The following is a 115,343-nucleotide window of genomic DNA, read 5'->3' as shown; positions in this document are numbered from 1 at the left end:
CTGGGTGCCGAGCCTGCTCGACAAGTTCATGGAGAACGTGTTTGTCAAGCAGGAAAAGGCCGATTACCCGCCTCAGCCCCGCGACAATAACGGACTCGACGGCGCCATTGGCTCGTTGGAAGAGCGTGGCAACTATCCTGGCTACACCCGCGAAAGCAGCTTTTATACGCAAGCTACTACGCATCCACTAGCGGCTGCGGCCCTCATTGGTGCGGGCGTAGCTATTACGGCGGCTTTGCTGAACTCATCCAAGGATAAAAACTCCGCTCGCCGCCCGAAGCACGTAACCACCACTTACCCCGATGGCACCCGCGAAGTGCATTAATCAGGATTTCGGTAAGTAAAAAAGCCCCCCGGACAGCATCTGGGGGGCTTTTTTTTAAGAGTGCCCGTCGAGTAGCTTGGTCTGTGGAAGCCGCCGCTATTCCGCGTCTTTCAACGACTGCATATCGATGACGTAGCGGTAGCGCACTTCCTTGTCCATCATCTTGTCAAAGGCTTTATTAATGTCCTGCATCCGAATCATTTCAACGTCGGGCAGAATATTATGCTGAGCGCAGAAGTCCAGCACTTCCTGGGTTTCGGCAATGCCGCCGATGATAGAGCCCGCTACTGTGCGCCGAAACTTGGCGACATCCATATTGTTGAGCGGCTTCTTATACTCGCCCAGTAGTCCCACTGCTACCACGGCGCCATCCAAGTTGAGCAGGTTCACATAGTCGTTGATATCGTACTTATCAGGTATGGTATTAAGAATGAAGCTGAAGGAGGCTTCGTGCTGCTTCATGGCGTCGGCATCGGTGGAGAACAGCACTTTGTCGGCGCCCATTGCTTCAGCGTCTGCCTGCTTGTCTTTGGAGGTGGTGATGGCTGTTACATTGGCTCCCAATGCTTTAGCGAGCTTCACGGCCATATGGCCCAGGCCACCCAACCCTACTACACCTACCTGGTCGCCGGCTTTCACCTTCCAGTGCTTCAGGGGCGAATACGTGGTTATGCCAGCGCACAGAATAGGCGCTACAGCATTGATATCGAGGCCGTCCGGAATGCGTAGCACAAACGATTCCTTCACGGTCATGTTGGTTGAGTAGCCGCCGAAAGTGTTGGTACCGCTGCCGTCTGGTTTCATGGGGCCATTGTAGGTGGCCGTCCAGCTTACGGGTCCCTGGCAATAGTTTTCCTCGCCGTGCTGGCAAGGCTGGCACTGTCCGCAAGAGTCAATCATGCAGCCCACGCCCACGATGTCGCCGGCTTTAAACTTGGTTACGGCGCTGCCCACGTCCGTCACGCGCCCCACTACTTCGTGGCCGGGTACGCAGGGATAAATCGTGTTTCCCCAGTCATTCTTCGCTTGATGCAAGTCGGAGTGGCACACGCCGCAGTAGAGAATATCAATGTGCACTTCATCGGCTTGGGGTGCGTGCCGCTCTATTTCCATGGGCGCGAGGCCGTTAAAAATCGAATTAGTGGCCCCGTAGGCTTTGGTTTTAATAGCTTCCATAGAATAGAAAAGGTTGGTTTTGGAGGTGGAAAAGAGCGGTGTGAAACCTCAGCAACGCAAGCGGCCAGGCTACTGATGAGTTACGGCTGCAACTACCTGGGGTTGAGTTATATTTAGGTCTCCTGAATCCTCATCTACAGACAGACCCTGTCAGCGACCTTTTACCGCGTTATCTTTGTTGATTCTTCGCTGCCTTCACCCAGCGAAATCAGTATTTAATCAGCGAAACCCTGCGATTTGAAAGTCTGCATTGCCGAAAAGCCTAGCGTAGCCCGCGAAATAGCCAACGTGCTCGGTGCCAGCCGGCGCATGGATGGCTATTATGAGGGCAATGGCTACCAGGTCACCTGGACGTTTGGGCACTTTTGCCAACTGCGCGAGCCCGAGGACTACCGCCCCGAATGGAAGCGCTGGAGCATCCACGATTTGCCCATGATGCCCGACTCGTTCGGCATCAAGCTTATGCGCCGCGACGACGGCGTGGTGCGCCAGTTCAACGTCATTAAAAACCTGCTGGCCAGCGCCGAGGAAGTCATCAACTGCGGCGACGCGGGGCAGGAGGGAGAGGTCATTCAACGCTGGGTGCTGACGGAGGCTAAATACCGCAAGCCCTTCAAGCGTCTCTGGATTTCTTCACTCACGGAAGAAGCTATCCGTCAGGGATTTGCCAACCTGCGCGAAGGCTCCGAGTTCGACCGCCTTTACCAGGCCGGCAAGAGCCGCGCCGTGGGCGACTGGCTGCTGGGCCTGAACGCCACGCGTTTGTTTACGCTTAAATACGCCGCTGGTCAGAAGCAGGTGCTGAGCATCGGGCGGGTGCAAACGCCTACGCTGGCCTTGCTCGTCGATCGGTACCACGAAATCCAGAACTTCAAGCCGGAGCCGTATTGGGTGCTGCGTACCGAGTATCGGGGCACCATGTTCAGTCACGTTGCGCCACCCAAAAAAGGCAAAGCCGATGATGATGATGAGCCCGACGAAAAAGCCCGATTGAAAGCGCGTGGCTACTTTGTGAGTCAGGAAGAAGCCGATGTGGCATTAGAAGCCGTGCGGGGGGCAATTTTCACCGTCACCAACGTGGAAATCAAGAAGGCCCTCGAAACGCCGCCTTCTCTCTTCGACCTGACTTCCTTGCAGGTGCAGTGCAACAACCAGCTGGGCCTCTCGGCCGAGGACACGCTCAAAACGGTGCAGAGCCTTTACGAGAAAAAAGTCGTCAGCTATCCGCGCGTCGATACCACGTTTCTGCCCGACGACCAGTACCCCAAAATTGCCGGCATCATGCGCGGCCTGGGGGGCTATTCCGGGCTTACGGCGCCCTTGCTGGAGGGCAAAATTCGCAAGTCGACCAAGGTTTTTAATAATAACAAAGTCACCGACCACCACGCCATCATCCCGACGGGCGCGAGTGCCGGCGGCCTGGGCGGCTCCGAGAGCAGCGTGTACGATATCATTGTGCGCCGCTTCCTGGCCGCGTTTTACCCCGATTGCGAAGTCAGCAACACGACCGTGACCGGCGAAGCCGCTGCGCATCCGTTCCGCGTGCGGGGCCGCCAAATTCTGAATCCCGGCTGGCGCATTGTGTACGGCGACCCCGAAAAGCAGCAAGCTCCCTCAGCGCCCAAAGCTGCCGGCGAAGGCGACGACGATGTGGTCAGTACCGTATTACCGTCGTTTACCCAAGGCGAAAATGGCCCCCACAAGCCTCGTCTCGACCAAAAAGTAACCCAGCCTCCGCGCGAATACTCCGAGGCTATGCTGCTACGCGGTATGGAAACCGCCGGCCGCAATGTGGACGACGACGAACTGCGCCTGGCCATGAAGGAAAACGGCATCGGCCGTCCCAGCACCCGCGCCGCCATCATCGAAACCCTGTTCAAGCGCGGCTACATCCGCCGCGACAAAAAGAAGATTCTGCCCACGCCCACCGGCGTCGAGCTGATCGGCCTCATCCGCAACCCCACCCTGAAATCGGCGGAGCTGACGGGGCAGTGGGAGCAGAAGCTGCGCCAGATTGAAGCCGGCAACCTCGATTCCGAGCAGTTTTTGGGTGAGTTGAAAACGCTGGTGCGCGAGATGGTGCTGGAAGTGAAATCCGATGGCTCGGGGCGCGGCATCAGCGTTAGTGCGCCGGGCAGTGCGGTCGCTGGGGGGCAAAAATCGGCTTTGTCAGCAGCAAAAATGCCCCCCACAGCTGCCAAGCCTGTAGCGCCAGCCGTACCGGGTAGCCTTGGTGCGTGTCCGGCTTGCGGCCAGGGCCACATCATGCGGGGCAAAACGGCCTTTGGTTGCTCGCGCTGGCGCGAGGGATGCGCCTTGCGTCTACCCGGTCAGTTTGAAGGCAAAAACCTGACGGACAAGCAAGTGTCGGCGCTGCTTAGCAAAGGCCGTACGCCTGTCATCAAAGGCTTTATCGACGACGTAGGCCAGAAGTTCGATGCGGCCGTACGCCTCACGCCCCAGCACACGCTGGAGCTGGTGCGCGCCGCCGAAAGCAAGCCCGCCACCACCGAAGCTCCCCAGCAGATTCCGTGTCCGGTGTGCCGCCTGGGCACCATGCTGCGCGGCAAAGCGGCCTACGGCTGCTCCCGCTTCCGCGAAGACTGCCAGTTTCGGGTGCCGCTGGAGCTATGCGGCCGCACGCTCACCGAGGCACAGATTGCGCAGCTCCTGCGCCGGGGCAAAACGGGCGTTATCCGCGGCTTTACGTCCCAGCGCACCGGCCAGAAGTTTGAAGCCGCCTTGCAGCTTGCAGGTGATAAGGTGGAATTTGTGTTTGAGAAGAAGTAAGTAGCTCAACACTAGCAACTCATAGCTGGCAATTCAGTACCTGACACTATGCCTATCGGTAAACTACTTGTATTTCTCGGCCTGGGTTTGGCACTGCTGGGGAGCATTTTATGGCTTGGTGGCGGTAGCTGGTTTAGCTGGTTCGGCCGCCTGCCCGGCGACGTACGCGTGGAGCGGCCAGGGTTTCGGCTGTATATGCCGTTCGTGTCGATGCTGCTGCTGAGTGTGTTGTTTAGTCTGATAATGTGGGTGGTGCGGCGCTTGAACTGAGCGCGTTTTATAATCAAAGGCGGTCATGCAGAGCGGAGCGAAGCATCTCGCGTGTTTAGTAGGAGTAGGTTGGCAACGTCAGCACGCGAGATGCTTCGCTCCGCATGACGTTCTTTTAGGCTTTTACTACTGTCTTGCATGGCCGCCTCACAAATCAATCAAACACGCGCTGGCTCAGAAATCCGGGTGGTGCCGGGTGCGGCGCCATATTGCACGATATTTTCCACCATGCCTTTGAAAATAATGAAGTGAAAAGGCACCAGCGAATACCAGTACAGCCGACCCGCCAGGCCGCGGGGCCGGAAGGCGGCCAGCTGCTCCAGGCGGTGGCCGCCCGTCGCTTCGTCGGGCACGATACGGAACTGTAGCCAGGCCTCGCCGGGCAGCTTCATTTCGGCGTAAAGCAGCAAGCGGCGGCCGGGGCGGTCGGCTACAAGAACGCGCCAGAAGTCGAGCTGGTCGCCGGCGCGCAGGTCGGAGGGGGAGCGGCGGCCCCGGCGCAAGCCCACGCCGCCGGCCAGCTTATCGAGCAGGCCGCGCACGCGCCAGAGCCAGTCCACTTTGTACCAGCCGCGCTCCCCGCCGATGCTCCATACGTTTTGCAGCACCTCGTCGGGGTCGCGGGTGAAGGCCATTTCCTGACGGTCGAAGAGCATACCGTGCTGCGGAATCTGCACGAAGTCCATATAGTTGCGCTCCATCACGCCACTGCTCAGCGCATCGGTCCAGCTGCTGATAACTTCATTCTGCTCGATGCGGGTAAAAGCCAGCTTTAGCGCCTCCGCGTAGCCCATACATTCGTGCCGTATAACCTGCGAAATGCTGCGCTTGGGCGCCACAATGGTATCATTGCGCAGACTGTCAACCAGACTCTGCGCCAGCGAAAACGTGGTGCTGGTGACCAAAAACAGCCACAGCGACGACAGCCGCGGCGTGAGCACGGGCACAGTAAGTATATAGCGACGATAGCCTCGCACCTCAGCCAGGCCCAGCAGCATCTGCTTGTAAGTCAACACATCAGGCCCGCCAATGTCGAAGCTTTGCCCTAGGCAAGCGGGGTTGTCAAGCACGGCGGTCAGGTAGAACATTACGTCGCGCACCCCGATGGGCTGACAGCGGGAGTTGAGCCAGCGCGGCGTAATCATCACCGGCAGCTTCTCCACCAAGTCCCGAATTATCTCAAACGATGCGGAGCCCGAGCCGATGATAATACTGGCCCGCAGCACCGTGAGAGCCGCTTTTTCGGCCTTTTGCAATACCGTTTCCACTGCCCTGCGCGAACGTAGATGCGCAGATAAGCCCCGATCATTGGCAATGCCGCTGAGGTAGATAATCTGCCGCGATGACGTTCGATTGATATACTGGGTGAAGTTCTCTGCCGATTGGCGCTCCGCCTGCACAAAATCCTGATCGGTGCCGCTCATGGAGTGCACCAGGTAGTAAGCCGCATCGATGTCGGGGGGCAAATTTTGCAGAGAGGAGGACTGTAGCAAGTCGCCCTGCGCTACAGTGACCTGGGTGCGCAGCCGCTCGGGCGTGCTGAAGCGGCGCGGGTCGCGCACCAGACACACCACTTCGTGGCCCGCCTCCAGCAGCAGCGGCAACAAGCGCTGGCCGATGTAGCCATTGGCGCCGGTAAGCAGAATTTTCATGGGCGGGCTCGTAAATGGTACGAACTAAGAACCGCTGAAGCAGTACTTAGTTGTAGAGCCAAGCTTGCCCTACCTTTGGGCTACCGTTGCCGCCACTTTCCCAAATCACCTGCTTATGCCCCTTCCGCTTACCTCCCGTACCTGGCTTTGGCTCTGGCTGCTAGTCCTCGGGGGGGGATTTTTTGTGGGCCTGGGCGCGTGGGGTCCGCTAGAAAGCAGTGAGGCGCGCTACGCCGAAATTGGTCGCGAAATGCTGGTCACCGGCGACTGGCTGCACCCGCGCCTGCTCGGTATTCAGCACTTTCATAAGCCTCCGCTTACCTACTGGCTCACGGCGGCGGGACTTACTATTTTTGGCCCCCACGCGGCCGGCGTGCGCATTCTGCCGGTGCTGGCCGTATTGCTGCAAGTGCTGCTCATGTACAAGCTGGGCGAGCTGCTGTTTAAAGGTGACCGGGCCCGCGCGCTGGCGGCGGCTGTCGTCTATGGCACCTTGCCCGTGGTGCTCATTTCGGCCCTCAACGTAACCACCGATGCCTACCTGGCCACGCTGGAGCTGGCAGCGGCCTACGGCATTCTGCGCTACTACGCCGGGGGGCAAATTCGCTGGCTCTACCTGTTTTGGGTGGGCCTCGGCTTAGCTTTTCTGACCAAAGGACCGGTCGGCTTTATTCTGCCGCTGATGGCCGTTATCAGTCATTACTTCAAGCAAGATGCCGACCAAAAGCAAGCCCGCCGACCTTTCACGGTGCACCACGCGCTGGGTTTCGGGTTGTTTGTGCTGGTCGGGCTCAGCTGGTATTTGTACCTCATAGCCGAGAATCCAGCCTTTATCCGGTATTTTCTGTTTGAGCACACCGTGGAGCGCTTTGCCAATCCTAACACTTTTGGCCGGGCCAAGCCGTGGTGGTTTTATCTGGTGCTGGCCCCGGCCACCAGTTTGCCGTGGTCGGTAGCGCTGGTAGTGCTGGCCGTGCGTACTGGCTGGGAAAGCGTGCCTCAACTCTGGCGCAATGTGCTCATCTTCTGGGTACTGCTGCCGTTGTTTTTTTTCTCCTTGTCCAGCTCCAAGCTGCTGCTTTACGTGCTGCCGATATTCCCCGGCATGGCCCTGCTAACGGTGTATTACCTGGGGCGGTGCACAGAGGCGGCGCTGTTTCGCTGGTACGTGGGAATTGTAGCCTTCTTCGGCTTCCTGCTGGCCATTTTATGCCTGGCGCCTGCGTTTGCCGGGGTGCTGGATCTGCCTTTCGCCCTGCGTCCTATGGCGGCGGCGGTGCCGGCGGCGGGCGTGGTGGTGCTGGTTATTACGCTCACGCTCTGGGAGCAGGTACGTGTAGCGCCCCGTTTGTTGGCGGCGGCTGTCATGTTCACGCTTACGCTGCTACTGGCCGCTAAGCCCATTCTGCACCAAAATGAGCTGGCCGCCAACGGCACACGTCCGCTGGCTGAGTTGCTGCGCCAGCGCCAGCTTACGCAACAGCCTGTGCTGGTGTACAATGAACTGCTGCCGTCCCTAGCGTTCGAGCTGGGCAAAATTCCCGTTTCTCTCAACGACGGCAACCACAACCTCAACCGCGAAACGCAGTTTGAGCCCAATCGGCGGTGGCAACAAAACCTGATCTACCTCAGTGACTCCACCCAGCGGCCCGCCCTCGACTGGATGCTCCAGCAACGCCCCGTACTCATCGTGAAAGGCGAGCTAAACCCCGAAAGACAGTGGCTGCTGCCATATTTCAAGCAGCATGAGACCTTAGGCAAATGGACCGTGTGGTATTAGGGAGAGGATACTGATCAGCTTGATTTTTTTAAGACAATGGGCAAACGCTACGAAGGTTGTAAGCTCTTATCCGTTTTCGATCATATCACTAAAAAAGCCCCCAGAGTAGCTCTGGGGGCTTTTTTAGTGATATGATATTTTCTTCTAGATGTATACCGCCTCGGCCTTCTCCCGCAGGTTATAAGCCGAGCTCATCACCTCGCCATAGGCTCCCGCCGAACGCAGCGCAATCAGGTCACCGCGCTTCGTCTCAGTCAAAGGAACCGCGCGTCCAAATGTGTCTGACGACTCGCAGATGGGCCCTACCACGTCGTAGGGCTGAATTTCGCCCTGGCTGCTGAGGTTTTGAATGTGATGATGACTACCGTATAAAGCCGGCCGAATGAGCTCAGTGAGGCCCGCGTCGAGGATGGCGAACTGGGTTTGCTGACTGCGCTTCACGTACAGCACCCGACTTACCAGGGTGCCGCTTTGCGCCACGATGGCGCGGCCTAACTCCACGTGCACCTGCTGGCCCGGCCGCCGGATCAGGTGCTGCTCGAAGGTGCGGAAGTAGGCCTCGAAGTCGGGAATAGGGTTGGTGTCGGGGTCGTTGTAGTCGATGCCCAGACCGCCGCCCACGTTGAGGTGCGGTAAGTGGTGGCCTTGCTCTTCGAGCCAAGCTTGCAGCTCGTTTAGCTTCTGGCTAAGCTCGGCAAACACCGCTAAATCAGTGATTTGCGAACCGATATGCGCGTGCAAACCCACCAGCTCCAGGTGCGGCAAGCTGGGTAGCTGTTCAACTACCGCCGGCAGATCACCCAGGCCAATCCCGAACTTGTTGGCTTCTAGGCCCGTCGTGATGTAGTGATGGGTCTGCGCGTCCACGTTCGGGTTCACGCGCAGCGCCACCCGCGCCCGCCGATTTTGCCCCCCAGCTAGCTCGTTCAGCACCACCAACTCCTCCGCCGACTCCGCATTAAAGCACCAGATATCCGCCGCCAGCGCCCGGTTGATTTCCGCGTCCGTTTTGCCAACGCCCGCAAATACAATGTCCTGGGGGGCAAATCCGGTGTCGAGGGCGCGCTGTACTTCGTTGGCGCTCACGCAATCAGCCCCAAGGCCGTGCTGCTGAATAAGGCGCAAAATGGGCTCGTTGGCGTTGGCTTTCAGGGCATAATGCACATGAAACCCCCGCGGCCGCGCCGCCTGCTGCACAGCTTCAAGCGTGCGCGTGAGCAAGCCCAGATCGTAGTGATAAAAAGGCGTAGGGCGGGAGAGAAGCTCGCCGGAAAGAGAGAAAGACATTATAAAAAGTGATAAGCAACGATGGGCCTCATCCCCTAGGACTTCGCGCATGAAGCGAACCGGGGCTAGGGGATGAGGCCCATCGTTGAAGAGAAAATCTACCGCTGAAACAGCCCCGCGTTCAACGCCTTCAACGTCCGCGTTTTATCAGCGGTGTGTACCAGCAGGCTGATATTATTGGGCGAGCCACCGTAGGAAATCATCCGCAGCGGAATGTCGCCCAGCGCGTTGAACACCAGCCGGGCCGAGCCGTGGTTTTCCTGAATCAGATTACCAACCAAACAGATAATGGTCTGATTTTCATCAATTTCCACGTTGCCAAAATCGCGCAGCTCAGTCAGGATTTCCTGCAAGTGCGTGGCATCATCAATAGTTAAAGACACGGCCACTTCTGACGTCGTAATCATGTCGATGGGCGTGCGGTAGCGCTCAAAAACCTCGAACACGCTGCGTAGAAAGCCGTGCGCCAGCAGCATTCGGCTCGACTTGATCTTGATAGCCACTAAGCCGTCTTTCGCCGCCACCGCCTTGATAGCCTCCGAGCCGGTTTTGCTGGAAATGAGCGTGCCGGGCGCTTCAGGCTGCATCGTGTTGAGCAGGCGCACTGGAATATTGTACTGGCGAGCGGGCAGCACTGAGCTGGGGTGCAGAATTTTAGCTCCGAAATATGCCAGCTCGGCCGCCTCATCAAACGACAACTCGCGTATAGGGTAGGTGCCTTCTACCACGCGTGGGTCGTTGTTGTGTAAGCCATCAATGTCCGTCCAGATCTGGATTTCGTCGGCGCTGGCCGCCGCGCCGATAAGCGAAGCGGAATAGTCGGAGCCGCCGCGCTTGAGGTTGTCGATGTCGCCCTTAGCGTTACGACAGATGTAGCCTTGCGTGATAAACAGCTTCTGGCCGGCGTGGGGGGCTAATTGCTGGGCCAGATGCTCCCGAATGTAAGCGTCGTCGGGCTCGTCGTTGGTGTCAAGGCGCATGAATTCCAAAGCGGGCAGCAATACCGCATCCTGCCCGCGCACGGCCGTCAGGTAGCGGTGAAACAGCAGCGTACTCAGCAGCTCGCCCTGGGCCAGAATCACCCGCTCGCCCGAGGTCGACAGGGGCTGACGCATCAGATTGAAGATGGTTTTGAAGCTGGTACTTAGCTGACTTATAGCCTCTTCGGCTACGGCTGGCTCGGGCAGCAGCTCGCGGGCCACCATCATATAGTGCTGACGCAGAATCTCGGTCTGAGACGTAGCGGCCTGGATTTCACCTTCAAAAAGCAGCTTCGCAATAGCAACCAGCGAATTGGTTGTACCCGACATGGCCGACAACACCACAATGCGCGGCTCGGAACTTTGAATGAGGTCGGCCACCGAATGCATCCGCGCCGCCGACCCGACGGACGTGCCGCCAAACTTGAGAATTCTCATGAAAAATATAAAGCGTAGGAACCCCCAAGGTAAGGCCCAAGCCGCAAGATGTGAAATGATGCTTGTCTGGGGGGCTTTTTTTTAAGATCTGAAGGCAAGAGACACAGCCAAACCGATGCGCGATGCAGGAAGCAAATTATTCTGCCAAAAGTCATGACGCGGTAGAGACGCAAGATTTTGCGTTTCCTCGTTGCAGAGGATGTTATTTCTGAATAGCGCTAAGTCTGTCGTTCAACGAGGACGCGCAAAATCTTGCGTCTCTACCGCATTTAAAACCTCCTTTTTACTTCGCTAAATCATTCAGCACAAGCAACTCTTTTAATTCACTGGTTACTATATTCAACCTGTTCCCACATTCTCAAGCACTCACCCATGAAACCTTGTTTATGCTTTCCATTCCTGCTATTTCTGGCTGGTTCGCTAGCGGCTAGCACCCACACCCAAGCCCAGCAAACACTCCGAATTCCGGTAGCTAGTCCGGCCGTGCGCATCCGTCAGGATTTCTCGGTTTCCTTCGTGGAGCTGAGCTACTCGCGCCCTTCCAAGAAAGGCCGCGAAATTTTTGGCAAGCTGGAGCCCTACGGCCAGGTGTGGCGCACGGGCGCCAACACCAATACTAAAATTCGCTTCGGGGAAGAAGTAAAATTTGGTGGCCAAACCGTGCCAGCGGGCACCTACGCCTTGTTCAGCATTCCGGGCCCCAAGGAGTGGACGCTGATTCTGAATCGGGATACCGCGCAGTGGGGCGCCTACACCTACAAGCCCGAAATGGACGTGGTGCGAGTAAAAGCCGTGCCTGTAACCCTGCGCGACCCCGCCGAAACCATGAGCCTGACCCTGGAAAACCTGAAGCCATCCGCCGCCGACCTCACCCTGCGCTGGGACAAAACCCAGGTAAGCGTGCCCCTCACCGCCGACTCAGATGCGCAGGTAGAAGCCCAGATTGCGCAGGCTATGCAAGGCGAAAAAAAGCCTTACATCTCTGCCGCACAGTATTACTACAACAATAATAAAGACCTCAACCAAGCCCTCACCTGGCTGGATGCTTCCATTAAGCAGCAGCCCAGCTACTACGCCTATTACTGGAAGGCTCGCGTGCTGCAAAAAGCCAAGCGCCCCGACGAAGCCACAGCCGCTGCCAAGCAGTCGTTGGAACTGGTAAAAGCGGAAAAAACGCCGTCAATTAAAGAGGAGTACGTTCGCTTGAATCAGCAGCTGTTAGCGGATATTGGCGGTAAGAAATAAGGTGACCTCGCTATCAAGTTTGCAACTAAAAGAGCCCCCCAGATGTGTTCTGGGGGCTTTTTCCTTGAGTTACTGCTTCTTCAGCTTCCGCAGCTCCTCTTTTGTTGCGGGTTTTAGGCTGATGGCTGTGCCGCCGCCGGGAGCCAGTTGTAGCGGAAGTTGCGTGCGGCTGTCTACCAGTACTTGCCGGATCTGGTAAACCATGGGGTTCTTTTCCCAGTCGGCATCTTTGCCATCGGCGTAGATGGTGGCAGTGTATCGGGCCTTGGGGGGCAAAAAGTCCAGCTTTACGGTCTGGCGACGGGCCCGCTCGTCGGTGATGGCGCCCAGGTACCACTCGTCTTTGCCCTTGGCTTTGCGGGCCGTGATGATGTATTCGCCTGGCTCGGCAGCCAGAATGCGGGTGTCGTCCCAATCCACGGGCACATCTTTAATGAACTGGAACGCGTCGAGGTGCTGCTCGTAGGCTTCGGGCAAGTCGGCGGCCATTTGCACGGGGCTGTACATGGTCACATACAGGGCCAGCTGCTTGGCTAATGTCGTGTGTACTTGGCGGCCTTTGTTGGCCTTCGGATTCCAAGGTTCGAGCTTGATTTGGAAAATGCCCGGCGTATAATCCATAGGCCCACCCATGAGGCGGGTGAAGGGCAGAATGGTTTCGTGCTCGGGCGGATTGCCGGTGCTCCAGGCGTTAAACTCGTTCCCGCGGGCAGCTTCTGAGGCCAGCCAGTTGGGGTATGTACGGTGCAGGCCCGTCAGCCGCACCGACTCGTGCATATCCACCATAATCTGCTGCTGGGCCATGTTGGCGGCGGTGCGGTTGTAGTGATTCACCATCCATTGCCCATCATGGTGCTCGCCGCGCGGAATGATGCGGCCCACGTAGCCGGTTTTCACGGCGTCGTAGCCGTGCTCTTTCATGAAGCGCAAGGCGGTTTCTTGGCGGCGCTCGTAGTTGGTCACCGAACTGGACGTTTCGTGGTGCATCATCAGCTTCACGCCCTTGCTGGCTGCGTAGCGCTGCAACTCCTGCACGTCGAAGTCGGGGTAGGGCGTCACGAAGTCAAATACTTCCTCTTTCCAGTTATTGGCCCAGTCTTCCCAACCCACGTTCCAGCCTTCCACCAGCACGCTTTGCAGGCCGTGCTTGGCGGCAAAGTCGATGTAGCGCTTCACGTTGGCGGTGTTGGCGCCGTGGCGACCGTTGGGTTTCAGCTTGCTCCAGTCGGTAGTCGCCAGCTTGATGTTGCTAGTGTCGGCGTAGTTCCAGCTGGCTTTGTTTACGTGCATTTCCCACCACACGCCCACAAATTTCTGGGGCTTAATCCAGCCCGTATCAGCTATTTTGCTCGGCTCGTTTAGGTTCAGAATGAGCTTGGAGGCAAGTACCTCGGGCGCTTTGTCGCTAACCACAATCGTGCGCCACGGCGTATGCTCGGGCGCTTGCAGATAGGCCTTCGCTCCGGTGGCCGAGGGCACCAGATGGCTGGTTAGACCGAACGCTTTGGTGTCCACATCCAGCATCATAGCCGGATAATTCACCAGCGCCGCCTCATGTATATTCACGTACAGCCCGTCCTGGGTCTTCAGCATCAGCGGCGTCTGCACCCGCTGGGGGGCAGATTTTAGCTGAATAGCCTCAATAGGCGTGGTATTAATCTCGCTTAAGCGGGTGGTACTGTAGGTGTACTCGTTGGAGTCGTAGTCGCCCGGAATCCAGAAGGTTTTGTGGTCACCGGTGAGGTTAAACTCGGTTTTTTCCTCCTGCACGGTGAAGTAGGTGAAGCCCGGCTGAGCCGGAAACTCGTAGCGAAAGCCCAGTCCATCATCGTACAGCCGGAAGCGCACCACCAGCCGCCGATTCTTCGCGGCGGCCTGCTGCAGCGTCACGGCCAGTTCCTTGTAGCGGTTGCGAATCTGCTTCACCTCACCCCACACCGGCGCCCACGTTTCATCCGTCGCCGACGAGTCGATTTTAGCGATGGTAAAGCCTTTATCAAAGCCGGGTTGGTTTTGGAGCAGAACTGCTAAACGGCTGGGCTTTATAACGGGCTTCGCGCCGAATCGGAGTTGGTAAGTTGGCTCGCCGGCCGTGTTTACTTGAAAGTTGAGCGTCAGCTTTTTGGTTGGGGAGTGCAGCGTTTGGGCTTGAGTAGAATAGATTGCTAGTGTTATGAAACAGCCAGCAATAATATATTTCATTAGGCAATTCATAGTAAGATTAATTAGGTGCCGTTCGGTTTAGTGTCTTTTTCTGGCTTCAACAATTGCGTGATCGATTTGCAATTGAATTTTCCGAATTGGGCTTTTCCTATTTTGTTTGTAGTAAATGTTTTTTGTCTTCTTGTGAAAAAAAATAGTTCGCTTGATTAGGGCAAAATGGTCGTAATATTGACTGATAGTATCCTTCCCTATTATAAAATCAAAACTATAATTATCTCCATGGTTTCGATGAATAACTTCAGCCTCACCGCTGTCGCTATCTATTGTGGTAAAATCTTTTATTGTACCTTTATTTATTTCGCTCCAGTTAACACTCAAGTACGACCAGAACATATCTTTATAAACCACGACTGGCGATATAATAGAGCAATTATCTAAATAGGTTAGATAGGTTTTAGAATGCTGTTTCCATAATACATAGGTTGGTGTAAAGTCTCCTTTAGATGAACAGGATGAGTCTTCTGTAATCCTGCTTCCTCTACATCCAACACAATAGCTTCTATAAACGCATATTGAATCTACCCTTCGCTTATGCAACTCTGCAACTAAACTGTCTGTTCGAATTTCAAGTGGAGACTTTTTATATTGACCTTTAACAGAGTGAACCATTAAGTAAAACGTTAACAAAGCAACTAAGTGCAATAACCTTGGATTTAAATTCATACTGATTTTTTCGATGATAGAATATAAATCGAACTATGTAACTGTGTCAGTGCGACTGTGTAAACATCATTTATTTCCTTTCGGCTGGATAGAACTAGTTGCGCAAAATCAGGTACTGATACGGCTGTAAAATAAGCTGCGTACTCAACATCAAAGGCTGACCGTTTAAAGCATTTAGCCAAGGTGAGTTGACCAAGCCAGCGGGTACCCCATACGTTGTTGCCGCATTTCGAAGGTTGACCAGCACTAAGACCTTCTCGTTGCCGACAGTTTTCGTGAACGCGCACACATCGTCGCTGCTATAGGAGGTAAGTGCTCCATTGCGCACGGCGTCGCTGCTGTTGCGGAAGCGGAGGATGCTTTTGTATTCCTTGGTAACGGCCGGGTTGAGCGACCAATCAATCGTTCGGCGCGCTCCCATAAAAGGCAGCCGGGCCGGAAATCCTACTTCCTGACCGTTGTAAATCATGGGTGTGCCGCGCATGTAAGCGACCACCACAAAGGCGGCCATAGCCCCTTGCTGACCATTGAAAAGCTCCTGCGGGGTGCCGTCCGAGCTGTTTATATCGTGGTTGGAAATGTAGCGCAGCATGCGGGCCCCGGCCGGAGCATTGGCATAATTCACCTCATTGAGCTTATCGAGGAGCTTGACGCTGGCTCGCTTGGCAAAAATGTCTTTCATGGTGGCCAGGAAATCGAAGCCATAGCGAAGCGGAAAACCAGCCTGGAAGTAGTAGGTCTTATCCGAGCCTTCCGCAATCAGGAGCAGCTTGTGCGTGCTGATGGAGTTCAGGTTGCTGACGGCCTCGGTGAGAAACTCATAAGTCGGTCCGTCGGCGTAATCGATGCGGTAGCCATCAATGTTGGCCTGAAATACCCAGTAGCGCATAGCCTGAATCATGGCTGCCCGCATGGAGGCGTTGGCGAAGTTGAGTTGGGCTACGTCGGTCCAGCCTAAGGGCGGATTCTTGATGTTGCCGGCGGCGTCCTGCTGGTACCAATCCTTGTGGGCCGTTATCCAAGGGTGGTCCCAGGCGGTGTGGTTGGCCACCCAATCGAGCACGACGGCCATGCGGCGGGCATGAGCGCCATCCACAAGGGCCCGCAAATCAGCCAGCGTACCGAGTTCCGGATTCACCGCCAGGTAGTCCTGTATGGCATAAGGCGAGTCAAATGCCTTGACCTTACCAACAGGGTAAATCGGCATCAGATACACCACATTAATGCCGAGGGCTTTGATTGAATCCAGGCGAGCTAGTACGCCCTTGAAGTTGCCTTGCGCGCTAAACGCCCGCATATTAACCTGATACACGGTGGCATTGGCCGCATCCGGCACTTCCGTGAAGGGCGTACCATACTGGGCCGGATCGGCCGTGACTGAGGGAAGAACCGGAACTGTAGGGCTGATGGTTGTGCCTTTGCTACAGGAAAGAAGTAGCACAGACCAGCACAGGAAGGCCAGCTTCCGCATGAGTTTTGAATCAAGCATAAGTAGGAGTTTGGTAGGGGCCGCGATGTAGGATGAGTGTTTTGTCTAGGGCGTGAGGTTGCCCTTACAGGTATTATATTGTTGTACAAGGTGTAGCAAGTTTGACTCGCTGAACTTACCGGTAATAATAGGGGCTGTGGAACAGTCACTAAAAAGACTACGCAAGTCGTTTCTGAATGTCGTGGCTTGCAAGAGATAGGGAGCGCGCGTACGTTCAGTTGACCGTTCGATATAGTAGTAAATGAGCGCGGACTGGTTGGCGTACACTTCATCTGGATTGTTGCCAAACAGATTATAGGTGCTACGGTACAGGTTAGCGCGGCCGCCGGCCAAGCGTTCGAGTAGCAAACACAGTGTGTTACGTTTTGACACTGGCAGCATCTTGCGCATTACGTAGGTCCTGCCATCTGATAAATGAAGGCTGTGCAGTTTCTTAATGGAATAAAACTGCTTATTGGACGAAGCTGGATCTTTCCGAAACATCACACCACGGGCCACTGTGCTACGGGTTGGGACCTCTAATTCACCCCGTAACGTATCACCATGCGCAAATACGATGTAGCCTGATTGCATTCGCTTTTGGGCGTGTGCTATCGGAGACTGGATAAGAGCCATTGTGAGTGTCAGGAATAGTATGAAAACCTTCATGAAATACATTAACCCAATAGATTAGGCTGATTAAAGGGTAATAGTTAAAAGTCAAAGGTATCGCAGTGAACGACGTTGGCCTCAAACTCTAGCAAGTAGCGTGCATCGTCGGGGTAATAGCGCGCTTTTTCGTAGTCGTCGCCGGCAAAATGTTTGATGCTTTCGTAGCTGTCCCAACGGGTGACGGTCCAGAAATGGCAGACTTCGCCCTCTATGCTGCGCAGCACCTGCACACCTAAGTTGCCGGGCGTTTTCTTGTAGTCGGCAAGGCCGGATGCTTCCAGATATTTGAGGTACTCATCGGCGTGATGAGCGTGGGTCACGCCGTGCCAAATGCGGGTAATTATCATGAGAACATTATAAGGTATTTGCATGAAGTTTTGGACCGCTGATGCGCGGTATAGACGCAATATCTTGCGTCTTGTCGTTGCACAATCTGCTGTAACAAAGCCTGGACGGTGCAAACGACGAGACGCAGTATGTTGCCTCTTTACAAAAGACGATTTACGCTAAAACTGCAGCAACCGTCCTTGCTCCGGAAAGATGAGTTTCAGCTGCAGCGAATTTGCTTCGGTGAGCTGCTTTTTGATGGTCGCTTCATTGCCGGCCGTGGGCTTGATATGGGTGATTACGACTGGCAGCCCGCGTAGCGCAGCGGCTCCGGTTAGCTGACTAAGGGCAGTCATCTCCTGCATAAGCAAAGCCGGGGTGAGATGCCCAAAAAGCTGGGCTGGCGGCTGTGCATTAGCGTAGGAAGTCTCTATGAAAATGGCTTTCAGCTGGCCGGCTTTTACCAGGGGCTGAATGGCTTGCCACAAATTGCGCAGCTGGGGGGCTTTTTCAACGGCATCCGCGCCAGTGTCGCCTAGGTAAAGAAGGTAGCTCTGCTTGCTCCGCAGCAGGAAGGCCGCGCTTTGATAAGGTTTGCCGTGGCTCAGCACAAACGTCTGAAGGCTCAAATCGGTGTTTTCGATGGCTGTTTCCTGGCCGGGCGATAAAGAACGCAACTGATATTTGCGCAGGGCCGGCGGGGCGCCGCTGCTGCCGAAGTTGGGCCAGGTGCGCCAGTTGAAATAATCGTTTTGAATGGTTTTGAGGCAGTCGCTTAGGCCGTAAATGCTCTTGGGCGAGTCGTCGGTGGCATTCAGGAGCAGGCCGGTTACGTGGTCGAGGTGGGCGTGGGAGATCAGGTAAGCCTTGATAGTATTGCGAATTACCTCGGTCGCTGGCCCCGCGAATACCTTGCGTGCCACGGCCTTTTCCACGCCGCTGTACACAGTGCCCGCATCCAGACACACATAGGAACTGGAGCCCGCCGGGGCAACCAGATAGGCCGAAAGGTTGCCCTCATCCAGTCCGCCCTTCACGCCCAGCGGCACGACGCTGAAAGTGGGAGAAACTGTGCGCTGCGCGAGAACCCAATGACCCATCAGAAGCAGCAAGAGCAGCAAGCACCGTTGCAATAAACGCGTCGTCTCCATACCTACAAGGTAGCCATAGATTCAGCGTATCAGGCTGCCACAACCAGTTCTAAATCTGATTTGAGCGCTTACTCCATTCCTCCACGGTCAGCTCAAACCGGATTTCTCCACTAGTTGTCCGGCCCGTTTCGCGCCAGCCCGATTGCCGGTAAAAGGCTTCGGCCCGCGTGCCCGGACTTGTGCTCAGCCATACAGGGTGCTGCGTTTGGCTGAAATACCAGCGCAGCATCAGCGTCTGTAGCTGCCGGCCAATGCCCTGCCGGTCGTAATCGGGGTGCACGAAGAGCGCCCAAACGCTGTGGTCTTGGAGGTCGGCAATGGCAAATCCTACAATTTGCCCCCCAGTCTCGCAAACCCAGCCTTTGCCGCGCCGGGTGAGGTAGTCGATGTTATCCTGCTCTGTTACCCGATCAGGGCTGGAAAGCTTATTTTCTTTGACCGCCATGCGTACGGCCATGTACTGCGGAATGTCTGCTACTTGGGCTTCGCGGTAGAGCATGTTGTTAAGATAGTGAGCGACATGAATTAATAGGTGAACAAACACTTCTCGAATCGGAATCAAAAGGCATAAAAAAGCCCCCAATATGTTGGGGGGCTTTTTTATGCACTATAAAAACAAAAGGTGTAGCCTGCTTAGTCGTCAAGCTACCTGCCTACCGCACCACTTTCGGCGTTACGGGGAGGCTCTCGTGGCCCTCTGCATCGACGGACGCCACGGCGAAGATGAAGTTGTCTTTGCTGTGGGGCAAATCGGCGGTGGTGCCGGTCACGAAGAACTTCTGCTGCCACACGGGGCTGCTGGTTTCGCGCATTAGCACGTAGTAGCCGGCTGGTTTTTCGCCGGCGGCGGGAGCGTCCCACTTCAGCTGCGTACGGTTGGTGAGGTTGGCAGTGAGCACACCTACATTCTGCGGCGCGGGGGGCGCCCAGGCCAGGCTGGCCATCGTGGCCAGATTTACGCCGGTGTTCTTGCGTAGGTACTCGTAGTCCACAAATTCGGGCTTGTCGCCGTACTCGATGCCGTTTTCGGTGCGCAGATCCTGGTGCTGGTGGTTGAAGTTTTCGTTTACTTCCGTGAAGCGCACGGCCGTGAAGCCCTGCTGGTTGAAGGGCGTATGGTCGCCGCCGCGCAGGAAGCGGTCGGGGCGGTACTCGATGAGCACGCCGAAGTCATTCAGGTATTGCTCACAGGTGGTTTTGATGTAGCGGGCTAGCTGGCGGCTGGGCGAGTCGTTTTCGCTGCTCAGCTGCCGACGCACGCGGGCCTCCTCGGGAGTTTCGTTGGCGGGCACGCCCTCACTGAAAATGCGCACGTGCTTGGGATCTTTAATCTCGGGGTCGAAGCCGGTGGAGTTGCCTACGATGTCGTTGTTGAGCATGCCCACGATGTTCCAGCCCTCGGCTTTGGCGCGCTTGGCCATGTGCGTCGAGCCATATAGGCCCTGCTCTTCGCCTTGTACGGCCACGAAAATGAGGGTGCAGGGAAACTGTTTGGAGGCCATTACGCGGGCCATTTCCATCACCAAGGCCACGCCCGAAGCGTCGTCGTTGGCGCCGGGCGCGTCGGCGGTGGCGTTCATCACGTCGGTTACGCGCGAGTCGAGGTGGCCGCTGACGATGATGATGCGCTTGTCGTTGGGGTCGGTGCCTTGGAGGGTCGCCATTACGTTGGCCATCACCACGGGCTTATCGATGCGCCGGCCGTCGGGCTTCACCGTGAACGTGTCCTGCTCTACTTTCATGCGGCCGCCGCTGGCTTTGGCGTACTTCTTAAACTCCGACTCCACCCAGTTCCGCGCCGCCCCAATGCCGCGCTTTTTGCTTTTGGTGTCGCTCAGGGTGTGGCGAGTACCGAAGGAGACCATTTTGCGAATATCCTCTTCCAGCGTTTTCGCCGAAATGGCTTCCACCATTTGCTTGATGGCTGGGTCGGGGGTGGATGGGGGGGCATTTTGGGCGCGCAGGGCGGTGAAGCTGGCAACCGCGGCAACTAAAAGTGTGGAGCGAAGAAATTTCATGAGGGGTATTTGGGTGATGGAGTAAGCGGGTGGTCAAGAACCGATAGACGATTTTGGTGATGTAAAATACGGGGTAAGCCGGAATAGTTAGGACAATACTGTAATAATCGCTCGTCAAGCAGAGCGGTAAGGCAGTAGCAAGGCAGCAGTTATTCTTGTTTACCAGAACGTCATGCAGAGCATTCTGCGCATGAAGCAGAGACGAAGCATCTCGCTCGCAGTCGTCTGATTGTAAAAAGGCGGTCATGCTTGATCTGGCGTCCGCTGGTCGAAGCATCTCTACTGCAATGGTAATCTCAACGAAGCGAGAGAGATGCTTCGACCAGCGGACGCCAGATCAAGCATGACGTTCTTATTGGTTGACTTTAGTAATCCAGCTAAACACGCGAGATGCTTCGTCTCTGCTTCATGCGCAGAATGCTCTGCATGACGTGCTGGTTAAGAGCAAGGTTAAGTAAGAGGAATTTCTTACACTAACGATACTAGGGCACTGGATGCATTGCCGCCAAAACCGGCTGCATTCACCAGTACACGCCCAATGGGCCGAGTAGGAGCGGGGGCCAAGTAGGTGCCGAACGGCGGCGCAGGCCAGGTTTGGTGTGTTAAAATCTGCAACGCAAACTCCAGACTCAGGGCTGCGGAGGCGCCAAGCGTGTGGCCGACCAGCCATTTGTTGGAGACGAGTTGGGGGGCTTCTTCGGTTCCAAAAACGGCTGCTACGGCACGGCGCTCGGCAGCGTCGCCGGCGGGGGTGCCGGGGCTGTGCAGCACGAGGGCATCCACGGCGTCTGGGGGGCAATTTGCCTGCTGGAGTGCTTGGCGCATGGCCGTTTGGAAGTGCTGACCATCCGGCGAAAGCCCGGTTTTGCTTGGGATTGCCTCGAAGCCAAAGCCGACACTTTCCAGCCGAAACTGAAGAGCCGAAGCCGTGGCTTGCTCCGCCGCCAGTGTCGCGCGACTAACTCGTTCCAAGGCAAAAACCGCCGCGCCCTCGCCCAGTACGAAGGTGGAAGGTGCGCCCGCGCCAGGGCGGCAAGGCCAATCCTGGGGGGCAAAAGTGGAGTAGATGCCTAGGGCGTGCATCTGTGCCAATGTAAAATCGGTGAGCGGAGCCTCAGCCCCACCGGCCAAAAACCGATCGGCGAGGCCGGCCCGCAGCCAGGCTACCGCGTTGCCCAACGCTTGAAAAGCGCTGCTGCAGGTGCTGGAGTGACTTAGCGCTGCCCCGCCAACAGCGCCCGCATCGTAGGCCACCCAACTCGCCACATTGCCCAGCGTGGTGAGCGGCGACGCTGCCGCAGCTACAACTCCATCGGCTAGAAAATCGGCGTGGAATTGCTCTAGTCGTCCTGTTGCGCCCCGCGAGGAGCCAATGCTCACGCCCAGACTGGCATCCTGCGCTGCCCAGCCCGCCTGGGCCGTGGCTTGGCGGGCGGCAAGCAAGCCCAATAATACGGTGCGGTCGAGCTGGCGGTAAGGGGCGTGCGCGTGGCGCAAACTACTTATTGCTTCTTCCACTCCGGCGGGCACGCTGCCAACGGGTAGGGTGCGCGTGCCGGTTTGCCGGCTTGCAAAGGCAGGTTGCGGTGAGGAGGCTGTGAAATTGCCCCGCAGCTCCAGCGCAGACACGCTGCCCCGGCCTCGAATCAGAATCAGGTTGTCGTCGGACATTACTTTAAAAGCTCAAACAGGCCGCAAGCTAGGCCCAGTAGATTGGATCAGCCTTAGGGCAGGTCGTCATGCAGAGGCGGAGCCGAAGCATCTCGCTTGTTTAGTGAGACTACTAACCTCACATCAGCACGCGAGATGCTTCGGCTCCGCCTCTGCATGACATACGGGTAAATCAATAATTACTCCTGTTGAATGCTAAGCCAAAGTAGTCCGAGCAATGACCAGTTCGCGCATGGCGCGCACGGTGTTGTAGAGCAGGTCTAGCTCGGCATCGTTGGTGCAGTAGGGCGGCATGATGTAAATAATGTTGCCCAGCGGCCGCAGAATCACGCGGCGCTGCAGGGCCAGCTGATACAGCTCGTCGCGCAGGCTGCTGAAGTAGGACGTGGTGGCCTGCTCTTCGAATTCTATGCCCACTACAGTGCCCAGCAAGCGCACCGCGCGCACGCCGGGCTGGCCCGTTATTTCCGCCGCAAACGCCTGATGTGCCGCAGAGATGCGGGCTAAATTTGCGGTGCAAGCTGGCTCGCGCAGCAGTTCCAGACTGGCCAGCCCCGCCGCGCACGCCACCGGGTTGGCCGTGTAGGAATGGCCGTGAAAGAAGGTCTTCATCTTGTCATCACTCAGGAATGCTTCGTACACCGGCCCCGTGCTGCTCGTGACGCCCAGCGCCATCGTACCCCCGGTGAGGCCCTTGGATAAGCACACCATGTCGGGCCTTTCCGTCAGGTAGTCACAGGCGAAAAGCCGGCCGGTGCGCCCAAAACCGGTCATTACCTCATCGGCAATGGCCAATATACCGTGGCGGTGGCAGCAGCTAATCAGCTCGTTCAGCACCTCGGGCGTGTACGTAATCATGCCGGCCGTGCCCAACAGCAGGGGCTCAAAAATGAAGGCCGCCACATCGCCCTGCGCGGCTAGGGCTTCCAGCTGAGCCAGCGCTTCGGCTTCGCGGCCGGGCACTGGCACATCAATAAAGGCCACATCAAACAGCAGCGGCGCGAAGGGTGCCGTAAAAGCCCCCCGGCTGCTCACAGCCATGGCCCCGAAGGTGTCGCCGTGGTAGCTATCGCGGAAAGCCACCATCGTGCGGCGCGGCTGACCATGGTTGTGGTGGTATTGCAGAGCCATTTTCAGGGCCACTTCCACAGCCGTCGAACCATTATCGGAGTAAAAGATGCGGCGCTGGTTGGGGGGCAAAATCTCCAGTAATCCTTCGGCCAACTCCACGGCGGGCGGGTGGGTGAAGCCAGCAAATAGCACATGTTCAAGCGTTTGGAGCTGCTGGGCTACGCGGGCCGCAATGCGCGGGTGGGCGTGCCCGTGCAGGTTTACCCACCACGACGAAATACCATCGAGGTAGGCGGTGCCGTCTTCGGCGTAGAGCCACGCGCCCTCACCCCGCACGATGGGAATGGGCAGGGGAGCGGTTTGCATTTGGGTATAAGGGTGCCAGAGTACGGCGTGGTCGCGGGCGGCTAGGGTGGGCATGACGCAAAGGTAAGAATTGGGCCTCGCCCCCGGCCCCTCTCCTAGGGGAGAGGGGAGCCAGCCGCCCGGCCTACGCGCACTTTCAGCTCCCGCCTCAACTACGGCTACCATTGCTAGATGCTAGCTTAATAAACAAAGCCCCCTATTTGTCATAGGGGGCTTTGTTGCAAAATCACAATACGGTAGCCGTGCCTGAAGCGAAAGCGGAAGGTACGGCGTAGAAAGACTAAAGTCAGGCTCCCCTCTCCCTTAGGAGAGGGGCCGGGGGTGAGGCCCCACGGAACCGGGGGTGAGGCCCCACGCCCGAAACTCCGCCGCGTAGCGGCTCACCATAGCCGCATCGGTCACCGCCTCGGGCCGCAACCGCGGCATCACCGGAACGCCGGAGTGCTCCAGAATGAACTCCTCCGTAGCGGGCGTAACCTCCCCGTTAAACACCAGTCCGCGGATAGGCAACCCACGCCGCTGCAAGGCCTCCAGCGTGAGTAAGGTATGGTTGATGCTGCCCAGATAATTGCGCGACACAACCACCGTCGCCAGCTGTAGTTGCGCCAGCAGATCGACCAGCAGGAAGCCCGGCGCCAACGGCACAAAAAGCCCCCCGGCACCTTCTACAATTAAGTTGTTGGTGGTGCGGGGCAGCACGAAACGCTCCGGCTGAATGCGGATATTTTCGGCGGCGGCGGCGGCGTGGGGCGAGGCGGGCAATACAAGGCGATATGCTTCGGGGTGAAACCGGGAAACCGGATTAGTTACCAGCGAGCGTACTGTGGCTGTATCGGTGGTGGGCGTGAGGCCGGCCTGCACGGGCTTCCAGTAGTCGGCTTGCAGGGCTTCGGTGAGGATGGCAGCTACCAGGGTTTTACCGACGTCGGTGCCAATGCCGGTGACGAAAAGTTGTTCCAAAAAAGTGGTCATTAAGCAAAGCTGCTATTAGCGGCTGCGGTTGAGCTGATAGACTTGCATAAAGCCATATCAAGATGTGTAAGCTTCAGAAGCGTATGGCAGATGTAACAGTTTTTCGCGTGGTTACGCTGCTGATTTTAAATAATACTGTTTAAAAAAATCACACATTCAGGATTATGCAAAATACTTCTGAAGAGTTTTGATAAATGTATTTTTTAGCTGGTATTAGTAGTGTTGACCTTTAAGGTTATTAACGCAGTAGGTGTTTAATATATAATTTAATTGCTACCGATATTTACCTATTTACCTTATGTTTATTTGACGATACTTTATGTGCAAGAGCTGATGCTATGTATAGTGCTGCTGGCCGAACAAAAAGATATAATACTGCTCCTATTAGTGCAAATATTAACCCTGCTATAGTTGGGAGCACTGCGCCAAATGTAAAAGACATACCAATAACAAATCCAAGTAAGCATTCTGCCCGATAAATTGGGAGGAACAATGCAAGTATAAACAATCCGTTCATCATATAGCCCTGTATATCTGAATAGCCAAAAGTGAAAAATATGGAAAGTAGGATTCCGAAAAATAGAGCACCAATGAGTCCATAAGCTACATTTGTATACAGCACTGAGCTATGTATTTCGTTGTTCTTACTGCTAATAATTCTCTTGTGGACGCGATAAAGTAAAAGCCAAGAAAGTAAAGGAAGTAATATTCCTCCCCACCAGTTAGAAATCTCAGGCATGTCTGCACGAGCCATAATGTGATGGCTTGGTACACCCCCATTATAATGCCCCCAAGCTAATAGCAACCAGATAGCAATAGTTACTATTGCTGTAAAATACAACCGGGCTTTAAAAAACAAATATTCGTTCATAGAAACTGATTTTAAATATTTTCCTCAGTTTATTTCCTGTCGCCGTTTAATCCGACAGTGATGACCTGAATTGCTGCAACTAACCGAATGCCAAGATGCGGTAATATCCGCATGACTTCACTGCACCAATCTTCGTAAAGCCCGCCTCTGAAGGGCAAAAATCGCAAAAATTAAATTGCGACAGCAATATATAAAGTTGTGGTATGCAACACGAGGTTACTCACATCTTTTAGTAATCAAAGTATGACTTCGCTTCCTTGCAGTTGTCAACTTAGTATTACGGCTTAAGAATTTCGGTATCAATTAATCCGTCCCAACACGGCCGCTAGTCCCTCAATTTCTGCTTCCGTATTATAACTGTGCACAATCAGCCGCAGGCGCTCGGTACCAGCAGGCACGGTGGGGGGCAATATGGCGCGCACATCGAAGCCCTGCGCCTGCGCGGCCTGGGCTACTGCTTTCACGTGCGCCGGGCCTGCGTGGTCAGGGAAAAAGACGGGATGAATAATGTGGCTTTCCTCCGGCACGTGCAAGCCAGGCACCGCGTTGAGCGTGGTTTTCAGCAAATCGGAAAGGGCAAAAAGCCGCTGCCGCTCCTGCTGCATATTCGGTAGCATCTGGTATGCTGCGGCCAACGTAGCTATAGCCAGCGGCGGCAGGGCGGTGGTATAAATAAACGGCCGACTGAAATTCAGCAGATACTCGCGCAGCACCTGCGGTCCGGCTATGCATGCCCCCTGACTGCCCAGGGCTTTGCCAAATGTTAGAATACGGGCGAATACCTGCTCTTCCAACCCTAACTCCACTACCAAACCTTCCCCCCGCGGACCGTAAATGCCGTTGGTGTGCGCCTCATCTACTATCAGATGCAAGTCGCGCTGCTGGCAAAAGGCCGCCAGCTCCCGCAGCGGCGCCTGGTCGCCATCCATGGAATAGAGCGCCTCCACGGCCACAAAAACGGCCCCCGTGGCTCGGCTCAGGCGCCGTTCTAAGTCGCCTATATCATTGTGCCTAAAGCTGTAGGCCGTAGCGAAGCTGCCCCGGATGCCGTCCTTCACGGAGGCGTGGCTGGCTTCGTCGTAAAAAATCGTGTCGCCGCGGCGGGGCACGGCGGCAAAAAAGCCCAGGTTGGCGGCGTAGCCGGAGTTGAAGAGCAAAGCCGACTCAGCGCGGTGGAAGTTCGCCAGTTGAGTTTCCAGCACTTCGGCGGCGGCGGAGTTGCCGGTGAGCAGGCGCGAGCCAGTGCTGCCGGCGGCTGGGGGGCTTTTTTCGGTTAATACTCGTTGTAAAATCGCTTGCAAAGCGCTGTGTTGCGCTAGGCCAAGGTAGTCGTTGGAGCTAAAATCTATCCGGCCCGCCTTCGCGACTGTCAGCTGCCGGCGGGTGCCGGCCGCTTCGCGCTGTACGAGTTGCTGCGTAAGGCGCTGAAGGAGGGGAGATGGGTGCATGTTGCTTGTTCTGATGGGACCTCACCCCCTAGCCCCCTCTCCACGAGGAGAGGGGGAACTAGCTTCTAGTCTTTCTAGCTAACTAGTCATTACTATAAATCTATTTTTAAGGCTAGTTCCCCTTCTCCCCGAGGGGAGGGGGCTAGGGGGTGAGGTCCCTCGTTGAACTTTATACAGCAGCCTTCGCCAATACCGTAGCGCCTTGGGGCATGTCCTTGAACGACTTGCGCGGCTTCAGGCCCAGCGTTGCAAACATCTGCTTATCGGCGTCGAAATCGGGGTTGGGCGTGGTGAGGAGCTTCTCGCCGGAGAAGATAGAATTAGCGCCAGCTAAGAAGCACAAGGCCTGCTCGCTCACGGGCATTTCCTGACGGCCAGCCGACAGACGTACCATGGTGCGGGGCATCAAGATGCGGGCGGTGGCAATCATGCGCAGCATTTCCCACACGCTCACGCGGGGCTGCTCGGCCAGGGGCGTGCCGGCTACGGGCACCAGCGCGTTCACCGGCACCGACTCGGGGTGGGCGGGCAGGGTGGCCAGCGTGTGCAGCATGGCAATACGGTCTTCGTCTGTTTCGCCGAGGCCAATAATGCCCCCCGAGCACACTGAAATACCCGCTTGGCGCACGTTTTCGAGCGTATTAAGACGGTCGTCGTAGGTGCGGGTGGTGATGATCTCGGAGTAGTGCTCGGCGCTGGTGTCCAAGTTGTGATTGTAGGCGTAGAGGCCGGCTTGCTTGAGCCGCTCAGCCTGATACTCGTTGATCATGCCCAAGGTGCAGCACACTTCCAGGCCCATGTCGTTTACCTGCGTCACCATGCCCAGCACGCGGTCGAAGTCGCGGTTGTCGCGCACTTCGCGCCAGGCGGCGCCCATGCAGAAGCGCGTGCTGCCCGAGTCTTTGGCGCGGCGGGCGGCATCCAGTACTACTTCATCCTTCAGCAAGGCGTGCACTTCTACGCCGGTGTGGTAGCGGGCAGCCTGAGGACAGTAGGAGCAATCTTCGGGGCAGCCGCCGGTTTTTACCGACAGCAGCGTGCATACCTGCACCTCACCGGTCGATTGGTTGGCCTGATGCACGGCGGCGGCCTGGGTCACGAGTTCCAGCACGGGCTGGTGGTACAGGGCTTTTACTTCGTCGAGGGTCCAGTCGGTGCGGAGCATGAAAAGGGGTGGTTGAGGGGTGCGGGGGGCAAAAATAGTTTGTTAATGGCCCAAAAGGCTGACCGCAAGATAAGCAGGAAAGTGGGTTGGGATGATGTTTAAGCAGCAGAAGTACCAGCAGTCAAAAGCTGACTACTTAAATCAGGTTCTCAACCGCAGCTCTACCGCTCAACAGAACAGCCAGTCAGACACCCGCAAGTCAGAAGCGAGCCAGCAAGAATTGCTACACGCCAAACTGCCGTAAATGATGATCGAGGTGCTTCCACGTAACCTCCCCCAACTCATTGTGTGACAAATGCCCAAACACCGGATGCTCCACCCCAGACGGGCTATATTTAGCCGGATTGAGCAGATCCAGCAGCGTCTGACGGTCGGCCTCAAAGGTGGTGGGCGACGTCATGCCGACTTGAGAATCCAGCTCTTTCAGCGTTTGCATGTTCGGCTTGAAACTCTTCAGACGGGTAACAAAAAACCACTTCGCTAAGGGCTTCAAAAAGCCTGGGATCCGCAAAGAAGTAACCGCCTTTTCACCCCGGCTCACCCGCAGCTGATCGGCGCAATGCACCAGCATTTGCCCCACGGTCATCTTGCCCCATTGGCGCTGACTATCAGGTGTTAATGTCTGAATTCGGGCCACGAGAGCTGCGTGTGCGTTCGGGTCGAGGAAGCTGGCTGACATAGGAATAAGGAGCGCTAAATCGCATAAGAAATATAGGATTTACTTCACGATTGCGCAAAAGGCCAAAGCCAAACAACTCCCCACTAAACAGCCCTGTTCCTGCTACTGCTGGTCGGGTGGCAGCGCCGATCGAATCACGCGGCACGGATTGCCCACCGCCACCGAATTGGCCGCAATATCCCGCGTCACGACGCTGCCCGCCCCAATGGTAGTACCCGCGCCAATGGTCACGCCGGGCAGCACAATGACGCCCGCGCCCAGCCACACATTATCGCCGATCGTGATAGGGCGCGCAAACTCCCACCCCGCCACGCGCGGGCCCACTTCCACCGGATGCCCCGCCGTGCTCAGCACCACATTCGGCGCCACAAATACATTGTCGCCGATATGTACCGGCGCGCAGTCGAGAATGGTGAGGTTGTAGTTGGCGTAGAAATTCCGACCCAAGTAAATGTTGAAGCCATAATCGCAGCGCAATGGGGCCTCAACGTAAGCATCGGTTTCATAGCCCAGCAGCTCGGCCAACACAGCGCGGTCTAGTTCCAATGGCTGCTGGTTGTAGCGGTGACACAGTGCCTTCGCGCGCTGACGAGCGGCTAACAATTCCGGGGCGTTGGCCTGGTACAGCTCGCCAGCCATCATGTTCTCGCGCTCAGTAGGCATAGGCTAAAGGGTACGTATTTATAAAGAACGTTATGCAGAGCAGAGCGAAGCATCTCGCCCGCGGTAGTAGGATTACTAATCTTTCGTCAGCACGCGAGATGCTTCGCTGCGCTCTGCATGACCGCCACTTGATTGTCAGATCATAACTGATCCTTCAAGGGTTGCTGATTAAGTAGAAACTGCCGCTACCGGCTGCTGCCGCGGCGGCCGGCGTTGCCTTTGGGGGCGCGGTTCAGGGTTTTGGCGGCGGGCTTGCGCTTGGAGCCGGCACTGGTGGGGCGGCCGGGCTTTCTGGGGGGCTTTTCTGTGCCAAAAGCCGCCGCTGAAGCTGCTGGTTTTGGCTTGCCCATGGCGGGTTTGCGCCCCGGCTTAGGCCCGCTAGGAGTAGCAGCGCGAGGGGCCGATTTCCCGCCGGCGCCAGCTGGTTTACGGGCGGGTTTATCCTCGCTTTCTCCTTCGCTGAAACGGGCGGGACGGCTGCTCCAGGCCGTAGTGGGCGGACCCACGCGGCGCTTAGGCAAGGAGGCTTCCTTGGTGCCGGAAGAGGTTTCGGTCATCTTCATGATGCCTTCCAACTCCTTTTCGGTTAGCTCGCGCCAGTCGCCGACACCGAGGCCTTTGAGCGTGATATTCATCACCCTAATGCGCTCCAGCTGCACCACCTCGTAGCCAAAATGCTCGCACATCTTCCTGATCTGGCGGTTCATACCCTGAATGAGCGTGATGCGGAAGATGTAGTTGGTTTCCTTCTTTACCTCGCACTTCTGGGTCATAATACCCATGATGGGCACCCCGCCGCGCATACCTTCGATAAAGCTGTCGGTGATGGGCTTGTCCACCATCACGATGTACTCCTTCTCATGCTTGTTGCCGGCACGCAGAATCTTGTTGACGATGTCGCCGTTGCTGGTCAGAAGAATCAAGCCCTGCGAATCCTTATCCAAGCGGCCAATGGGGAAAATCCGTTCGCTGTGCTTGATGTAGCGGATAATGTTGTCCTTAACGCTGGTTTCGGTGGTGCTGGTGATGCCGGGGGGCTTATTGAAGGCAATATAAATCGCGTCCTCGGGGGCGCGGGGCTCAATGAGGCTGCCATTCACCACCACGCGGTCCTTCTCCGTCACCTGGTCGCCGATGCTGGCCCGCTTGCCGTTCACAAACACGTTGCCCTGCTCAATGAATTTGTCGGCTTCGCGCCGGGAGCAGACGCCGCTTTCGCTGATGTATTTATTGAGACGGGTAGACATGGTGCTGGGTATTAGAAAGTCAGGAATTCGTGGTAACGGTAACGGCCCATTCGGAGCTATGAAGCTGCGAATGGGCCGCAAGGTACGGAGAACTAAAATTGATGTGTGGTAGCAGGTCGCTTGCTTACTTGTTTACCTCGGTGGTTTTGCCTGCCGTAACCTGCACGGACCAACTGTTGGCATTACCTAGAACAAAGACATAGTTGCCAGCATTCAAGTCCTTGAACTCGACTGTTGCCTCACCGCCATTAGCCATCGATGATACAGTTGGTAAAGTGCCGCTTCGAAGTGCCGTCGCAAAGCGATTGGTGCTCGCCCATACTCCTTCAGTGAAGAGCAAGTAAGTGGCACCACTAAGGTCATTTGCGTAGCGGAATTTTACAGTCAGGTTACCAGTCTGGGGGGCTATTTCCTCTTTGTTGCAGGAAAATAAAGTTAAGATAATCAGGAGGTTAAATAAAGTACTTGTTAGGCGTTTCATTTAATTAAACGTGGTTAAAGAAATGGTTAGATATGTTGAGAAGAAATTAACGACCAAAATATAGCAAGCAAAAAATACAGATGAGCTTACGAGAAAAATTAAATAGCTGACTCACTGCGTTTCCAGGCTTGCAATGTATTGTTTCTGCTTGCGTAAGCATTTGATAATGAAACGAATAATTGTATCACGGATAGTTATAAGGCGACTTTCTTCTCGCCCTTATCCACGCCCTTCATGAACTTAATCAGCCCCGTCATATACGTCTGCTGGTCGTCGTAGAGGCTCATGTGGCTGCCCTTGGGGCAGATCAGGGCGGTACCATTCTGCACTTGGGTGGCAATGCGGCGCATGTGCTCGGGGTCCATAGTGTCGAATTTGCCCCCTATGGAGAGGACGGGCACGGTGAGCTTAGGCAGGTCTGGGGTGCGGTCCCAGTTGGCCAGCTTGCCGGCAATACCAAACTCGCTGGGACCCTGCATGGTCACGTAGAGCGACTGGTTGGTTTTGCCCAAGGAACGGTTTACGGGCTCGGGCCACTGGTCGAGGGGGAGGCGCAGCACGTGCTCGGCGTAAAAGTTGGGCATAAGCAACTCCATGTAGCGCGGGTTGTCGAAATCCTTTCTGGCTTCTATCTGCCGGATTTCTTTCAGCACCTCGGGCTTCATCTGCTTGGCTAGTACTTCCTGGGCGTAGCGGCCGTACTCAGGGCAGCTCATCATCATGTTCGAGATGATCAGGCCCTTCAGATTGTCCTGGTATTTGAAAGCGTACTCGGCGGCCAAAATGCCCCCCCAAGAGTGGCCCAGCAGGTAGAAGTTGTCTTTGGTCAGGTTCAGGGCCTGGCGCACCTGCTCCACTTCCTCCACGTAGCGCGGCAGGCTCCACATGGCGGTGTCCTTGGGGTTGTCGGAGTTGCCGCAGCCGAGCTGGTCGTAGTAAATAAACTCAATGCCCTCGGCGGGCAGGAAGCTTTCCATGCATTCAAAATACTCGTGGGTGGCGCCGGGGCCGCCGTTGAGCAGAAGCAGCTTTATCTTGGGGTTGTTGCCGAAGCGCTTCGTCCAGACGTTGAACTTGCCCTTGGGCGTGGTAATCGGAATCATCTTTACGCCGCCGTCCTGCACGCCCGTTTCCTGGCTTTGGAAGTAGCTGGTGGCGGAGGCTGAAGCGGCTTCAGTTTCCTTAGCTGGCGTGGAGCAGGCCGCGCTGAAGAGGCCGGTAAAAAGCAGGCAAGCACTTGTTATTCTCTTCAGTGGTAGCATGGTGTGGCGATGGTGGGAAACGTGAGTTGGATGGGGAGGCCTTCAGGTGTTTTGCGACATGGCTAAACGTACTGATAATTCAGTTCCTTCCCAAAACACAACGGGGCGCCCCAACTGGAGCGCCCCGCGTTTCTACAGCAGCCTAAGTGGCAAGGGAAGCTTAGCCCAACGTGTGGTACACGGCCTGCACGTCGTCATCCTCCTCGAACTTCTCAATCAGGTTCATCACCTCTTCCAGCTCGTCGCCTTCCAGCGTGACGGTGGCGTTGGGAATGCGTTGCAGTTGCGCGCCGACCACGTTCAGGTGGCGTTCTTCCAGCGCTTTCTGCATCTGGCCAAAGTCGGTGAAGGCGGTTTCTACCACAATCAGCTCCTTCACGTTGCCGTGCTCGTCTTCCTCCTGATCTTCGTAGATGTCTTCGGCGCCGAAGTCGATGAGCTCCAGCTCCAGCTCGTCGCGGTCGAGGCCTTCGGCGGCCAGCTTGAATACGCCTTTGCGGGTGAAGGTGAAATCGGAGGAGCCGGCGGTGCCCAGGGCGCCATTGCCGCGGTTGAAGTACATGCGCACATTAGCCACGGTGCGTACGGGGTTGTCGGTGGCAGTTTCTACCACAATGGCCACGCCGTGGGGTGCATATCCTTCATACACAACTTCCTGATAATCTTTCTCTTCCTTGCTGCTGGCGCGCTTGATGGCGGCTTCCACGCGGTCTTTGGGCATGTTCACGCCCTTGGCGTTCTGCATGGCCGCACGAAGGCGGGAGTTGGTGTCAGGGTTGGGGCCGCTTTCCTTCACGGCCATCACGATTTCGCGGCCGATGCGGGTGAAATCTTTGGACATGCGGTCCCAGCGCTTCATTTTGCGGCCTTTGCGAAATTCAAATGCTCTTCCCATAGTAGTGATTGATGCTTAGTGCGGCGGCGCGATAGGGTGGGGCGCCGAATGGGCGCAAGTTAGCTGAAAGCCCGGCGGGGGGCAAATTGCAAGCCCGCAGAAACAGGGTGCCATCAGCTGTAGAAGAACGGATAAGTAAACCGTTTCCAGAGTCGTCAAGCACTCAGTGAAGATGCCCGAAATACTTATTGGCTAGATTCCCGTTGCCGCTAGACTCATATTTCAGGCAGAAACAGCGTCAGGAAGTGCTCAATTCTTCCGGAACTCCAGCAATATGGGCGTTCCTTAAGCCACATTTGGATGTACTCATAAGCCGGACCAAACCGACCGACCGCGCCATTTGTCAGGCTGAAAGTACGAATGGTTTCGTTGCTGAATGCAGCCTTCCGGCAACGCAGCTTGTCCATGGGAAAACCGTGAAACCCAACCCTGACCTTCCTATGAAAAACCTACTTGCTGCGCTTCTCCTAAACACACTAGCCCTGACGGCCGCGGCCCAAACGGCCCCCGTGTTTACTTCTACTTGCGAAGGTAAATACAACAGCTCCAGCAGCGAAACCACAAAGCGCATCTGCGAAACCCGCGACCTGACCATGCCGGCGCTGGGGGGCAAAACGCTCACCATCGACGGGCGGCAGAACGGCGGAATTACCGTGCGCGGCTGGTCGGGCTCCGAGGTGCGGATACGGGCTGTAGTGCAGGCCTGGGGCAACACCGAAGCTGCCGCCCGCCAGCAGATTCCCACCATCCGCATCAGCACCGCTAACAACACCCTGCGGGCCGAAGCGCCCGGCGGCGACACATGGTCGGTGAGCTACGAAGTATTCGTGCCCCAGCAAACCAGCCTGGCGCTCAACACCAATAACGGCGGCATTCGGTTGCAGGATGTGCGCGGCACCATCACCTTCGAAACCAAGAATGGTGGCGTGTCGTTGGCCGGCGTGGGCGGCAATGTGAAGGGCCGCACCACCAACGGCGGCCTCGACATCCAGCTGACGGGCGACAAATGGGACGGCACCGGCCTCGATATAGCCACCACCAATGGCGGCATCAAATGGGAAGTGCCCCAAAACTACTCGGCCCGCCTCACCACCAGCACTGCCGTGGGCGGCTTAAAAGCAGACCTGCCCATTACTAAAAACGGCATGCTCGGCCGCGAGATTGCCACCACACTGGGCAAAGGCGGCGCGCCGGTAAAGGCTGTAACCACCAATGGGGGTATTAAAATAGACAGGACCGGAAAGTAAGCGCGGCCCGGCACCACACAGAAACGGCGGAACTTAGTCCCGCCGTTTCTGTGTGCCTAGTAGTATTTCTCTTTGTAAGGATAATCAGGAAAAGGCCGCTCGTAAGCTGTGGCGGGCGCCGGTCTGTAGCCTTTCAGGCGCTTGTGCTTTTTCCCTTTCTTGCCATCCCGCTTGCTCAGCAATACCGCTGCCAGGGCTGCTATTGCAAGTCCGCCCCCTAGCATAGCCGCCCGCGCCGGCAAAGTATCGGGTAGGGCAGGGGGAATAAACTCCACGCCGTTTGCATCTGTGCGCGCCGGACTATCCACGTAGCGCCCTTTGGGCGGCACCGGAAAATGCAGGGCCAGCTCCCGAAGCTCGTTCGCTAGGTGGAGGCCCTGTACGGCCGGACCGTGGCCGCAACCAATAGCCTGTGGCTCCAGGTTAGAAAGCTTCACCACCGAAGCATGAGTGGCCTCCCAATCAAAGTTAAACGGCGTGCCGGCGCGGCTGATCTTAGGCACCCCAAGCAGCACCGACAGCACCGAATCGTGTTCGGTGGTGGCGAAGGCGTCGGCGCCGAGCAAGGTCTTGTCTTCAGCGCGGAAAAACGCTACCTGGCCGGGCGCGTGGCCAGGTACATGAATGCATTGCCAGCCAGCCATGTAGGGTATTTCCTCGCCCTCGGGTAGTGCCTGAATGCCGGTTAGATTAAAGGTTTGGGGCGGAAAAAAACGGCTGACAAACGCCAAAGAGCCCCCCACCGTTGGGTCGGCGGGCGGATACACGGCTTTACCAGTCAGAAAAGGCATTTCCAGGGGATGCGCCAGAATGGGCACGTGCCAGTGGTCAGCCAGCTCCTGGGCCGAGCCGGCGTGGTCCATGTGGCCGTGGGTTAGGATTATAGCCTGCGGATGGGTACCAGGATAAAATAGCTTATCGGCCGCCGCGATGATTGTTTTGGCCGAGCCGGGCAACCCGGTATCTACCAGTACCCACTCGCCGGGGGCACCGGCCTCCACAAAGTATACATTGACAAAGCGCTGAATGAGAAGCTGGTTGACGCCAGCAGCTACCTGTTTCATTGTATCCGGGTTTAGTGAAATATCTATCCTGAACGTACGCAGATACGGCCGGCATGGTCGACTGCGGGGGGCTTTTTTGTGCCAATGCCAGCCTTATTCTACTGGCTGTCAATAACCTTCCGGCATGGGTCCTTGTATTAGCAGCCCTAGCCTGTCGAATTTAAGCTGATTGAACACGCGCTCCGGTCCGGCAGGCCGCCCCAGTACTTCCTTACGTAGCTAATTCCCCTCATTTTGGCAGAATCAACAACAGACACCGCCGCCGCCCCTGGCGCTCAGCAAGCAACTATAGTACTTGCCGGCGCCACCGGCGACCTTGGGGGGCGAATTGCGAAGCACTTGCTGCTGCGGGGGGCAAATGTGCGGGCGCTGGTTCGGGCGGGCAGTGCGGCCCCGGCCGTGGTGGCCTTGCGCGAGCAGGGGGCAGCTATTATCGAAGTCGATTTTAACAACGAAGCCGAGCTGACGAAAGCCTGCGCCGGCGCAACCTGCGTGGTATCGGCTTTATCAGGGCTGCGGGAGGTGATTGTGGAGACGCAGACGCGTCTGCTGCAAGCGGCCGTAGCCGCAGGGGTTCCCCGCTTCATCCCTTCCGATTATTGTATTGATTACACTAAGCTCGCCATCGGCTCCAACCGCAACCTCGATCTGCGCCGGGAGTTTGCCGAGCGGCTCGATAAAGCACCCATCCGGGCTACTTCCATTCTCAACGGCATGTTCACCGATCTGCTGACGGGGCAGGCCCCGGTTATCCTCTTCAACTTCAAGCGGGTGGTGTATTGGGGCAACGCAGACCAGCCGCTGGACTTTACCACCACCGAAGACACAGCCGCCTTCACAGCCGCCGCGGCCCTCGATGCCACCACGCCCCGCTTTCTGCGCGTAGCCGGCGAAGTAGCCACTATTCGCGGCTTGCAGGCAGTGGCGGGTGCCGTGTCGGGCGAGCCGTTTCGCTTATTCCGGGTAGGTGGCCTGGGCGCTTTCGGAACCGTAATCAAGGTGACCAAGGCCCTCATGCCCACTACCGACGACGTATTTCCGCCCTGGCAAGGCATGCAATACCTGCACAACATGTTCACTGGGCAGCCCAAACTAGAACCTCTGGACAATGCCCGCTACCCCGATATCCGCTGGACTCCTGTGCGCGAGGTGCTGGCCAGTCGGGAGCAGGTACTGGCTTAAGCAATAGGTTTTTCTTGGCCTGACATCAATCAAAAAGCCCCCCAGAACCTTAAAAACTACGTAAACATTACGGATCAGGTATAGTAGCCATCACCACTCCGTAACATGAGCAACCAAGCGCAGTCGGGACGCCTTTATTCGAACAGACACACCACGATACGGCGGCCCCGGACAGGTCTGATTTACGTACTGCTGGCCGCGATATTTTTACTGGTTGCGAGTTCAGCATATTGGCTGTCAAAGAAAAACAGCTCCGAACGAAGCCAGGAAGCGCCATTGTCCAGCACGGAGCTGCCCCCAACAACTCCCGTTACGGAAGTGTCGGCGAACATCCCCGCCAGGACAGATTCTGCTTTCCCGGAAAACGAAAAACAGGGGCCACCTGTACAAGCCAGCACAAGCATCAAGCCTCTTGCAGGTGCTTATAAAGTGCTGCCAGCCAGAGCTTATTTTCATTCCAGTCCGGATGTAAGCAGCTCTACCGGCAAGTATGTATTGCGGGGAGATATTGTGTACGCGGAAGGGGAGAGCGGCAATTTTATCAAAACCCGCTACTTCAATTCGGCCGGCGACCCGGTAGCCGGGTGGCTGAAAAAAACGGAAGTGCAGCTTACTAAAGCTGCCGCGAAGCCCGCGCTTCCCCGCGCTACGCCCACTAGTCCGCGCCGCCCGACACCGGAGCCAGCGGTAGCACGCACCCAAACCAAAAAGCCCGCAGTAGCTTCATCAGATTCAGAGCCAAAAGAAACCCCTGTTAGCGCGAGTCGAAAGCCCGCCACTACCGGCACCGTGCGGGTAGACACCACCTACTTTTACGACTCACCCGACCTGACCCAGCGCCGCCGCGCATTCTGCATTCGGGGCGATAAAATGACACTAACCGACTCTTCCGAGCAGGCGGTTTTTGCCACATTCATAAACTGGGAAAAGGTGAAAACGACCGGCTGGATCAGAAAAGAAGATTTAAATATCCGGTAGGAAGGATTTGGTGAAGGAGGGATACAAAGGCAATAATATCATCGCCGTATGGTTGTAAATGGCCGTCACGCCAAACGGCGGTTATACTATACCATTGAACGTCATGCAGAGCGGGAGCGAAGCATCTCGCGTACTGATGTCTGAGTAGTAACTCAACGACCGCGAGCGAGATGCTTCGCTCCCGCTCTGCATGACGTGCTGGTTTGGTTGATTGATTGTTGATTAATTATTAAATACTGACTCTATAAAACTACTCGCCTTTATGGCTTTTGATCCGCTTTTTCCTGCCGACGCTTTCCGCCGCACCGACGAAACTCCCGACGCACAATTCTACCAGCAGCCCCGCTTCGTAACGCACATCGACGAGGGGGCAATTGCGGCCGTTACGCAGCTCTACCGCGAGTATTTTCCGGCCAACGGTACGCTGTTGGATTTGATGAGCAGCTGGGTAAGCCATTTGCCTCCCGAGGTGCCGTATCGGCGCGTGGTAGGCCTGGGGATGAACGAGCAGGAGCTGCGCGCAAACCCCCGGCTGGCAAGCTACGTGGTGCAGGATCTGAATCAGGAGCCGCAGCTTCCTTTTGAGGAAAATGAGTTTGATGGCGCCGCCATCTGCGTATCCGTGGATTACCTGACGCGGCCCGTGGAAGTGCTGCGCGACCTTGCGCGCGTGCTCCGGCCGGAGGCGCCCGTAGTCATTACGTTCTCCAACCGCTGCTTCCCGACTAAAGCCGTAGCCGCCTGGCACGCCCTCGACGACCGTGGCCATATGGCCCTCGTGAAACAATATCTGCTGGCCGCCGGCAGCTGGCACCCTATTGAACTGCTCGACCGCAGTCCGCAGCCCCGGCGCAGCGACCCGCTGTACGCCGTAATAGGGCGGGTGCAAAAACCGTAGAGTACGCGCGCTGCTGGCGTGGCCGGAATGACTTTCTTTGTGTCAAAAAAGCCCCCCAGCCACGTATATGCAGTCTGCTTCCACCGTTTTTCTTGTGCGGCCCGTTCGGTTTGGTTTTAACACCGAGACGGCGGGGTCCAATCATTTTCAGCAGACCATAGCAGACTTAGATCAGGCCATAATTCAAGAGAAAGCATTTGCCGAATTTGATGCGGCCGTGGCCAAGCTGCGGGCACACGGCGTGCAGGTGCTGGTGATGGACGATACGCCCGCGCCACCCAAGCCCGACGCCGTTTTCCCCAATAACTGGCTCACTCTGCACCCCGATGGCCGCGTAGTGCTCTACCCGATGCACGCACCCAACCGCCGCCCCGAGCGGCGACCCGATATTCTTGAGTCATTGGGTAACCAGTTCACCATTCGAGAGGTAATCGACTTATCGCACTACGAGCAGGAGGGCCGGTTTCTGGAAGGAACCGGCAGCGTTATTTTCGACCACCAGCACCGCGTGGCCTACGCCGGCCTCTCACCCCGCACCGATGCGGATTTATTTCAGCACGTAACCAGCCTTTTGGGCTACCAGCCGCTAGCTTTCCGCGCCACCGACGCGCAGGGCCACGCCATCTACCACACCAATGTAATGCTATGCGTGGGGGCAAATTTGCGGTCATCTGTCTGGAAAGCATAACCGACCCGGCCGAGCAGGCAGCGGTAACGGATTCGCTGGCCTCTACGGGCCACGAAATAGTAGCTATTTCGCTGGCGCAGGTAACGCATTTTGCCGGCAACATGCTCACCTTGCAACCCGCCGCTGGCGGTCAGGAGCTACTCGTTATGTCGCGGAGTGCCCACGATGCGCTGACCGCCGACCAGCGCCAAACGCTCAGCCGCTACTGCAGGCTGGTTGCGCTGCCCATTCCTACCATCGAAACCATCGGTGGAGGCAGCGCCCGTTGTATGTTGGCCGAAGTATTTCTGCCCAGCGCGTAGGGGGCTTTTTTGCGCCGTGCTTCGCCAGCTATTCAGCCTACAAAATCCCAACATTCAGCGTCTGACCAATCATTGTATGAGCATAAGAATAGCCGTGGTTCTAGGCATCGCGCTCCTGGTAAACAACTGCGCCGATAGCAGCCAGAAAGTAGGGCACCCGGCACCAGTGCCGCAGCACGTTACCGAAACCGCCAAAGGAGAGGTAAAAAGCTACCAGCTGGCGCTCTTCGACGAGGCTCGCAATCGGCCGGTTCCTATTGCTGTGTATGTGCCGGGTTCGGGCGCGAAGCTGAACCCGCAAAAGCGGTCGAAGCTCAAGCTAGCCATCCTGAATCATGGCTACGGCAGCCCGCACACGGGTTACTCCTTTATTGCCTACAATCTGGTGGCGCAAGGCTACTTGGTGGCTAGCATTCAGCACGATTTGCCCAAGGAAGCGCCCATGCCTACCACGGGCAATCCGCAGCAGGTGCGGCGACCTTACTGGGAACGGGGCGCGCAAAATATGCTGTTTGTGCTGCAAACCCTCAAAAAGTCGAACCCGGAGCTGGACTTTAAAAGCCTGCTGCTGGTAGGCCATTCCAACGGCGGCGATATGGCCATGCTGTTTGCCCACAAGTACCCCAAATTGGCGCGAAATATTATCTCGCTGGATAACCGCCGCATGCCGCTGCCCCGCACCCGGCGTCCGCACATTTTAAGCATCCGCTCCAGCGACCAGGTGGCCGATGATGGCGTGCTGCCGACGGCTGCCGAACAGAAAAAATTCGACATTCAGATCGTCAAAATGGAGAACATGACCCATAATGATATCTGGGATGGAGCCACCGAAGAAAAAAAGCAGGAGATAAACCGAACGATTAATAACTTCCTGAAAACGAAGTAGTCAACTTGCCTAATGCGCCTTCCCTATGCAACAGGTTTCTACAGAATTTTCGGTGCCTGTGGCTACTCGTGCTACCACAGAGCGGGTGCAGGCAGTTGACATCGTGCGGGGCCTGGTGATGGTTATTATGGCCCTCGATCATGTGCGCGACTTTTGGAGCCCCACTATCTTTCGCCCCGAGGATCTGGGGCAGACGTCGGTCTTGCTGTTTTTCACGCGCTGGATAACCCACTTCTGCGCGCCTACATTCGTGTTTTTGTCCGGTACGAGTATCTATCTGTATCAGCAGAAACGGCCCAATAAAAGGCAGGTCAGCTGGTTTCTGCTCACGCGCGGCCTGTGGCTGGTAGCGCTGGAGCTGCTGGTTATCAGCCTGATGCTGTTCTGGGGCTACTCTATGATCTTGCTGCAAGTAATTTGGGTGATCGGTTGGGCCATGGTGCTGCTGGCCGGCCTGATCTGGCTGCCCCGCTGGTTGTTGGCGCTGCTGGCATTCATTATAATTGCCGGGCACAATGCATTGCCCAACATTCAGCCTGTCACCGCCGACAACGTATTTCTGGCGCTCCTGCACAACGGCCCTTTCCTCTTCGATCCTGCTTCCTTGCCGCCTTTCCTGGTAGCGTATTCCATCGGGCCGTGGCTGGGCGTAATGCTCGCCGGCTACCTGATTGGGCCGTGGTTTAAGCTGCCGCTCCCGCAGCGTACACGGGTGCTGCGCCTGGCCGGAATAGCTCTGCTCGCGGTATTTGTAGCCTTGCGCGCCACCAACTGGTACGGCGACCCACTTCCCTGGAGCACCCAGGCACGAGGCCTGGCCTACAGCGTGTTATCGTTCGTTAACGTCACGAAATACCCGTCTTCCCTGCTGTTTCTGTGCCTTACGCTGGGGGTTGCGCTGCTCTTGCTTTCCGGTGTCGAAACGGCCACGAACCGGCTGAGCCAATGGCTGCGCACGTTTGGGCAAGTACCGTTTTTCTATTACATCCTGCACCTGTTTCTTATCAGCTTCGGGGCGCTGGTCTGGACGACGGTGGCTTTCGGTAAGCCTATCAATCTGTCCTTTACGCCGCCCGCCCAGTGGCCCACCGACTACCACCCGAGCTTGCTGCGGGCCTATGTGGTGTGGGCAGTAGTGGTGCTGCTATTGTATCTGCCGTGCCGCTGGTATCAGGGCTTCAAGCAACGGCACTCGTACTGGTGGCTGTCGTATGTGTAATAGGTAGCGATTCAGCAGCATTAGCCAGCCGCCACTCGTCTTCCAGCACAGCCATTTCCACCAACGACCAGTATCCATCCTTGTAGCGCACCACGTCGCGCATAACGCCTTCGATTTTGAGGCCGGCTTTCTTGTAGCAGCCAATGGCGGCCTCATTGAAATCGTACACGCCCAGACTGATGCGGTGCAGGCCCAACTCCTCGAAGCCGATGCGCAATACGGCCTTAATCATGCCCTGGCAGTAGCCACGGCCGCGGGCGGCGGTGTTACCAATGAGTACGCGCGTGATGCGGGCCGCTTTATTCGTCTCACTGAAGCTGCCCAAGGAAATGTGCCCCACGGTTTCGCCGGTTTCCGTGTCGATGGCCTTGTAGATGAATGCATCCGGGTCAGTCAGGTCGTTCGCACCTTCAATGTACCAGGTGAGGCTTGCCTCGGTAAGCGGAAACGAGAACAAGGAGCCGCTCCATTCTTTTAGAAGCTTCTCAGTATCAATCCACTGAATAAGCTGTTGGAAATCGGCGGGGGTGAAGTATTCGAGTCGGATCATGAAGAAAGCTCCCGGTAATATTCAAGCACAGACGTGCTTTGGAGCTCTACAAACTGCAAAGCGCAGCTAAGGCCCACAAAAAAGAAAAGCAATGTACGGTTCTGCTTGCTTAGCTTCCTAATTAGAAAAAATCAGGGCCGATAACTGCGCATCCGGCAGCACTGCAGCTAAGCTATAAGAGATACCAAAACCTGCACATATTCGTTCGGCTGGTCGCAAAAAAAGCCCCCCAGCCGAGACTGGGGGGCTTTTTTTGTAGTAAATCAGCTTATTGGCTGCCGAGCGGCGCATCCACGCTCAGCTCCAGCACGGCGCTGGTGTGGGCGCGGGTTTGCTCCACCAGCTCCGGGTTGTCGGCCAGCGGCTGCCCGAACGTGGGAATCATCTCCCGGAACCGTGCCTGCCACTGCGGGGAAGCAGCCTGCGCGGGGAAACACTTCTGAATCAGGCTGATCATAATGCTGACGGCCGTAGAGGCGCCGGGCGAAGCGCCCAGCAAAGCGGCAATAGAACCGTCGGCGGCGCTCACCATCTCGGTGCCGAACTCCAGCACGCCGCCCTGCTTTTCGTCTTTTTTGATAACCTGCACGCGCTGGCCGGCTACTTCTAGCTTCCAGTCTTCGGCGCGGGCCGTGGGCAAGTAGTCGCGCAGCGCATTCAGGCGGTCCTGCGGCGACTGCCGCACCTGGTTGATCAGGTAGCGGGTGAGGGGCAGGTTCTTGGCCCCCGCGATGAGCATAGGCTTCAGGTTGGTGGCCTTAATGGAACCCGGCAAATCGAGGAAGGAGCCGAACTTCAAAAACTTGGTGCTGAAGCCCGCATAGGGGCCGAACAGTAGCTCGCGCTGCCCATTTATCACGCGCGTATCCAGGTGGGGCACCGACATGGGCGGCGAGCCGACGCTGGCTTTGCCGTACACTTTGGCCTGGTGCTGCTCAATGACGGCCGGATTCACACATTTTAGCCACTGCCCACTCACGGGGAAGCCGCCAAAACCTTTGCTTTCCGGAATGCCCGAAGCCAGCAGCAGCGGCAAAGAGCCCCCGCCCGCCCCGATAAACACAAATTTGGCGCGCAGCTTACGCTTTTCGCCGGTAGCGCGGTTTTGGGCCCGCACGCGCCAGGTGCCATCGTCCTTGCGGCGGATCTTATCTACCTCGTGGCCAAAGTGAAAGGTAATGCCTGGCTTGTCCTGCAACAGATAAAACATGCCGCGGGTAAGGGCGCCGAAGTTTACGTCGGTGCCCAGATCCATGCGGGTGGCCGCTACTTTTTGGCTGGGGTCGCGGCCCTCCATCACCAGCGGCATCCACTCGCGGAGCTGGTCTGGGTCTTCGGAGTATTCCATGCCCTGAAACAGCGGCGACTGCACGAGGGCCGCGTGGCGCGTGCGCAGAAAGTCCACGTTCTCGTTGCCCCACACAAAGCTCATGTGCGGAATATGATTGATGAAGCGCTGTATGCCTTCCACGTGATATTGCTCGGCCAGAAAAGACCAGAACTGCTTCGAAACCTCAAACGACTCAGCAATGCCAATGGCTTTGCTGATGTCTACGGAGCCATCGGGGCGCTGGGGCGTGTAGTTCAGCTCGCAGAAAGCCGAATGGCCGGTGCCGGCGTTGTTCCAGGCGTCGGAGCTTTCGGCCGCAGCTACATCGAGGCGCTCAATGATGGTTATCGTGAGGTTGGGATCCAGCTCCTTGAGCATAATACCCAGCGTAGCACTCATAATGCCGGCCCCGATCAGCACAACATCAGTGATGGGGTCGGAGGAAGTGGTTTCTGTATTCATCGGGATAGATTGATAGTCCTGACAGCGTACGAGGGAAGGAAAGAAAAGTAGCAGAGTGCCTACTAAGAGAATCTTTTAAGAGCAGCTTAATCTGCCTACCGTGTTTATTATCAGCGCAAAATGGCGGTCATGCAGAGTGGAGCGAAGCATCTCGCGTGTTTAGCGGGAGTAGTAGCTCAGCTAAGAAGAACGTCATGCTGAGCGGAGTCGAAGCATCTCTACTAGTTAGTAGAATCAATACCATTGCAACGAAGCGGCAGATATGCTTCGACAAGCTCAGCATGACAGTTAGTGTGGCAACATCAGCACGCGAGATGCTTCGCTACCGCTCGGCATGATCGCCATTTGATTGAATTTCGGATTGCTCAAATGCCTTGTGAGAAGGCTGGGGGCTTTTTCTAAACTGTTTCGCCCGAAATACCGGATGTAGCCGACAGCAGCCGCTCATCGGTATCAACCACAGAGCGGGTTTTGGGCAACGATTCGGGGTAATTCTGCTGAATGAAAGCGACCAGCTTTTCCCGGACGTGGCACCGCAGATCGAAGGCGCGACTCGCGTCGGCGGCGCTGACCAGGGCCCGCAGCTCCATGGTGCGCTCTTTGGAATCGGTGACTTGCAGCACGCACACGCGCTTGTCCCAGAGCGGATGATTCTCCACGATGTTCTTTAGCTCGGCGCGCACGGCATCCACCGGAATGCTGTAGTCGGTGTAAACGAACACGGTACCAATCAGCTGCGACGTGTTGCGGGTCCAGTTCTGGAAAGGCTTTTCGATGAAATAGGTGAGCGGCAGCACCAGCCGCCGCTCGTCCCAGATGCGCACCACTACATACGTAAACGTGATTTCCTCCACCTTGCCCCATTCGCCTTCCACCACCAGCACGTCATCAAGTCGGATGGGTTGCGTGAAAGCTAACTGAAAGCCGGCCAGCAGGTTGCCAATGGAACGCTGAGCCGCAAAGCCCACGATAACGCTGGCAATGCCCGCCGAAGTCAGCAGGCCCGTCCCGATTTTGCGAACCGTGGCAAAGCTCATCAGCACCAGCGCCACGGCCACAAATACGATCAGCGATACCACCACCTTGCGCACAAACTGGAGCTGGGTAAACAGCTTGCGCACCCGAAAATTATTCTCCTCATCAAGGCGATAATGCTGCAGGACCAGGTCCTCAATCACATTCACCGTCTTGACCAGGCCCCAGGCGAAGGAGGCAATCAGGCTGGTTTCCACCACCCGGCGCAGCACTTCGAAGGGGCGGGCCGTAAGCGGCACCAGCGGCAGCATAAACGAGAGCACCAGCACCGGAAAAAAGAAGGCGCTCGGCTGGCTCAGGTGCCTGACAATGGACCGAATAAGCAGGGGCGAATCGGGCCGCTTCGCGTACCGGTTCAAGACGCCAAAAAATAAATACTTCAGAACGAGCCCGCCTGCGAGGCCGCCCGCCAGAATGCCCAGCGTCGTCAGAATCTCGCGCCATTGGAAGGATATTTCCCAAGACATGTCTTTCATAGTCAGGAGGCTAGCGCCAAGTGGCGGCTAAGCTGAATGGCAACCTATAGCTGCTGAAAATCAAATGTTTGAATAGCTTCCCAAGGCCCGCCCCGATACGCCCACAGCTGCAAGCCCGTACCGGTAGCCTCGAAGGGCACAAAGTCAGCTTTGAGCTGCTCAAACAGGCCGCGCGCCTGCGCCGGGTCCACTTTGTTCTGCACCGTTACGTGGGGCCGCAGCTTCTGTTGATCCTGGGGCGTGAGGGCCGGCTGCCACGCCACTTGCAGCTCGCGGTGCAAGGCTTGCAGAGCGTCATTTTCGAGGGCGTAGGCTACGCCGCGGCCCATAAACCGCAGGCCCGTAACCTGCAACGTAAGCGGCGCTTGCTTCTGGCACAGAGTGGCCAGCTGCGCTACTATATCGGGGCGGCGGGCGCCGGGCAAATGGTGAAACAGCGTGACGTGGGCGGCCAGAAAGTTGCGCTCGGGCGGAAAATGCTGTTGGCGCAGGCCGTTGAAGAAAGCAAACGATTCGGCATCGAGCGCCAGAGTCAGAATCAGGGGAGCATCGGCGTCGGTCATGCTTGCGCGGGCTGGGGGGCTTTTTCAGGTGACAGCAGCGCGGCGCTGCTGATAATTTTGCCCCCCAGGTTTTCCAGGTTGGCTTTGGCCCGCTCAAAACCCTCCGGACTTATTGGGCGCGTGGCATCTTCAATCAAAAAAGTCTCAAACCCTTCATTCAGAGCGTCTTTCGCGGTGAAATACACGCAATAGTCTGCGGCCAGACCGGCTACATACACCGAGGTGATGCCACGCCCGGCCAGGTACGCGGCCAGGCCGGTGGCTTTGCGTTGGCCGTTGTCATAAAACCCGCTGTAGCTGTCGATTTCTGGGTCGGTGCCTTTGCGGAAGATGGCTTCAACCTGGTTTGTATGCAGCGCCGGGTGCAGCTCAGCGCCGGGCGTGCTTTGCATGCAGTGCGCGGGCCAGAGCACTTGCGCCAGCCCGTGCAGCTCAATTTCCTCGAATGGCTGACGGCCCGCATGATTCACGGCGAAGCTTTTGTGGTTGGCCGGATGCCAGTCCTGGGTGGCAACCACCAAGTCGAAATGGGGCTGTAGCTGATTCAGAAGCGGAATTATCTGGTCGCCCGCGGACACCGCCAGCGCGCCGCCGGGCACGAAATCGTTCTGTACATCAATGAGCAATAAGGCTTTCATGTACTTTTTAGACCTTAGAAGTGAGAATTAATCGCCTATTTAAACTAGCTGTCATGCAGAGCGGCAGCGACGCATCTCGCGTGCCGATATGTGAATAGTAATCTAACTTCGCGAGCAAGATGCGTCGCTGCCGCTCTGCATAACAATACCGTTGCAAGCAATCGCGTAAGACGCTTCGGCTTTGCCTCTGCATGACGGTCGAATTTTTACGCTTACGATAAAATTGATCAAACAACAGCGAAAACATGGAAACGCCCGCAAACTATACCGAGCTGAACCGCCAGCTGTGGAACGCCAAAACCGACTACCATGTGCAGTCGGCGTTTTATGACGTGGAAAGCTTTTTGGGGGGCAAATCGTCATTGAATGACGTGGAGCTGGGGTTGTTGGGCGATGTGCGGGGTAAGTCGGTTCTGCATCTGCAATGTCATTTCGGGCAGGATTCGCTGTCGCTGAGCCGCTTGGGGGCGCACGTAACCGGCGTCGATCTGGCCGACCAAGCGATTGCCAAAGCCCGCGAGCTGGCGGCGCAGCTCGGGTTGCCGGCCGAGTTTGTGTGCAGCGACGTGTACGAGCTGCCCCGAAACCTGGACCGGCAGTTTGATATCGTATTCACCACCTACGGCGTGCTGGGCTGGCTGCCCGATTTGGAGCGCTGGGCCAGCGTGGTAAGTCATTTTTTGAAGCCGGGGGGCAAATTGGTGCTGGTTGAGTTTCACCCGGTGGTGTGGATGTTCGACAACGACTTCACCCGCGTGCAGTACTCGTATTTCAACCGGGAAGCCATCACAGAAGTCGAAACCGGCACCTACGCCGACCGCGACGCCCCACTGAAGCAAACCTCCGTTTCCTGGAACCACGATCTGGGCGAAGTGCTGGGCAGCTTATTGCACAACGACCTCACAATAAAGCACTTCGCCGAGTACGACTACTCGTCTTACAACTGCTTCGCGCACATGAAACAGGTAGGCGAGCGCCAATATCGCATTGAGCATCTGGCTGGTAAGCTACCGATGATGTACTCCGTGGTAGCCACCAAAGCAGCCGAAAGCCCGCGTTAAAACTTGCTCAGCTCAGCCACCACCGACGATTCACTCATCTCCGTGAGGGCTGGGGCAAAGCGCTGATTCTCTTGAATAAAGGCGGTTTGCTGACCCAGATAAAATTTGCCTCCCGCCCCGCGCAATACCACCACCGTAGCTTCCGTACCCGTCGGGACGTTGGCCAGACTGAAGCTGTTTGGGCCGGCAGCATGAAACTGGGCTACGGCATTGTAATCGGCGAAAACGAGGTAAACCAGTGTCTGTTGCGGGTCTTGAGCGGCGGCCTCCACGGTCACCTGAACCGTGGTGGTGGGCGTGCCGGTATATAGCTGGCGCTGGTAGCTGATCCAGCCCATGCTCTGATTAAACAGCTCATGGTTGAGCACAGCCAGCAGATAATCAGGCGAATCGGACGTTAAGCGGATGCCTAGTTGTATAGTCGATTGCTGATCGGTGGAAAGCTGCCAGGTAAACGGATCGGGCAGGAGCGGGCCTTTCACCGAAAACATCCGCATATCCGTCAGTCGGCTCAGCCGGGCCGGGCTCCGACTGGCCAGCCCGATCCGCACCCGCGGCACCAGCTCCAGCGGACGATTATCCTGGGTGGCTTGCAGGTAAAAAAGCCCCCCAGACTCCAGAATCAGCTCATCGGTGCCGCTGGGAATGCCACTAAGGAGCATGTCCTTTTTGTCGAGCACCTCCCGAAACTCCAGGCGTACGGGGGCGTCGGACAGCTGAAGCCCACCCAGCGTAACAAACGCTTCGGCTCCAAGCTCAATGGCGCTGCCGCGCCTGGACACGTAGCGCGGAATGCGGCGCGGGTTGTAAGTGAAAAACTCCGGCGTCACGCCGTTGCGCATCTGAAATGCGACCAGCGGGCTCTGGGTAGATGGAATCACGGCGGCCGGGTCGGTGCTTTTCTCGCAGGCGCTTAGCGCCCAACCGCCCATCAGTAAGAAGCATACGCTGCGCAGTATCGTGACCATCAGAGGTAAGATAAAAAATAAACAACCGAGGCTCAAGATGAATGTTGTAAGTAACTGATAAACAAGGTGAAAACCGTAGGCTATGATGGTGCTTAATTCCGATCCGAAGGACCTAAAATGGCCCGCGAAACGTTGTCAAGAGCAAGCCAAAACCAGCTCCTGATGCTCGAAAAAGCCCCCCAGCTATCCCTGTTCGATTCGTTACCTGTACTTACTGAAACCCCCGCGCCGCAGCCTTCTATTCTCACGCGTTCGGCGCGGGTGTGGCTGCCCAAGCGGGTGCTGTTTACGCCCGATGCGCTGGAAGAAGAGTTTGGCCAGCAGATGTTTGAGCGCATCAGCGCGGCCGGCCTGCCCATCGAAATACTCAAGAGCAACCGCCTTACCGGCCTGCGCGGTGCCGACGAGCGTGAAACCTACCGCAACGCCAAGAACACGCTGGCCGTGGTAAAAGCCCCCCCGAGCGCCTTCCGCCTTCAGCCCATTCCACCTTCCGCCGACTGGCAAATGAACCTGGCCGAAGGTTGCCCCGCGCACTGTCAATACTGCTATCTGGCTGGTAGTCTGCAAGGTCCGCCGGTGGTGCGCGCTTACGCCAACCTGCCCCAGATGCTCCAGAACACGGCGCAATATGAGCAACCCGGCAAGCTGACGACCTTTGAAGTGAGTTGCTATACCGATGTGCTCGGCATTGAGCACCTGACCGGCAGCCTGGCTGAGTGCATTCGCTACTTTGGCACCCGCGAGGGCGCGCAACTGCGTTTCGTAACCAAGTATGATCAGGTAGAACCATTGCTGGACTTGCCCCATAATGGGCAGGTGCGCGCCCGGATCAGTTTGAACGCGGAGCCCGTAACGCGCCGTCTGGAAGGCGGTACGGCCTCGCTGGAAGCGCGGCTGCGCGCCATGCGCCAGCTGGCGTTGCCCCGCGAGCAGGGCGGAGGCGGCTACCGCGTAGGAGCCGTGGTGGCGCCCATTATGCCTATTCCCGACTGGCGCGACCATTACCGCCACCTGCTCGACCGTCTGGCCGCCACCCTCGATTTTGAGTGCGACCTCACGGCCGAGTTTATCAGCCACCGCTTCACGCCCGGCTCTAAGGACGTGTTGCAGCAATGGTACCCGAACATGTCGCTGGACCTGGATGAGAGCACGCGCGCCCAGAAGCGCAACAAGTTTGGGGGCGTGAAATACGTGTACCAGCCCGACGACATGCGCACGCTCAAGCAGTTCTTCTACGAAGAGTGGCAGCAGCGCTTCCCGCAGGCGCCCGTGCTTTACTGGACGTAGTTGTATAAAAAAAAGCCCCCCAGACTTAATCTGGGGGGCTTTTTTGGGTTAAGGCTGAATGACCAGCTTCTGCGCTTCGGACCGGCCGTTGGTCGAGACCTTCAAGTGGTAGACGCCGGCGGCCCAGCTTTGCGTGTTTACGCGCACCGTGCGCTGCCCTTCCAGGCGCTGCGTCCAGATTTGCTGGCCCAGGCTGTTGTGCACTTGCAGCGTGCTGCCAGGCGCGGCCAGTTGTGGCAATTCTACGGCAAAGTAGTCCTGTGCCGGATTAGGATAAACGCTGATTGTCTGCTGCGCCGCCCGGAAGTCCACTGACCTGACGGGCGAAAAGGCCAAGCTCCCATCGAAGTCCAGAATGGCAAGCCGATAGTAGTTCAGGCCCGTTTGGGGCGCATCATCTACGAAGGAATACGTGCGGCCCTGGGGGGCATTTTTGGCTTTCACTGAGCCAATGGCGGCCCAGGTCTGGCCGTTGTCGGTGCTGCGCTCCACGCGGAAATTATCGGTGCCTTCTTCAGTAGCCGTGGCCCAGCGCAACGCTACGCTGGCCCGTTCGGCGCGGGCCTCGAAGCTGGTGAGCGTTACGGGCAGCGGCCTGTTGGGAAGGATAGTTGTAGCGTCGCCGCGGAAGAGGCCAACGCCAGAGTTCAGCGTTACATTCAGGTAGTTGCCCGTAGTGGCGTCAATCTGATATATCTCACCAGCATTGGGGCCACCATCGGTGTTAATAGCATACAGCGTATTGTTTTCGCCGGAGAACATAGCGCCTAGCTCGGCACTAACGGGCAGCGGCACGGCAGGGGTAGTTACGCGCACTACCGGCGCGCTGCGTATGTTGCTCACCGTCAGTAGCTGCCCCTCCACACCCAGATAGCTTTTCAGCGTTGGTGCCCCATTTTCCCGCACAAACACCCAGTCGCGGGGCCCGCCGCTAAGGTTTGGGTTGGCGGGGTTGGCATTGATTGCCGTCAGGTAATTATTGATAATCGCGGCCGCGGCTGGGTCGCTGGTGTCGGCTAGGCGCCAGATGGCGTTGGTTGGGTTAGGCGAATTTAGCTCTAGCTCACCTACATAGAAGCGCGGGTTGCTTAAGACAGGGCGCAAAACAGGAGGGAAGACGGAAAAATCAAGCTCGAACCGCACACTTACCGCCAACCCCGCTATGTAATAATCGGAATTATCTCCGCCGGCCGCTATAAAGTTGAAGGCCGTAGATATGCTGCCGAATGGAGCCGGTGGTGTCTCAATATCGCCTAGCACGGTGGTAAGGCCACTTTCCCGGTCGATGCGGTACAGGTTGGGGGCCGAAAGCGGAGTTGCCAGAATCGCGTTCATGGCAAACAGGCTGCTCGGATCGGAGGAGTTATGTCCGAGTCCGTCAAATATAGTAGCACCATCCGGGGCTTCTAATGTTCTGATTTGCTGCATCTGCCCACTGGGAAGAATTAGCTGAAGAACCGATGGGTTACGTTGGGCGGCTGTGCCGATAGAAGTAACAGCGTAGCTGTTAGTTGGTATTTGAGCTAATAAAGGTGGCGTAAACGCCAACAAGCCCAGGGCCAGTAGCACGTTTTTCATGGCAGCGATAGAGTAGTTGTTCGTTTAGCATGCGGCGTGGAGAGGAGGATAGAATAAGGGCGGCGCTTGAGCCCAACGGGAACTGAATAGCAGTGAATAAATACCGTTCAGCTACATAAGAAAGCATTTTCGGGTAGGCGCGAACCCACTTACCTATTTTACGAATTTTTTTCTATGCTGGCTATTCCTTCTACTTTTGATTTGTGCTATTCGCTCAGCAGCGTATCCTTACCGCATATTTTGCCCCCCACGATCTTCTATGCTACTGCCTCTCTACCAAATAGACGCCTTCACTGACCGCATCTTCGCCGGCAACCCGGCCGCAGTTTGCCCGCTCACGGAGTGGCTGCCCGCCGACACCATGCAGGCCATTGCCGCCGAAAACAACCTCGCCGAAACCGCCTTTTTTGCCCCCCAGCCCGGCACAGATGGCCATTTCGAAATCCGCTGGTTTACGCCGGCTGTGGAGGTCGAGCTGTGCGGGCACGCCACGCTGGCCTCGGCCCATGTGCTGTTGCGCCACCTGAATTTCAAGGGCACAGAAATCACGTTTCACTCCAAAAGCGGCCCTTTGCGCGTCACTCAGCAGGAGAATGGCCGCCTCACGCTGGATTTTCCGAGTCGGCCGCCCCAGCCGCTGGCCACCGCACCCGATGGCCTGATTGATGGCCTTGGTGCTACGCCCCTGAAGCTGCTGGCCGGCCCCGATCTGGTGGCTTTGTTTAACTCCGAAGCAGAGATACGCGCCATTCATCCCAATCAGCTGCACCTGGCAGAAGTGCCGTACCGGGCCGTTATCGTGACGGCGCCCGGCAGCGGCGACATCGATTTTGTATCACGCTTTTTTGGCCCCCGCGTGGGTGTTCCCGAAGATCCGGTGACGGGCTCAGCCCACACCACGCTCATCCCATATTGGGCCGAAAAGCTGGGCAAAACCGAATTGCGCGCCCGTCAGGTTTCGCCCCGCGGCGGCGACCTGTGGTGCGAGCTGCGCGGCGACCGGGTGCTGATCAGCGGCTACGCCGTAACTTATCTGAAGGGTGAGATTGAATTGGGAGTGTAGCGCGAAGAGCTTCGCGCTAAAGTTTGAATAGTAGAACGGGGTAGAGACGCAAGATTTTGCGTCTCGTCGTTGAACGACCGCAACCGCGCCAACGAAACGGGGTAGAGACGCAAAATCTTGCATCTCTACCCCGTTTCGTTGGCGGAGAAGCTAGCGCAAACCACTTCTAATCTTTATTCTACCTGTTCGCGGATGTAGCCGCTCTTCTCCACCACCTGCTCCACAAACAACGCCTTGCCCGGCACCGTCAGCAGCGCCTGATGTACTGCCGCGCTGGCGCCCGTATAGCGCACCAGCCGCCCGTTGCGATACTCAATTTCCAGTGTCAGGGTGGCGGGGTCGTAGCCTACGGCTTTGAGGGAAGTAGAGCGGACAGGCTGGCACTTCATGTGAGTAACTAGCTGATTTACTTTGTTTTGGCAGCGGGCTTCTTGCGCGCTACTGTGGCCAGCTTGTCGGGGTTGTCGGCCAGGAACTTGCCCCAGCTTTTGCCCCCCGCTTTCAGATTATTGCCTTTCTGATAGTGGTGGCAAAGCGCCACGGCCAGCGCATCGGTGGCGTCCAGAAACTTGGAGGCTTCGGCAATGGGGGGCAGCGTCAGCGTTTGGCGCAGCATGTGGGCTACCTGTTCCTTCGTGGCTGTGCCCGTGCCCGTTACCGATTGCTTTACTTTGGTAGGTGCGTATTCCACGTACGGAATCTGGCGGGAAAGGCAGGCGGCAATGGCCATGCCCTGCGCCCGGCCCAGCTTGAGCATGCTCTGCACGTTTACGCCATAGAATGGAGCTTCAATGGCCAGCTCATCGGGCAAATACTCGTCGATCAACTCCAGCATCCGCTCAAATATCTTCTTGAGCTTGAGGGCATGATTGGAGCCCATTTTCTGCATATCAATCACGTCGTATTGCAGCACCTTCACGCGCTGGCCCTGCACTTCAATCAGGGCGTAGCCCATAATATTGGTGCCGGGGTCGACGCCCATGATAATTTTGGGCAGCAGGTCGGTAGGTGTAACGGGCAGAATCATGGGGCTTAAGGGTAGGCGGTAGCGGGGCGCAAGCCTATCCTTGGATTTCCATCGGTAACTTGCCGCCTTCAACTGAATGCGTGCTACCCGCTTTGCCCAACCACCTTCTACAAAACTACGCTCAAAAGCTGGAACGTGCTACCCGCCGCCGGGTGCTGGTGGTGCTGGGCAAGCTACTGATCACCGCCCTGACCCTGGGTCTGCTCTACCATTCCGTGTTTACTACGCCCGATACGGCGGCGGCCTGGCGCGGCCTGCTGACGTCGGCGCTGAGCGGAGCGGGGCGCGGGCCGGTGCTGCTGGCTCTGGCGTTGGTGCCCGTCAATTGGGGCCTGGAAGCCTGGAAATGGTGGCGTCTGGCGCGGCATCTGGAGCCGGTTTCGTATCGGCGCAGCTTCCGGGCGGTGCTGGTGGGCCTTACGCTGGGCTTCGTAACGCCCAATCGGGTGGGCGACTACGCTGGCCGGATTATGGAGCTGAAAAGTCGGCGGCTGGATGCGCTGGGGGCCGTTTTTCTGGGTCGCTACTGCCAGCTGGTAGTCACGGTGCTGGCCGGAACCATAGGTCTGCTGTACTTTCTGCTGACGTTTTATGTGGCTGAATATCCGGCTACTGGCTTAGGGTTGGTGGTTGCTGCATTCCTGATTAACGCCGCTGTGCTGCTGCCCCTGTATCGCTCGCGCCTGCTGCTGACGGCCTTGGGGCTGGTGCGGCCATTGCGGCGCTTGCAACCGTTTCTGGCCGTGATGCCTACTTATCCGGCGCGGGCGCTGCACGCGGTATTAGCCATCTCGGGGCTGCGGTATGCGGTTTTCTGTTTGCAATTTGGGCTGCTGCTGGTAGCGTATGGGGCCCGGCCCAGCTTCGGACCGGCGCTCGCGGCCATCAGTAGCACCTTCTTGCTGAAATCTCTGATTCCTTCGCTCAACGCTTTGGCCGATGTAGGCGTGCGCGAGCTATCGGCCACGCATTTGTTCGGTTTGCTGGAGCAGCCAGCTTTGCCGGTATTAAGCGCCAGCCTGAGCTTGTGGGTGCTCAATATTGCCTTGCCCAGCGCCACTGGATTGCTGTTTGTGCTTCGTCTGAAAGTGTTTCGCAAGAAAAAAGCCCCCCAGCGGCCTACGCCAGCTTTATGAGTGGCTGGGGGGCTTTTTTATTGGTTCTGCCGGCGCTTTATGCCGTCCTGATGGTGCGGCTGCGCCGAAGCTGGCAGCAGCTGCCAACACTCTTGAAGCAGCCAAGCCCGACGCCCACCCACGTCGCCGATGAGCCCCGGTTTTCCGTGCTCGTGGCCGCCCGCAACGAAGCTCTCACGCTGCCTTGTCTCCTCGATGACCTAGCCGAGCAAACCCTGTCCGCGGCCCGGTTTGAGGTCATTGTAGTAGATGATGACTCCACCGACGACACTGCCGCCATCGTGCAGGCCGCGGCTGCGCGTAGCTCGTTCGCGCTCCGTCTCATACAGCTGCAAGCCCAGCCCGGCGCCCCAACCGGCAAAAAAGCCGCCCTGCAAGCCGCCCTGAGCGTCGCCCGCGCCCCTTGGGTGGTCTGCACCGATGCCGACTGCCGCGTGGGCCACGACTGGCTGAGCAGCTATAATACCCTAATTCAAGCTGATATGGCAGTACAGTTCGTTAGTGGGCCAGTGCTGCTTACGGGGGGCAATTCTCTGTTAAACAACCTGATGGGGTTGGAATTTGCGGGCCTTATTGGAGTAGGGGCGGCCAGCATCGGCCGGGGCCAGCCTACCATGTGCAACGGCGCCAACCTAGCTTACCGCCGCGATGCCTTTGCCGCCGTGCAGGGCTTTGCCGGCAACGAGCACGTGGCCAGCGGCGACGATGAGTTCTTGCTCCACAAGCTGCACGCTGTTTTTCCCGGCAGCATCCTGTTTTTGAAAACTCCACACGCCATCGTGCGCACCTCCAGGCCGCCCACGCTGCGCGCCCTGCTGGCGCAGCGGGTACGGTGGGCCAGCAAGTGGCGGCACTATCAGCAAAAAGCCCCCCAGCGGCTGGCTTTGCTGGTGCTCGGAGCAAATGTGAGCTTATTCGTGAGCCTGTTGCTGCTTGTGGGGTATCCCCATCTATGGCTCTGGGCCTCGGCTGCGTGGGTAACAAAGCTCAGCGCCGATGCGTGGTTTCTGACTCCTGTGCTCCGCTTTTTCGGCCGGCAGCGGTGGCTGCGCTACATCGGGCTGCTTCAGGTTGCTTATGCGCCGTATGCTTTGCTGACAGGCTTGCTGGGCTTGCGCGGCGACTATGTTTGGAAGGGGAGAAGGACGAAATAAAGCGGGCAAATCAGTTGAGTTCTCGGCATTTGTCGGCGACCTTATCCGCTGTTAACAACGGCCCCAACACGGCTTCCACTGTCATGAGAAAAGCGCTATTAGCTGGGATTTTTCCGGTCGGCATCGCCCTGCTGGTATGTACCCTAGGCGTCTTGTTTCTTTCCGCCGCCGGGCTATTGTATGAGCCGAATGATGCTGCCTTCACAGTTGACAACAGCACTGAAGTAGCGGCTCTCGATTCTATTGTTGTAACGGAATATGGCGTGATGCGCGTGACTAGCGAAGGTTTGGAGCGCGTTCCTGATTCTATCGCGTTGGCGTATCTGCCGGCTTCTGATCCACTGATGGAAAACTTATCAGAAGCTGATGCAGCTGCCGTAGCTGTTGGCGACAAGCTATTTAAAGCTAACTGTGTTCAATGCCACACTATTAACGAAGTAGTAGTGGGTCCAGCATTGAAAGATATACACGAACGTCGCCCGATTTCCTGGCTTATTTCCTGGATTCAAAATTCCAGTAAAATGGTTGCCGCTGGCGACGCATACGCCGTGAAAATCTATAACCAGTACCAGAAACAGGAGATGCCTAGCTTCGCGCTTACCGATGCGGAGGTTACGCAGTTGGTTAAATACATTGAGATAGAAAGTATGAAAAGCAGTGTTGTGTACTGTAGTCAATAGGAATAGAAGTATAAGGTAAAAGAGCTTACATAAGAATCCCGCCCGCTGACAGTACATTTGCTTTCCATTCTTCTGCCCCGAAGCCCGCTGCCGTGACTGATTCCGAATTTGATATCCTCGACGAGCTGTACTTCGTCACTTCCTTCCGCGATTTGCTGCAAAAAACAGGTCTTTCTGCCTTAGCTCTCGAAAAAGGGCTACGCAACTTGCTGGAGCAGGAGTACATCAAGTCGTTCTACCCGGACCCCGACACCGAGCAGGCCTACGAAACCACGTCCTTCGGCGCCATCAGCCGCGACAGTTTCTATCTGGCCACCAAAGCCGGTTTGTTGGCCCACAATACCCGCTAATGGCGACGGCTGCCCCGGTTTTGGCGCCCGTAGCGCCCGCCACGCCGCCGGCCCGGCCGCCTGGTTATTATGTGCGCCGCCGCCTGTGGCGCAATGGGCCGGCTATGTTTGGGCTGGGCTTCATCCTGATTTGTACGCTGATAGCGCTGGCCGGCTACTGGGTGCTGCCCGACAACTCGCCCAATGCCAATAACGGCTTGGTGCAGCTGCAAAAGGAGCCGCCAGGTTTTTCAGCCACCGTGCTGCGCCGCCCCTTGCCCGAAGCCGCGCAGAGCACCGATTCGGATAATATCTTCCGTACCTGGCTCCGGGGCCGCGCGCCGCGCTTTCAGGAAGTGCCTATTGGCGGGTATAAGGTAGTTGGCGATTCGGTGCGGATTCAGCCCTACCGCAACCACTCGGCCCTCGCCGATTTGCCCACGCGCTACTCTCTGGCCGAGCTGGGGGGCAAAAATGCCCCCCAATCCGAGTTAAGAAACACCGTGGAAAATGAGCGCATCATTCACCGCACGTACTGGCTGGGCACCGACAAATCGGGGCGCGACATGCTGAGCCGCTTGCTGTTGGGTACGCGCATTTCGCTGGGTATCGGGCTGGTAGCGGTGCTGATTTCGCTTACGCTGGGCATGCTCATTGGGGCCGTGGCGGGCTACGTAGGCGGGTGGGTCGATAGCGTGCTGATGGGCCTGATGACGGTGGTATGGAGCATTCCGGGCATCATGCTGGTTATTGCCATTTCGCTGGCCCTTGATAGCAAGGGCGTCTGGACCTCCTTTGTGGCTGTGGGCCTTACTATGTGGGTTGATGTGGCCCGCGTGGTGCGGGGGCAAATGTTGAGCTTGCGCGAGAAAACCTTCGTAGAAGCGGGCCGCGTATTGGGCTTGCCCCAAAGCCGCCTCATTGCCCGCCACCTGCTGCCCAACATGACCGGGCCACTTATTGTAATTGCAACCAGTAACTTTGCGGCGGCCATTCTGCTGGAAGCGGGCCTGAGCTTTTTGGGACTTGGCGTGCAGCCCCCGGCCCCTTCCTGGGGCTTGATGGTGAATGAAGGCTTCCAGCTTTTGGGCACAGAGGCCGGCTTATGGCTTACGCTGTTGCCAGGGTTAGCCATAAGCCTATTGGTGCTCAGTTTCAATCTGTTAGGAAATGGGCTGCGCGACGCCTACGACCCCAAAACACCGCTGAGCTAGCGCCTCGCTGCGGCGAAATTGCTAGCATCAGTTAGTATTTTGAAGTACTTTCAACACAACTGCACGTAGAGAGTATTCATTCTTACTCCTTGGGCAGCAGCCTTTGCGCTGCGTGCAGTCCACAACACACTACTTACTCCATGCCTACTCTGCAGGCCATGTCGCCAGAAAAAAAGCTCTTCTTACGGGAGCGGGAACTGAATGCACTGCTGGAAATTACCCAAGCTATCAATCACGACCCCACGGAAGACGCGCTTTACAAAATATTTCAGTTTACCCTGCTCGGACAGCTCAATATTCGTCGGCTGGTGCTGTACGTGAAGGAAGAAGGGGAGTGGGCCTGTATGGTGTCGTTTGGGTCCGATCTGGCTGATTTCCGGCGTATCCAGCTTCCTGAGGCCATTAGCGACAACTGTATTACCACCCCTTGTCCGGTGCCCGCCCTGAACTTGGGTCCGGAGTGGCAAAATCTGGAAACCGTCATTCCGGTCGTGAACAACGGCAACGTGCTGGCCTACGTGCTCATAGGCAACGTGCAGGCCGATTACGTCAGCGATGAGGCCACCAAGTTTCTGGAAACCCTCAGCAATATTCTGGTAGGCGCTATTCAGAACCGCCGCCTGGCGAAGCAGCGCATCGAGTCGGCGGCCATGCGCAAGGAAATCGAGATTGCCCAGGAAGTGCAAACTATGCTTTTCCCCCGCCAGCTGCCCAACGATGCTGGTGTGGCGGTATGTGCCAGCTATGTGCCTCATACGGCCATAGGAGGCGATTATTACGATGTAGTAAACATCGATGTTAATCGGTTTCTGTTCTGTGTGGCCGACGTTTCGGGCAAGGGAGTACCGGCTTCGCTGCTCATGTCGAACTTCCAGGCGGGGCTGCGTACGCTGCTGCGCCAACAAGCCGACCTTTCCACGGTAGTATCGGAGTTGAATAACCTGATTTATCGCAATGCCGTGTCAGAGAAGTTTATCACGGCTTTTTTCGGCATTTATAACCGCGCTACCCGCGAGCTGCAATACGTGAGCGCCGGCCATAATGCCGCCATTCTACTGCCCGACTCCGGCCCGCACCAGCTGCTATCGGAAGGCACAACTATGCTGGGTATCTTCGAGGATTTGCCATTTCTGCACGTGCAGTCGCTCATGGTACCGCCTCGCTCTCTGCTGCTTACCTACACCGACGGCCTGACGGAAGTGTTTAATGCGGCCGGTGAAGAGTACGGCGAAGAGGGCGTAATCGAGTTCCTGCATCGTGCCCGCTACTTGCCGCTGAAAGTATTGCACCAGGAAATTCTCAAAGAAATCGAAGCTTTCAACGAGGATGGCAACTCCTTCGCCGACGACGTAACTATCCTGAGCTGTCGGTTTAAGTAACAACACTATTTCACAAAAAAGCCCCCCAATTATTAGCTGGGGGGCTTTTTTGTGGAATATCTTATTCCTCAAGCGCTACGTTCTCGTCTCTGATCCAGCCTTCTGCTCGCATGAGAATGGCTAACGCGATATAAAAGAAGGAGCCTATTTTATCGACCTCCACCAACTCGTTGAGTAACAAATGAGCAGTGATGATAAAAAGCGACAAGCCGGCCGCTAGTACAATGCGTCTGTGCTCAGCCGACTGGCTACGATGGTAAAGGCGTTCTACCATAAGCAGAGCCGTAACAACGAGGAGGGTAAACAGGAGAAAGCCAGCAATACCCTGCTCGGCAAGCATGAGCAGAAAATAATTATGCGTCGTTGATTTTTCGGGGTTGTGGCTGACGTAGGTGCGGAAGCTCGATACCGTGTAGCGCTTGTATTCGGGGTAAAACGTGTTGGGGCCGCTACCCATGATGGGTCGGTCGCTGATCATATGACCGGCTGCCACCCAACGGTACACACGCTCCATACCGGAGAGGTCTTCTAGATTGTAGGTTGCCTGTAGGTGCTTGCCAAAGTCTTGGCCGTTGAATACGGTTTTCTCGAAGTTGGGCGCATACAGCATGTAGTTATTCTGATTCACAAAGTAATAGGTACCCACCGCTGTGGCTATGGCTACCGCTACCAGTACTACTCGTGTTAGCCGCCAGCGAACAATAAAGTAGAAGCCTATGGCTAGCGGCAGCGAGGCCATAGAAGCGCGCGTGTAGGAGAAGAACACGCCCAACAGCAGCATCACAAATGCCCCCCGCCACAGCCAGCGCCAAAACGAGCTCAGCTCCGGCCGACGCGCCCCATACAAAGCATAAGGAAGCAGCATGGAGATGGTGGCCGCGTAGGCAACGTGGTTTTTGTAAAAGGGCAGTACAGCGGGATTAATGCCATCAAATGAGAAGCCGAGCCCAGCGTGGCGCACGAAGGCGTAGACGGCCGTAAGGGTAGCTCCGGCAACGTGGCAGGCGACTACACCCCAAATGTCTTTGGGCCGCCGCAAGATAAGGAGCGTCACAAAAACGAATGGAATGATGTACCATGTTTTGGCCAGTAAATACTTGATCGACTTGACAGTATCAACTGAAACTAGGGTAGCTACCATCGACCAGAGCAGGGCTAGGCCGATCAGGATAACCAACGGATGTACCCAGAATCGGCGGGGAATCTTAGCGCGACCTAGCAGGGTATTTACCCCAAAACAGGCCACCAATACCAACATCAGTGGCTCGGAAGGCACGTCGAGACTCAGGCCGCCAGGCAGCGGAATCTCAACTGAGAAAGCCAAGGTAAAGAGTAATACATAGTATACCCAACGCCAATCGACAGCCAAAACGGCTAAGCCTACCATAGCAAGGGGCAGAGCTATCCAGAGCGGTTGATCGAAGAACAACGCGCTGCCTCCAGCCACCAGTACGATTCCTATGAAAGCCAAAAACAGGCGGCGGTCGGTTTTAGGAATAGCAGTGGTAGGAGCAGGAAATGAGGATTTGCCCTCCATAGATCAGCTTTTGCGTAAGAAAAGTCCGTGGGAAAATGCCCCCCCCAGTGCGGTGAGATAGCATGCCTTCACCACTTCATTCGTATTGGCTAGGCTACCTGCTCCGACCGGTTAACGACCTTCGGCTTCATTAAAGTCAGATTATTACGATAAAGCTCCAGCAGCGTAATAAAGATTACGGATAGCGCAAAGGTGATAAACATGGCCGAAAGCACGATAAGGGGCCGAACAGGCTTAGCCTCGCGAGTGGCCGGATAGGCTTTTTGTACTACATAAATAGATGAAATGTCGCTGCTGATGGCTAGGCGCGCATTCTCATACGTAGCCTGTGCCTCCACTAAACGCTCTTGTAAGGACTCATAACGCATGTAAAGAGCAGTTACCAGGTCGGCACCCGCTAGGTAGTTTTCCAGGTTAATAATGTTGCCACCATCTGCCTGAGTAAGGCCACGCATGGCGCGTCGTAGGCCGGCTACTCGCGCTGCCGAACCACCACCAGCCGCTAATTCGCCTTCAGCGCGGCGTAGCTCAGTTTCCGTTTCGGCCAATTCTTTAGCCAGGTAGCGCGATTCATAGCCGGATTCGGTCTCTAGGCCTAATCGGCCGAAGATGCCGTACCGCTGCCGCGCATCTTCGAGGCTATCGCGCACCTGGGCCGACTCTTTCTCCAGAAACGTAGTTCGATTGCGGTACAGCGTAATAATACGACCCCGGTTTTCCATGGTCAGACGCTGGTTGATGGAGTCGATGACTTGTACCAGGGTATTGGCAATGTTAGCCGCTCGCACCTTATCCGTGTCATGAAAGGCGAGCTCAATGGCGTCACGGTTGCTATGCACAATGCTCAGGTTGTCAGTGTACTCGTCGAGCACAGCTTGGTCAGCCTTTTCGGTTCCTGGCTTGCCCGCCTCATAATGCTCATACAGATTATACCGCTTGATAATTATAGCAGCTACAGGCTGAGACTGACCGATGGTAATAATTCGGTCTAGGTCTTCGGCGCGGCCGCCCAGTGCCAGACGCCCGCCTTCTTCTACAATGCGGTCAGGGTCGGTGCTTTCCGGGTTTGTAGGATAAAAAATTGACGTAGAACGGTAGACATTGGGCATTTGCCACGCTACTAGGGCACTTACCACTAAAGCCAGGGTGACAGCTAAAAGAATCAGATTGCGCCACCGAAGAATAACGGGCCACAAGCCCATAAGGGAGAACGAACGGGATGACATAAAGGAAGTTAGAGAATCAAGCCGGTGCAAATTGCTGCAGTCGGTTGTCACAAGGGCCAAAACGGGGACAAAGTTACTCGAATCGGCTTATAGTTGGCTTGTGCCTTACTACAAGTGTTGCCAACGCGCACCTAAGTCCTGCCTTCCCAACCACGCAGAGGCCTTATTTATTATCTGGCTCAATATAATGATTGCGGTGCTTGCCTTGAGTCGCCCTGCTACCTTTGCTTAATTTTGCCCCCCACTCAGCTTTACTTGTATCAAACGCTTCCTCGGAAACATCAGCTTTGCCGTATTGCTCAACCTGTTGGTAAAGCCGGGGTGGGTATTTGTTGAGAACCTGGTGCAAAACCAGCTTGGGCACGTGGCGTTTGGCACATTCACGGCCTTGTCGTCGCTCACCATAATCCTGGCTACCTTCTCCGATGTGGGCCTGACGCACTACACGGTGAAGCGGGTGGCAGCCGAGCCGACATATCTGGCCACCTATTTTCCGACCATTCTGCCCCTGCGTGCTTCGCTCAACTTTCTGGCGTTGGGCGCTTTGCTGGGTCTGGGTTGGATAGTGGGCTACCAGGGCGGGCAGCTTACGTTGCTGGCTATTATTGGCTCAGCTCTGCTGCTAACACAGTACGGACAGTTTTTGCGGGGCACCCTGCAAGCGCATCAGCGCTTTAATACCGATGCTGTATTGTCGGTGCTGGAGAAGGTGCTGCTGCTGGGTTTGGTGCTGGCCTTGTTGCCCAGTGGCTTAACCTTAACTGGTTATGTGTGGATGCGGTTTGCCGCCGCTGCTTTTGCTGCGGTGTTGCTCTATGGGCTCATGGTGCGGTTGTTTGGGCGGGTGCGCTACCGCTGGCACTGGGGCCACGCGCGCATGGTACTCCGCGAAACCCTACCCTTCGCCCTGATAACGCTGCTCTATGGTGCCAATGAGCGGGTAGATATGGTGATGCTGGAACGGCTCGCTTCGCCGGCTGAGGCCAGCTATTATGCCGGTGCCTACCGCTGGGTTGATGCCGTGATGATGTACGTCTGGACCATTATGCCCTTGTTTTTCGCCCGCTTCGCCGCTGCTTTAAATAGCCGCTCAGAGCAGCGCGACTTGCTGTGGTTTGGGCAGCGCATTGTTACGCTGCCGCTGCTGCTGGCCTGCGCCTTCGTACTGTTTCGGGGAGAGGTACTATTCTGGCAGTTTACCCACAGCACCCCCGCCGAGCTGGCCCGTATGACGCTGTGCCTCAAGATATTATTCCTGAATGTGCTCGTGCACGGGTTCTTTGCCATCTACAGCTCTCTGCTCAACAGTACGCACTACGTGAAAACGGTAAGTTGGCTGGTAGCCTTGAGCCTAGCACTCAATGTAGGCCTGAACCTGATGCTACTGCCTCGCTTTGGAGCCGTAGCCGCCGCGCTGAATACGCTCGGCTGCGCCGTGCTGGTGTCGGGTGGCTACGTGTGGCTGGTGCAGAATAGGGCGGGGGTGGCTGTGCCGTGGCTGTTGCTGGGAAAGCTGCTGGGGGGCTTTTTGCTGCTGTGCGCGGGTTGGTACGGTTTGCAGCAAACGTTGGCTCTGCACTGGCTGCTGGAAAGTCTGCTGGCAACCATTGGCTTTGGCGTGCTTAGTGTGGTGCTGGGCTTAGTGCCCTTGGCTGAGCTGAAGTCGTTTCTGCGGCTTGGGGCCGGCGCAAAATTGCCCCCCAACGCTCCATAAAGCCGCCCCAGACTCCCGGCTCTTTGTTCTATTGTATTTGATTTGTTCCTATGAATACCGATTTGCTGCACCAACTCGAGCGCGTAGAGCAGCTGGCAACGGCCTCCAAGCTGCTCCGGCTGCTCCGAGCGCCGGGCCGTTACTTGTATGCAATTGGGTTTCGTTTGCTGCGCTATCGGGCCACCAAAAAAGGTGTGATGAAGCAGGCCGATACCTTCTTTGGCACTCCTATGACGGTCGTGTTGCCCGCCGGTACTGATATTTACCTCACCGGCGGCAAGTCCCACGATTCAGAGATTCGTCTAGCTCGCTTCCTTATTCAGCGCCTGCAGCCCGGTGACGTATTTGCGGACGTTGGCGCACATTTTGGCTACTTCTCGCTGCTGGCGGCCCGACTGGTTGGCCCAAAGGGGCAGGTGATTGCCTTCGAGGCATCGGCCACGACCCACGCCGTGTTAGGCCAAAACGTAGCCGCTGCCGCCGTTGTGAAGGCGCACCACTGCGCCGTTTCTGACCAGCAGGAAACCATTTCCTTTTACGAGTTTCCTATTCTGTACAACGAATTCAACTCGCTGGATGTAAAGCAGTTTGAGGGTGAAAAATGGTTTAAGGAGTTCAAGCCTACCAAAATCACCGTGCCCGCCGTGACGCTCGATGAGTTCTTCACGCGCTCCGGTCAAGTGCCCGCGGTGCTGAAAATTGATGTGGAAGGAGCAGAGCTAAAGGTGATAAAAGGGGCGGTGAAGCTGCTGGAGCGCGCCGCGCCGGCCGTCGTGCTGGAATATCTGGAGCCCAAGCGCCATAATACCGGCCACCAGCAAGCAGCGGCCTTGCTCCGCGAATTAGGCTATCAATCGCACCGCATCGGCCCCGATGGACAACTTATCGTCTGCGCCGACCTTGATGCCTATCTGCAAGCTGAGCAGATTGACTCCGATAATTTTGTGTTCGTGAAATGAAGTACCACCCTGCAATCAGCTTAAAGCTGTCCTCTTAGACCGTCATGCAGAGCAGAGCGAAGCATCTCGCGTGCTGATGAGAGGTTAGTAACCCAAATAAACACGCGAGATGCTTCGCTCTGCTCTGCATGACGGTCTAAGATTTTACTTCCCGCTTAAGCTGAAGTTACATCAAATTATAGCTCATTAACCTTTTCAAAAATGCCCCCCAGCCCTCTACACATAGCCGTCAACACCCGTTTTCTGTTGCCGGGCGACACGCTGGAGGGAATCGGACGCTTCACTTTTGAAACGCTGAGTCGGGTGGTGCGCCAGCATCCGGAGCACACATTTCATTTCCTTTTCGACCGGCCCTACGACGCGCGTTATGTGTTTGCCGCCAACGTAATACCGCACGTGCTGTCGCCGCCGGCCCGCCATCCGCTTCTGTTTGTGGCCTGGTTTGAAGGTGCCGTAGCCGCGTGGCTCCGTCGGCACAAGCCGGCCGTGTTTCTGAGCACAGATGGCTTCACCACGCTGGCTACCTCGGTGCCCCGCGTAACGGTGGTCCACGACTTGGCGTTCGAGCATTTCCCGCAGGATGTAAGCTGGCTGGTGCGCCGCTACTACCACTTTTTTATGCCGCGCTTCGTGCGGGCCTCCGCGCGGGTAATTGCCGTATCGGAGGCGACCAAGCAGGATTTGATGCAGACTTATGGCCTCGCCGCCGACCGCATAAGAGTGGTTTATAATGCGCTGGGGGGCAATTTTGCCCCCCAGGCCGCTCCGGAGCAGGCCGCTACCCGCGCCAGGTTTAGCCAGCAGCAGCCCTATATTTTATTTGTGGGAGCCTTGCAGCCGCGCAAAAACCTGGTCAATCTGCTGCGGGCTTTTGAGGCGTTCAAGACCCATACGGGCTCCGCTACGCAGCTGCTTATTGTGGGGCGGCAGGCCTGGAAAGCGGGCCCCATCTTCGAAGTGTACCAGCAAATGCGCCACCGAGAGGCAGTCCGGCTCACTGGCCGCGTGAGCGACGCAGAGTTGGTGCAACTGTATGCCGCCGCCCGCGGCTGCGCGTATGTTCCTTACTTTGAGGGTTTTGGTATCCCCATAGTTGAAGCCCAGGCCAGCGGCTGCCCTGTCATTACCTCCCGTGTTAGCTCCATGCCGGAAGTAGCCGGCCTGGAAGGTGCTTTATTGGTTGATCCTGTTGATGTGGCCGACATCTCCAATGCCCTCGAGCAGCTCGATACGAACCCTGAGCTGCGGCAGCGCCTGATAGCGCGTGGCCTGGAAAATGTGCAGCGTTTTTCCTGGGAGCGAAGCGCCGAGCAGCTATGGTCCTGCCTGCAGGAGGTAATAAAAAAGTAAATGGGGTTTCTTATACCTATATGAATGATGGCCTAAGCTAAACAATTGAACAAATAACATCTTATCCGTCAGTGTATTAAACCCTATGCTTACTCGCCCGCCCGCTCTCTTACATTCGTTGTTTCCCGGTTGCGAATGGCAGCACCCGACGGCGGAGCGTATTCTGTATTTAACCTTCGACGACGGCCCCATTCCCGAAGAAACGCCCTGGGTGCTCGATCAGCTAGCTGATTATAAGGCCAGCGCAACCTTTTTCTGCGTAGGCGACAATGTGCAGCGCTACCCCAGCATTGCTCAGCGCACGGTAGCCGAAGGACACCGCCTCGCCAACCACACCCATCATCATCTGAGCGCCTGGGCTCATTCGCGCGCTACGTATCTGCAGGATGTAGCTCAGTGCCAGCAAGTACTGACGGAGCGGAGCTTGCTGGAAGCCGGTAAGCGGCCCTTGCTGCGCCCGCCTTACGGTCGGCTAACCTGGCCGCTGCTGCGCCGCTTGCGTCCGCAGTATCGCCTGATCATGTGGTCGGTGCTGACCCAGGACTACGACCAAAATCTGCCCGCCGAGCGCTGCCTGCATCAGTCCATAGCCGCCACCCGCCCCGGCGATATTGTCGTGTTTCATGATAGCCAGAAGGCCAGGCGCAACCTGCGCTTTGTGCTGCCGCGCTATCTGGCGCATTTTGCGGAGCAGGGCTTTACCTTCGCTTCTCTTTAAAGTAGTGAAATAGTGAGTTTGCTGTTATTACGGCGCAAACCGCTCAGATAGCGCAAACAGAACAGCAAATTCACTATCTCACCACTCACCATTTCATGCTGGCGCTGCTCACAGGGTATTTTGGGATTTGGTTTGGGGTGATGCTGGTTTCAACGCTGCTATTTGCGCTGCGAAAAGGGGCGAAGCCTGCTCCCGTAGCAAAGCCGTTGCCACGCGTTAGCATTCTGATTGCTGCCCGCAACGAAGAAGCCGCTATTGGGCGCTGCCTGAGTGCTGTTCGGGCGCTGGATTACCCCGCTGCGCTAGTGGAAGTACTGCTCGGCGACGATGGCTCCACCGACCAGACGCGTGCCCATGCCGAAGAAGCAATGCAGGGCTATGGGGGGCTTTTTCGCTGTATTTCCATCACCGAAACGTTGGGAGCCGCCCGTGGCAAAGCCAATGTGTTGGCTCACCTCGCCCGCGCCGCCACCACCGACTTTTTCTTTATTACCGATGCCGATATTGCCGTGCCTCGCACCTGGCTGTCGGGTATGCTGGCGTATGCCCGGCCGGGTATCGGTACCGTTACGGGCCTCACCGTTGTGCGCGGCCCCCGGCTTTTCGACCGGCTTCAGGGCTTGGATTGGCTGCTGTCGTTGAGCTTAGTGCAGGTAGTGACCGATCTGGGAAAGCCCGTGACGGCCATGGGCAATAACATGCTCGTGACCCGCGAAGCTTACGAGGCCACTGGCGGCTACGAGGCGCTGCCTTTTTCCGTAACCGAGGATTTTGAGCTGTTTAAGGCCATAGTAGTGCGCGGCTTTGGCTTCTGCAATGTATTCCGACCCGAAGTTCTGGCCCTGTCCCTGCCCATTGCTACACCTTTGGGCTTGCTCCACCAGCGTCGGCGTTGGCTGCGCGGCGTCGAGGCCCTGCCTTGGGGTTTGAAGCTGGGCTTGCTGGTTTATGGTAATTTTTACCTGGGCGTGCTTGCCTTGGCGTGGCTAGCCGGACCCGGACCGGCGTTGGCGGTGCTGGGGGGCAAAATGCTGGCTCAGGGGCTATTAGCTGCCATCGTTTTTCGGCGCGTGGGCTTGCGCGCGCCTCTGGAACTGCTGCCTGCCTTCGAGCTTTATACCGTTTGGCTTACGGTGAGCCTGATCGGGTTTCGGCTCCTGGGCCGGCGCTTCAACTGGAAAGGTCGTACGTACTCGTAAGCAATGGAGCTGGGGGTGAGGCTCCGGCTACAACGCGCCGTGCCGTACATTTGCTTCACCACCCGCATTCCACCCCATGCACCTGACCGATTCGCACGCTCATATCTACTCTGAGCAGTTCAAAACCGACCGCGACGCCACCCTGCACCGTGCCTTCGAGGCCGGCGTTACCACCATCGTCATGCCGAACATCGACCACACCAGCGTCGATAGTATGCTCGAAACCGAGGCCCGCTTTCCCCGGCAATGCTTCGCCATGATGGGGCTGCATCCGTGCTCGGTGGGCAAGCACTTCGAGAAAGAGCTGTACCAGGTGGAAGATTGGCTGGGCAAGCGCCCGTTTGCGGCGGTAGGGGAGTGCGGCCTCGATTTGCACTGGGACAAAACCTTTTTTGCCCAGCAGCAGGAAGCGTTGCGCGTCCAGATTGGTCTGGCCAAAAAGTTTAAGCTACCCCTCGTGCTGCACACCCGCGAGGCCTTCACCGAAACCGCCGACCTTATTGAAGAAGCGCAGGATGGCAGTCTGGGGGGCGTTTTTCATTGTTTTTCAGGAACTAAGGAAGAGGCCGAGCGCGCTATTAAGCTTGGGTTTAAGCTAGGCATCGGCGGAGTGGCAACCTTTAAAAACGGCGGCTCCGACAAGGTACTGCCCGATATGGCGTTAGAGCATCTGTTGCTCGAAACCGACTGCCCGTACTTGGCGCCCGTACCGCACCGCGGCAAGCGCAACGAGCCCGGCTATCTGCCCCTGATAGCCCGGCGCGTAGCCGAATTGCTGCAAAAAGACGTGGAAGAAGTGGCCGCTGCTACCACGCGCAATGCGCAGGCCCTGTTCAACTTATAGCCCCTTCCGCCTTGTTCCCTATCGTTGATATTCAGACCGCCGCCCACGACGGGCAGGTTAGCGCTTCCATCCTGGTGCTGTACACGGGCGGCACGGTGGGCATGGCCTACAACAAGCGCGGCGAGCTGGCCCCCATGCGCTTTCGCCAGGTCAGCAAGCTGATGCCCGAGCTGCGTCATCTGCGCATGCGCGTGTCGGTGCTGAGCCTGCCGCATCCCATCGACTCCTCAAACGTGACCGTGGCCGACTGGGCGCTCATGGCCAGTATCATCCGCGACCTGTACGACCAGTACGATGGCTTCGTGGTGCTGCACGGTACCGATACCATGGCTTACTCGGCCTCCGCGCTGAGTTATCTGCTGGAAAACCTGGCGAAACCCGTGGTATTTACCGGCGCGCAGGTACCCGTAGGCCGCATCCGCACCGATGCACGCCGCAACTTCATCACGGCCCTCGACATTGCCGCCGCCCGCCACCCCGATGGCTCGGCCCGCGTGCCCGAAGTCAGCCTGTTCTTCAACACCTTATTGCTGCGCGGTACCCGGGCCAAAAAGGTGGAGAGTCAGCATTTTGCCGCTTTCAAAAGCGAAAATTTGCCCCCCCTGGTTAAAGCGGGCATCCATCTCGACTTCAACGATGCTATTATTCGCCCCCTGCCCACGGCGCCCCTGCGCGTGCACACCCACCTCGACGAGAGCGTGGCCATTCTCAAGCTTTTCCCCGGCATAACTGAAAAGGTGGTGGGTGCAATTCTTGGTGTTGAAGGTCTGCGGGGCTGTATTCTCGAAACCTACGGCTCGGGCAACGCACCAACTCAACCCTGGTTTCTGCGCTGCCTCGAAACCGCCCAGGCCCGCGGTATTCACGTCCTGAACGTGAGTCAGTGCGAAGAAGGCCGCGTAGAGCAGGGCCGCTACGAAACCAGCGCTTCGCTGCTGGCCCGCGGCGTACTGGGCGGCGACGACATTACCACCGAAGCCGCCATCACCAAACTCATGTTTGTGCTGGGTCAGAAAAAAAGCCCCCCAGAAACCATTCGCTTGCTCACCAGCAACCTGCGCGGCGAAATTACCCTCTAACCCAATCTCCGCTGAAGGCTACTTCCGCGGCTAGCTTGCGTTTGCGGAAAAAGGGGCGTTACTTTGCCACCGCTTTCCCATCCAGAGAGGTGTCCGAGTGGTCGAAGGAGCACGCCTGGAAAGTGTGTATGGCTCAAAAGGTCATCGTGGGTTCGAATCCCATCCTCTCTGCTAAAAACCTCCATTGGCACCTTGCCGATGGAGGTTTTTGCTTTTACCAACAAAAGATTTACCTCCGGTTCATCTATGTATGGATTATAGTATCACGAAACTGGTATTGATAAAGGCAAGGAAATGATAAAACGAGTCCATCCAGCTGGCTCCGACTCAACGGTTAAATTCCCTTTATGAGTTTTGATAATGTCCTGACTAATAAATAGTCCTAGGCCAGTTCCCTTGGAGGTAGGCTTGGTCGTGAAAAATGGAGAGAATAACTGGGCTTTATCTACCGCGGAAATGCCTTGACCGTTGTCCTGGATGCTGATCTCCACGCCTGCCGGGGAGAAAGACGTTGTCACTAGCACCTGGGGGGCAAAAGGCTCCCCTAATAGCAACTTTTCCTGTAAAGAATAGACCGCGTTATTGAGCAGGTTCACGAGCACCAAAGTCATTTCCGCCGGTAGGATGTTCACGCAGCAGGTAGGCTGTGCTATGTCTTTTATAAATTCCACGGAGATGCCCTTACTGGTTATCTGGTTTTCCTTCTCATAAGTAAGTAGCTGGGCTTCGATAAAGGCGTTGACTTTGGTTTCAATAAAGATGTCGGACTTGGCTTGCAACAGCTTATCCATGCTTCGGACTATTCTGGTTAAGCTGAAGCCGTGCTCTTCAATTTTTCCGGTGTTATGCTCAACCATTGTAAGCAGTGGGATTACCTCGGTTTGCACGTAGTCATCGGCGACGTAGGGTGGGCTGGTTAGCAGTTCTTTACTTTCCTTCAGGAATTCGTTGGACAAAGCGGCGAAGTTGCTGACGTAGTTTAGTGGGTTCAGGAGTCGGTCGACCAGCCCTTTGGTCAATTGCCCCATCGAGGCCAGCTTCTCCTGGCGAATGAGTTGTTCCTGGGTTTCTTTAAGGTCGGTCAGCGTTTTTCGCAGGTCAGCCAGCAACTCGTCGGACTTTTTCTTTTCCAGCAGCAGCTCGCGGGTGCGATCTTCCACCTCCTGCCGAGCCAGGGACAGGTCGGTAACCATTTTATTGAAGGCAATCCCCAGCTCCCCAATCTCATCGCGCGATCTGCTATAGACCCGCTGGGTGAGGTCGCCCCGGCCCACGCGCGTAGCCGCGTCTCGCAGCTCCAGCACGGGCACGGAGATATTGCGGGCTAAGCCGAAGCCAATGATGATACCGATGCTGAATACCAGGAAGCTAAACAGCAGAGATGTCAGCCGAATCTGCTTGCGGCTTTGAATGATATCCCGGGTAGAGGAGGCCAACAGGATTTCGCCGCTCATCATGGGCGTGCTGAAAGGCGCCCGCTTTATCACCGTTGTATCGTTGGAAGTTGCCTGCACCGCAACCACCTGGTTCGTCGGGTAGGTTTTAAATACAGTTCGCTTGATTTGATACTTCGTGTGCTGGTTATTCCAAATCGTATCGGTTTGCAGCAAGCTCACAAACTGTAAGAGCGGATCTTGCTTGACGAAATCCATCGCCGTCTGCACGCCCTCAAAATTTTGCTCCGTCATCGCAATCTTTACCCCTAACGCGACCGTGTTGGCGTGGTTCTGCACTTCCTTATTGAAGTTGTTCAGCAGATACCGCTCCTGAATCGTGGGCAGATAAAACATCACGAAGAAGGAAAAGAGGAGAACGATGCTGGTCACCGTCATCCATATCTTGGTCTTGACCGTCAGGCGCAAGAGCCTAAAACTGGGGAGGAGCAAGGACCATTTCAAGCTATTTGGCATAAGCTACGAGCAGCAGTAGGGAATGGCGACGCATACTTACAGCGACTTTCTTCCATCGATGAGGATAGTTTTGCCGCCGGTGGGAGGCTGATTCACCACGCCAATGGCTCCTGTGGTCTGCGCGATAAACTCTTCCAGTTCGGCTTCGGAATTAAAGAAGTTTGGCGCATCCGCTTTCCCTTGGAAGACGAGGGCCAGCCAGTACTTATTTAATTCATTGGCGCTCATGTTATAAATCTTTTGGCCGGTATTGACGCCAATGGGCGTGCTGCTCTTCATCAAAGCAATAACCACTTTACTTCCATCGGGCCAGCGCAATCGCTCGCCCCGCATGACGGCTTTCAGCTGAGCCATTTTCATTTCCGCCGGCGCCCCTTTGCTATTGGCAATCACCACCAGAGGCAATACCTGCGCCCGGGCGGGCAGACAGGTGCCTATACTAAGAAATACTATCAGGAAAAGTAGTCGACCTACCCACGTCATAACGTTGTTAATTAAAAGCCCACGGCTATCTGAAACGATACTCTATCTACCGCCGTGGCTCGGTGGCTTTTTATGCGCTGGTATTCTAACTTGACCACCGCCAAGTAGTTGAGTTCATAACGAACTCCGCCCGTGAAGGACTGCACGTTGCGGTCCGAGAAATACACTTCCTCCTGGCGGTACTGAATATCATCTACCCGGATGTAAGGGATGATTTTATCGGTCAGCCGGATACCCGCGTAAGCGTAGGAGGCGATGGTGTTTTGCCTTCCCAGGCTATCGGCTTTGTTTAAGGCCATGCTGCTCTCGGCTAGCAACTCATATTTCTTCGTGAACACAGAGTCATTGTAGGCGAAGGAAGCGGTCAGAATGTTTTGGTTGATTTTGGCTAGGGCCCGGGTGCTGATGCCGCCTGAGTGATTGTGCAGCACACTTCCTTTAGAGATAACATCATGATAGAGGGAAGCACCCATACGCCATCCATCCCTGGGCTTCACGTGCACCGCAACGGTCAGGGACTTGAAGCTGTTGTTGTCTAATAGCTCTCCTGACCCCAGCCCGTTGCCCACCATCACGTCGTAGCCGAAGCGGAGCGCCCCCAGATTCTGCCCCTGTAAGCTAACCCCCGTCGTGTGCAGAGGCACGATGCCTTGGGCAAACAGCAAGGGCCGGTCGATTGTGGGGAAAAACACCCGGCCATGATGGTAGGTATCATTCCAGTAATTGACGGGGGTGTGGTGCTTGCCAATCAGGAAGCTGTGATTACCCGCATAATTGTACTTGAGGATGATGCGCTCAATGCTAATGGCGAAATCAGTGGGAGAGGCCAGCGAAAACTTAAACACGGTTTCGCCCAGAAAGGATAAGCGCGGCGTTATTTCCGACGTGATAAATAAGTCCTGCTCACCCAGGCCAAAGTTCACTTGCCCTTTCTGGTAAGTAGCGTAGGTGTCTACGAATCCCCGAATTTGGGTGCGTTGCGCCGCTAAGGGATGGACCCAACCCAGCAGCAAACCCACGACGAATAGTGTAATCAGAGTACAGTTTCTAATCATACTTGAGACTTTGACGAATGCTGGGGATGATCTGAGGTACCGGCGAGCAGCGAGGCTCGCTGACTTTATCGCCGCTCACTGGTTCAGGAATAAATAGGGGCATTGTCTGCGGCCATATAGCCCGATCGGGATACCAACCAGAAGCAGGCGGGGGCAGAAAAGCGCAGTAGCTAGGACTGGGGATCGGTCTTCTAGCCTCTGACATCGTTCTTGGAAGTAGGCAGCTTCATAGTACAGTGATAGATGGTCCAAGCAGGACTGGATAAAGGGGAGCTGCAAGAGGAAATAAAGGCTTCGAAATCTGACTAATAAGGTATTAGATAACTTTTAAAGTTACTTTATTTCTTCCTATTTTATTAGAAATAGATTGCGCGCCGTCGAATTTAAAATAGGAGTATCTATCTCCTTGTTGGGGCCCTGCGCACGCTTCGGTACCTGCTAGCTGGGAGAGGATCAAGCCTTAGAGGATGATTAATAATATCACGACCTCACTTGCATCCTCTCTGCCCACAACTAAAATCAACCTTCCGGAAAAAATCTTATGACTGCATCAGCGACCCACCGCAACCCTGGCAAGGGTACCACATCTTTTCCGACGTTCCCGCCGGGATTGTTCACCGACTCAATTTTGGCTTCTACTGCAATTCTCATTGCTAATGCAGTGGCTACGCTATTGTTCCGGTAGCCATCGCAAGAGAAAGGGCTAGAAAGGCCGATCCCTGTGGTCGTTGGTAAAGCAGTTTCGTTAGAGCACCTTCTTAAGTCAAAGCAATAGGATTCAGTCTTGTCCCGAGTTCAAAATGAAATATACCTTTCTACTTCCGCTTATGCTCCTGCTGCTAGGCGTCGTTTACAGCCAACCCACCGCCGCGCAAAACCAGGCCGCCCCGCTGACGATAGGGCAGACCTTTACGCTCGTCTCCAGCGCCCTTGGGGAAACCCGCCGCATCAACGTGTACCTGCCACCGGGCTACGCGGACTCGGCAACCATGCGGCTGCCGGTTCTGTACATGCCCGATGGCGGCATGGCAGAAGATTTCCTGCATGTGGCTGGTCTGGTGCAGGTTGGCACCGGCAACAACACCATGCGGCCATTTATTGTGGTGGGCATTGAGAATACGGAGCGGCGGCGGGATACGACCGGGCCCACCACCAACGCCGAGGACCGGAAAATTGCCCCCCGGGTAGGTGGGTCGGCAGCCTTCCGCAAATTTATCCGCACGGAGCTGATGCCCGCCATCCGGCAGCGCTACCGCACCACCGCTGAGACTGCCATCGTGGGGGAGTCTTTGGCTGGCCTGTTTGTGGTCGAAACCTTGTTGCTGGAGCCCGACCTATTCGATACCTACGTGGCCTTCGACCCGAGTTTGTGGTGGAATAACAGCCAGCTGGTTGCCCAGGCCGACAAGATATTACGGACTTATGCCGGACCGGCGAAGACACTATATGTAGCCTTCAGCAGCGACACGGAAACGGCCCCCACCACCCAGCGCTTTGCTGCCATCCTGAAGAGTGCGGCCCCTGCCAAGCTTACCCACTACTATCAGGCGATGCCAGAAGAAACGCACGCCACCATCTATCACCCGGCGGCGCTGCGAGCTTTCCGAATCGTGTTCAGGCCCCGCAAAGCAGCCCCGACGAAATAGCCATCTATCCATCGGCTGTGTTTCTGTGTCAGCGAATCCAATAAAGTGTTATGAAACAGCCCGATACTAAGTTTTAACTCTACTCTTCCTCCGCCGAAATGCTAGCCGGGCCTTCGGGCAAATTCAGCAGCGGCCCCAGCAACAGGGCGTTGGTGAAGAGGCGGGCCGTACCGTGCCAGTAGTGACGGAAGTTGGGGTCGTCGGCGAAAAGGATCACCCGACCGGCTCCTACCTTGCTTACCACAATCGCCGCTGAGTTGCTGATCTGCTTCAGGTTAGCCTTTGATACGTAGCCGCTGACCAGCGGCGTAGCCGCGTACTGAGCCACGGTGGCGTAGGGGTTGCGGCTGGGGCGCAGGAACGTGGTGCCATTGCGGAATACGTACAAGCGCCGGTCGGTGAGGCCGAAGGCAATGGGGTTGGTCAGGTCCACATCAGCGCGGTAGATGGAGCCGGCAATGGCGCGGGTGCCCTCGTGCTCCTGATCGACAAAATCGGTGCGGCGCGAAGTCTGGGGTGCAGTGCTGGCGGTCTCCTTGCCCTTTTTACCTGCTGTAGTTGGGGCCGTGGTGGCTGTGCGCACAGCCGTGGTATCGACCCAGCCGCCACTGGCCGGAATCAACAGCTTCTCCTTGACGATGCCTTGCTTAACGGCCCATTCAGATGCGTTCTTCAAAGTAATAAGCGTGCCGCCCTCCTGCACCCAGCGCCGGATTTTGTCCACAGTTACTTTGTCCAGCGCGCCATAATTGCCCCCCACGAGCACTAGGCTGGTGTAGCGGCCCAGCGGCGCCCGACTCACATTGCTTACTTCTATCTTACTCAAGGGTAGCCCCAAATGCTGGCTGGCCACAAACCAAGCTTCGCCGACTTCCGAGGCCGTGGTGCCCGCCCCAACCAGCATCGCGGCCTTCGCTTCGGGCACCGTGCGCACGTTGTTGGAACCCAGGTCGATACCACCCACACTAAACCCAGTTGTGACGCTCGTAAACGTGACCTGCGCCTGCTTGCTTACCCGGCTCAATACCTGAAATACCGAATCGGCCGGCAGCTTCTGGCCTGCCACTGGTACTACCACGGTACCATAGCCAAAATCGGTGGGTTGAGAAGCCGAGCCGGCGCGGAATGGCTTAAAAGCAACCTTGGCCGTGACGCCGGCGCGCTGCAAGGCTACCAGGGCTTTCGGGGCGTTGTAATCGGTCCAGGGCAAGAGGTAGGCGTAGCTACTTTTGCCCCCCAGCACGTTGCCAACCAACGCTTTGGGCGTTGTGATGGGCGCGCCCTGCACCAGGCTCGTGTTTTTCTGCTTGCTTACCGGCAGACCGTAGGCGTGGGCCTGGCTCCAGCCAGTTACGTCGTAGAATACGCTGTCATGAAACGTAGTCAGCTCTTCAAAGAGGGAGTTGACGATGCGATATTGCGGTTGGGCGGTGGGCACTACGTAGGTCTTGCCCTTCTCAAACGTTTGCTTATCAAGCGTTACCGTTTTACCCAGCTCGTGCACCTGAATTTTGTGCTGCAAGAGCAGGTCGAGGAAGCGGTTGGTGAGAGTTTCGTCCTTCGCACTTCCAAAAACGTAGGCTTTGGTCGGAAACTTCTTGGCGGAAGTCAGCGCCGAGGCAAAAAACTCGCGCTGGTGGCGCAGATACAGATCTTTCTCCTCAACGGCCCCTCGCACGGTGGCCAGCCCCGTAGCCACGTGGCTGCGAATGGTAAAGGGAAACGTCACGACGCCATTCGTGCCTTCCTGAGCCAGACCGCGGGAGCTGCCCACCTCAAACGTGACGCCCACACCGCCCTGAAAATCAGGATAGGTGGAGCCGTAGATGGGCGACAGGTTATCGAACTGCTCTTTGGTCCAGTATAAAGCGCCGAGCTTATCCAGGGCCTGGGCGTGATACTTGGCCAAACGCACGTTTAGCACCTCATAAGTAGCACGCGGGATCAGGTCGTTTTCGGTGCTCAGGGGCTTGGTGGGCTCAAAATAGTACGTGCTGTTGGTGCCCATTTCGTGAAAGTCAATCATGACATTGGGGTACCACTCGTGCAGAAACGCCATGCGGGCCCGGCTTTCGGGCTGCGTTAGCGGCAGCCAGTCGCGGTTCAGGTCAGTGTAAAAATGGTTGGTGCGCCCACCGGGCCAGGCCTCCGTATGCTCCCGGTCCAGCGGGTCCGTCACCACGGGCCACGACTTACTCTGGTCAAACCAGTGTGAGGCCCGGTCGCGCCCGTCAGGGTTTTCCAGCGGATCAATCGTGATGACCGACTGCTCCAGCCACTGTTGGGTTTCGGGGCTGGTAGAGGCCGTGAGGTAATAAGCCGTAAGCAGGGCGGCTTCCGAGCTGGAGCTTTCGTTGCCGTGCACGCCGTAGTTGAGGCTTATAATCACCGGCAAACGCTTGTAGTCGGGCGCGGGCTGGCTGGGGTCAACCAGAGCGCGGCGTTGCTGCTGCAACTGGTCCAGGTTCTGCTGGTTGGCTACCGTTGTAATAGTGGCCACCACTTGGGGCCGCTCCTCAAACGTGTTGCCAAGCACCCGCAAGCTCACCTTATCCGACACCCGGTCCAGCTCCCGCAGGTAGGCCACAATCTGGTCGGTGCGGGTGTAGTGCGAGCCAATCGGGTACCCCAGAAACTTCTCCGGCGTGGGAATGGCCGGGTCGAAGGAGCCCGCTGCCGCTTCAGGGAAAAAATAGCTGTTTTGGGCCGCAGCCGGCGTCGCTAAGGCTAATCCCAACGTCAGGAGCGCCGCCGAAAAGTATGTTTTGATCATGGAAGGTGTAGTTGAAAGAAGATGCGGGTACGGATAAATAAAGGCCGTCATGCAGAGCGCAGCGAAGCATCTCACGTGCTGATGGCAGAGTAGTAATCCAACTAAACACGCGAGATGCTTCGCTGCGCTCTGCATGACGGGCTATTGTAGCATTGTAATTTATTTAATACCCTGGGTTCTGTTCCAAAGCGGGGTCGGCTACTAAGTCGTTGAAAGGCAATGGGAACAGCCAGCGGCGCTGATCGGTGACACCGAGCACGGTGCCGGCACGGCCGGTGCGCACAAGGTCAAACCAGCGGTCAGCTTCAAAGGCAAACTCTACTTTACGCTCGTTTTCGATGGCCAGCAGCAGCTGGTCGGCGGTAGTGGCGGTGCTGGCTGGCACGCCGGCGCGGGCGCGTACGGCGTTCAGGTCGGCCAAGGCCTGCGTGAGTTTGCCTTGGCGGGCGCGGGCTTCGGCCCGAATGAGGTACTGCTCAGCCAAACGGAGCACGTAGCTAGGGTCGTCGCGCTGGGCGGAGCGGCTGTACAGGTTGCCATAGGTTACGTTGGCTCCGGCAATGGTGGTAGTAGCCAGCAGCGCCGAGCGATTGCCCCCCACTGCTGGGTCGTTGAGCAAGGCAATAGCCGTAGGCACGGGCTGGAAGTTAAATTGCCCCCCAAGCGCGCTGGGAAACCAGTTGTTCCACATGGTGTTCGCGTCGGAGTTGCTGAACGTTAGTTCCAGCACCGATTCCCGACTCAGAAATGGCGCCGTCGAAATGGACCGGTAAGGCGTCACCAGGCTGTAATTGGCATTGCTGATGACCTGGGTAGCATAGGTTTCGGCCTCGGCGTACTGCTGGCGGTAGAGATGAAGACGAGCGCGCAGGGCGCGGGCGGTGGTTTTCACGGCGCGGTTGCGCGTGGTAGCGTCGGGCAGCAGGGTTTCGGCTTCGGTCAGGTCAGCCAGCACCTGGTCGTAGGTTTGGGCCTGGGTGCTGCGGCCGATGCCTTGGCCGTTTTCCTTGGTGCGGGTGGGGGTGAGGATAAGCGGCACCCCGCCCCAGCCCCGGCCCAAGTCAAAATAAACCAGTGCCCGGAGGAAATGAGCTTCGCCTAGCAGTTGATTTTTCTCGGCCGCGGGCAGCAGCGGGTCATTTACGTCGGGCACCGCCGCCAATAGGTTATTAGCGACGTTCACCGCCTGATACATCTGCGTCCAGGCTTCCGTAATCAGCACGTTGTCGGCGCTGAGCTGGTTTTGGTCGATCTGCAAAAACTGATTGAGCGTGCCGTTGAAGCGCACATTTTCGCCGGGCAAAAAGCCCAGCACGGGCCAGTTGAGCTGGTAATACGCCTGCACCCGGTCGTAGGCGCCGATGGTGGCGGCGCGGGCACTGCCGGCGTCGGTGATGGCCTGGTCGGCGGGTAGCTGCTGGACGGGTTGGGGCTCCAGCAGGTCGTTGCAAGCGGATAGGCTAAGACTAACGGCCGCAACCTGCGTCGCAAATAAGAGGCGATATAACGTATGTTTCATGACGAGCAAAGGCTTAGAGTCCGACCGTGAGGCCTACCTGGAAAGTGCGGGGCTGGGGCACAGTGGCCCAGTCGAAGTTTTTGGTGTTGGCTACGCCTCCCTGGGAGTTTACTTCTGGGTCGAGGCCGGAGTAAGGCGTGATAGTGAACAGGTTAGCGGCCTGCACGTAGAGGCGCAGCGAGTTCAAACGGGTTTTGGCCACGACTTCTTTGGGCACACTATAGCCCAACGACAGCGTGCGCAGGCGCAGGAAAGAGCCATCTTCGAGGTAACGGTCGCTTAGATTCTGCACCACGCCGCCGTAGTTGTTGCTGGCAGCGTTGGTGGTGAGGCGCGGAATGTCGGTCTGGTCGCCGGGTTGCTGCCAACGGTCGAGCTGGTTGGCCAAGTAGCCAATGTTGCTCTGGGTGCCGCCGTGCACAAGGAAGAAGCGGTTCATGTTCATGATTTTTGCTCCCCGCTCAAAGTTCAGCGTGAAGCCCAGATCAAAACCCTTGTAATTCACGGAGTTGGTGAGGCCCCCGAAGAAATCGGGCCAGGCCGTGCCCACCAGCTGGCGGTCGGCCACGGTGATGGCGCCGTCGCTGTTCACGTCTTCGTACTCCGCGTCGCCACTTTCGGGGTTCACGCGGGTTTGCTTATACAGCCAGAATGAGTACAAAGACTGGCCTTCTTCCAGCCGGAAAATATCACGCGAGCCAGCTGTAATCGGGGCGGCCAGCTTCTCCACTTTGTTCACATTGCGAGCGATGTTGAACGTAGTGCTCCACTGCACCGCCGACTTGGGCAGCCAGTTGGTCGTGACTTGCAGCTCTACGCCCTTATTGCTGACAGCGCCGTAGTTTTCTACTACTGAGGAGAAGCCGATTTTGCGCGGCACGGGCACGTTCAGCAGCAGACCGGAGGTGTATTTGTCGTAGTAGTTCAGCTCCAATATCACGCGATTTTGCAGCACGGCCGCGTCGAGGCCCACGTTCCACTGCTCGGTGCTTTCCCAGCTCAAATTGGGATTAGCGAGCTGCAAGGGCGTGGTGCCGGGCAAATCGAGGTAGTTGGCGCCGCCCTGCACCAAGCCCAGGGAAGCGAAGTCGCTGATGCCGGCTTGGTTGCCGGTGCGGCCCACGCTGGCACGCAGCTTCAGCTCCTCAAACACGTTCAGGTCCTTGATAAAGTGTTCTTCGCCCAGGCGCCAGCCCAGGCCCACGGCCGGAAAATAGCCCCAGCGATTGTCGGCGCCGAAGCGCGAAGAGGCGTCGGCCCGCACGCTTACGTCGGCGGTGTAGCGCTCTTTGAAAGAGTAAGTTGCTTTGCCAAAAAACGACACCAAACCAGCCTGTGAGCGAGCCGAAGATCCGGTTTGGGTGGCCGAGGAAGCAATGGTAGGCAGGTCGTTGCCGGGGAACTGCTGGCCGGCCAGGGTCGTGCGCTGGAAGGTGTTGCGCTGGAGCGTATTGCCCACCAATGCCTGTATAAAGTGATTTTCGCCGATGTTGACCGAGTAGTTCAGCGTTTGCTCATTGAGCAGCGTAATGTCGCGGGAGAGGAAAGAGGAGGCGGTGCCGCGGGGCTGGCCAGCCAGGATGAGCGTGTTGTTGAAGTTGTTCTCGTACATGTCGTTGAAGTCGATGCTCCAACTGCTACGCAGGGTCAGATTTGGCTGAATGCGGTACTCGCCATACACGTTCGAGATGACGCGGGTGCCCACCGCGTCGTTATCAAGGTTGTCGATGAGGGCTTGATGATTGTCGAAGGAGCCGTACTTGGCGTAGCTGCCGTCGGGGTTGTACTCCGGCAGGTTGGTGCGCGGAAACAGGGCCGAATTGATGACGCCGACGGGGTTGTTGTCGTTGCTGCTCACGTTGCGCTGAGTGCGGGTGAGGGCCGTACTCGTGCCGATGCGTACCTTGTCCGTCACGGAGTTATCCAGGTTTACCCGCAAACTGAAGCGGTTGAACTTACTGGGCCGCGCAATAGACTCCTGGTCAAAATAGCCCGCGCCAATGTAGAATTGCGTTTTGTCGGAGCCACCGGCTGCCGATACTTCGTAGCTCTGGGTGCGGGCTGTGCGAAACACATCGGAGAGGCGGTCGTAGGTTTGCTGCTCTTCCGGCAGTCCCCGGCCTCCGTCCGCTACGGGCCGATAAGGCAAGAGCGAGGGGTTGCCGCCATCGTTCAAAAACCGCTCATTTTCGAGGGTTGCCAGCTCTGGGCCGGTCACCAGCTTGTACTGCTTGGGAGCGTTGGATACGGCTTGATAAGTATCCAAAGTGATACGGGTTTTTTCGCCGGCCTTACCGCGCTTGGTGCGGATGAGCACCACCCCATTTGCCCCCCGCGAGCCGTAAATGGCCGTAGCGTTGGCGTCTTTCAGAATCTCGATGCTCTCGATATCCTGGGGGTTGATATCGGCCAAAGGGTTGGATGACACCTGGTTGCCGAGGCCGGTGGCAATCAGGTTGGTGTTATTGATAAACACGCCATCCACCACGTAAAGCGGGTCGTTGCTGGCATTGACGGAGTTGCTGCCCCGCACCCGAATGAAAATGCCGCCGCCCGGCACACCCGAGTTGGCTGATACCTGCACGCCGGGCGCTTTGCCTTGCAGCAGCTGGTCGGGGCTGGCGGCGGGCACGTCCTTGAGTGCGTCGCCTTTTACGGAGGAAATGGCGCTGGTCAGGGCCTTGCGGTTTTGCTCGCTGTAGCCCGTTATTACCACTTCCGAGAGCTGCTGCACATCCGATTTCAGCGCCACGCGCAGCTCGCCGCCGGTAGTGCGCACCTCTTGCCGCACATAGCCGATGGCGGTGATAACCAGCGTGGCCCCGCCAGCGGGGATGGGCAACGAAAATTGCCCCCCAGGGTCGGTGGAGGCGCCGGTGGTCGTGCCTTTGATTATGACCGTGACGCCCGGCAGCGGACTTCGGTCGGCGGCGTCGGTGATGGTGCCGGCTACGGTTTGGGTGGCGGGCTGGGCGGCCGTAGTTTGCGCGAATCCCGTGGTAGTGCCCGCCAGCAGGACGGCGGCCGGCAAAGCCAGAAAAGTAGAAGATTTCATGAGGAAGAAGTAGAGGATAAGGGTTGAATGAACCCATCTGGCCGGCCTCATTTTGCCCCCTAGCCAACCCGCGCTGCTTAGGGGCGCACAGATGCTGAAGAGGACGAGCAGGCAGTAGCAGTAAGTGGATTTTCGCCCCTGGCGCGCCGCAAACAAAGCTTTAGTGGCGCGTGCTTTCTTCCTCGCGGCCCAACTTGTGCACAGCTGGGCTTAGCACTACCGCGAAACACGCAGCAGCTTTTGACAAGGAAGGTTGGGGCGGAGCCAGCCTAAAACCGGGGGCCGAAGCGCGAAGACGTTCGGGGCGGAATGGGCAAGCGGGCGGGGGCTGCGGGCGCTGCCGGATGGATACAGGTCGGCGGGGCTGCTTTGCGGCGCAACGCTACCTTCCTCGGCAGTGGATTAGCAGAAAAAACAGAGTCTTTCCCGGCGTTCTAGCCGACCACACCCGCCATTGGCGTACCAATGGCACAACAACACATCATACAACACCGATGCTGTACAGCAACGAGCGTGGCGGAGGAAGCGGGGGTACTGGGGGAGCTTTTCACGGCAATTTGTTTTTATATGGTCAGGACTTGGCACCGTTCCAATTGTGTTGGGGGTTGCCGGCGTTTCGTCGAGCCTGTCTCTCCACGCCTCTGTATAAAAACAATCCTTTTAGTGGGAAAGAATTGATACTGTAAAGGTAAAGACGCGTTTTTCAGAAACGCAAATTTTATTCTGCGCCAACGCTTCGATTCGTTTTTAAACTAAAAGCCTGCGTCAACCTCAAAACCTTTATTGCGCGCACTAATGCCAATATTTGCCCCCCAGCAACACGGGAAGGCAGGCATTGCGTCGGGTCAAAATAAGTCGATAATTTCCTCAGTGCACCCTGCCTATTGCACCTCAGCCTGATCGAAAAACGTCCCGGTCGTTACTTCATATCATGGTTTTTCTGAGGCTAAACCGTCGTATTCAACTGACTATTTTAACCCGACTAGTACCCGATTATCAAGCCGTTTTTGCCCCCCAGACTTGGTGAATTAGTAGTGTGAATGCTGGGTGACGCCTGACTTTGTACGAAGCGCCGTACTTCCGTGAGTTCGGTTCGGGTGGCGCTTGCAGCGGCCACGGAAAGCAATTGCTGATAATAGCTGCGGGCCTTGCTCAGCTTGCCAGCCCGCTCGGCCGCAAGCCCGGCGCTGTAGAGTCCATTAAATCGTTTGGGATGTTTCTGCAGATTGACCTCGTACGCAGCTAAGGCCTCGCCTGGGCGGTTCATCGCTAAAAGCATATCTCCCAGCAACTCCCGAGCTGGCAGCACTTCGCTGGGCGTGACGGGGTGCTTTTCTGTGCTGTCTTCCAGGGCCGCAGCGCGCCTCATCAGCGCTTCCGCCTCCTCTAGCTTGCCTTCCTGCCACCGCATCCACGCCTCACCCGTCGTCAGCTGGACATGCACTTGCTGGGCTTTGTACGCATCTTTTTGCTGCTTCAGAATGGTTTCCAGGCGCTGCAAAGCCGCCCATTCTGCCTGGGCGGCGGCCTTGTTGTCGGTATGCACGGCGCCCAGCAACCGGGTAAAGTGAAGAATGGCCCGCTGCCAGGGAAACTGCTCCCACGGAACAAGTGCGCCGGGCACTTCCAACGCCGCTGCCTGCTGCCACTGCCGGTTTTCTAGTACATACCGAGAAGGAATAGCCGCATAAGCATAAGCCACTTTGAAGGAGAGAGGCTCGACGGCAGTAATCGATTGCAGGTAGGTCCACTGTTGCTTGGCGCGCGGGTTGTCGCCCTGTTGCAGATAAGCATACATAAGGTAATCCAGACCGTGCAGTTCTTCGTCCCAATGGCCCTTTAGGCCCGCCTGCTCAGCATAGCACTGAGCGGCAGCCACTGAACCAAGATTCGAGGCTACCGCTTCATTCCAGAGCCCCAGGCGGGTAAAAATATGCGAGGGCATGTGCAAGGCATGGGCTGACGATGGTGCCACCGATGCGTATTTGCGCGCTGCGGGCAAGGCCAGCGGGGCCAGCGCCGGCACATCATAAGCATGAATGAGGTAATGAATAATACCCGGATGGTTGGGGTATTTCGGTGCCAGCGCCGTGAGGAGGCTGCCAGCCTTTTTGAGCTGAGCAAACGTTTTGTCGGTCGGATCAGCGGCGGCCGTCAGGGCCAGGGCATACAGAATGGTGGCTTCCGGATCGTCGGGGTAGCGGGCGGCAAGCTTTTCCATCGCCTGGGCAAAGCGCAGACACCGGGGCCGGTGGCCGACCGTCGCCCAATCTTGGTAGAAAGCGGCTAAGGCATTGATGTATGCTGCTTCCTTTGGCGAGGAAGGCGGCAGGGCTTGCGCGATGGCCAGGGCGTTGGCGCCCTTCCGTAGCTCAGCCTCGGAGGGAGGCGTCCAGAGCGGATGAAACGTGCTCATGGCCACGCCCCAATAAGCCATCGGGCAGGTTGCCTGCTCACTGATGATGGACGCAAAGACTTTTTCCGCTTCCTCATATTCAAAGGAATGCAGCAGCTTTAGGCCTAAGGCAAAGTCGTCCTGGGTTTCGGTGCGGCAGGCAATGGGAAAGGTTAGGGAGCCAAGCTGTTGATTCGGCGGGCCGCAGGTAATGAGCTGGCCGGACCTAAGATTTAGCTTATTCAACGCTTGGCGCGAGGGCGCAGCTTTTTTCTCCTGGCACGAGCAGCAGAGCAGAGAAAGTACAAGGCCTGGGGCCAACAGTGACTGAAGCCAATAGGGTATCATGTGCTACTCCGACGTTAGAGTGGACTATGTAAGTCTTACATCTGCACTGTAGGGCCTGCGGACTGACTAAGGGTGAAAATACAACAAATCCTTTGCAGGATATGGCAGAAGGAAATAGGTCTGTTGCAGGCCAGCTTCCTGAAAGCCCATTCTGATACCGATTTCGTGCGCATTTGCAAACCCGCCAACGACCGGCCAGCCTCGACGGCTCAGCAGCTGGAATAAAAGCCCCCCAGAGGTAGCGCTGCCGTTTGTGGGGGGCTTTTTTAGCTGACGATGCTTCGGTTTCTGCTTCGGCTCTTCAGCGGCAATACTAGTTAGTGGGCGGCTGTCAGGATGCACGGCCTGCTTATCATAAGGGCTAACCAAAGCGTAATAATATCCCTTTTCACCACTCAATTATTTACGCGGGCAGCGTGATGCAAAATGTACTGCCTGCGCCCTCCTTACTGTCAACGGTGAGCGTGCCGCCGTGGCCCTGGGTGATGATGTCGTAGCTGAGAGAAAGACCCAGGCCCGTGCCCTCGCCCGTGGGCTTGGTGGTGAAAAAGGGCTGAAATATCTTTTCCTTCACGTGCGCGGGTATGCCGGTGCCGTTATCCTGCACCCGTATTTCAACCTGGTTGCCTGCATGGCAGGTGCTGATGCGCACGGTAGGCACGTAGCTGGTTTCGGCGCCTTGCTGCTGGCGCTGGCGCACGGCATAAAAAGCGTTGGTCAGGAGGTTGAGCAGCACCCGCCCCAAGTCCGAGCCTACAGCGGTAACCAGGGGCAAATCGGGGGCTAAATCCGTGGCTAGCGTGGCGTTGAAAGTCTTGTCCTTGGCCCGCAAGCCCTGATACGCCAAGCGCAGATATTCCTCACACAGCGCGTTCACGTCGGTGGGCTGACGCTCGCCGGTGCTGGCGCGGGCGTGCTCCAGCATGCCCCGCACAATGCTGGCCGCCCGCTGCCCGTGCTGCGTAATCTTGACTTGATTTTCGCCTAAATCGCTTAATAGCTCAGCTAAAGCCCCTTTTTGCGGAACCGGGTAAGCTGAGCCGGCCACTACTTCCTGCGCTTCGTGGCATAGCTCGGTGCTCACGTCGGCGAAGTTGGTGACGAAGTTCAACGGATTTTGAATCTCGTGGGCAATGCCGGCCGTCAGCTCGCCCAAGCTCGCCATTTTCTCGCGCTGCACCAGTTGGGCCTGCGTCGTGCGCAGCTCCGTGAGGGAGCGTTGCAGAGCGGCCGTGCGCTGCTGCACCTGCTGCTCCAGGGTTTCATTTTGCTGGGCCAGCAGGGCTTGCTTTTCCTGCTCCTGGGCTAGCGTTTGGGCCGAAAGCTGCTTCACCTCGTTCAGCTTGAGTTGCAGCAGCTGGCTGTCCAAAGCAAACTCGCGGGCCAGAAACAAGGAGATGCCCAGCGCCGGCGGCAAGTAGATCAGCGGAAAAAAGAAGTTTTCCAGCACCATGGAAAACTCTACTTTCAACACAACCAGGCTGGCGAAAATTACCGCGCACAGCAGCCCGATGGCAAAGCCCGTTGCGATGATCCAGGCACCGCGCTGCCGCTGCTGCAACGCCTGCATCGTCAGGCGCAGCTGCTCGGCCGTGGCCAGTACCACAAACGTTAAGTAGGTAAGAAAGCTGACTGAGGAAAATACGTTGAATTGATGGAGCAGCAATAACACGATCAGGCACCCCCACAGGCCGTAATAAATCCAGCCTAAGCGAAAGTTGAATAGCGCATACAGCGCCCGCACTGCCCACATACTACCCAGAAAGAAGAGGGTAAAGGTGACGCTGCTCAACACCAGGGCCGGAATCAGCGACAAGGGTAGGGTGCTGCCATAATAAACGCCGAGCGAGGCCAAGGTCAGCGACAGGGCGTAGCGGGCGAAGTAGCGGTTGGCCAGCTGGGCGGGATTGTAGTGAAAAAAAGCAAAGTGCAGGAGCATAAGCAGCCCAAAAATGCCCCCCACAACATAAAAAATAGTTCGGTTTACCTCCTGCTCCGCATGCCACGTCATCACCTGCGGCACTGTCCGCAATCGGACCCGCAACAGGGAATTCTCGTCGGCACCTAACTGAAACGGGGGCGTCCATACCACCAACCGGACGGCTAGCACCTGTTCCGCCGCGCCAGCATCTATCGGCATTTCTACGGGGTCGGGATTGATAGAGCCGGGCGTGGCCTGGCTGGGAACGGGGTGGAGCGTGCCCTGACGCTGCACGAGCCGGCCATTGCAATACAATTCCATGGCTCCCAGCTGGCCGGCCTGCACCATCAGCGCCCGCTGGCGCAGGCTGTCGCTGAGGCGAAAGCGCAGCCGCAGCCAGTTGATGCCGATCTGCAAGCGCGGGGCCAGCTCCCGCTGGGACAGGGTGGGACTGATGGTGTCCCAGTCGCTGTCATCGAAGTCCGGCTTGGCCCATGCTGGGTTGTCGCCCCTATGGTAGCGCCAGCCTTTTTCGAGCAGGAGTCCTTTCTTGGGCAAGCTATTGATCAGCAAAGAGCTATCGGCGGGCGGGGACGCGGCCAAGGCAACAGCGGGAAGCAACCACAGAACGGTGAGCAGCAGCAAGTAGCGCATAGCAGTAGTTGGCACCACCTCGCGAGCCACCTCTCGCAAGTGGTATTAATCCTAGCGAAAATAGCAATTTATGCTGGTATGCAACGCATTAACACCCAGCGCACCAGCAGAAATTTCGGCTGCCGGGTGAAGGCTAAAGTTGGCTGATTTGCCCCCCCAGACATGCCGAGTATTCGTCCGGTCGGGTCAGGCGTTGGCCAGGGCCCGGTCGAGGTGCACATAGCCGCCATCGACGTGCAGAATCTGGCCGGTGGTGTGGCTGCTGCGGCGCGAGAGCAGGAAAGCGGTGGTGTTGGCTATTTCTTCGGCCGTGGTCATGCGGTTTTCCAGCGGAATCCGGCTGGTGATTTCGCGCAGCTTTTCCTCGGGGTTGGGCAGGGTCTGAATCCAGGTTTCGTATTGCGGCGTCCAGCATTCGGCCACTACCACAGCATTCACCCGGATGCCGTATTTGAGCAATTCCACGGCCCATTCCCGCGTCAGAGCATTGCGTCCGCCGTTGGCGGCGGCATAGGCGGAGGTGTTGCCCTGGCCAGTTTCAGCCGTTTTGGAGCTGATGTTTACAATCGCGCCTTTCGACTTCTTCAATTCTGGCAACACATGGTGAGCCATCAGGTAATAATGCACTATGTTGCGGTGTAGGCTTTGCATGAAGCCTTCGTAGGTGCCGTTTTCCAGCCCCACACCATCGTTTACGCCGGCATTATTAACGAGCCCATCAATTCGTCCGAACTGCGCTACCACAGCCTGCACCGCTTTTTCGCAGGCGGCAGGGTCCGTCAGTTCGGCCGTTACCTGCCATGATTTGCCCCCCGCGGCTTCAATGTCGGCTACGGTTTGGCGGTTTTCTTCCTCGTTGCGCCCTACAATGACGGGAATGGCACCTTCGTCGGCAAGCACCTGCACAATGCCTGCGCCAATGCCTTTGGCGCCACCGGTAACGAGGATGATTTTGTCAGCTAGGTATAAGTCCATAAGGTAGGATTAGAGAGCGTAAAAGGAGGCCGCGTTGTCGCCCCAAAACCGGGCTTGCTCTGTGCGTGAAAAAGAACCTAGATAATCTTTCAGCAAGCTCACTGTTTGGCTGTAGCCGCCCGCCACTTCGCACACCGGCCAATCGGAGCCGAATAGCACCCGATTAGGCCCGAAAGCGTCGAAAACCACATCCAGATAAGGCCGGAAATCGGTGGGCTGCCAGTTGTGCCAATCGGCTTCGGTTAAGAGCCCGGAGACTTTGCAAACCACGTTTTGGTGCGCGGCCAGGACTTGGATGTTGCGCCGCCAAGGCTCCACTTCGCCCGTTTTGATGAGCGGCTTGGCCAAATGATCGAGCACGAAAGCCTGATTGGGGAAAGCGGCGGCTAGCTCGGTGGCGTATGCGAGCTGATCGGGGAGGATGAGGAGATCGTAGGTGAAGCCGTGCTGACTCAGGGCGGCAATGCCGCGCCGGAATTCCGGCCCCAGCATCAGCGCCCGGTCAGCTTCACTTTGCAGAATGTGCCGAAAGCCTTTGAGCTTGGCAAACCGCCGGTAGTAAGCCAGCCGCTCGCCAAGGTTTTCGGCCCGCAAATCCACCCAGCCAACTACGCCTTTAATGAAGTCATACTGAGTTGCCAGTTCGAGCAGAAAATCCGTTTCCGTTTCCGACTGACTCGCCTGCACTGCTACGCAGCCATCGAAGCCGTAGTGCTGGAGCAGCGCTTGCAGATCGGGGGGCAAAAAGTCGCGCCGAAGCACGGCCATGTCATCACTGATCCAGGCGTCACGTGCGGCATCAAACTGCCAGAAATGCTGATGAGCGTCAATTCTGGCCATAGGCTTTCAGCACTTGGCGCGAAGTGCCCAAGCCATCGATGCCCAGCTCCACCACGTCGCCGTGCTTGAGGTACACGGGCGGATTGAAGCCCAAGCCAACTCCCGCCGGGGTACCCGTAGAAATGATGTCGCCGGGCAGCAAAGTCATAAACTGGCTGACGTAGCTGATCAGGAATGGAATGTTGAAAATCAGGTTGGCTGTGTTGCCATCCTGCATCATCTGCCCATTCACCGACAGCCACAGCCGCAGGTTATTTACATCGCCCATTTCATCCGGCGTCGCCATAAACGGACCCACGGGCGCGAACGTGTCGCAGCCCTTGCCCTTGTCCCAGGTACCGCTGCGCTCCAGCTGAAACTCCCGCTCCGACACGTCGTTGTGCAGGGCATATCCGGCGATATAATCGGCAGCGTCAGCTTCTTCTACGTAGGATGCGCGCTTGCCGATAACCACGGCCAGCTCTACTTCCCAGTCGGTTTTGGTGGAGTTTCTGGGAATGATAATCTCGTCGAAGGGTCCGGTGTACGAGGTGGTGGCCTTCATGAACAATACCGGCTCGGGGGGCGGGGTGGCGCCGGTTTCGCGGGCATGATCACTGTAATTCAAGCCAATGCACAGCAGCTTGGACGGCCGCGCCACGGGTGGGCCGAGCCGCTCCGAATCAGCAATCGGTGTCAGCTGGCCTTCGTTCTTTTGTAAAAATTTGGCCAAGCGCTGGAGGCCATTATTGGCAAAAAAGGCTTCGTTGTAGTCTTCGCCGAAGGCTGACACGTCGAACTTCTGATCATGGAGAATGACGCCGGGCTTTTCCTGGCCGGGGGCACCGTAGCGGATGAGTTTCATATGAGCGCTGGGGGGCTTTTTTAGGCTTGGTGATTAACTATTTAACTTGATAAAACCGCCGTCGATGGGGTAGTCGCAGCCGGTGATGAAACCGGCTTCCGCCGAGCACAGGTACAAGGCCAAGGCGGCTACTTCGGCGGGCTCGCCCATGCGGCCGATGGGCTGACTTTTGGAGAGCTTAGCGAATATCTCTGCTTCCTGGCCAGCATAGTTTTGGGCAATGAAGCCATCAACGAAGGGCGTGTGTACCCGGGCCGGGGAGATGCTGTTGCAGCGGATATTACTGGAAAGGTAGTCGCGGGCCACGGAAAGCGTCATGGCGAAAATGGCCCCCTTGCTCATGGAATACGCGAAACGGTCGGTGAGGCCCACGTGCGCGGCAATGGAAGCCATATTCACGATAATGCCCCCGCCCTGCGCTTTCATCAGCGGCACGGCCGCAAACAGGCAGTTGTACGCGCCCTTCACGTTCACCTGGTACACGCGGTCGAAGTCGGTGTCGGAGGTGTTCTCCACGTTGCCCACGTGGGCGATGCCGGCGTTATTAACCAGAATATCGGCGCGGCCGATGCGCTGAAAAATGTCGACTATCTGCGCCTGCTGACTTACATCGGCCGCGTAGGCGTGGGCCTGGCCGCCGCTGGCTTGTATTTGCTGGGCGGTTTGCTGGCCGGCTGCTTCATCCCGATCGAGAATGTGGACGGTAGCACCCTGACGCGCAAACAGCAGGGAAATGGCCTGGCCAATACCGCTGCCTCCGCCCGTAACGACGGCGTGTTTTTCAGTTAAATCGAACATAGGTTAGTGGGCTGTAGCGAGCTGTACATGCTTGACACGCGCATTTTTGAGGGCAAAATAAAAGACCACCAGAAAGCAAAAGGCGGGCACCAGATAGGCCGTTTGAATGGTGCTCATATCCGACACGCGGCCCATGAGCACCGGAAACACCGCGCCCCCCACAATGGCCATAATCACCAGCGAGGAGCCTTCTTTGGTTTTGCCTCCCAGGCCGCGAATGCTTAGCGAGAAGATGGTAGGGAACATGATAGACATAAAGAATTCGACGCCCATGAGCGCGTACACCGAGAATTTGCCCGGCAGAATGACGGCCAGCAGCACCAGGAAAAAGTTGAGCAAACTGTACACCGCCAGCAGGCGCGGCGCCGGAATGTAGCGCATCAGAAAGGTGCCGATAAAGCGCCCGATCATAAAGCCCAGCAGCGCCGCCGACAGATACCGGGCCGCCGACTTCTCGCCAATGTTTGCTACCTGCTGAGCAAACCGAATAAAAAAGCTGCTCACGCACACCTGCGCGCCGATGTAGAAAAACTGCGCCACCACGCCCAACAGCAGGTTTTTCTCCCGCAGCAAGGGCCGATTAGCCTCTGCGCCCCGATCTTCCCCTACAATATCGGGTAGGCGGGTGAAGTACAGGAGCAAGGCCACTAGCAGCACCACGCCGCCAATAAGCAGAAAAGGCACCTGCACGGAAGCCGCCTCCGCATTCAGGTAGGCATTTAGCTGCCCCCTGGACATGCTGGCTTCTTCCGCGGCCGAAAGCGTGTTGCCCGACAAGATGAAAATGCCCCCCAGAAAGGGCGCCAGCGTAGCCGCCAGGCCATTGAACGACTGCGCGAAGTTGAGGCGCTGGGTAGCGCTTTCCTCATCGCCGAGCACGGTGATATAAGGGTTGGCGGCGGTTTCCAGGAAGGTCAGGCCGCAGGCAATGATGAAAAGGGCGGTCAGGAAAAACGAGTAGGAGCGGGCCGCCGCGGCGGGGTAGAACAAAAAAGCCCCCCCGGCAAACAGCAGCAGCCCCAGCAGGATACCGCCCTTGTAGCCAAAGCGTTTCATAAACTGGCCGGCGGGAATGGCCAGCAGAAAATAGGCGATATACGACGCCGAATCAATCAGTGCTGACTGGGCATCGGTGAGTTGGCAGGCCTTTTTGAGGTGGGGAATCAGAATAGGGTTCAGATTGAGCGCAAAGCCCCACAGGAAAAACAGCGACGTAATCAGCGCAACGGCAAACAGGTTCTTCCGGGCGGTAGTCATTAAGTGGGCTTTGAAAAAGGTAAAAACGTGGGTTTAGGGGGACGCAAGTGGCGCGGTAGCAAGCTGACTACAGCTACGGAAACGAGCTTTTGCCCCCCAGGGCTTGCTCCGGGCTGCTGTGCGAGGAAGAAGGCTGCTGCGCCGAAGCTTTTCGGGGTGTGGAGACAGGAGCCACTGTTTTCCAGGTTTCGGGAATGAGGCTGTAAGCAGGTTGCAAGCCGCCCAGGTCGATAGTCAGGTGGTCGAAGACCACGCCCGGATCAATGAGGTAAATGGTGAGTGTGTGCCGGCCGGGACTCAGCGAATCGCTTTTAACTTGCCGCTGTGCCCGGTTGCTCAGCACATTCTGCTTCCACTCCTCCGAGCGGCCCACCGTTTTAAAATCGACAATCTTGATTGGGCCGTGGTCCACGGCGACGCCGTAGCGCATGCTGCTACCCCGGGTGATGGGGTGCGTGGGCAGGGTAGAAACCGTAATGGTAGGAGCCGCCCGCGAGAAGGTATAAAAATCGTACTCCACGGTTGGGGCCTGAGTCCTTAGGTTGGCGGTATCAACCAGGGCCTCTGCTTGCAAAGGATACGCTTGTAAAGATTGACCGGCGTGGCCCAGACCTTCCACCAGCGTCCAGCGGCGCTGGGCGTTATCTATTTTGCGGCTGTAGTGCGTGGCCCGCATCGAAACGTACCCATTGGTTTCGATAAAGCCCTGATAATCGGCGGCTATTTTGCTTTCTGCCACGGCGGCTCGCACGGCCACGCGGAATATTTTGCCGGCTCCGCTAAACGTCAGGAAACCCGTGGCCGGGCCGCGCTTGGGTACTTTGCTCCAGTCGATGCGGACCTGGAGCCGCTGTTGTTTTTGCCCCCCAGCCGAGGTGAGCGTGCCTTTTTGGGCAGACAATGTCAGCCACTTCACCGTCGATTTGGCTTTCCAGGCAACAGACCGGCGCCGGCTCAGAAACACATCTAGAAAGTACGAGGCTGGGCCCCACGGATAGAAGGTCGGCAGCTTCAGAGAAGGCGCTACGGTAATAGTCTGAGCGGAGTCGTGGGGGGCAAATTCTTCCGGCGCCACGCCCCAAATCTGGGTGGTATCGAGGGCGAGCGGCGGCACCGCCGGCGCCTGAAACACCGGCAGGTTGCGGGGCTTCATCGACATCATCCCGCGCCATTTGCCACCCGCCAGCTGGTTATTATAATACTCCGTTTCGCGCTCTATGCTCGCGTACGCTTCCTGGGCCCACAGGGCGTAATCGGTGGAGCTGGCGCGGTTTTGCGTAGCGTAGAGGCGGCATTTGTCTTGATACAAAAACTTCTGATTCATCAGCGCCGCGCCCACCACCGGGTAATACACCAGCTCGAAGAAAGCATCGGCCCGCGCGGGCTCCATTTGGGGGCGCAGCTGCTGGACGCGCTGCACCAAGGCGGCGTACTGGTCGAGGCGGCGCTGGGCTTCGTCGCCGTAGGCAAAGTGGTTGTAGGCGGTGGGCTTGGTAGGGGTAGTAGGCTCGGTCTGGCTCCAGCCCATGAATTCGGGGCGACGCTCAAATGCCAGGTTGTAGTATTCCCACAGGATGGCCTGAATTTCAGGGCCGAATTTGTCGCCAAAAATGTCCCCCGCCCATGCCTGCAAGTGAGCCGGCACATGCGTGCTCTGCTGGAAGGGACGCGCATCGTACGCCATGTCCAAAAACAGCTGAATGTTGTATTCCAGCGGCTTGATGTCGCCCACGTTCAGCACCCACAGGCGGTCGGTTCTGAGGGCATAGGCCTTCATCATCTCCTCCCGAATCAGGGCCGGATGCGTGGAACTCAGCCACAGATAATCGTGGGGCCGGCCCCAGTAGGAAGCATGATAATACACGCCCGAGCCGCCCCCGCGCGCTTGCTCCCCGGCGTTGCTGAGGCGGCTGATATAGCCGTAGTTGTCGTCGGGCCACACCAGCGTCACGTCGTCGGGCAGCTTCAGGCCTTCGTCGTAAATATCCAGCACTTCCTTGTAGGCGGTAAACACCTGGGGCACGGTTCGCACGTCGGGGGCTACGCGGCGCCGCAGAATTTCGCGCTGGTCAGCAATGACACTAAGCAGCATCTGGGCGGCTTGCTTTGGGGTTTTGGCGCCTTCCATGCCGCTGTCGTGCACGCCGCGCATACCCAGCGAGTATATGGCCTCCAGCGGGCCAGCCTGCTGCGCCCGCTGCTCCCAGTAGCGGTACACGGCCGGCTTGTTGCGGAAATAGTCGAACGGCCCCATCATCTGCTCCTTCCACTCGTCCACGTTGTTGCGCAGCATGGGCTCGGCATGGGAAGTGCCCACCAGAATGGCGTAGCGGTCGGCCATCCTGGGGTTGTCGGGGTAAGCGAAAAACGCCCGCGTGCTGGGGTGCATGGCCGGCCAGATAAGGTTGGCTTTCAGGCGCAGCAGCAGCTCAAATATGTGTGCATAGGTATTGGGCCCAATATCCTTGATGTCTGGATCCATGTTCTGCGCGGCCCAGGGTTGAAGGCCCCAATCTTCGTCGTTGAGGAAAATACCCCGATATTTCACCGTAGGAGAGGAAGCCAGCAAACTGCCAGCCGTCAGGTACAGATTGGGTTGCTGGCGGGGCGTTACATCGGCCCACCAGTACCACGGCGACACGCCCAGCCGCCGCGACAACTCGAACACACCGAATGCCGTGCCGCGCCGGTCGCTGCCCGCAATGACCAAGGCCTTACCCGCTTGCCCCAGGGGCTTATCGACTACAGTAATGCTGAATGACTCCCACTTCCCCCTGAGGCTGGTGGTTTGAATTTGCCCCCCAGCAGCCAACTGATCAATTAGTTTTGACTTTCCAAGCGTGCCAATGAGTACAGAAAAGCCCCCCAGCGGCTGATTTGCCCCCCGCAGCGCCGGGGTAGTTCCCGTAATGCTGGCAATGTCGCGGGCCAGAGCATCGGCGGCCACCCGAACAACCTCAGCATCCTGCTCGTCGAGGTAGAAAGGCGCGGCCTGCTGCTTATGCACCAGCGCAAACACCTCAGTACTATAACTTCCGGCCAACGTGAGGGGCCCAGCCGGCGCAGACTGGGCGAGCGTCAGGGGTGAGGGGAGCAGAAGTAGCCAGCAAATGAGCCAGGAAAAGCACTTTCTCATCAGGCGACAGAACAAGAGTTACGGTGTCGTAGTAGAGAGCCCAGATTTCGCTCTGCTACTGCTCGCTGGTCATCCCCAAGAATGGCGCAACGTTGTATGCGCGCCACCCCTAGCATTCGACCTCCGAAAGCGAATGTGCCTCACCCTTCGTCGGTAACCGTCCCGTACTGTCCTGATTTTATAAATGCGCACGCACCAGAAGAGCCCGCGAAACGTGTGTTTAGCGGGCTCTTCTGGTGCGTGCGCATTCAAACGCTAACGGAAGAAAAGGAGCGTTTGAAAAAATGCTTGTACAGGCTTAAAGCGCTGCTGCGGTGCCTATTCAGGCGACGTGTGCTTCTTCAGTTGCACCAGCGTCACTCGGTTTCGGCGGCTTTCGGGCACGGAGGTAAGGTTGCGGGTATCTTCAATCACTGTTAGCTCCGTGTCGCTGATTGTGGGGGGAATCGTGTACTGAAAGGTTCCGTAGTCGAAAGAGAGCGACAGACTGTTGTTGGTATTGCTGTAAGAGCCAGCCTGCAACGATTTCTCCTTCGTGTAGGGCTCTATCTTGCCATCAGCTGAGAAAATGTAATACCGCTTGTCTGCCGCAAACAAGGGTTGGGTGCGCAGGTACTGACCATCGGGGGAATAATGGGTTACCGATGCCTCCAGCACGTCCCACCGGCCAACCAGACTCTTGACCGGCACGGGCGCTACTTCTTCTTTTTCCTTGGATGAGCAGCTGAAAATCGTAAGCGAAAAAAACAGTAATACTAAACGGGTGAACACGGAGGAAAGCATGCTGAGACTTGATAAAATAAAATAGGTTGAGAGATAAGTATGCTTTTATCAAGAATCATGCAGGAGTCTGGTGTTGTTTGAAATAAATATTAGATTTTATGAATTTTATGCCCTTATCGCATCTTAAGCCATTAGAGGGAGCTGCCGAGATACGTATCCACGAAGGCATTGCGAAACTTGCCTGTTGGATCGTACTGCGCCATCAGGGCCTGGAAGGCGGGCAGCTTCTCATACTGCCGTTGCAGGTGGGCGGCCGGCAAGGTGAACAGCTTACCCCAGTGGGGCCTCACCCCAAAGGGCGACAACTCCCGTTCCAGCAAGGGCAGTACCTGACTCACAGCGGCCCAATTTGGTTTCCAGGTAAAATGAATTCCCAGCGAGTCTTGCCGGTAGCACGGACTTAGCCACAGCGCATCGGCCGCAACCGTTCGCATCTCCGAAATCTGCAGACACGGACGCAAGTGCTCATGCAGGCGCGCAACGGCCCGAATTGCTTCCTCGGCGTGGCGCAAGGGCACAAAGTATTCCGATTGCAGCTCCTGGCCCGAGCTAGGCGTGAAGCCCAGTCGGAAATGAGGCAGCCGGTCATACCAGGGGCCCGGCACACCCATCTGCTCGGTGCAATTCACAGGGGAGAGGCCGGCCAGCGGATGCAGATTCTGCGTGGCTCGCGGGGCCCCAAAAAAGTCGGAAGGGGTGTGCTGAAGCGGCGCGCCGGGCGTGAGGCGCTGTTTGAGCCACACCTGCGTAACGCGCTCCTGCTGCCAGTCGGTGAACAGGCTCACGCTGTAGGCGCTGGCCTGAATGGCCGCGAAGTGCTCATATACTTGCGTTAAAGGCAGGTTTTCGTACACATCCTGGCGCAGCTGAAAGGTAGGCTCCACCGCAAGCGTAAGCTTGGTAACTACCCCCAGCGCCCCCAGATGCACAATTGCCCCCCGAAACTCGTCGCCGTCATTTTCCTGCGACAGCCCCCAAATCTCGCCCGAGGCCAGCACCATTTCCATGGCCCGAACCGCCGTAGCTAAGTTGCCGTGCCCGATGCCCGACCCGTGGGTAGCCGTAGCGCAGGCCCCGGCCACGGAGATATGCGGCAAAGAGGCCAGATTGTGCAGGGCAAAGCCGCGACTGTGCAGATAAAGCGCCAATTGCCCGTAGGTGATGGAGGCGGGCACCGTTACGGTGCGAGCGTCCGCATCGAGAGAAATCGACTGCTCCGCCGCGCCAAGCGCCAGCAGCTGCTGGGTGCTGTCGGCAATGCCGTTGAAGCAATGGCGCGAGCCCAGCACCTTTAGCTGGTCAGTGGCCCGCACCGCTTCCCGGACCTGCTCTGTGGTGTCGGCCTGCGCCAGCCGGGTGGTGCTATAGCGGTAGTTGCCGGCCCAGTTCAGCAGAGGCGGCCCAACGGGCACCGGGGAGGATGAAGGCAGGAAAGATGGTGATTCCATAAGATGCGGAAGCGACGAAAGAAGCTGGGGGGCAAAATTACGATATTATGAGAATGGCATCGGGCGGCGTAAGCTGGCGTGAGCGGCTGGGGGGCTTTTTTTTCGTCAATAGGGAATGATACGCCGGCTAGCTATTTTGCCTCATGCTACAAACTTCTATTCGCTCTATTGAGATTTTTAAGCTCTTCCTGCCGCTGAAAGAGCCGTTTGTTATTTCTCTGGGCCCGATAAAGGAAGTGCAGAACGTGGTCATCCGCCTGCGGACCGCCGATGGCTGCACCGGCTACGGCGAATGCAGCCCCTACATGACCATTAATGGGGAAAGCGTCGATACCTGCTTTGCCGTTGCCCAGTACTTAGCGCGCGGCCTGCGCGGGCACGATGCGCTGGATATTGCCGGCTGCGTGGCCATGATGAACCGTATCATCTACGCCAACAGCAGCATCAAAAGCGCGTTCGATATGGCCCTGCACGACATAGCCGCTCAGCAGGCCGGCCTGCCGCTCTACGCTTTTCTGGGGGGCAAATCTGATAAAGTTCTCACCACCGACATGACCGTGAGCCTGGGTCCGCCCCAGAAGATGCAGGCCGACGCCATTCGCTTTCAGCGGCAGGGCTTTCCATTCATTAAAGTAAAGCTGGGGGAAACGCTGGAAGCTGATGTAGCGCGAATCTGGGCCATCCGGGAAGGCATCGGGCCCGACCACCCACTCAGCATCGACGCCAATCAGGGCTGGCACACGGCGGAGGCGGCCATAGCCGTTTTGCAGGCGCTGGCTCCTTATCGCATTGCGCACTGTGAGGAACCCATTGCCCGCCACCTGTTTATGGATCTGGCCAGGGTGTCGGCGGCGTCGCCAATTCCCATTATGGCCGATGAAAGCTGCGGCGATGAGCACGACGCGGCCCGCCTGATCCAGCTGCGCGCCTGTCCGCAGTTCAACATTAAGCTGGGCAAGTCGTCGGGACTGCACCGGGCCAGGAAAATCGTCGATCTGGGCGCGGCCGCCGGCCTGACGTTGCAGGTGGGGGGCTTTATGGAGTCGCGCCTGGGCATGACGGCCGCCGCGCACTTAGCCCTCACCAGCGACGCCATCCGGCACTGCGATTTCGACACGCCATTGATGTACGCCGAGGACCCGGTGGTGGGCGGAATCCGCTACCTGGCGCAGGGCGTGATTGAGGTGCCACAGGTGCCGGGCCTGGGTGCCGTAATGGATGAGCAGTATTTGCGAAATGCGGAAAAATGGGTTATGGGGTAGAGCAGGTAAGGCTGCACATAGGGAGAATGGCAATTTATCGCCTACTTGCTCATCTCAGAAGCTGTATGAATTAATTAGAACGGGGTAGAGACGCGATGCTTCGCGTCTCGTCGTCTGCACCGTTCGGATATGTCGTCCAACGACGAGACGCGAAGTATCGCGTCTCTACCCCGTTCTGACGGCACAAAACCTGTTTTAAACCGCTTCTCAGCAAAGTATTACCCATCAAAATTTAAGCTATAAAGCTGCTGGCTGTATAGCGCTTTCTTATCCGTTCTTCATGCAACTCCTGACTGCTTCTTCTTATTTGACTCTCTACCTGCACCAAGGTACTTCCCGCGCCATCGAAGCGCAGTGGCTGGGTTTTGCCAGTGGTACTGTGCTGCGCCAGGCTACGTTGGAGGCCGTAGTCCTGGCCCGGCAGTATCGCGTTACCGGCTGGATGGCCGACGACCGGCTCCTGGGGGCCGTGCGTCCCATCGATCTTGACTGGATTGCCCAGCAGGTGCTGCCCCAGTTGATCAGCCTTGGTGTGAAACGATTCGCCCGCATCGAGGCATTCGATCCGCTCAATAAACTGCTGATAGGGCAAGCCCAGGAAACAGCCGAGCAGCAGCTGCCCTTTGAGCTGCGCACATTTACAGATCTGCAGGCAGCGCGGGCCTGGGTCTGCGGGTAGCTTGTACAGAAATCACTGCCATCTAGTAACTGAATCGAGAGACAGGGGATGAGGGCCTAAGTGTCTTCTCAGCGTTAAAAAGCCTCCCAAGTGTAGAAATCGAGTGTCTACTTCCAACAGATACATGCTTTCACCTCCTGCCTCGCTCACCTATATCTATTCTGCCTCACCGAACATGAGAAAACTACTGTTTCTGCTGCTCTGGCTGCCGCTGCTTTGCTATGCCCAAACGGGAGCGATAAAATACCCGGCACCCACAGAGGCAGATTTCAGCCTGAAAAACTACGCGTTTGAGAGCGGGGAGAAGCTGCCGGAGCTAAAGCTGCACTACACCACCATTGGTCAGCCGCGCAAGGACGCAAAGGGGCGAGTAGCGAATGCGGTGGTTATCATGCACGGCACCACGGGCAGCGGCGAGCAGTTTTTGAGCGAGCAGTTTGCCGGCAACCTGTTTGGGCCCGGTCAGGTGCTGGATGCGGCTAAGTATTACATCATCCTGCCCGACGCCATCGGGCACGGACAGTCGAGCAAGCCCAGCAACGGCCTGCGCATGCGCTTCCCGAAGTACTCCTACAACGACATGGTGACGGCCAATTACCGCCTTCTGACCGAGCACCTGGGCGTGGCGCACGCCCGGCTGGTGATGGGCACTTCCATGGGCGGCATGGAAACCTGGGTGTGGGGCTACCGCTACCCCGATTTTATGGATGCCCTGATGCCCCTGGCCAGCCTGCCGGTGGAAATTGCGGGCCGCAACCGCATGCTGCGCAAAATGGCCATCGACCTGATTCAGATGGACCCGGCCTGGCAGGGCGGCAACTACACCACCCAGCCCCGCACGGGCCTGGCCGGGGCTATTTCCTCCCTGATTTTCATGACCAGCAGTCCGTACCAGATGCAGAAAGCGGCCCCCACGCGCGAGCTGGCCGAAGCAGCCCTGGATAAGCGAAGAACCCAGCTGCTGACTTCCCTCGACGCCAACGACTTCATCTACCAGTTCGACGCCTCCCGCGACTACGACCCGGCCCCGCACCTGACCAAAATAAAAGCCCCCCTGCTGGCCATCAACTCCGCCGACGACCAGGTGAACCCGCCGGAACTGGCTATTCTGGAGCAGGAAATCAAGAAGGTACCCAAAGGCCGCTACATCCTCCTGCCCATCTCCGACCTGACTGTCGGCCACGGCACCCACTCGCACCCTGCCTTGTGGGGACATTATTTGAAAGAACTGCTGACGTTGTCAGAGAAGCAGTAGCTTCCAATAAAGTAGCAGGGTAGGAGCCATTACCGGTACTTCTACTTCTACTCCACGTCGCTTCACTTCTAGCTCTAGCTTTTGCCCCCCACCGGCTCATACCGCCTTATATTTACTCACCACCTCAACCATCCCCCCTATGAAACATCTTTTCCTGTCGGCGGCGCTGGCGGCGGGCCTGCTGGGCACCCTGACCAGCCATACTCCAGCAACCAGCCTCACCGCCGCGCCCGTAGCTGCCGACTCGCCGGCGCTGGCCGCTATGTTCGATAAGTACTGGGACGAGCGCGCCATGCTCTATCCGCTGGAAGCCACCGGGCAGGGCGACAACCGCTACAACGACCAGCTGCCCAACGACGGCACCGTGGCGTACCGCGCCGCCCAGCGGCAGTTTTTTCAGCAGTACCTCGACCAGATCAAGAAGTTCGACCGCAGCAAGCTCTCCGACAACGACCGGGTGAGCTACGATATCTTCCTCTATGAGATGCAGATGCGGCTAGAAGGCCTCAAGCAACCCACCTGGATGATACCCTTCAATCAGATGGGCGGCCTGCCGATTGGGTTGGCGCAGCTGGGCGCGGGCTCCGGCAATCAGCCCTTCAAAACCACCAAAGACTACGACAACTGGCTGGGCCGCGTGCGTGCCTACCCGGTCTGGGCCGATACAGCCATCAGCAACTTTCGTAGGGGCATGCGCGCTGGCGTGGTGCTGCCCCGGCCATTGGTAGAAAAAATGCTGCCCCAGCTTCAGGCCATGGTCACGCCGGACGCTACCAAGAGTATTTTTTACGGGCCCATAGGCAAGTTTCCGGCGGCTGTGCCCGCCGCCGATCAGCAGCGACTCACGGCCGCGTATCAGCAGGCCATCAAGGAGCAGGTGTCGCCCACGTACCAGAAGCTGCACGACTTCCTGAAGAACGAGTATCTGCCCAAGGCGCGCACCACTACGGGTATTTCGGCTGTGCCCGGCGGGGAAAGCATGTACCGCTTCGCCGTGAAGAACTCGACCACCACCGACATGACCCCCGACCAAATCTACCAGGTGGGGCTGAGCGAGGTGAAGCGCATTCGGGCGGAGATGGAAAAGATCAAGACGGAAGTGGGCTTCAAGGGCGACTTGCCGGCGTTCTTCAATTACCTGAACACCGACCCCAAGTTTATGCCCTTCAAGACGGCGGAGGAGGTGCTCAACGTGTATCGCGGCATTCAGGCCAAGATTGACCCCAACCTGAAAAAGATGTTTAGCCGGGTGCCCAAAACAGGCTTTGAGGTGCGTCAGACCGAAGCCTTCCGCGCCGCCTCGGCCAGCGCCCAGTACAACCGTGGCCTGGCCGACGGCTCCCGCCCCGGTATCTTCTACGTGCCCATCATCGACCCCACCAAGTACAACGTGACTCGCGGCATGGAGTCGCTGTTTCTGCACGAGGCTATTCCGGGCCACCACTACCAGATTGCCCTGCAGCAGGAAAACACCAACCTGCCCAAGTTTCGTCGCTACGGCGGCTACAGCGTCTTCAGCGAAGGCTGGGCCCTGTACACGGAGAGTCTGGGCAAGGAGCTGGGCCTCTACACCGACCCTTACCAGCGCATGGGCGCTTTGAACGGGGAGATGCACCGCGCCATCCGGTTGGTGGTGGATGTGGGCATGCACAGCAAAAATATGACCCGCGAGCAGGCCATCGCCTACATGCGGGCAAACCGCAGCATCGATGAGCAGGCAGCCACGGCCGAGATTGAGCGCTACATGGCCTGGCCCGGACAGGCGCTGAGCTACAAAATCGGGCAGCTGAAGATCAGCGAGCTGCGTCAGAAGTATGAGAAGCAGCTGGGGGGCAAATTCAACCTCAGCGCCTTTCATGACGAGCTACTGGAAAATGCCGCCATGCCTTTAGCCATTGCTGAGAAGACGATGGATGCGTGGGCAGCTACGCAGAAGTAAGTCTAATACTGTATTAGTTAAAAAAGCCCCCCAACGTTAGTTGGGGGGCTTTTTACTTATAAGACTCATCGTAATAAAACCTGCTGAGGAGATTATAGTTACCTAAGTCACTTCTCCGCATTGCTGATTATAATTCCGTAGGCTATTTCTGCACACCGATGCGTATCGTCTCAGTAGTCTTACCCTGAATGAGGCGGCAGAGATAGACACCGTTGGGCAGATCAGCGGTGGACAGCTGGACTGTCTGTACACCCTCAGAAGTGTTGATACCAAGATTGTGGGTTTGTACCAGCGAGCCTCTGGCATTGTAGATTAGCAGCTGCGCCGAAGCCGCTGAGGTCCGTTGGAACTGCAGCGTGGTTTGGTCGCGGGCCGGGTTGGGAAAAGCTTTCACGGGTAGCCTTGGCGATGCATCGTTTTGCCCGGCCAAGCTGCTGAGATTGGAGAAAGTGGTAGTTAAGCAGGGGCTCGGCTCACGGAGATACTTGACGGTAGCCACATCGAGGTCTGTGCCAGGGCCTGGCGAGAAGCCTGTCACATACGTATTGCCATAAATATCCACTGTCATGGCCATGGCTACTTCTAAACTACGACTGGCTGGCCCATCATAGCGCGCTTGCCAGCCTAGCTGCCCCGACTGCTGGTCATATTGTAGGGTGAGGTAATCAAAGTTATTACTACGGCTGTCCACAGTATAGCCTGTCACGTAGACGTTGCCATAAAAGTCCACCGCTATATCATTAGAGGAGGTCCTTTCGGGTGAAAGGTAGCGTGTCAGCCAACGTTCCTGTCCCGTTCGCCCATCATATTTTAAAGTAACAATCTCATCGGTCGTCCCATTGAATGATGACCCGGTAACATAGGCGTTGCCCGCTAGATCAACGGCAACCCCACGGGCCGTGACGTTGTTGGCGACCCCATTGTAGCGCGCTAACCAGAGTTGCTGGCCTGTGCGGCCATCGTACTTGAGCGTAGCCATATTTTGGCCCGTGTGAGGAGAGAAGCCAGTCACGTAGGCGTTGCCGGCTAAGTCCAGCGCTATATCCCAGCCTGCATCATAGCCATTGGCAGGTCCGTTGTAGCGCGCCACCCACCGTGGCTGGCCTGTTCGGCCATCGTATTTTATGGTGGCAAAATCACCCTCAGTATCACTGAACGAGGCTCCTGTGACGTAGGCGTTACCCGCTAGGTCGACCGCTAGGGCCCATGCGAGATCTAGCGCATTAGCAGGACCATTGTACACTGCCGCCCACACTTGGCGCCCTCTCCGCGGTTCATACTTAAGGGTAAGATAATCTGAGTTGCCGCTTAGGTTGGTGGTGGTGCCGGTGACGTAAACATTACCCACGAGGTCCACGTCTATATCAGTAGCAGTTTCTTCGCCATTGCCGGCTCCATTATAGCGGGCTATCCACTTCTCTTGGCCCGTATACTGATCATAGCGAATAGTGACTAAATCTTCATCGTTCCCGTCAGACGATACCCCCGTTACATACACATTACCCACGAGGTCTACCGCGATGGCGCGAGCCACATCATAGTCATTGGCGGGCCCATTATAGCGGGCTACCCATAGGGCCTGGCCAGTGCGGCCATCGTACTTGATGGTAAGAAAGTCATTAAAGACGCCCCCAGGGACAAAAACACTACTGCTGACAGTGTAGCCCGTTACGTACACGTTACCCGCAAGGTCGACGGCGATGTCCCTGCCCTCATCCGAGCTATGGTTCGGTCCATCATAGCGCGATACCCAGGCTTCCACACCTTCGGCATTACACGGTAATAGTCGGCTAGCGGAGGCAGGTCCTACCTGGGACTGGACCTCATAGCTGCGTAATGCCGACTGGTCAGGAAGCTGGGAGTGTGAGGCTGGTGCGCTGGGGGGCAATAGTCGCTCCTGAGGCGAGCTGAGCGGGAGGGGAGCAGGAGCCAGACGGCTTTGTTGAGCGTGGCTAGCAGACGCGCACATCAGGCTTCCTGCTAGCAATAGGTAGTGAGTAAAAGAGTAGCACATAGCAAAAGTGCGGAAAGGATACTGCAGCCATTATGCCGCTTACAAACACGCATGTGTGGACAGAAGAAGCCATAGATGGCTTACCAGGAGAGTCCTCGGGATTTCCCGAAGAAGGCCGGCGCGGCTAGCTACGCCGGACGGGAGCACAAAAATCTGTTAGCTGGTAATAAGTAAAATTTAACTCTTTATAGTTATAAATGCAATACTCCGTGCTTATCCTATAAAAGCCTGCCTAGCAACATAGTGGCTTCCTATATCGCCCAAAACCCTGATGCCCGAATCGTTAACCCTCAGGTTGGAGGTGGTTTGGGGGAATCAGGTTTAACGTTGGCACACCTCGGGTCTCTCCCTTTACTGAATACTGGGGTGGCGCGTTTACCGGCTACATGGACGCGTTCATCATTGGGGTAAACGGCCACAATACGATCTATGACTTTGAAGCAACGTGCCGGTAAAAACTATTGCTTCAGACAAGACCGTTAAGCCTTCAGGTATGAAGTAGAAGCCACGGTGAATGCAGCGTGGCTTCTACTTCATACCTGAAGCTGCCCCAGATACGAAGCGCCCACGGGCACGGCGTGGCCGCGCACGGTTACCTGGTGGCGCTCCAGCTTGTCGATGTAGTCTTTGGCCACCACGAAGGAGCGATGCACGCGCACAAACTTGTCGGGGGGCAAAAGTTCGGTTAGCTCAGTCATGGTCATGCGGGAGAGCAGGCGTTTGCCCCCCAGCACAAACGTGACGTAGTTGCCGGCCGCCTCCATGTACAGAATGTCGGCGTAGGGCACGCGCACCTGCTCGGCGCCCGTTTTTACAAACACGTAATCTTTGGGCGGGGCGGCCTGGTCGCGGAGGCGGAGCAGCTCGTGGGCCTTGTTGCAGGCTTTCATAAACCTGGCCAACGAGAAAGGCTTCAGCAGGTAATCGACGGCATCCAGCTCAAAGCCCGTCACGGCGTGCTCGGAGTAGGCGGTGGTGAAGATGACGAGCGGCTTTTTCTGCAGACTGGTTACGAACTCCAACCCCGAAATGTCGGGCATCTTGATATCCAGAAAAAGCAGGTCTACGGGCTGGCTTTGCAGATACTCCATGGCCTCACAGGCATCGGTGAAGCAGGCTTTGAGCTCCAGAAACGGAATTTTGCCCCCCAGGGAGCGCACCACCTCCAGCGCCATCGGTTCGTCGTCGATTGCAATTGCCTTCATAGATATTCAGTCGGGTGTCACTGACCTTTATTCATGGTTCTGTGTACAGCAACAAAACGGAACGTCATGCAGAGCGGAGCGAAGCATCTCGCGTGCTGACGTCTGATTAGTAATCCTACTACCGCGAGCGAGATGCTTCGCTCCGCTCTGCATGACGTTCTACTCTGTATGACGTTCTGGGGGGCTTTTTCGTTTGCTCTCCACACGCGCTGCTGTCTACTGCTGAGCGGTGCCGCTCAACTGCAGCGTAAGGTGCACAAAAAACTCCTGCGGCGTTTCCCTGATTAGCAGCTCGTGCTTGCCGGGGTAGAGCAGGGCCAGGCGCTGGCGCACGTTCTCCAGGCCCACGCCGGAGTGGTCTTTCTCTAAGTCCAGCTCCTGCTTGGGGTGGGTGCTGTTGTACACATCAAAATACAGCTTGTCGGCCTCGTAGTGCAGGGTCACCCGTATCCACGATTTGCGCTTCAGACTGATGCCATGCTTGAAGGCATTTTCCACAAACGGAATCAGCAGCATGGGCGCAATCCAGCGCTCAGCCACCACATCCTCAATGCTGGTTTCGAGGCTGATGTTGGGCGAGGTGCTCGTCCGCAGCGACTGTAGCTCGATATAGTTGCGCATGTACTCTACCTCACGGGTGAGCAAAATCTGGCGCTGGTGGTTTTCGTGGAGCATAAATCGCATCATGTCGCCCAGCATCTGAATGCCCTGGGCCGTGCGCTCACTATTCTCCTGCAAGGCCGTGCCGTAGAGCGTGTTCAGGGTATTAAACAGAAAGTGCGGATTGATCTGGGAGCGCAGAAAATCCAGGTTGGCGGTCGACTGGCCCAGCTCGGTTTGCAGCACGCCTATTTCCTGCGTGACTTTGGCGCGCCGCTTATAGAGAATCCAGGCCAGCGGGGCCGTCAGAAAGAGCTGAAAGCCCTCATTGAAAAAGGCGAAACCCGCCGCTACATCCGGATCATTGCAGAAGATCAGAACCAGTAGCATCACCGGCCCGAATGATATAAGCAGGCACAGTAGCACCCACAGGATGTATGATCGCACCGGCCGCCGCTTCGTTACCAGCCTCGGGATGAGGTAGTAATAGGCGAAGAAATAGAAGGCTGCCGTAAGCGGCACAAGCATCGCCCCATACAGGATCATCTCTTCGGCTCCCACCGCCATGAGTAGCAATACGGTCACCAGCCACACGCCGACTGCCAGCGCGGCTTCGCGCACAATGGGTCGGTTCTTCGGCGTGATGGTTAGCGGCCTCGGGATAAAGCGCAGAACCGCGTACTTCAATAATGAGTACGTTCCTAGGAAAACCAACAGCTGAAAAGCCCCCCCGAATCCTTGCTGAAACAGGGCGTTGTAGGTGTCCTGCTCCGTGGGATACTCATGGAATAGATACGTGGCGGCATAGGTGTCGGTGGTGCCAAAAACGAGCCCCGCTACCACGTAGGCTGCTACTAGCAGCAGCACATTCCGGGTTACCCGCTCCCGCCGCAGCAGCTGGGGCACCACCACAAAATTGACCAGCAGAAAGGTGAGATAGACGGTAGCAAATACGATAACCCGCGGGTAGAAGAAGTTTGAGTAGTATCCGAAGGGCATACCTGCCTCCTCGAACAAGCGGCGGGCCGTGGCCGCATCACTGGAATCGAGCAGCAGAATCGAAAAAATGAGCAGGACGGTAGCCACCCCAAACTCAATCCGGGCAAGGGTGGACGGCTTATCGATATACTCGGTAAGATCTTTCATGGGGAAGGGCGAGGGTTGAGGCTGCGCCTCATGCAAAGTCGGTGTCATGCTGGTTGTGTTATCTTATGTATCGCGGCGTGATGTAGTTCGCGTGCGATTGTTGTTTAGTCGTTAAAAAGGCTGTTATGTAGAACGCCCTGAAGCATCGCGCGTGCTGAGGTTGTAGTTGTAATCCACCTAACAGAACGTCATGCAGAGCGGCGCGAAGCATCTCGCTCGCGGTAGTAGGATTACTGATCTAACGGCGTGAGCGAGATGCTTCGCGCCACTCTGCATGACGGTATGGTTTGAAAGTTTCCAACACACGATTAGGTGTAAATTATCAGTCTCTAAAAGAGGCAATCTATGCGGGTTTGTGCGTCTGGGGGGCTTTTTTGCTAAATAGTAGCTTGTGTTGCATGGGCAGCGGAGCTGAGATGATCTGATTCTGGATAAGCTTCCTTTCTATTCCTGGCGCTTGGCTTCGGTCACTTCCCAGCGGCCCTCCCGGATGGTGAGGCCAGCGGCCCGATCGGTGGCCGGCGTGAATATGATCTGGTTGTCGTCGTTGCCGGAGGGGATAAACACGTTGCTGCCCTGACTACGCAGCCGAAAAACCGGCCCGCCGGTTACCTGGGCGTGCAGCTTGCCGCTTTCCTCATACACTTTCAGCACCCGCGTCTTGGCGCCCGACTTGTACGTGTAGGTGCCGGCGTAGCGGGCAATATTCTCGGGCGTCAGGGGCAAGTCGCGAACGTTAATGCCGAGGGCCGTGCGGGCCAGCGCCTTCGTGATAGCCGCCGGATTGGCCTTCACCGAATTAGTCAAAACCACCACCGTCAGGCCAGTTTTAGGGTAGTGAGCCAGCGCCGACACGAACCCATTGGCGCCGCCCGAATGAAATACCTGCTCGTGCGAACCCAGCTCGGCCAGCTGCAAGCCGTAGCCGTAGCCAACCGTGTCGCCGCTAGCCAGAACGGTAGGCGTCGTCATTCGTCGCAATGACGCGGGCGAAACCACCTTGCCGCCGTGCAGCAAAGTGGTCCACTGGAGCAGGTCGCCCACGGTAGCGCAAAGGCCCCCCGCCGCGGGGCCCACTCGCATGCTCAGGTAGCGGGCGTTGATAAGCGCTTTTTCCTCATACTCGTAGCCCGCCGCTCGGTGCGGAATCACGCGGCTGGCTTCGCAGTACATGGTATTGCTCAGGCCCAGCGGCCCCAGGAGTTGGCGCTCCAGATAGTCCTGGTAAGGAATGCCCGTCACCCGACCGATAATCTCGCCCAGCAGGTAGTAGGCGAAGTTGTTGTACTCATACTTCTCGCCGGGCTTAAACTCGAAGGGCTGCTTGGCAAACAGCTCAATCATCTCAGGGTACGTGAGGTCGAGGCGGAAGCGCTGGCGGTTTTCCTCGTGCATCACCCGAAATGCCTTGATGCCGGACGTGTGGTTCAGCAGATGATGAATAGTGACGTGGTGGCCCTGGGTGGGGTAGTCGGGCAGGTACTTGGTGATGGGGTCGGTGAGCGACATTTTGCCCTCCTCCACCAGGCGCATTACAATAGCGGCGGTGTACTGCTTCGTGATGGAGCCCACCTTATACACGGTTTCCGGGCCGGCCGCCACGTCCATCTCTACGTTGGCCTTGCCGTAGCCTTTGGCAAAAACAAGCTGGCCATGCCGGGCAATTGCTATGCTCAGGCCCGGCGTGATGCCCGCCGTTATCTGGGCTTTCGCGGCAGAGTCGGCTACGGCCGCAAGGCGTTTTATATCCAGAGGCTGAGTTGTGGTCTGGCTCTGGGGTGAGGCTACCGCAGGCGCGGTGGCCTCGCGCACGCAGCTCGTTGCCGTGGGCATGCCGAGCACGAGAAGAAGGCCGCAGGCAAACGGGCGGGCGCGCCGCAACAAGCTGGCAAATGAAGGGAAGCTGGTGGTGTCAGAAGTTCTCATGATGCGTAGGGCTGTAGAGTTGGATACAACTGGCCCTTCTGCCGGGGCCTATCATGAGCAAGAATAAACGGCCGAAACTGCCCCGGAAACTAAATGTGACGAACAGGAAAATGCTGGGACGAACTCCCCGACTTACCCGAAAAAAGCCCCCCACCCAGTGACGAATTTGCCCCCCCGGCAACTCTCCGGAGCAACAGAGCTTCAAGGCTGGATATAGGCTGGCAAACGGGCAAAAAAAGCCCCCCAGACACAAGCAAAAGAAGTAAGGGAAAAAGACAACCTTCCGGGCCGGCTTTGCGAATGAAGAAGACCCGCTGAAAAGCAGCCAGTACAGCGAGAAGCGCCCGCTGCTCCCCGCAACTGATTGTCATCTCTAACCAGCGTATACTACTATGGGTAAAGGCAAAAAGAAAGGCTCAAAAAAGGCCAAGAAGCTGGAAAGAGATGCGCTGGACGTAGCCGCCGAATCCATCCGCAAGTATCGCCGCGTGAGTAAGGAAATCGGCAAGCTCAGCACCACCCAGAAAATAGTTGGCGGAATAGGCTTGCTTGCCGCGGCCATCGCGTACGTGGCTAATAAGCAGGCAATTGATGACTTCATCTCCACTGACAGCGTCCTGCCTTCCCTGGTGCCAGGCAAAACCGAAGAGAAACCGCCCAAGCCGGAAGCCTTGCCACCTAAATCGGCTGGTGCGCCGCGCAAACCCGTGAAAAGGAGGGTAGCTGATAAGAGCTAGCGGCGCTTCCCAAACCAGCACCTTGGCAGCCTTGCGCTACATAAGCTCGACATAACCTTGCCTCCCGGAGACGCGAATATAGATTTCCGCATTGGCTGATAACCATCGGGCACGCACCTATTCCTAAATGCTACTGATATGAAAAAGAGCAAGAAAGAGAACGCGAAAAAGGATAAGAAAGCAGCTAAGCAAAAAAATAGCAGCTCCTTATTCGGTGGGTCCAAAAAGTCCGGCAAGAAAGGGAGAGGCCAGAACGGGATTGGTGCGCTGACCAATGGCCAGAAAGTAGCCGGCGGAGCCGCCCTGCTAGCCGCAGCGGGCTTGGGCTACTGGGCGCAGAGCCGCCGTGCTAACGCAAAAACTACTGCTGCTTCCAAAGCCACCGCGGCTGAAAAGCAAACAGCCTCCCAGGGGGAGGCCGCTTAGCAACTACCATCTGACCGCCGCACCTTCATAGCCAGCCGAGGCAACTCTGCAAAGCTGATTATGAAGGTATTGCAGGCGAAAAGTCTGTTTTAAAAACTAGTCGCGATAGTTGAGGGCGGGCTTACGGTCGCCGAGCAGAGGCTTGTACACATAGCTGCCCACATCCTGCTTGAATTCGGCAGTGGCTTTCTCAAGCAGGGCTGGGTCCGTAAACAGGTCGATGGCCGTTAAGGTCATGGTTTTGGCGGCTACCATCATGCCTTTCGCTCCAATTTCCTGACCGCTGCAAGCTACCGCCTGCCAGCTGTGGGCCGGCGTGCCCGGAATCCAGGTGGCGGCCGTGAGGCCTACCGTGGGTACCGCGAAGCTTACGTCGCCTACATCGGAGCTGCCACCCCCATCAGTAACGGCGAAGGGCTGTACCTTGGCTGCTTCTTCAATGGGGGGCGCCGGGAAGCCGAATGATGCCTGAATCTGTTTGCCAACCGCAACTTCCTGCGGGGTATAGGTCACGCCGCCCACCCGCTCCAGGTTGACTTGCAGCGCCCGGGCCAGCGTTTCGTTGAGAAGCAGCTCGTGGGTGCCGCCAATGATTTCGTAGTCCATGGTAGTGCCGGTGCCCAGGGCTGCGCCTTCAGCCGCTTTCACCACGCGGGCAAAAGCATCTTTCACCTCGTCGCGGTTGGGGTGGCGCACATAGTAGTACACTTCCGCAAATTCGGGCACCACGTTCGGGGCCTTGCCGCCGTTGGTGATGATGTAGTGGATGCGCGTTTCCTGGGGCACGTGCTCCCGCATCATGTTCACCATGTTGTTCATGGCTTCTACGCCGTCGAGGGCACTACGTCCGCGCTGAGGCGAAGCGGCGGCGTGTGAGGCAATGCCGTGAAAGCGGAACTTGGCCGAGCTGTTGGCAATGTAGCTGCTCATCATCGACCGGTTTTGGTTACTCGGGTGCCAGTGCAGCACGGCATCAACGCCAGCAAACAAGCCGGCCCGCACCAGGTACACCTTGCCGCTGCCGCCTTCCTCAGCAGGAGTGCCATACACCTTCACGGTGCCTTTGAATTTGCCTTCTTTAATCAGCTTTTTGAGCTCGATGCCGGCGGCCACGCTGGCTGTCCCAAACAGGTTGTGGCCACAGCCATGACCCGCGTCGAGGCCGGGCACCGCCTTTTTCTCCGCCCCAGCTTGCTGCGACAAACCCGGCAGCGCATCATACTCGGCCAGTATGCCGATGACCGGCTTGCCACTGCCGTAAGTCGCTACAAAAGCCGTTGGAATATCAGCCACGCCGGCCTGCACCGAAAAGCCGTTTTCGCGCAGGGTTTTCTGCAACAGGGCCGAGCTTTTGGTTTCTTTATAGCCCACTTCCGCAAACCCCCAGATTTGCTGGGCTACCTTCTTGTAGTCGTTGTAGCTGCCGTCCAGGTCCTTTATTGCTTGCGTCTTAAGCGCATTTACATCTGGTGCAGGTGTTAGGGCAGGATGGGCGGCCAGCAGGCCAGCGCTCAGCAGGCTGAGCGCGAAGTACCTTTTCAAGTTCATAAAGAAGCAAAACAGCAAGTCCGGCGGCCTGATTAGTCAGGCTTGGCACGGACGAAAATAGCATGTTTCGATCTGTTAAGTTTGAAGGAGAAGCAGTTTTGCTGCGGGCGTGACTTCGGATCTTCGCTTTCCCGTCATGCAGAGGCGGAGCCGAAGCATCTCGCGTGTTTGATTGCAATGGTATTGTCATGCTTGTCTGGCGTCCGCCGGTCGAAGCATCTCTACCGCTTCGTTGAGATTAGCATTGCAGTAGAGATGCTTCGACCGGCTCAGCATGACCGCCTTTCTACAATCAGACGACCGCGAGCGAGATGCTTCGCTGCGCTCTGCATGACCTGAAATGTGAGTTTCGGAATTGCCCCCCCACATGCTGAGAAGCTGATGCTTTTTGACTTTATTTCTGTTGCCAAAGTCCTTACTGGCCAAACTGCCGCAGGTTGTAAGTAAAGCTGAGCATGACGTAGCGGCTGAGGACCTTGCTGCGCACGTCTTCCAGGTAAACATCTGTGACGTTGCGTACTACGCTGCGGTTTTGCTTGAGCAAATCGTAGGCTTGAAGCTTCAATTCGCCTTGCTTATCCTTGAATAATTGGCGGGTGAGGCCCACGTTCCAGAGCGCCACTCCCTGGTTGAAGCCGGCCGAGCGGCCCGCGTAGCGCGTGAGCCATAAGTCGCTGCTTACGGCCCAGCGGCCAGGCAGCTGGTAGAACACGTCGGCTTCCAGCGTCTGGGTCCAGTAGGACGTGTTTTGTTGGGGCAACAGAGAATAGCGGGCGTCGAGGTAAGTGACGTTGCCGGCGAAGCCTAGCTCCAGCTTATCATTGAAGGCAGTGTTTAAGCTTAAGCCTTGCCCCAGGCTCCAGTTGCGCGCTTGGTTTTGCTGGTCGTTCACCAGGCTTTGGCCCTGTGTAAAATTGCCGTTGGTAGTCAGGTTCACGTTCAGCTTGTGCCAGCCCAGGCGCTGACCCAAGGACAGAAACCCATTGAGGCTGCGGTAGCCATCGGCGTTAACAGGACGCGTCGTTTGCACGCCGCTCGCACTGAAGCTGGTGGCCGACACAATGCGATTTTGCACCTGGTTGGCGCTCAGCAGACCAAACACGCTGCGGTTGTTCACGGCGTTAAATTGGTTGAAGGTCGCCGTGAGGGTGTGGTAATATTCGGGTTGCAGCCGGGGGTTGCCGAAGCGGATGTAAAGCGGGTTGGTGTTGTCGGCCACGGGCTGGAGCTGGCTGGCCGTGGGCGCCTGCAAGCGGGTGCGGTAGTTCAGGCGGAGCGTGCGGCTGCGGCTGGCGTTGAGCGTGAACATGGCGCTGGGCAGCAGGCTCTGATAATCGCGCGTGAGGGCCGTGTCGGCGCTCCGATTATCGACCCGCAGGCTGGATTGCTGCGCATCGAGGCCCAGAGAGAAGCCGTAGCGCAGGCGGCGTGTCTGCCAGGTCAGGCCAGCCCGGTTTGTTAGGAAACTGCTGCTGAATTGATTGCTAAGCACCTCATTGGCTGCATCGTAGCGAGCGGTAACAGGGTTGAAGTCGGCTACCTCGCGCTGGGAGGTGCTACGGGTGTTGGCTACGTTGTAGCGAAACTCCAGCTTCTGCTGCAAGGTCAGGGGCTCTACATAGGCCAGATTGAGCACTTGCGTGCGGGCCGGATAGTCCTGGTTTATACGCTGGTTGAGTAGGCTAGTGCGGCCAGCGCCATCGGGGGCAAAAAAGGTGTTGGCAGCTTGGTTCAACGCCTCGCCAGCCTGATTATTGAGCACTGCGCTGAGGTTGGCCGAGAAGGTGCGGCCAGGCTTGGCAAAGCGGCGCATGAGCAGCAGGTTGCCATTGCCCCACAAGGTGTTGGCGGCGGCATCGTAGGTGCTTTGGCTGGTGTTTAGCTGCCGCTCGCCCACGCTCGTTAGCTGATTCTTGGCCTGTTCCTGATCGGTATTCTGCCACCATACGGCCGGCGTGAAGCGAAACGAGGTAAGAGTGTCTAGGCGATAGTCGAGGCGAAAATTGAAGCGCTGACTTACGCTGCGGGCGCGGGCCGCCGCGCTTTGATCTGTAACCAAAGGCTGACCCGTTTCGCCGGTGCCAGCGTCGAGGCCGGCCACGTTTTCGCGCCGGCTTACCTGATCGGTGGTCACGATGGTGCGGTTGGCGAAGTAGCTGGTGGCCACTTCGGCCCGCTTGCCCCAGGCGTCGCGGTAATTTAGCCCCCCAGCCAACGATTCGGTGATGTTGGTGGGCTGGTTGTTGCTGGCCGGCTGCGCATTGCCGCCGCCGCGGCCACCTGCATTAACCACGATGGCGCCACCGCCTGGCCCACCTACGCCCCCAAAGCCGCCGGGCAGACTGTTGCCACTGCCCGTACCGGGGCCGCTGCTCACGTCGCCGGCCGTGGGGCTGCCGTCGGTGCTGAAGCCCAGCTGATTCACGTTGTTGGCCTGCCCCAAAGCCGAAATCTGGCGGCCATTATTGAAGCGGTTCAGGCCGACCT

The 115,343-nt window shown here is 57.1% G+C and carries 93 protein-coding genes, 1 tRNA gene, 1 pseudogene and 1 riboswitch (2 of these 96 cut by a window edge); of the genes and pseudogenes, 37 read left to right on the top strand and 58 right to left on the bottom strand.

Annotated features, from left to right (window positions below; translation table 11 throughout):
* On the top strand, window positions 1–325 hold the 3' portion of the coding sequence (locus IEW06_RS11100; RefSeq protein ID WP_188548286.1) for an SDR family oxidoreductase. It extends 749 nt beyond the left edge of the window; 325 of the gene's 1,074 nt are visible here — the last part of the coding sequence; its start codon lies off the left edge, out of view; it ends in the stop codon at window positions 323–325.
* Between the two features lie 96 nt (window positions 326–421).
* On the opposite strand, the gene IEW06_RS11095 is transcribed toward IEW06_RS11100, so the two are convergent.
* Window positions 422–1,501: an NAD(P)-dependent alcohol dehydrogenase gene (locus tag IEW06_RS11095; protein ID WP_187732588.1), complete on the bottom strand. Its 1,080-nt coding sequence runs from the start codon at window positions 1,499–1,501 to the stop codon at window positions 422–424.
* Window positions 1,502–1,738: 237 nt separating this feature from the next.
* Here IEW06_RS11095 and IEW06_RS11090 point away from each other — a divergent pair, with 237 nt between their 5' ends.
* Window positions 1,739–4,291 (top strand): type IA DNA topoisomerase, encoded by a 2,553-nt coding sequence (locus IEW06_RS11090; RefSeq protein ID WP_188548285.1) that lies wholly within the window; start codon window positions 1,739–1,741, stop codon window positions 4,289–4,291.
* A gap of 48 nt (window positions 4,292–4,339) precedes the next feature.
* Entirely contained in the window at window positions 4,340–4,561 is a 222-nt protein-coding gene (locus IEW06_RS11085; RefSeq protein ID WP_187732587.1) for a DUF2905 domain-containing protein, read from the top strand.
* Between the two features lie 158 nt (window positions 4,562–4,719).
* Here the strand turns inward: IEW06_RS11085 and IEW06_RS11080 are convergent, their stop codons facing one another.
* On the bottom strand, window positions 4,720–6,213 hold the full coding sequence (locus IEW06_RS11080; protein ID WP_187732586.1) for an SDR family oxidoreductase: 1,494 nt from the start codon (window positions 6,211–6,213) through the stop codon (window positions 4,720–4,722).
* A 115-nt stretch (window positions 6,214–6,328) separates the two neighbouring features.
* Between IEW06_RS11080 and IEW06_RS11075 the strand changes: the two genes are divergently transcribed.
* Window positions 6,329–7,993: an ArnT family glycosyltransferase gene (locus IEW06_RS11075; protein WP_188548284.1), complete on the top strand. Its 1,665-nt coding sequence runs from the start codon at window positions 6,329–6,331 to the stop codon at window positions 7,991–7,993.
* A 144-nt stretch (window positions 7,994–8,137) separates the two neighbouring features.
* Here IEW06_RS11075 and lysA read toward each other — a convergent pair whose 3' ends face one another.
* Window positions 8,138–9,280, bottom strand: coding sequence for a diaminopimelate decarboxylase (lysA, locus tag IEW06_RS11070; RefSeq protein WP_188548283.1), 1,143 nt, complete (start codon window positions 9,278–9,280; stop codon window positions 8,138–8,140).
* Between the two features lie 98 nt (window positions 9,281–9,378).
* Window positions 9,379–10,698 (bottom strand): aspartate kinase, encoded by a 1,320-nt coding sequence (locus tag IEW06_RS11065; protein ID WP_187732583.1) that lies wholly within the window; start codon window positions 10,696–10,698, stop codon window positions 9,379–9,381.
* 372 nt (window positions 10,699–11,070) lie between these two features.
* On the opposite strand from IEW06_RS11065, the gene IEW06_RS11060 reads away from it, so the two are divergent.
* Complete coding sequence (locus IEW06_RS11060) at window positions 11,071–11,943, top strand: DUF2911 domain-containing protein (protein WP_187732582.1); 873 nt, start codon at window positions 11,071–11,073, stop codon at window positions 11,941–11,943.
* A 69-nt stretch (window positions 11,944–12,012) separates the two neighbouring features.
* Here the strand turns inward: IEW06_RS11060 and IEW06_RS11055 are convergent, their stop codons facing one another.
* The 20 genes from IEW06_RS11055 to IEW06_RS10960 form a co-directional block, all read right to left on the bottom strand.
* Window positions 12,013–14,145, bottom strand: a complete 2,133-nt coding sequence (locus IEW06_RS11055) for a glycoside hydrolase family 97 protein (RefSeq protein ID WP_229743109.1) — start codon at window positions 14,143–14,145, stop codon at window positions 12,013–12,015.
* Window positions 14,146–14,184: 39 nt separating this feature from the next.
* Window positions 14,185–14,775: a hypothetical protein gene (locus IEW06_RS11050; protein ID WP_187732581.1), complete on the bottom strand. Its 591-nt coding sequence runs from the start codon at window positions 14,773–14,775 to the stop codon at window positions 14,185–14,187.
* 148 nt (window positions 14,776–14,923) lie between these two features.
* Window positions 14,924–16,318, bottom strand: coding sequence for an alpha-amylase family glycosyl hydrolase (locus tag IEW06_RS11045; RefSeq protein ID WP_187732580.1), 1,395 nt, complete (start codon window positions 16,316–16,318; stop codon window positions 14,924–14,926).
* 692 nt (window positions 16,319–17,010) lie between these two features.
* A complete protein-coding gene (locus tag IEW06_RS11040; RefSeq protein ID WP_223284637.1) occupies window positions 17,011–17,316 on the bottom strand; it encodes an antibiotic biosynthesis monooxygenase family protein in 306 nt (101 codons plus the stop codon).
* Window positions 17,317–17,475: 159 nt separating this feature from the next.
* Window positions 17,476–18,447 (bottom strand): MBL fold metallo-hydrolase, encoded by a 972-nt coding sequence (locus IEW06_RS11035; RefSeq protein ID WP_223284636.1) that lies wholly within the window; start codon window positions 18,445–18,447, stop codon window positions 17,476–17,478.
* Between the two features lie 49 nt (window positions 18,448–18,496).
* Window positions 18,497–18,946 (bottom strand): GNAT family N-acetyltransferase, encoded by a 450-nt coding sequence (locus IEW06_RS11030; RefSeq protein ID WP_187732579.1) that lies wholly within the window; start codon window positions 18,944–18,946, stop codon window positions 18,497–18,499.
* A 154-nt stretch (window positions 18,947–19,100) separates the two neighbouring features.
* Window positions 19,101–20,465: a M20/M25/M40 family metallo-hydrolase gene (locus IEW06_RS11025; protein WP_188548281.1), complete on the bottom strand. Its 1,365-nt coding sequence runs from the start codon at window positions 20,463–20,465 to the stop codon at window positions 19,101–19,103.
* Between the two features lie 468 nt (window positions 20,466–20,933).
* Window positions 20,934–22,136 (bottom strand): beta-ketoacyl synthase N-terminal-like domain-containing protein, encoded by a 1,203-nt coding sequence (locus tag IEW06_RS11020; protein WP_187732578.1) that lies wholly within the window; start codon window positions 22,134–22,136, stop codon window positions 20,934–20,936.
* Window positions 22,137–22,331: 195 nt separating this feature from the next.
* Window positions 22,332–23,627, bottom strand: coding sequence for an adenosylmethionine--8-amino-7-oxononanoate transaminase (bioA, locus tag IEW06_RS11015; protein ID WP_188548280.1), 1,296 nt, complete (start codon window positions 23,625–23,627; stop codon window positions 22,332–22,334).
* 249 nt (window positions 23,628–23,876) lie between these two features.
* Window positions 23,877–24,545 (bottom strand): dethiobiotin synthase, encoded by a 669-nt coding sequence (bioD, locus tag IEW06_RS11010; protein WP_229743108.1) that lies wholly within the window; start codon window positions 24,543–24,545, stop codon window positions 23,877–23,879.
* 283 nt (window positions 24,546–24,828) lie between these two features.
* Window positions 24,829–25,416, bottom strand: a complete 588-nt coding sequence (locus IEW06_RS11005) for a hypothetical protein (RefSeq protein ID WP_187732577.1) — start codon at window positions 25,414–25,416, stop codon at window positions 24,829–24,831.
* A 299-nt stretch (window positions 25,417–25,715) separates the two neighbouring features.
* A complete protein-coding gene (locus IEW06_RS11000; RefSeq protein WP_188548278.1) occupies window positions 25,716–26,864 on the bottom strand; it encodes an aminotransferase class I/II-fold pyridoxal phosphate-dependent enzyme in 1,149 nt (382 codons plus the stop codon).
* Between the two features lie 169 nt (window positions 26,865–27,033).
* A complete protein-coding gene (gene bioB, locus IEW06_RS10995) occupies window positions 27,034–28,029 on the bottom strand; it encodes a biotin synthase BioB (RefSeq protein WP_187732576.1) in 996 nt (331 codons plus the stop codon).
* 223 nt (window positions 28,030–28,252) lie between these two features.
* Entirely contained in the window at window positions 28,253–28,708 is a 456-nt protein-coding gene (locus IEW06_RS10990) for a DUF1569 domain-containing protein (RefSeq protein WP_187732575.1), read from the bottom strand.
* A gap of 102 nt (window positions 28,709–28,810) precedes the next feature.
* Window positions 28,811–29,371 carry a sugar O-acetyltransferase gene (locus IEW06_RS10985; protein WP_187732574.1) on the bottom strand — a complete coding sequence of 187 codons (561 nt, stop codon included), beginning with the start codon at window positions 29,369–29,371 and terminating at the stop codon, window positions 28,811–28,813.
* 185 nt (window positions 29,372–29,556) lie between these two features.
* Window positions 29,557–30,618: a 23S rRNA pseudouridine(2604) synthase RluF gene (rluF, locus tag IEW06_RS10980; RefSeq protein ID WP_229743107.1), complete on the bottom strand. Its 1,062-nt coding sequence runs from the start codon at window positions 30,616–30,618 to the stop codon at window positions 29,557–29,559.
* A 124-nt stretch (window positions 30,619–30,742) separates the two neighbouring features.
* Window positions 30,743–31,099, bottom strand: coding sequence for a hypothetical protein (locus IEW06_RS10975; protein WP_188548277.1), 357 nt, complete (start codon window positions 31,097–31,099; stop codon window positions 30,743–30,745).
* Between the two features lie 194 nt (window positions 31,100–31,293).
* A complete protein-coding gene (locus tag IEW06_RS10970) occupies window positions 31,294–32,361 on the bottom strand; it encodes a proline iminopeptidase-family hydrolase (protein WP_188548276.1) in 1,068 nt (355 codons plus the stop codon).
* A 160-nt stretch (window positions 32,362–32,521) separates the two neighbouring features.
* Entirely contained in the window at window positions 32,522–33,256 is a 735-nt protein-coding gene (locus IEW06_RS10965; protein ID WP_187311038.1) for a YebC/PmpR family DNA-binding transcriptional regulator, read from the bottom strand.
* 215 nt (window positions 33,257–33,471) lie between these two features.
* Window positions 33,472–33,663 carry a hypothetical protein gene (locus IEW06_RS10960; RefSeq protein ID WP_187732573.1) on the bottom strand — a complete coding sequence of 64 codons (192 nt, stop codon included), beginning with the start codon at window positions 33,661–33,663 and terminating at the stop codon, window positions 33,472–33,474.
* A gap of 33 nt (window positions 33,664–33,696) precedes the next feature.
* Between IEW06_RS10960 and IEW06_RS10955 the strand changes: the two genes are divergently transcribed.
* Window positions 33,697–34,503, top strand: coding sequence for a DUF4097 family beta strand repeat-containing protein (locus tag IEW06_RS10955; protein WP_187732572.1), 807 nt, complete (start codon window positions 33,697–33,699; stop codon window positions 34,501–34,503).
* 56 nt (window positions 34,504–34,559) lie between these two features.
* Here IEW06_RS10955 and IEW06_RS10950 read toward each other — a convergent pair whose 3' ends face one another.
* Window positions 34,560–35,567: an MBL fold metallo-hydrolase gene (locus IEW06_RS10950; protein WP_188548275.1), complete on the bottom strand. Its 1,008-nt coding sequence runs from the start codon at window positions 35,565–35,567 to the stop codon at window positions 34,560–34,562.
* Window positions 35,568–35,801: 234 nt separating this feature from the next.
* On the opposite strand from IEW06_RS10950, the gene IEW06_RS10945 reads away from it, so the two are divergent.
* The 6 genes and pseudogenes from IEW06_RS10945 to IEW06_RS10920 all read left to right on the top strand — a co-directional run bounded on the left by IEW06_RS10945 (window position 35,802) and on the right by IEW06_RS10920 (window position 41,720).
* Window positions 35,802–36,749 (top strand): NmrA family NAD(P)-binding protein, encoded by a 948-nt coding sequence (locus IEW06_RS10945; RefSeq protein WP_188548274.1) that lies wholly within the window; start codon window positions 35,802–35,804, stop codon window positions 36,747–36,749.
* Window positions 36,750–36,854: 105 nt separating this feature from the next.
* The gene (locus tag IEW06_RS10940; RefSeq protein WP_188548273.1) at window positions 36,855–37,727 is read left to right on the top strand and encodes a hypothetical protein; all 873 of its coding nucleotides are present in this window, start codon (window positions 36,855–36,857) and stop codon (window positions 37,725–37,727) included.
* A gap of 262 nt (window positions 37,728–37,989) precedes the next feature.
* The gene (locus IEW06_RS10935; protein ID WP_187732569.1) at window positions 37,990–38,625 is read left to right on the top strand and encodes a class I SAM-dependent methyltransferase; all 636 of its coding nucleotides are present in this window, start codon (window positions 37,990–37,992) and stop codon (window positions 38,623–38,625) included.
* A 67-nt stretch (window positions 38,626–38,692) separates the two neighbouring features.
* Window positions 38,693–39,615: pseudogene (gene ctlX / locus IEW06_RS10930) on the top strand (citrulline utilization hydrolase CtlX).
* A gap of 76 nt (window positions 39,616–39,691) precedes the next feature.
* Window positions 39,692–40,501 (top strand): alpha/beta hydrolase, encoded by an 810-nt coding sequence (locus IEW06_RS10925; protein ID WP_187732568.1) that lies wholly within the window; start codon window positions 39,692–39,694, stop codon window positions 40,499–40,501.
* Between the two features lie 25 nt (window positions 40,502–40,526).
* The gene (locus tag IEW06_RS10920) at window positions 40,527–41,720 is read left to right on the top strand and encodes an acetyltransferase domain-containing protein (protein WP_187732567.1); all 1,194 of its coding nucleotides are present in this window, start codon (window positions 40,527–40,529) and stop codon (window positions 41,718–41,720) included.
* Here IEW06_RS10920 and IEW06_RS10915 read toward each other — a convergent pair.
* From IEW06_RS10915 to pncA, 5 genes are all read right to left on the bottom strand, one after another.
* Window positions 41,680–42,270 carry a GNAT family N-acetyltransferase gene (locus IEW06_RS10915; RefSeq protein ID WP_187732566.1) on the bottom strand — a complete coding sequence of 197 codons (591 nt, stop codon included), beginning with the start codon at window positions 42,268–42,270 and terminating at the stop codon, window positions 41,680–41,682. The two genes, IEW06_RS10920 and IEW06_RS10915, sit on opposite strands and share 41 nt — an antisense overlap.
* A gap of 268 nt (window positions 42,271–42,538) precedes the next feature.
* The gene (locus IEW06_RS10910) at window positions 42,539–44,062 is read right to left on the bottom strand and encodes a malate:quinone oxidoreductase (protein WP_187732565.1); all 1,524 of its coding nucleotides are present in this window, start codon (window positions 44,060–44,062) and stop codon (window positions 42,539–42,541) included.
* Window positions 44,063–44,460: 398 nt separating this feature from the next.
* Window positions 44,461–45,573: a mechanosensitive ion channel family protein gene (locus tag IEW06_RS10905; RefSeq protein WP_223284632.1), complete on the bottom strand. Its 1,113-nt coding sequence runs from the start codon at window positions 45,571–45,573 to the stop codon at window positions 44,461–44,463.
* Window positions 45,574–45,617: 44 nt separating this feature from the next.
* Complete coding sequence (locus IEW06_RS10900) at window positions 45,618–46,136, bottom strand: 2'-5' RNA ligase family protein (RefSeq protein WP_187732564.1); 519 nt, start codon at window positions 46,134–46,136, stop codon at window positions 45,618–45,620.
* Window positions 46,133–46,774 carry a bifunctional nicotinamidase/pyrazinamidase gene (pncA, locus tag IEW06_RS10895; RefSeq protein ID WP_187732563.1) on the bottom strand — a complete coding sequence of 214 codons (642 nt, stop codon included), beginning with the start codon at window positions 46,772–46,774 and terminating at the stop codon, window positions 46,133–46,135. Before pncA ends, IEW06_RS10900 begins: the two co-directional genes overlap by 4 nt.
* Window positions 46,775–47,019: 245 nt before the next feature.
* On the opposite strand from pncA, the gene IEW06_RS10890 reads away from it, so the two are divergent.
* Complete coding sequence (locus tag IEW06_RS10890) at window positions 47,020–47,835, top strand: class I SAM-dependent methyltransferase (RefSeq protein ID WP_187732562.1); 816 nt, start codon at window positions 47,020–47,022, stop codon at window positions 47,833–47,835.
* On the opposite strand, the gene IEW06_RS10885 is transcribed toward IEW06_RS10890, so the two are convergent.
* Window positions 47,832–48,803, bottom strand: a complete 972-nt coding sequence (locus IEW06_RS10885; RefSeq protein WP_187732561.1) for a hypothetical protein — start codon at window positions 48,801–48,803, stop codon at window positions 47,832–47,834. The genes IEW06_RS10890 and IEW06_RS10885 overlap by 4 nt on opposite strands.
* Window positions 48,804–48,965: 162 nt before the next feature.
* Between IEW06_RS10885 and IEW06_RS10880 the strand changes: the two genes are divergently transcribed.
* Window positions 48,966–50,093: a spore photoproduct lyase family protein gene (locus tag IEW06_RS10880; RefSeq protein ID WP_229743104.1), complete on the top strand. Its 1,128-nt coding sequence runs from the start codon at window positions 48,966–48,968 to the stop codon at window positions 50,091–50,093.
* A 48-nt stretch (window positions 50,094–50,141) separates the two neighbouring features.
* Here IEW06_RS10880 and IEW06_RS10875 read toward each other — a convergent pair whose 3' ends face one another.
* Window positions 50,142–51,671, bottom strand: coding sequence for a T9SS type A sorting domain-containing protein (locus IEW06_RS10875; protein WP_187732560.1), 1,530 nt, complete (start codon window positions 51,669–51,671; stop codon window positions 50,142–50,144).
* Between the two features lie 259 nt (window positions 51,672–51,930).
* Between IEW06_RS10875 and IEW06_RS10870 the strand changes: the two genes are divergently transcribed.
* On the top strand, window positions 51,931–52,734 hold the full coding sequence (locus IEW06_RS10870) for a PhzF family phenazine biosynthesis protein (RefSeq protein WP_187732559.1): 804 nt from the start codon (window positions 51,931–51,933) through the stop codon (window positions 52,732–52,734).
* Window positions 52,735–52,907: 173 nt separating this feature from the next.
* On the opposite strand, the gene IEW06_RS10865 is transcribed toward IEW06_RS10870, so the two are convergent.
* Entirely contained in the window at window positions 52,908–53,123 is a 216-nt protein-coding gene (locus tag IEW06_RS10865; RefSeq protein ID WP_187732558.1) for a KTSC domain-containing protein, read from the bottom strand.
* A 17-nt stretch (window positions 53,124–53,140) separates the two neighbouring features.
* On the bottom strand, window positions 53,141–53,761 hold the full coding sequence (ruvC, locus tag IEW06_RS10860) for a crossover junction endodeoxyribonuclease RuvC (RefSeq protein WP_188548272.1): 621 nt from the start codon (window positions 53,759–53,761) through the stop codon (window positions 53,141–53,143).
* A 92-nt stretch (window positions 53,762–53,853) separates the two neighbouring features.
* Between ruvC and IEW06_RS10855 the strand changes: the two genes are divergently transcribed.
* The 6 genes from IEW06_RS10855 (at window position 53,854) to IEW06_RS10830 (ending at window position 59,653) form a co-directional block, all read left to right on the top strand.
* Window positions 53,854–54,897 (top strand): lysylphosphatidylglycerol synthase transmembrane domain-containing protein, encoded by a 1,044-nt coding sequence (locus IEW06_RS10855; protein WP_223284630.1) that lies wholly within the window; start codon window positions 53,854–53,856, stop codon window positions 54,895–54,897.
* Window positions 54,894–56,051: a glycosyltransferase gene (locus IEW06_RS10850; RefSeq protein ID WP_188548271.1), complete on the top strand. Its 1,158-nt coding sequence runs from the start codon at window positions 54,894–54,896 to the stop codon at window positions 56,049–56,051. The genes IEW06_RS10855 and IEW06_RS10850 overlap by 4 nt, the downstream gene beginning before the upstream one ends.
* Before the next feature lie 83 nt (window positions 56,052–56,134).
* Complete coding sequence (locus IEW06_RS10845; RefSeq protein WP_229743103.1) at window positions 56,135–56,731, top strand: c-type cytochrome; 597 nt, start codon at window positions 56,135–56,137, stop codon at window positions 56,729–56,731.
* Window positions 56,732–56,823: 92 nt separating this feature from the next.
* Window positions 56,824–57,081, top strand: coding sequence for a GAS domain-containing protein (locus IEW06_RS10840; protein ID WP_187732555.1), 258 nt, complete (start codon window positions 56,824–56,826; stop codon window positions 57,079–57,081).
* A complete protein-coding gene (locus tag IEW06_RS10835; RefSeq protein WP_188548270.1) occupies window positions 57,081–58,274 on the top strand; it encodes an ABC transporter permease in 1,194 nt (397 codons plus the stop codon). The genes IEW06_RS10840 and IEW06_RS10835 overlap by 1 nt, the downstream gene beginning before the upstream one ends.
* Window positions 58,275–58,414: 140 nt before the next feature.
* Window positions 58,415–59,653 carry a PP2C family protein-serine/threonine phosphatase gene (locus IEW06_RS10830; protein WP_187732552.1) on the top strand — a complete coding sequence of 413 codons (1,239 nt, stop codon included), beginning with the start codon at window positions 58,415–58,417 and terminating at the stop codon, window positions 59,651–59,653.
* Between the two features lie 61 nt (window positions 59,654–59,714).
* On the opposite strand, the gene IEW06_RS10825 is transcribed toward IEW06_RS10830, so the two are convergent.
* Both IEW06_RS10825 and IEW06_RS10820 read right to left on the bottom strand, forming a co-directional pair.
* Window positions 59,715–61,190, bottom strand: coding sequence for an O-antigen ligase family protein (locus tag IEW06_RS10825; RefSeq protein ID WP_187732551.1), 1,476 nt, complete (start codon window positions 61,188–61,190; stop codon window positions 59,715–59,717).
* A gap of 89 nt (window positions 61,191–61,279) precedes the next feature.
* Complete coding sequence (locus IEW06_RS10820; RefSeq protein WP_187732550.1) at window positions 61,280–62,416, bottom strand: GumC domain-containing protein; 1,137 nt, start codon at window positions 62,414–62,416, stop codon at window positions 61,280–61,282.
* A gap of 295 nt (window positions 62,417–62,711) precedes the next feature.
* Between IEW06_RS10820 and IEW06_RS10815 the strand changes: the two genes are divergently transcribed.
* The 8 genes from IEW06_RS10815 to IEW06_RS10780 all read left to right on the top strand — a co-directional run bounded on the left by IEW06_RS10815 (window position 62,712) and on the right by IEW06_RS10780 (window position 70,450).
* Window positions 62,712–64,130, top strand: a complete 1,419-nt coding sequence (locus IEW06_RS10815; protein ID WP_188548269.1) for an oligosaccharide flippase family protein — start codon at window positions 62,712–62,714, stop codon at window positions 64,128–64,130.
* Between the two features lie 50 nt (window positions 64,131–64,180).
* Window positions 64,181–65,089 carry an FkbM family methyltransferase gene (locus IEW06_RS10810; protein WP_187732547.1) on the top strand — a complete coding sequence of 303 codons (909 nt, stop codon included), beginning with the start codon at window positions 64,181–64,183 and terminating at the stop codon, window positions 65,087–65,089.
* Between the two features lie 201 nt (window positions 65,090–65,290).
* Window positions 65,291–66,439 carry a glycosyltransferase family 4 protein gene (locus IEW06_RS10805; protein WP_188548268.1) on the top strand — a complete coding sequence of 383 codons (1,149 nt, stop codon included), beginning with the start codon at window positions 65,291–65,293 and terminating at the stop codon, window positions 66,437–66,439.
* Window positions 66,440–66,524: 85 nt separating this feature from the next.
* Window positions 66,525–67,157 (top strand): polysaccharide deacetylase family protein, encoded by a 633-nt coding sequence (locus tag IEW06_RS10800; RefSeq protein WP_187732545.1) that lies wholly within the window; start codon window positions 66,525–66,527, stop codon window positions 67,155–67,157.
* 95 nt (window positions 67,158–67,252) lie between these two features.
* Window positions 67,253–68,356, top strand: a complete 1,104-nt coding sequence (locus IEW06_RS10795) for a glycosyltransferase (RefSeq protein WP_188548267.1) — start codon at window positions 67,253–67,255, stop codon at window positions 68,354–68,356.
* Window positions 68,357–68,432: 76 nt separating this feature from the next.
* A complete protein-coding gene (locus tag IEW06_RS10790) occupies window positions 68,433–69,200 on the top strand; it encodes a TatD family hydrolase (RefSeq protein ID WP_187311067.1) in 768 nt (255 codons plus the stop codon).
* 11 nt (window positions 69,201–69,211) lie between these two features.
* Complete coding sequence (locus IEW06_RS10785; protein ID WP_229743102.1) at window positions 69,212–70,279, top strand: type I asparaginase; 1,068 nt, start codon at window positions 69,212–69,214, stop codon at window positions 70,277–70,279.
* An 83-nt stretch (window positions 70,280–70,362) separates the two neighbouring features.
* A tRNA-Ser gene (locus tag IEW06_RS10780) sits at window positions 70,363–70,450 on the top strand.
* A gap of 92 nt (window positions 70,451–70,542) precedes the next feature.
* On the opposite strand, the gene IEW06_RS10775 is transcribed toward IEW06_RS10780, so the two are convergent.
* From IEW06_RS10775 to IEW06_RS10765, 3 genes are all read right to left on the bottom strand, one after another.
* A complete protein-coding gene (locus IEW06_RS10775) occupies window positions 70,543–72,141 on the bottom strand; it encodes a sensor histidine kinase (protein ID WP_188548266.1) in 1,599 nt (532 codons plus the stop codon).
* An 84-nt stretch (window positions 72,142–72,225) separates the two neighbouring features.
* Window positions 72,226–72,672: a hypothetical protein gene (locus tag IEW06_RS10770; RefSeq protein ID WP_187732540.1), complete on the bottom strand. Its 447-nt coding sequence runs from the start codon at window positions 72,670–72,672 to the stop codon at window positions 72,226–72,228.
* A gap of 11 nt (window positions 72,673–72,683) precedes the next feature.
* Window positions 72,684–73,727 carry a hypothetical protein gene (locus tag IEW06_RS10765; protein ID WP_188548265.1) on the bottom strand — a complete coding sequence of 348 codons (1,044 nt, stop codon included), beginning with the start codon at window positions 73,725–73,727 and terminating at the stop codon, window positions 72,684–72,686.
* Window positions 73,728–74,554: 827 nt separating this feature from the next.
* Between IEW06_RS10765 and IEW06_RS10760 the strand changes: the two genes are divergently transcribed.
* Window positions 74,555–75,373: an alpha/beta hydrolase gene (locus IEW06_RS10760; RefSeq protein WP_223284626.1), complete on the top strand. Its 819-nt coding sequence runs from the start codon at window positions 74,555–74,557 to the stop codon at window positions 75,371–75,373.
* Between the two features lie 79 nt (window positions 75,374–75,452).
* Here the strand turns inward: IEW06_RS10760 and IEW06_RS10755 are convergent, their stop codons facing one another.
* The 4 genes from IEW06_RS10755 to IEW06_RS10740 form a co-directional block, all read right to left on the bottom strand.
* Window positions 75,453–78,146, bottom strand: coding sequence for a M14 family zinc carboxypeptidase (locus tag IEW06_RS10755; RefSeq protein ID WP_187732536.1), 2,694 nt, complete (start codon window positions 78,144–78,146; stop codon window positions 75,453–75,455).
* 163 nt (window positions 78,147–78,309) lie between these two features.
* Window positions 78,310–79,665, bottom strand: coding sequence for a RagB/SusD family nutrient uptake outer membrane protein (locus IEW06_RS10750; protein WP_187732535.1), 1,356 nt, complete (start codon window positions 79,663–79,665; stop codon window positions 78,310–78,312).
* 13 nt (window positions 79,666–79,678) lie between these two features.
* The gene (locus IEW06_RS10745) at window positions 79,679–82,720 is read right to left on the bottom strand and encodes a SusC/RagA family TonB-linked outer membrane protein (protein ID WP_188548264.1); all 3,042 of its coding nucleotides are present in this window, start codon (window positions 82,718–82,720) and stop codon (window positions 79,679–79,681) included.
* Window positions 82,721–83,280: 560 nt separating this feature from the next.
* Window positions 83,281–83,372, bottom strand: a riboswitch (SAM riboswitch).
* Between the two features lie 330 nt (window positions 83,373–83,702).
* The gene (locus IEW06_RS10740; RefSeq protein WP_188548263.1) at window positions 83,703–85,463 is read right to left on the bottom strand and encodes a tetratricopeptide repeat protein; all 1,761 of its coding nucleotides are present in this window, start codon (window positions 85,461–85,463) and stop codon (window positions 83,703–83,705) included.
* 72 nt (window positions 85,464–85,535) lie between these two features.
* Here IEW06_RS10740 and IEW06_RS10735 point away from each other — a divergent pair, with 72 nt between their 5' ends.
* Complete coding sequence (locus tag IEW06_RS10735; protein WP_187732530.1) at window positions 85,536–85,688, top strand: hypothetical protein; 153 nt, start codon at window positions 85,536–85,538, stop codon at window positions 85,686–85,688.
* 178 nt (window positions 85,689–85,866) lie between these two features.
* On the opposite strand, the gene IEW06_RS20720 is transcribed toward IEW06_RS10735, so the two are convergent.
* The 9 genes from IEW06_RS20720 to IEW06_RS10690 form a co-directional block, all read right to left on the bottom strand.
* A complete protein-coding gene (locus IEW06_RS20720; protein WP_229743101.1) occupies window positions 85,867–88,038 on the bottom strand; it encodes an ATP-binding protein in 2,172 nt (723 codons plus the stop codon).
* Window positions 88,039–88,224: 186 nt separating this feature from the next.
* A complete protein-coding gene (locus IEW06_RS10725; RefSeq protein WP_187732529.1) occupies window positions 88,225–89,013 on the bottom strand; it encodes an L-fucose dehydrogenase in 789 nt (262 codons plus the stop codon).
* Window positions 89,014–89,022: 9 nt separating this feature from the next.
* Entirely contained in the window at window positions 89,023–89,853 is an 831-nt protein-coding gene (locus tag IEW06_RS10720; RefSeq protein ID WP_187732528.1) for an amidohydrolase family protein, read from the bottom strand.
* Window positions 89,840–90,697: a fumarylacetoacetate hydrolase family protein gene (locus tag IEW06_RS10715; RefSeq protein ID WP_188548262.1), complete on the bottom strand. Its 858-nt coding sequence runs from the start codon at window positions 90,695–90,697 to the stop codon at window positions 89,840–89,842. Before IEW06_RS10715 ends, IEW06_RS10720 begins: the two co-directional genes overlap by 14 nt.
* 33 nt (window positions 90,698–90,730) lie before the next feature.
* The gene (locus tag IEW06_RS10710; RefSeq protein ID WP_187732527.1) at window positions 90,731–91,495 is read right to left on the bottom strand and encodes an SDR family NAD(P)-dependent oxidoreductase; all 765 of its coding nucleotides are present in this window, start codon (window positions 91,493–91,495) and stop codon (window positions 90,731–90,733) included.
* Between the two features lie 3 nt (window positions 91,496–91,498).
* Window positions 91,499–92,752 carry an L-fucose:H+ symporter permease gene (gene fucP / locus IEW06_RS10705; protein WP_188548261.1) on the bottom strand — a complete coding sequence of 418 codons (1,254 nt, stop codon included), beginning with the start codon at window positions 92,750–92,752 and terminating at the stop codon, window positions 91,499–91,501.
* Between the two features lie 73 nt (window positions 92,753–92,825).
* Window positions 92,826–95,888 (bottom strand): glycosyl hydrolase 115 family protein, encoded by a 3,063-nt coding sequence (locus IEW06_RS10700; RefSeq protein ID WP_188548260.1) that lies wholly within the window; start codon window positions 95,886–95,888, stop codon window positions 92,826–92,828.
* A 318-nt stretch (window positions 95,889–96,206) separates the two neighbouring features.
* On the bottom strand, window positions 96,207–96,671 hold the full coding sequence (locus IEW06_RS10695) for a hypothetical protein (RefSeq protein ID WP_187732525.1): 465 nt from the start codon (window positions 96,669–96,671) through the stop codon (window positions 96,207–96,209).
* A 131-nt stretch (window positions 96,672–96,802) separates the two neighbouring features.
* Window positions 96,803–98,119, bottom strand: coding sequence for a D-arabinono-1,4-lactone oxidase (locus IEW06_RS10690; RefSeq protein WP_188548259.1), 1,317 nt, complete (start codon window positions 98,117–98,119; stop codon window positions 96,803–96,805).
* Window positions 98,120–98,262: 143 nt separating this feature from the next.
* Here IEW06_RS10690 and IEW06_RS10685 point away from each other — a divergent pair, with 143 nt between their 5' ends.
* The 4 genes from IEW06_RS10685 to IEW06_RS10670 all read left to right on the top strand — a co-directional run bounded on the left by IEW06_RS10685 (window position 98,263) and on the right by IEW06_RS10670 (window position 103,254).
* Window positions 98,263–99,381: a mandelate racemase/muconate lactonizing enzyme family protein gene (locus IEW06_RS10685; protein ID WP_187732524.1), complete on the top strand. Its 1,119-nt coding sequence runs from the start codon at window positions 98,263–98,265 to the stop codon at window positions 99,379–99,381.
* A gap of 280 nt (window positions 99,382–99,661) precedes the next feature.
* Window positions 99,662–100,060: a hypothetical protein gene (locus IEW06_RS10680; RefSeq protein WP_187732523.1), complete on the top strand. Its 399-nt coding sequence runs from the start codon at window positions 99,662–99,664 to the stop codon at window positions 100,058–100,060.
* A 175-nt stretch (window positions 100,061–100,235) separates the two neighbouring features.
* On the top strand, window positions 100,236–101,315 hold the full coding sequence (locus IEW06_RS10675; RefSeq protein ID WP_187732522.1) for an alpha/beta fold hydrolase: 1,080 nt from the start codon (window positions 100,236–100,238) through the stop codon (window positions 101,313–101,315).
* A 139-nt stretch (window positions 101,316–101,454) separates the two neighbouring features.
* The gene (locus tag IEW06_RS10670; protein WP_187732521.1) at window positions 101,455–103,254 is read left to right on the top strand and encodes a DUF885 domain-containing protein; all 1,800 of its coding nucleotides are present in this window, start codon (window positions 101,455–101,457) and stop codon (window positions 103,252–103,254) included.
* Window positions 103,255–103,396: 142 nt separating this feature from the next.
* On the opposite strand, the gene IEW06_RS10665 is transcribed toward IEW06_RS10670, so the two are convergent.
* The 4 genes from IEW06_RS10665 to IEW06_RS10650 all read right to left on the bottom strand — a co-directional run bounded on the left by IEW06_RS10665 (window position 103,397) and on the right by IEW06_RS10650 (window position 110,145).
* The gene (locus tag IEW06_RS10665; protein WP_188548258.1) at window positions 103,397–105,223 is read right to left on the bottom strand and encodes an SBBP repeat-containing protein; all 1,827 of its coding nucleotides are present in this window, start codon (window positions 105,221–105,223) and stop codon (window positions 103,397–103,399) included.
* Between the two features lie 578 nt (window positions 105,224–105,801).
* Complete coding sequence (locus tag IEW06_RS10660) at window positions 105,802–106,473, bottom strand: LytR/AlgR family response regulator transcription factor (RefSeq protein ID WP_187732519.1); 672 nt, start codon at window positions 106,471–106,473, stop codon at window positions 105,802–105,804.
* 216 nt (window positions 106,474–106,689) lie between these two features.
* Entirely contained in the window at window positions 106,690–108,219 is a 1,530-nt protein-coding gene (locus IEW06_RS10655) for a sensor histidine kinase (protein ID WP_188548257.1), read from the bottom strand.
* 444 nt (window positions 108,220–108,663) lie between these two features.
* Complete coding sequence (locus tag IEW06_RS10650; RefSeq protein WP_188548256.1) at window positions 108,664–110,145, bottom strand: serine hydrolase domain-containing protein; 1,482 nt, start codon at window positions 110,143–110,145, stop codon at window positions 108,664–108,666.
* A gap of 392 nt (window positions 110,146–110,537) precedes the next feature.
* Between IEW06_RS10650 and IEW06_RS10645 the strand changes: the two genes are divergently transcribed.
* Together IEW06_RS10645 and IEW06_RS10640 are read left to right on the top strand one after the other, a co-directional pair.
* Window positions 110,538–110,882, top strand: coding sequence for a hypothetical protein (locus IEW06_RS10645; protein ID WP_187732515.1), 345 nt, complete (start codon window positions 110,538–110,540; stop codon window positions 110,880–110,882).
* Between the two features lie 138 nt (window positions 110,883–111,020).
* Window positions 111,021–111,308 carry a hypothetical protein gene (locus IEW06_RS10640; RefSeq protein WP_188548255.1) on the top strand — a complete coding sequence of 96 codons (288 nt, stop codon included), beginning with the start codon at window positions 111,021–111,023 and terminating at the stop codon, window positions 111,306–111,308.
* A gap of 96 nt (window positions 111,309–111,404) precedes the next feature.
* On the opposite strand, the gene IEW06_RS10635 is transcribed toward IEW06_RS10640, so the two are convergent.
* Complete coding sequence (locus IEW06_RS10635; protein WP_187732513.1) at window positions 111,405–112,856, bottom strand: amidohydrolase; 1,452 nt, start codon at window positions 112,854–112,856, stop codon at window positions 111,405–111,407.
* A gap of 415 nt (window positions 112,857–113,271) precedes the next feature.
* On the bottom strand, window positions 113,272–115,343 hold the 3' portion of the coding sequence (locus IEW06_RS10630) for an outer membrane beta-barrel family protein (RefSeq protein ID WP_187732512.1). 784 nt of this gene lie beyond the right edge of the window; only the last 2,072 of its 2,856 coding nucleotides appear in the window; its start codon lies beyond the right edge, outside the window; its stop codon occupies window positions 113,272–113,274.

Origin of the sequence: Hymenobacter qilianensis (genome assembly GCF_014638675.1) — a bacterium.
Classification (GTDB): Bacteria; Bacteroidota; Bacteroidia; order Cytophagales; family Hymenobacteraceae; genus Hymenobacter; species Hymenobacter qilianensis.
This window is presented reverse-complemented; position numbering and strand designations above follow the sequence as displayed.

Bases quoted from the DNA above. Each gene is read 5' to 3' on its own strand.
- IEW06_RS11095 (WP_187732588.1), bottom strand. From the start codon at position 1,501: ATGGAAGCTATTAAAACCAAAGCCTACGGGGCCACTAATTCGATTTTT.
- IEW06_RS11085 (WP_187732587.1), top strand. From the start codon at position 4,340: ATGCCTATCGGTAAACTACTTGTATTTCTCGGCCTGGGTTTGGCACTG.
- IEW06_RS11080 (WP_187732586.1), bottom strand. From the start codon at position 6,213: ATGAAAATTCTGCTTACCGGCGCCAATGGCTACATCGGCCAGCGCTTG.
- IEW06_RS11075 (WP_188548284.1), top strand. From the start codon at position 6,329: ATGCCCCTTCCGCTTACCTCCCGTACCTGGCTTTGGCTCTGGCTGCTA.
- lysA (WP_188548283.1), bottom strand. From the start codon at position 9,280: ATGTCTTTCTCTCTTTCCGGCGAGCTTCTCTCCCGCCCTACGCCTTTT.
- IEW06_RS11065 (WP_187732583.1), bottom strand. From the start codon at position 10,698: ATGAGAATTCTCAAGTTTGGCGGCACGTCCGTCGGGTCGGCGGCGCGG.
- IEW06_RS11060 (WP_187732582.1), top strand. From the start codon at position 11,071: ATGAAACCTTGTTTATGCTTTCCATTCCTGCTATTTCTGGCTGGTTCG.
- IEW06_RS11055 (WP_229743109.1), bottom strand. From the start codon at position 14,145: ATGAAATATATTATTGCTGGCTGTTTCATAACACTAGCAATCTATTCT.
- IEW06_RS11050 (WP_187732581.1), bottom strand. From the start codon at position 14,775: ATGGTTCACTCTGTTAAAGGTCAATATAAAAAGTCTCCACTTGAAATT.
- IEW06_RS11045 (WP_187732580.1), bottom strand. From the start codon at position 16,318: ATGCTTGATTCAAAACTCATGCGGAAGCTGGCCTTCCTGTGCTGGTCT.
- IEW06_RS11040 (WP_223284637.1), bottom strand. From the start codon at position 17,316: ATGATAATTACCCGCATTTGGCACGGCGTGACCCACGCTCATCACGCC.
- IEW06_RS11035 (WP_223284636.1), bottom strand. From the start codon at position 18,447: ATGGAGACGACGCGTTTATTGCAACGGTGCTTGCTGCTCTTGCTGCTT.
- IEW06_RS11030 (WP_187732579.1), bottom strand. From the start codon at position 18,946: ATGCTCTACCGCGAAGCCCAAGTAGCAGACATTCCGCAGTACATGGCC.
- IEW06_RS11025 (WP_188548281.1), bottom strand. From the start codon at position 20,465: ATGAAATTTCTTCGCTCCACACTTTTAGTTGCCGCGGTTGCCAGCTTC.
- IEW06_RS11020 (WP_187732578.1), bottom strand. From the start codon at position 22,136: ATGTCCGACGACAACCTGATTCTGATTCGAGGCCGGGGCAGCGTGTCT.
- bioA (WP_188548280.1), bottom strand. From the start codon at position 23,627: ATGCCCACCCTAGCCGCCCGCGACCACGCCGTACTCTGGCACCCTTAT.
- bioD (WP_229743108.1), bottom strand. From the start codon at position 24,545: ATGACCACTTTTTTGGAACAACTTTTCGTCACCGGCATTGGCACCGAC.
- IEW06_RS11005 (WP_187732577.1), bottom strand. From the start codon at position 25,416: ATGAACGAATATTTGTTTTTTAAAGCCCGGTTGTATTTTACAGCAATA.
- IEW06_RS11000 (WP_188548278.1), bottom strand. From the start codon at position 26,864: ATGCACCCATCTCCCCTCCTTCAGCGCCTTACGCAGCAACTCGTACAG.
- bioB (WP_187732576.1), bottom strand. From the start codon at position 28,029: ATGCTCCGCACCGACTGGACCCTCGACGAAGTAAAAGCCCTGTACCAC.
- IEW06_RS10990 (WP_187732575.1), bottom strand. From the start codon at position 28,708: ATGTCAGCCAGCTTCCTCGACCCGAACGCACACGCAGCTCTCGTGGCC.
- IEW06_RS10985 (WP_187732574.1), bottom strand. From the start codon at position 29,371: ATGCCTACTGAGCGCGAGAACATGATGGCTGGCGAGCTGTACCAGGCC.
- rluF (WP_229743107.1), bottom strand. From the start codon at position 30,618: ATGTCTACCCGTCTCAATAAATACATCAGCGAAAGCGGCGTCTGCTCC.
- IEW06_RS10975 (WP_188548277.1), bottom strand. From the start codon at position 31,099: ATGAAACGCCTAACAAGTACTTTATTTAACCTCCTGATTATCTTAACT.
- IEW06_RS10970 (WP_188548276.1), bottom strand. From the start codon at position 32,361: ATGCTACCACTGAAGAGAATAACAAGTGCTTGCCTGCTTTTTACCGGC.
- IEW06_RS10965 (WP_187311038.1), bottom strand. From the start codon at position 33,256: ATGGGAAGAGCATTTGAATTTCGCAAAGGCCGCAAAATGAAGCGCTGG.
- IEW06_RS10960 (WP_187732573.1), bottom strand. From the start codon at position 33,663: ATGGACAAGCTGCGTTGCCGGAAGGCTGCATTCAGCAACGAAACCATT.
- IEW06_RS10955 (WP_187732572.1), top strand. From the start codon at position 33,697: ATGAAAAACCTACTTGCTGCGCTTCTCCTAAACACACTAGCCCTGACG.
- IEW06_RS10950 (WP_188548275.1), bottom strand. From the start codon at position 35,567: ATGAAACAGGTAGCTGCTGGCGTCAACCAGCTTCTCATTCAGCGCTTT.
- IEW06_RS10940 (WP_188548273.1), top strand. From the start codon at position 36,855: ATGAGCAACCAAGCGCAGTCGGGACGCCTTTATTCGAACAGACACACC.
- IEW06_RS10935 (WP_187732569.1), top strand. From the start codon at position 37,990: ATGGCTTTTGATCCGCTTTTTCCTGCCGACGCTTTCCGCCGCACCGAC.
- IEW06_RS10925 (WP_187732568.1), top strand. From the start codon at position 39,692: ATGAGCATAAGAATAGCCGTGGTTCTAGGCATCGCGCTCCTGGTAAAC.
- IEW06_RS10920 (WP_187732567.1), top strand. From the start codon at position 40,527: ATGCAACAGGTTTCTACAGAATTTTCGGTGCCTGTGGCTACTCGTGCT.
- IEW06_RS10915 (WP_187732566.1), bottom strand. From the start codon at position 42,270: ATGATCCGACTCGAATACTTCACCCCCGCCGATTTCCAACAGCTTATT.
- IEW06_RS10910 (WP_187732565.1), bottom strand. From the start codon at position 44,062: ATGAATACAGAAACCACTTCCTCCGACCCCATCACTGATGTTGTGCTG.
- IEW06_RS10905 (WP_223284632.1), bottom strand. From the start codon at position 45,573: ATGAAAGACATGTCTTGGGAAATATCCTTCCAATGGCGCGAGATTCTG.
- IEW06_RS10900 (WP_187732564.1), bottom strand. From the start codon at position 46,136: ATGACCGACGCCGATGCTCCCCTGATTCTGACTCTGGCGCTCGATGCC.
- pncA (WP_187732563.1), bottom strand. From the start codon at position 46,774: ATGAAAGCCTTATTGCTCATTGATGTACAGAACGATTTCGTGCCCGGC.
- IEW06_RS10890 (WP_187732562.1), top strand. From the start codon at position 47,020: ATGGAAACGCCCGCAAACTATACCGAGCTGAACCGCCAGCTGTGGAAC.
- IEW06_RS10885 (WP_187732561.1), bottom strand. From the start codon at position 48,803: ATGGTCACGATACTGCGCAGCGTATGCTTCTTACTGATGGGCGGTTGG.
- IEW06_RS10880 (WP_229743104.1), top strand. From the start codon at position 48,966: ATGCTCGAAAAAGCCCCCCAGCTATCCCTGTTCGATTCGTTACCTGTA.
- IEW06_RS10875 (WP_187732560.1), bottom strand. From the start codon at position 51,671: ATGAAAAACGTGCTACTGGCCCTGGGCTTGTTGGCGTTTACGCCACCT.
- IEW06_RS10870 (WP_187732559.1), top strand. From the start codon at position 51,931: ATGCTACTGCCTCTCTACCAAATAGACGCCTTCACTGACCGCATCTTC.
- IEW06_RS10865 (WP_187732558.1), bottom strand. From the start codon at position 53,123: ATGAAGTGCCAGCCTGTCCGCTCTACTTCCCTCAAAGCCGTAGGCTAC.
- ruvC (WP_188548272.1), bottom strand. From the start codon at position 53,761: ATGATTCTGCCCGTTACACCTACCGACCTGCTGCCCAAAATTATCATG.
- IEW06_RS10850 (WP_188548271.1), top strand. From the start codon at position 54,894: ATGAGTGGCTGGGGGGCTTTTTTATTGGTTCTGCCGGCGCTTTATGCC.
- IEW06_RS10845 (WP_229743103.1), top strand. From the start codon at position 56,135: ATGAGAAAAGCGCTATTAGCTGGGATTTTTCCGGTCGGCATCGCCCTG.
- IEW06_RS10835 (WP_188548270.1), top strand. From the start codon at position 57,081: ATGGCGACGGCTGCCCCGGTTTTGGCGCCCGTAGCGCCCGCCACGCCG.
- IEW06_RS10830 (WP_187732552.1), top strand. From the start codon at position 58,415: ATGCCTACTCTGCAGGCCATGTCGCCAGAAAAAAAGCTCTTCTTACGG.
- IEW06_RS10825 (WP_187732551.1), bottom strand. From the start codon at position 61,190: ATGGAGGGCAAATCCTCATTTCCTGCTCCTACCACTGCTATTCCTAAA.
- IEW06_RS10820 (WP_187732550.1), bottom strand. From the start codon at position 62,416: ATGTCATCCCGTTCGTTCTCCCTTATGGGCTTGTGGCCCGTTATTCTT.
- IEW06_RS10810 (WP_187732547.1), top strand. From the start codon at position 64,181: ATGAATACCGATTTGCTGCACCAACTCGAGCGCGTAGAGCAGCTGGCA.
- IEW06_RS10805 (WP_188548268.1), top strand. From the start codon at position 65,291: ATGCCCCCCAGCCCTCTACACATAGCCGTCAACACCCGTTTTCTGTTG.
- IEW06_RS10800 (WP_187732545.1), top strand. From the start codon at position 66,525: ATGCTTACTCGCCCGCCCGCTCTCTTACATTCGTTGTTTCCCGGTTGC.
- IEW06_RS10795 (WP_188548267.1), top strand. From the start codon at position 67,253: ATGCTGGCGCTGCTCACAGGGTATTTTGGGATTTGGTTTGGGGTGATG.
- IEW06_RS10790 (WP_187311067.1), top strand. From the start codon at position 68,433: ATGCACCTGACCGATTCGCACGCTCATATCTACTCTGAGCAGTTCAAA.
- IEW06_RS10770 (WP_187732540.1), bottom strand. From the start codon at position 72,672: ATGACGTGGGTAGGTCGACTACTTTTCCTGATAGTATTTCTTAGTATA.
- IEW06_RS10765 (WP_188548265.1), bottom strand. From the start codon at position 73,727: ATGATTAGAAACTGTACTCTGATTACACTATTCGTCGTGGGTTTGCTG.
- IEW06_RS10760 (WP_223284626.1), top strand. From the start codon at position 74,555: ATGCTCCTGCTGCTAGGCGTCGTTTACAGCCAACCCACCGCCGCGCAA.
- IEW06_RS10755 (WP_187732536.1), bottom strand. From the start codon at position 78,146: ATGATCAAAACATACTTTTCGGCGGCGCTCCTGACGTTGGGATTAGCC.
- IEW06_RS10750 (WP_187732535.1), bottom strand. From the start codon at position 79,665: ATGAAACATACGTTATATCGCCTCTTATTTGCGACGCAGGTTGCGGCC.
- IEW06_RS10745 (WP_188548264.1), bottom strand. From the start codon at position 82,720: ATGAAATCTTCTACTTTTCTGGCTTTGCCGGCCGCCGTCCTGCTGGCG.
- IEW06_RS10740 (WP_188548263.1), bottom strand. From the start codon at position 85,463: ATGATACCCTATTGGCTTCAGTCACTGTTGGCCCCAGGCCTTGTACTT.
- IEW06_RS20720 (WP_229743101.1), bottom strand. From the start codon at position 88,038: ATGCGCTACTTGCTGCTGCTCACCGTTCTGTGGTTGCTTCCCGCTGTT.
- IEW06_RS10725 (WP_187732529.1), bottom strand. From the start codon at position 89,013: ATGGACTTATACCTAGCTGACAAAATCATCCTCGTTACCGGTGGCGCC.
- IEW06_RS10720 (WP_187732528.1), bottom strand. From the start codon at position 89,853: ATGGCCAGAATTGACGCTCATCAGCATTTCTGGCAGTTTGATGCCGCA.
- IEW06_RS10715 (WP_188548262.1), bottom strand. From the start codon at position 90,697: ATGAAACTCATCCGCTACGGTGCCCCCGGCCAGGAAAAGCCCGGCGTC.
- IEW06_RS10710 (WP_187732527.1), bottom strand. From the start codon at position 91,495: ATGTTCGATTTAACTGAAAAACACGCCGTCGTTACGGGCGGAGGCAGC.
- fucP (WP_188548261.1), bottom strand. From the start codon at position 92,752: ATGACTACCGCCCGGAAGAACCTGTTTGCCGTTGCGCTGATTACGTCG.
- IEW06_RS10700 (WP_188548260.1), bottom strand. From the start codon at position 95,888: ATGAGAAAGTGCTTTTCCTGGCTCATTTGCTGGCTACTTCTGCTCCCC.
- IEW06_RS10695 (WP_187732525.1), bottom strand. From the start codon at position 96,671: ATGCTTTCCTCCGTGTTCACCCGTTTAGTATTACTGTTTTTTTCGCTT.
- IEW06_RS10690 (WP_188548259.1), bottom strand. From the start codon at position 98,119: ATGGAATCACCATCTTTCCTGCCTTCATCCTCCCCGGTGCCCGTTGGG.
- IEW06_RS10685 (WP_187732524.1), top strand. From the start codon at position 98,263: ATGCTACAAACTTCTATTCGCTCTATTGAGATTTTTAAGCTCTTCCTG.
- IEW06_RS10680 (WP_187732523.1), top strand. From the start codon at position 99,662: ATGCAACTCCTGACTGCTTCTTCTTATTTGACTCTCTACCTGCACCAA.
- IEW06_RS10675 (WP_187732522.1), top strand. From the start codon at position 100,236: ATGAGAAAACTACTGTTTCTGCTGCTCTGGCTGCCGCTGCTTTGCTAT.
- IEW06_RS10670 (WP_187732521.1), top strand. From the start codon at position 101,455: ATGAAACATCTTTTCCTGTCGGCGGCGCTGGCGGCGGGCCTGCTGGGC.
- IEW06_RS10665 (WP_188548258.1), bottom strand. From the start codon at position 105,223: ATGTGCGCGTCTGCTAGCCACGCTCAACAAAGCCGTCTGGCTCCTGCT.
- IEW06_RS10660 (WP_187732519.1), bottom strand. From the start codon at position 106,473: ATGAAGGCAATTGCAATCGACGACGAACCGATGGCGCTGGAGGTGGTG.
- IEW06_RS10655 (WP_188548257.1), bottom strand. From the start codon at position 108,219: ATGAAAGATCTTACCGAGTATATCGATAAGCCGTCCACCCTTGCCCGG.
- IEW06_RS10650 (WP_188548256.1), bottom strand. From the start codon at position 110,145: ATGAGAACTTCTGACACCACCAGCTTCCCTTCATTTGCCAGCTTGTTG.
- IEW06_RS10645 (WP_187732515.1), top strand. From the start codon at position 110,538: ATGGGTAAAGGCAAAAAGAAAGGCTCAAAAAAGGCCAAGAAGCTGGAA.
- IEW06_RS10640 (WP_188548255.1), top strand. From the start codon at position 111,021: ATGAAAAAGAGCAAGAAAGAGAACGCGAAAAAGGATAAGAAAGCAGCT.
- IEW06_RS10635 (WP_187732513.1), bottom strand. From the start codon at position 112,856: ATGAACTTGAAAAGGTACTTCGCGCTCAGCCTGCTGAGCGCTGGCCTG.